Below are 115,343 nucleotides of genomic sequence, written 5' to 3' on the forward strand. Positions count from 1 at the left end.
CAGCGGATCAAGGCGAAATACGACCCGACCAACTTCTTCCGCATGAACCAGAACATCCGGCCCCTGGCCTGATTGCCGGCTGAGGATTTCGTCGCTCCCATGGGCCGTGTTGATCTCTTCGGGAGGATTCGAGAATGGCTGTCGTGTGCCGGCCCGCTTGTAGCGACGATTTGGCGAGAGCCGACGAGATCGTGGTCGCCAGCATCAACGAACTCACGGAACGGCGGGGGTTCGGCAAGATGGCATCCTCTCGCCCGCACCATTTTCAGGCCTTCTCGCTTGCGGATGATCCCGAAGGTCTATGGGTTGCCGATGTCGACGGAGACATTGTCGGCTTCGCGTGGAGCTGGGTGTGTGGCGAGCTTTGGTTCTTGGCGCAGTTGTTCGTGGCGCCTGATCGCCAGAGCGACGGCATTGGCAATCAATTGCTCGGGAAGTCATTCGCTCACGCGGCAACGCGCGGAGCATCCGTCAAGGCGTTGATCACCTTCACCTTCAACAACGTGTCTCAAGGCCTCTACATCCGTCACGGACTATTCCCGCGCTGTCCGATCTACATGGTCAGCGCGCCTCGTGACCGCCTGGCGTCACGGTTGGCTGAGCCGCTGCTGCGTCTTGAACCTCTTGCCGCCGCGACGGCCCGGTTCGAGGACCTGGTGCCCATTGATATCAGCGCTCTCGGCGTTTCCAGAGCGAAGCATCACCGATATCTCCTGGGCGACAGCACGACGAACGGGTTCACCATTCACGCCGGCCGCGAGTGCGTCGGGTACGTCTACGTTTCGGATGGACACATTGGTCCGCTCGCGGTCCGCCGGCAGGATCTGGTTGGCCCCGCCCTTGCGGCTGCGCTGTCGCTCGCGGCACGGGGCGGTGTTCCAACCATCTCGGCCTTCGTGCCGGGTACGAGCGAGCCGGCGCTCAAAGTGGCGACCGACCACGGCATGCATCTGACGCTCCCGATGCTGCTGATGTCCAATCGGCAGTTCGGAGATTGGGTCAGTTACCTCCCGCGTAATCCGGGTTTCATGTAGATCTTGCGATCCCGCGTTGGCGGAACGCTGACTAGGCCGCGCGAACGGTTCTGGCGTACACGCTGCGTTTGCAAGCCGACCTCGCAGGGGCTATGTCCGGGCCTCCCGGACAAGAGCCCTGACATGACAATCTCCGATGACAACGACCTGACGCGCCTGAAAGAGCTCGGTCGCATCGTCGCCAATACGCTGGAGGCGATGGGCAAGGCGATTGAGCCGGGCATGAGCACCTCCGAGCTCGACCAGATCGGGCGAAAGCTCCTGGAGGCCGCCGGCGCGCGTTCGGCCCCGGAGCTGGCCTATGATTTTCCCGGGGCGACCTGCATCAGCGTGAACGAGGAGATCGCTCACGGCATTCCGGGCGAACGGCGGATCGCGCGCGGCGACCTCGTGAACATTGACGTGTCAGCCGAGAAGAATGGCTTCTTCGCCGATACGGGTGCTTCCTTCGCCGTTCCCCCGTAAACCGCGCGATCGAACGTCTTTGCCGGGACGGCCGGCGGGCGATGTGGACCGGCCTGCAGCAGGTCGGCGCCGGCAAACCGATTGCCGGGATCGGCCAGGCGATCGGGACCTTTGCGCGGAAGAAAGGCTACAGCCTGGTCAGGAATCTGGCCAGTCACGGCGTCGGCCTGTCGCTCCATGAGGAGCCGACGGAGATTGCAACCTGGCCCGACCGCTCCGAACGCCGCATCATGAACGATGGCCTCGTGTTCACCGTCGAGCCGTTCCTCTCCATGGGTGCCGAATGGGCGGAGAATGGCGACGACCCATGGACGCTCTACAGCAGCCCCGAGGCGCCGACCGTTCAATACGAGCACACCGTGATCGCCACCCGCAACGGACCCTTGATCGTGACGCTGGCGGGTTAAGCCGCCGACGCCGGAGTCGGATCACGTCAGGCGGTCGATGATCTGAAGGAGCCGGTCGCAGGACGCCTCGATCCTTTTGAGTGGAGACGTCGCGACGCCTAGCAACAGTCCCGGGCGCGCCGAAGCCTTCGAGGCATACCAGAGCGAGAGCGGCGTGGGCGCAAGTCCGAACGCTGCGGCTTGCCTGGCGATGGCAAGATCAGGCGCTCCGTCCGGCAAGCGCAGGACCGCGGCCAGTCCTGCAATCGCAACGTTCGTGGTGCGCGTTCGAAGCTGCTTCAGCAATGCATCGCCTTGCGCGGTGTAGGCGCGCTTGGTGCGCCGCAGATGCCGCAGATAATGGCCCTCGCGGATGAAGTCTGCCGTGGCGAGCTGCACCGCGGGTCCGGGTGCCGGCGCGAGGCACGCTGCGGTCTCGGCGAATCGCGACGCCAGAGCGGCCGGTGCAACGACAAAGCCGAGCCGTAGGGCAGGGGTTACGGTCTTGCTGAAGGAGCCAATGTGAATGACGCGGCCGGCGCGATCGAGCGAGGCGAGCGCCGGCGTGGCCCGGCCCTTGAGCTGAAGTTCGCTGAGATAGTCATCCTCGATCACCCAGGCGTTGTTTTGGTTCGCCCAGTCGAGCAGGCGCGATCGACGTGCCAGTGACAGCGTGGATCCGAGCGGCGCCTGCTGCCCCGGTGTCACGACAACCAGCGCGGCGTCGGGCGCTTGTTGCAGGCCGTCATCGACATCGATCCCATCTGCGTCAACCGTGATTGGCACGATCGACAGGCCCGCAAGTTCGAGGCCGTGCCGGGTGAAGGGAAAGCCGGGATCCTCCATCCAGACTTTCTTCCTTTGCCCGAGGTCGAGGACACGGAGCGCCAGGCCGAGGCCGCCGCTGAAGCCGCTGGTGATGATGATCTGGGACGGTGCGCATTCGATCCCGCGCGCCAGCGCAAGGTAGGCCGCGATCTCGCGTCGCAAGTCCGGTTCGCCGCGCGGGTCGGGGTAGATCGCAGGTGCGCTCATCTCGACGCGAACCGCCCGTGCGCGCATTCGCGCGAGCAGCGTCGCAGGAAAGGTCTCCTGCGAAGGAACGCCCATCTGGAAGATCGCCGGCCCCGCCGTGAGCTCCTGGTACATCTCCATGAACGAGCCGGGGTCCGGCGCCTTGTCCCGCCGCACGGGAATGGACGGTCGGTCGGCGACATGGGTGCCTGTCGCGCGGGCCGCGATGATCAGTTGGGCCGATGAGAGCTTTTCATAGGCTGAGCGCACGGTGCCGCGCGCGACGCCAAGCTGGGCCGCCAAATCCTGCCATGAGGGCAGGCGCGCGCCCGGGGCGAGCACGCCGCGCTCGATGGCGGCCCTGATCCCCCTGTGGATTTGCTCCGCCAGCGGCGTCTTCGCCGACCGGTCGAGCTTCAGCCGCAGCGATCTGGTCATGATCCTTGGTACACGATTTCCCCGCGTTCTTGGTCCTTTTTTATAGACCACGGCAGGGGCATCTGAGGGAGGAAAGAGGGGCTCCCTCGATCATCAAGGAGAAAGCGGATGAGTGAACGCCTCAACTACAACCACATTGCACCGGCAGGCGCGAAGGCACTGGGCGGCGTCTATGGCTACGTCATGCAGAGTGGGCTTCCCGCGACGCTGGTGACCCTCGCTTACCTGCGCGTCTCACAGATCAACAACTGCGCCTACTGCCTCGACATGCACACGCGGGATCTGCTGAAGAGCGGTGTGAAGGTCGAAAAGCTCGCGCTGCTGCAGGCTTGGGCCGAGGCCGGCGATCTCTTCGACGACCGCGAGCGCGCGGCCCTCGCCTGGGCCGAGACTGTCACCCGCGTCGCCGAGACCAACGTGCCCGATGAAGCCTATCAAGCCGCCCGCAAGGTCTTCAGCGAGCGCGAGCTTGTCGATCTCACGATCGCAATCAGCCTGATGAATGCGTACAATCGCATGTCGATCAGCTTCCGAAATACTCCGCAGGCCGCGCTCGAGAAGGCGGCCTGACGGATCGCGCGGCATCAGTCGAAATGCAAAGTAGGAGAAGATGATGAGCGTGATTTCCAGCGTCAAAATCCCCGACAGCAAGCTGGCGCGCGAGGCGGCTGAACTGGTGCGCAGCCACGAAGACGACATGCTTTTCAACCATTCCGTCCGAGTCTACGTCTTCGGTGCCATGAAGGGGCTGCGTCAGCAGCTGAAATTCGATCCCGAACTTCTTTACGTCGCGGCGTTGTTTCACGATCTAGGCCTCGTCGACCATTACCACACGCAGACAAAGCGATTTGAGGTTGACGGAGCCGACGCTGCGCGTGAGTTCCTGCGGGCGCGCGGCATCGCCGAGCCGCAAGCCGATCTGGTGTGGGAGGCAATCGCGCTGCACACCACGCCCGGCATTCCGCAATTCATGCGGCCGGAAATCGCGCTCACCAACGCGGGTGTCCTGGTGGACGTCGTGGGCATTGGGTATGACGACTACACGCCGGAGCAGCGCGACCAGGTGATCTCGGCGTTTCCGCGCGGCGACTTCAAGAACGAGTTCCTGAAGGTGCAGACCTGCTCGGCGCTGAAGAAGCCGCAGACGACGTTCGGGACGGTCAATTTCGACTACATCGAGGATCACGATCCCAGCTTCCGCAAGCCGAATGCGTGCACGCGCATCCGCAGCACGCCCTGGCAGAGCTGAGCCGATGACGGCATTCGCCGCACGCCTACGCCGCCCTATCTCCGGCGGAAACTGAACGGTTAGGATCCGGGGCGAGGCGGCGCGCTCGAGCGGCGAGGGCGCGTTGGTTTCTTCAGCGGAAAATACGGGTTCACCACGCAACTCGCCGAGCGTCCGACGGCGAGATATCGGCACTGCTCGAGCGAGCCGTAGCGGCAGTCGAAATAGCCGACGGGGCCGTAGATCTGCATGCACACGGGATAGCTCGGATCGTAGGTCTGCGCGGGTGCAGATCCGCCCGCGAGAAGCAGGCCGATCACGACCAGTGCGAGGCGAGCCCGGCGCATCTCAGCGCAGGAAGTAGCCTGGTGAATAGCCCGGCGTCTGCGCGCGCGGACGATTCTGGTAGGCGTAGGGGTCGTCGCTCTGCCCGACGAAATACGGATTGGCGATGCAGGTCAGCGCGCGTCCCGATGCGCTTGCCTGACACTGCGTGTAGGTGTCGAACCTGCAATTGCTCAGGCCCGGCCATTCATCGCCGGTGAGGCAGAATGGATGATGCGTTCCGAACGCGCGTGCGGGTGTTGATGTGCTCGACACGAGTGCAAATGTGGCGGTAGCGAGCGAAAGTGTGGCGACAATGGGGAGGACAATTCGTCTGCGCATCTTCAATTCTCCATCACGCGAATGTGCGCGCGACGTTGTTACGCGCGCATGCAATTTATCTCGTGTCGCCGACAATGGAACTACAGAAAACACTTATTTCAAAGGGTTTCCAGAACGCGCTGATAAATCTTCATTAATGAAGCGGGGGCCTTTGGAGCGAACTGTTGCGTCGAGGTTACAGCAATTCCGTCGATCACTGTTATGACCACGCTGCGGCCAGGGGGCCTAACGACGAAACTGGAACGGGACTCAAATGAAGAAGAATTTGTTGCTTGCCGCTGTGAGCCTTGTCGCGCTGAGCGCGACTGCGCCGGCGCTGGCTGCCGACCTCGCAGCTCGGCCGTACACCAAGGCGCCGCCGGCGGCGATCGCCGCGGTCTATGACTGGAGCGGCTTCTACATCGGCATCAACGGCGGCGGCGGTTCGTCGCACTCGACCTGGGATCTCGTCGGCGGCGGCCGCGAAGGTTCGCATGATGCGACCGGCGGCACGGTCGGTGGTCAGATCGGCTATCGCTTTCAGTCCGGCCAGTGGGTGTTCGGCGTGGAAGGTCAGGGCAACTGGGCCGACTTCTCGGGCGACAATGTCAGCGCGCTGTTCGCAACTCGCAACCGCTCGAAGATCGACTCGTTCGGTCTGATCACCGGTCAGGTCGGCTACGCCTGGAACAACGTCCTGCTCTACGTCAAGGGCGGTGCGGCTGTGGTCGGCGTCAAGTACGACGTTTCCAGCACGGTCTCGGGCGCGCTGCTGTCCTCGAACGACCAGACCCGGTGGGGTGGTACGGTCGGTGCCGGCCTCGAGTACGGTTTTGCGCCGAACTGGTCGGTTGGCGTCGAGTACAACCACATCTTCCTGTCGGACAAGGACGTCACCTTCGCCGGCCTCGCGGGTACCGACCGCATCAAGCAGGACGTCGACATGGGTCTCGTCCGCCTGAACTACAAGTTCGGCGGCCCGATGATTGGCCGTTACTGAGACTGATCGTTCTTCGTTGAGCGGTCCTCGAAAGCCCCGGCCTTGGCCGGGGCTTTTTTATTGCGTGAATTCAGCGAGTTAACCATTGCTCCTGGAGGTCGTCCGCCATGCTTGACTCTTGAGAACGAAATGAGAACAATGTTCTTCATACGTTCCAACAAGGGAGCAAGCCATGTTCAGGGTTTTCGTGGAAGAGGCCGCCGCACTGGCGTCGATCACGCTGTTCGTCGGGATGATCGCGATCTGGGCGCAGGTCATACCGCAGCTCTAGGGGCAGCGGTTTTGTAAACCGCAGCTCCCCTTTACCGGTGCCCCCTTGGGGAAAAGCAGGACGACGCGGCCAATTGGCCGCTCCGGCGTAGACTCTGAAGCTGCGACACCTCACCATTGCGAGGCGAGTCGGCAAACGAAGGCAAGCGAGTGCATGATGCCTTGAGGAGCCGGCGACCGCTGCATTCCATCTGCAAGAGGCCGTCACGCGACCATGCCGAGCGCCGGATTTGTCCACCTTCACGTTCACTCGGCCTATTCGCTGCTCAAGGGCTCGATCAAGATCGCCAAGCTCGCCGAGCTTGCCAAGAAGGACCATCAGCCGGCGCTGGCGCTGACCGACACCGACAATCTGTTCGGTGCGCTGGAGTTTTCCGACAAGATGGCGGGCTCCGGCATCCAGCCGATCGTCGGCTGCGAGCTGGCGATCGATTTCGGCGACCAGGATCCGAATGCGCGCAACGCGATGGGGCCGTCGCGCGTGGTGCTGCTGGCCGCGCAGGAGCGCGGCTATCGCAGCCTGATGCGGCTCAACTCGCGCGCCTTCCTCGAATCGCCGGATAGCCATGCTCCGTTCGTCAAATTCGACTGGTTCGAGGGCGAGACCGAGGGGCTGATCGCGCTGACGGGCGGACCTGACGGGCCGATCTCGCTGGCGCTGGCCGGCGGTCATGCCGAGCTCGCCGCCTTGCGCTGCGAGCGTCTGGCCGGCCTGTTCGGCGACCGCCTCTACATCGAATTGCAGCGCCACAACACCGAGAAGGAGCGGCGCGTCGAAAGCGGCCTGATCGACCTCGCCTACGCCAAGGGACTGCCGCTGGTTGCGACCAACGAGCCGTATTTCGCCGCGACCGACGATTACGAAGCGCATGACGCGCTGCTGTGCATCGCTGGCGGGCGGCTGATCGCCGAGACCGAGCGCGAGCAGCTCACGCCGGATCATCGCTTCAAGACGCGCGCCGAGATGGCGGTGCTGTTCGCCGACATTCCGGAGGCGCTGGCCTCGACGGTGGAGATCGCCGAGCGCTGCTCGTTCCGCCCGATGACGCGCAAGCCGATCCTGCCGTTCTTCACCGTCGGTGCCGCGCAGAGCTCGGACGCCGCCGCGGTCGAGGCGGCGGAACTGAAGCGCCAGGCGGAGGAGGGGCTCGTCAATCGCCTGCGGGTCCACGGCCTGTCGCAGGGCATGACGGACGAGGATTACAGCAAGCGCCTGGCGTTCGAGCTCGACGTCATCATGCGCATGAAATACGCGGGCTACTTCCTGATCGTGTCCGACTTCATCAAATGGGCGAAGGGCCAGGGCATTCCGGTTGGGCCGGGCCGCGGCTCCGGCGCAGGCTCGCTGGTGGCGTGGGCGCTCACCATCACCGATCTCGATCCGATCAAGTTCGGCCTGCTGTTCGAGCGCTTCCTCAATCCCGAACGCGTCTCGATGCCGGACTTCGACATCGACTTCTGCCAGGACCGCCGCGGCGAGGTGATCAGTTACGTGCAGCAGCGCTACGGCCGCGATCAGGTGGCGCAGATCATCACCTTCGGAACGCTGCAGGCGCGCGGCGTGCTGCGCGACGTCGGCCGCGTGCTGCAGATGCCCTATGGCCAGGTCGACAAGCTGACCAAGCTGGTGCCGCAGAATCCCGCCGCGCCCGTCACGCTCGCGGCCGCGATCGAGAGCGAGCCGAAGCTCCAGGCGTTCCGTGATGAAGATCCGGTGGTGGCACGCGCCTTCGACATCGCCCAGCGCCTGGAAGGCCTGACCCGCCACGCCTCGACCCACGCCGCCGGCATCGTGATCGGTGATCGCCCCCTGAGCGAGCTCGTGCCGCTCTACCGCGATCCCAAATCCGACATGCCGGTGACCCAGTTCAACATGAAATGGGTCGAGCCCGCGGGCCTCGTCAAGTTCGACTTCCTCGGCCTGAAGACGCTGACCGTGCTTGATGTCGCCTGCAAGCTGCTCAAGCCGCGCGACATCCACGTCGATCTCGCAACGCTGCCGATCGACGATGCCGAGAGCTACCAGATGCTGGCGCGCGGCGAGGTGGTCGGCGTGTTCCAGGTTGAAAGCCAGGGCATGCGGCGCGCGCTGGTCGACATGCGCCCCGACCGTTTCGAGGACATCATCGCGCTGGTGGCGCTGTATCGGCCGGGTCCGATGGCGAACATCCCGACCTATTGCGCGCGCAAGCACGGCGACGAGGAGCCGGAATATCTGCATCCCGTGCTGGAGCCGATCCTGAAAGAGACGTTCGGCGTCATCATCTACCAGGAACAGGTGATGCAGATCGCGCAGGTGATGTCGGGCTATTCGCTCGGCGACGCCGACCTCTTGCGCCGCGCCATGGGCAAGAAGATCCGCGCCGAGATGGACAAGCAGCGCGACATCTTCGTCGCCGGCGCGGTGAAGAACGGCGTGCCGAAGGCGCAGGCCGAGACCATCTTCGAGCTGCTGGCCAAGTTCGCCGACTACGGCTTCAACAAGAGCCACGCGGCGGCCTATGCGCTGGTGTCCTATCACACCGCCTACATGAAGGCGCATTATCCGGTGGAGTTCATCGCGGCGTCGATGACGCTCGACCTCAACAACACCGACAAGCTCTCCGAATTCCGCTCCGAGGCGCAGCGCCTCGGCATTAAGGTCGAGCCGCCGAACATCAACCGCTCCGGCGCGACCTTCGAGGTTGGCGACAAGGTCATTTACTATGCGCTTGCAGCGCTCAAGGGCGTCGGCATCCAGGCGATCGAGCAGATCATCGAGGAGCGCACCAAGCGCGGATTGTTCACCTCGCTCGCCGACTTCGCCGCGCGGGTCAATCCGCGCGCGATCAACAAGCGTATCATCGAAAGTCTTGCCGCCGCCGGGGCCTTCGACACGCTGGAGCCGAACCGCGCCCGCGTCTTCGCCGGCGCGGACTCGATCCTCGCCGCCTGCCAGCGCGCGCATCAGGCCGAGACCATCGGTCAGAACGACATGTTCGGCATGTCGGCGGATGCGCCGACCATCATGCTGCCGCAGATCGAGCCGTGGCTGCCGGCCGAAAAGCTCCGCCGCGAATACGATGCCGTCGGCTTCTTCCTGTCGGGCCATCCGCTCGACGATTACGCCACCGTGCTGAAGCGGCTGCGGGTGCAGAGCTGGGCCGAGTTTTCGCGCGCGGTGAAGACCGGTGCCACCGCCGGCAAGGTCGCAGCCACCGTGGTCTCGCGCATGGAGCGGCGCACCAAGACCGGCAACAAGATGGGCATCATGGGGCTCTCCGATCCCACGGGCCACTTCGAGGCGGTGCTGTTCTCCGAAGGCCTCGCGCAATATCGCGACGTGCTGGAGCCGGGCGCTGCCGTGCTGCTGCAACTCGGCGCCGAGCTTCAGGGCGAGGACGTCCGCGCCCGCGTGTTGCATGCCGAGCCGCTGGATGATGCCGCCGCCAAGACGCAGAAGGGCCTGCGCATCTTCCTGCGCGACACCAAGCCGCTGGAATCGATCGCCAAGCGTTTGGCCGGGCCCGACATGGCCGCCTCGAACGGCGCCGCGCCGAAAGTCGGCAGTCCGGGCATCGCACCGCGCTCGAATGGCGACGGTGAGGTCTCGCTGGTAATGATGCTCGACCTCGAGACCGAGGTGGAGATGAAGCTGCCCGGCCGCTTCAAGGTCTCGCCGCAGATCGCCGGCGCGATCAAGGCGGTCGCGGGGGTGGTCGACGTGCAACAGCTCTGACATTGCGGGCCCCGCCGCAAACCAAAGCTTAACTATTTGGCCCGCGCCCGGTTTCGAAGTCGCTCGCGCGCAGCTATCAGTTGTTGTCACGAGAATCGCGTTGGGCGGGAAGCCAGGAAGAACAACAACCATGTGCGACAAATGCTCTGAAAATCTGCTTCAATCGACCGCTCCTTCGCGGCGCTCCATGATGCTCTTTGCCGCTTCGGCGCTCGGAGTGGCAGCGTTTGGCGGGACCGCGTCGGCCAAGGAGGCGAAGGCGCCGCCCAAACCTCAGAACGTGCTGTCGCCCGATGCGGCGCTCAAGAAGCTGATGGAGGGCAATGCGCGCTACGTGTCGGGTGTGTCGCGCCGCCACGACTTCACGCATGAGCGCGAAGCGCTGGTCGGCGGTCAGAATCCCTACGCGGCTGTTTTGAGCTGCGCCGATTCGCGCATCGCGCCCGAATATGCCTTCGACAGCGGGCGCGGCGATCTGTTCGTGTGCCGTGTCGCCGGAAACTTTGCCGGCGACGAGACCGTCGCGAGCATGGAATATACCGTCGCCGTGCTGGGCACGCCCCTCATCCTGGTGCTCGGCCATGACAATTGCGGCGCGGTCGATGCGACCATCAAGTCGCTGAAGGACGACAAGCCGCTGCCGGGACACATCCCCACGCTGGTCTCCGCGATCGCACCTTCGGTGAAGACGGCGGCCGGGCAGAGCGGTAACGCGCTCGACAACGCCATTCGCCAGAACGTCATCGACAATGTTGCCAAGCTGAAATCCGCCGCCCCGCTTCTCAACGCAGCGGTCGAACAGGGCAAGCTCAAGGTGGTCGGCGGTATCTATCGGTTGCGCACAGGGGCCGTCGAGTTGATCGCGCAGGGCTAAAGCCCAGCTTCGGGAACACCGGAGCCAGGCGGTCGGCCCCCGTCGGGCAAGAGGCCGGCCGCCATACAGCCGTCTGTGGGATCCGCGCAAGGGTCGATCTGATCGCGCAGGGCAGGGACTTGAAGGAGCCTTGCGAAGTTTCTAGGCTCGCGGCCTTGAGGCTGGCGTGAGCTGATTTGCAGCTGACCTGAAGCTGACGCCAGCAGCCGCGTGGCCACGCCACCGCCTCAATCCGAGCTTTTCGTTCAACCGCCGTTCAGCCGGCTGCGCGCCTCATGCGTGGTGGCACCTCAACTACAGTAGCGGGCAAGCAAGCCATGCGTGGGACGTTTCGAGTCGTCATTTGCCTTCTCCTGCCGATCGTGGCCCTTGCCGCCGGCGCGCCGGGAGCAGCAAACGCGCAGCAGCAGGAGAAGCGCATCGCACTCGTGGTCGGCAACGGCGCCTATGCCAAGTCGCCGCTGGCAACGACCGCGAACGACGCCGGCCTGATCGCGCAGACGCTGCAGGCAGCCGGCTTCGACGTCGTCGGTGCGCGCGATCTCGACGGCGATACGCTGCGCAAGAGCTTTCGCGACTTCATCCAGAAGGCCCAGGCCTCGGGGCCGGGCACCGTCGCGATGATCTATCTTTCCGGCTACGGCGTGCAGCTGGCCGGCGAGAACTATTTCATCCCGGTCGATTCCAACATCACCCGCGACACCGACGTTCCGACCGAGGCGTTGCGGATCAGTGATTATGTGCGCCAGCTCGCCTCGATCCCGCTCAAGGCCAACATCGTCGTGCTCGACGCGGCCCGCGCGCAGCCCTTCATCGAGGGCGGCCAGCCGATCGCGAGCGGTCTGGCGCTGGTCGAGCCCGAGCCGAACATGCTGATCGCGTTCAACGCCGCGCCCGGCACGGTCGCGCCGGAGGAGGCGGGGCCTTACGGCATCTACGCCCAGTCGCTGGCCGAGATGATCCGGACCGGCGGCCTGCCGCTGCCTGAGGTGTTCGACCGCATTCGCCTGCGCGTCAATGAGGCCTCCAAGGGCGCGCAGGTGCCCTGGAACGAGCAGAAGATCTCGGCGCCATTCTCGTTCTTCGAGCGCGGGCCCGACGCGCCGCCCCCGGAGGCCGCGCCCGACCAGGTCGCCGCGATCCGGAGCAAGCCGATCCGCGACCTCGGCGTGCGGGATGCCTATGCCGCCGCGCTCGAGCGCGACACGCTGCCGGCCTATGAGGAGTTTCTCGCCGCCTATCCCGGCGATCCCCTGGCGAAGCGCGTGATGGCGATCGTCGCGGCGCGCCGCGAAGCGATCACCTGGAGGCGCACCTACCGGAACGATACCCCGGAAGCCTATTGGTCGTATCTGCGCCGCTATCCGCGCGGGCCGCATGCGGCGGACGCGCGCCGGCGCCTCGCGATCCTCACCGCGCCGGCCGAGCCGCCGCCGAGCTTTGCGATGATCGACTACGACGTGCCGCCCCCGCCGCCGGAGGAGGTGGTCTATGTCGACCGTCCCGTGCTGTATTTCAGCGATCCCGATTTCGGCTTCGCGCCGCCACCGCCGCCGCCGGTCTACTATCTGCCGCCGCCGCCGCCGGATTTCGTCGTGCTGCCGCCGCCGCTGCCCGTGGTCGGCCTGTTCGTGCTGCCGCAGCCGGTGTTCGTGCCGATCCCGGTGTTCGTCAGGCCGCCGGTCTATGTCGCGCCGCCGCCGAACAACATCATCTACCAGAACATCCATAATACGACGGTGATCAACACCGTGATCAACCGCCTGCCGGCACCAGCACCGGCTACGGGGGCAGGGGCCGGACCGGGCAATCTGGCGCCAGCGATTGCCGGCCGTGCCAACCCGGCCGGGCCTGCCGTGCCGCAGGCGGTCGTGCAGCGCGCCGCGCTGATCCAGCAGGGCAAGGCGCCGATGCCGCCGAGCGCGGCGATCCAGCCGACGGCGAGGCCCGGCCCGCCTCCGGTGACGCCGACGACGGCAGTCGCGCCGACCGCAGCGCCATCCGCTGCGCCGCAGACGGCGCCGACACTTGCTCCGCAGACCAGGCTGCCCCAGGCCAACACGCTGCCGGTTCCTGGTGCCCATGGTGGCCCGCCGCCACCGCCGGCCGGGGCAGGGGCTTTGCCGGGCGGAAGGCCCGTGCCGCCGACGGCGACCGCACCCGGTGCGACACCGCCGGCTCGTCCGGGGGCGCCGACCACAGCTGCACCCGGCACAACGGCTGCTCCTGGCACAACACTGCCTGCCCATTCCAATGCGCCAACGGCTGCCGCGCCGGCAACCGCTGCGCCCACTGTGGCCAACCCGACTGCTGTGCCCGGCCAGGCGCCCAAGCCGCCGGTGGCACAGACGCCGCCCGGCGCCGGGCCTGCGGATCGCGCCAAGTCTGCGACCCGTGAGCCTGCAGGCTCGCCGCCCGCCGCCGCGGGCGCGCCGGCGACACCTCCGGCCGCGGCCGGGAGGCCGATCGCGCCGCCGCCTTCAGCGGCACGTGAGCCGATCAGGCCGCAGCATCTGCCATCGGCGGCCCCGCCGCAGGCGGCCAGACCGGCTGCACCGCCGCCGCGGCCGCAGGCCGTAGCGCGGCCCACGCCACCACCCCCGCCGCGGGTGTCGGCGCCGCCACCGAGGATGGCCGCACCTCCGCCGCCACGCCCGGCTCCTCCGGTTGCCGTCGCGCGCCCGGCGCCTCCGCCCATGGCGCGGCCCGCACCCCCGCCGCCGGTGGCTCGACCGGCACCCCCGCCGCCGCCGCCGCGTATGGCCGTTGCACCACCACCCCCGCCGCGCCCGGCCGCGCCTCCACCGCGCCCCGCACCCCCACCGCCGGCGGCCAAGAAGTGCCCGCCGAACCAGCCCAGGTGCTAGTCAAGTGTTAGTCACGTGCTAATCAAGTGCTAGTCGGGCGTTAGGGAGCGGCCCGGTCTCCAGGGAAAGGGCCTCTCGCGGGCGAAATCCGCCCCCGAAAGGCCCTTATTTCCTTGCTTCTGGCCGAAATGGCGCTATACAGCGCCGCATCTCACACGGAAGCATGGCTCACAAGGCCGTCCGGTGGCAGCCGGGGCGACAACGCTCCGTTTTGCTCACACGCTTCCGGAGGAACCAACCGGAGAACTAGAACGATGGCGCTACCCGATTTCACCATGCGTCAGCTGCTTGAAGCTGGCGTGCACTTTGGTCACCAGTCTCACCGCTGGAATCCGAAAATGGCTCCGTTCATTTTCGGCGCTCGCAACAACATTCACATCGTCGACCTCGCGCAGACCGTGCCGATGCTGCACACGGCCTTGCAGGCGGTCAGCGACACCGTCGCCAAGGGCGGCCGCATCCTGTTCGTCGGCACCAAGCGCCAGGCGCAGGACGGCGTCGCGGACGCTGCCAAGCGCTGCGCGCAGTATTTCGTCAATTCGCGCTGGCTCGGCGGCACGCTGACCAACTGGAAGACGATCTCGGCCTCGATCAAGCGCCTGCGTCACCTCGACGACGTGCTGTCGGGCGGCGATGCCAGCTCCTACACCAAGAAGGAGCGTCTGACGCTTCAGCGCGAGCGCGACAAGCTCGACCGCTCGCTCGGCGGCATCAAGGACATGGGCGGTCTGCCCGACCTGATCTTCGTGATCGACACCAACAAGGAAGACATCGCGATCCAGGAAGCCCAGCGGCTCAACATCCCGGTCGCCGCGATCGTCGACACCAATTCGGACCCGAAGGGCATCACCTATGTGGTGCCGGGCAATGACGACGCCGGCCGTGCGATCGCGCTTTATTGCGACCTGATCGCGCGCGCTGCCATCGACGGCATCTCCCGCGCTCAGGGCGATTCGGGCATCGACGTCGGCGCCTCGGCCCGTCCGCTCGCTGAAGAGCTGCCGGCGGCTTCGTCGAGCGGCTTCCAGGGCCTCGCAGGTCCGCGCGGCACCGCCGACGACCTCAAGAAGCTCCCGGGCGTGTCGGGTGCGATCGAGAAGAAGTTCAACGACCTCGGCATCTTCCACTTCTGGCAGCTCGCCGAGCTCGATCACGACACCGCGCACACGATCGGCGAAGAAGTCGGTCTGCCGAGCCGTGCGGACGCCTGGGTGGCCAAGGCCAAGGCGCTGACCGCGGAAGCGGAATAGTCAAGAGAGCGATGGGTTGGCCGGACAAGATCCGGCCACCATTTCAGTTGACGCGAATCCCTGAGATGGACCGCGGCGGGGCGCTTCGATGCCACGCCGCGGCGAACCAGCAGGCACAAAGGATTTTCAACGATGGCAACGATCACAGCTGCGATGGTCAAGGACCTGCGCGAGTCGACCGGCGCGGGCATGATGGACTGCAAGGCCGCGCTGACCGAAAACGACGGTAACATGGAAGCGGCGCAGGATTGGCTGCGCAAGAAGGGCCTGTCCAAGGCTGCCAAGAAGTCGGGCCGCGTCGCGGCCGAGGGCCTGATCGGCGCCCTGACCAAGGGCACCAAGGGTGTCGTGGTCGAGGTCAACTCCGAAACCGACTTCGTCGCGCGTAACGGCCAGTTCCAGGGCCTGGTCAAGATGGTCGCCCAGGTCGCATTCGACGCCGGCTCCGATGTCGAGAAGATCAAGGCCGCCAAGGTCGGCGACGTCACGGTCGAAGCCGCCATCAATGACGCGATCGCCACCATCGGCGAGAACATGACGCTGCGCCGCGCAGCTTCGCTCGAAGTGAGCCAGGGCGTGGTGTCGAACTACGTCCACGGCGCGGTCGTCGAGGGCGCCGGCAAGATGGGCGTGATCGTAGCGCTGGAATCGCCCGGCAAGGCCGACGAGCTCGCAACGCTCGGCCGCCAGATCGCGATGCACGTTGCCGCCGCGAACCCGCTGGCGCTCGATCCGTCCGGCCTCGATCCGGCGGTCGTCAAGCGCGAGAAGGACGTGCTCGCCGACAAATATCGCCAGCAGGGCAAGCCCGAGAACGTGATCGAGAAGATCGTCGAGTCCGGCCTCAAGACCTACTACAAGGAAGTCTGCCTGCTCGAACAGGCCTTCATCCACGACACCGGCAAGTCGGTGGCGCAGGCGTTGAAGGAAGCCGAGGGCAAGGTCGGCGGGGCGCTGAAGATCGCCGGCTTTGTGCGCTATGCTCTTGGTGAGGGAATCGAGAAGCAGGAAAGCGACTTCGCGGCCGAGGTCGCTGCGGCCAGCGGCAAGAAGTAAGCGCCGGAACACCTCCTTCCGGCGTGCCGCCGGAAGCGGCGCCCGGACAAGGAAAGTGCTCATGTCTGATCCGGTCTATCGTCGCGTCGTGATCAAGCTGTCCGGCGAATATCTCGCGGGACAGCAAGGCTTTGGCATCGATCAGCCGACCGTCGACCGGGTTGCGGACGACCTGATTGCGGCCCGCAAGCTCGGCACCGAGGTCGCGGTCGTGATCGGCGGTGGCAATATCGTGCGCGGCGTCGAGGTCTCCGCCCGCGGTGTGTCGCGCCCGACCGGCGACACCATGGGCATGCTCGCCACCATGATGAACTGCCTCGCGCTGGAAGCGGCGATCGAGCGCAAGGGCACGCCGGCGCGCACGCTGTCGGCCTTCGTGATGCCCGAGATTTCCGAGCTGTTCACCCGCACTGCGGCGCACAAATATCTCGCCGAGGGCCGGATCGTGCTGCTTGGCGGCGGGACCGGCAATCCGTTCTTCACCACCGATACGACCGCGGTGCTGCGCGCCGCCGAGATCGGCGCCCAGGCGGTTCTGAAGGCCACCAATGTCGACGGCGTCTACTCGGCCGATCCGAAGAAGGATCCGGCAGCCACGCGGTTTGACCGGCTGACCCATTCGCAGGCGATCGAGGGCGGCTACAAGGTGATGGATGCGACCGCCTTCGCGCTTGCCCGCGAGACGTCTCTGCCTATCATCGTATTCTCGATCGCGGAGCCGGGTTCGATCGGCGCGATTCTACGTGGCGTCGGCCACGGAACCATTGTCGCCGGCTGACCGCTCATCTGTCGCGCGCCTTCAGGGAAGGTCGCGGGAGCGGTCGCTGGGATCTTGAAGGAGAAACGTGATGTCCACGGGTACTTTCGACCTCAACGAAGTGAAGCGCCGCATGCAGGGCGCCGTCCAGTCCCTCAAGCACGAGCTCGGCGGCCTGCGGACGGGGCGCGCTTCCGCCTCGATGCTCGATCCGGTGCAGGTCGACGCCTATGGCAGCCACATGCCGCTCAACCAGCTCGCCACCGTCAGCGTGCCGGAGCCACGCCTGATCTCGGTGCAGGTCTGGGACAAGTCGATGGTCAAGGCGGTGGAGAAGGCGATCGTCGATTCCAACCTCGGCCTGTCGCCCGCGACCGAAGGCCAGGTGCTGCGCCTGCGCATCCCCGAGCTGAACGAGGAACGGCGCAAGGAACTGGTGAAGGTCGCGCATAAATATGCGGAGGCCGCCAAGGTTGCCGCGCGCCACGTCCGCCGCGATGGCCTCGACGTTCTCAAGAAGCTCGAGAAGAACCACGAGATGTCCGAGGACGACCAGAAGCGCCACGCCGACGAGGTGCAGAAGGCGACCGACGGTACGATCACGGAAATCGACCAGTTGCTGGCCGCCAAGGAAAAAGAAATCCTCACCGTTTAAGGCCACCTTCAATGTCCAACGCCGCCGCGCCCGCAACGGAAGGACCCGACCGGTCCGAGGCGCCCGCGCACGTCGCTATCATCATGGATGGCAATGGGCGCTGGGCGGCCGCGCGCGGTTTGCCGCGTGCGGAGGGGCATCGCCGCGGCGTCGAGGCTCTGCGCCGCGTCGTGCGTGCCTCGCACGAGCTCGGCATCCGCTACCTCACCATCTTCTCGTTCTCGTCGGAGAACTGGTCGCGGCCGGCGAGCGAGATCGGCGATCTCTTCGGCCTGCTCCGCCGCTTCATCCGCAATGATCTTGCCAGCCTGCATCGCGACGGCGTCAAGGTCCGCATCATCGGCGAACGCGATGGGCTCGAGAGCGACATCTGCGCGCTGCTCAACGAGGCCGAGGAGCTGACGCGTGACAACACGCGCCTCACGCTCGTCGTCGCCTTCAATTACGGCTCGCGGCAGGAGATCGCGAAGGCGGCGCAGAAGCTCGCGCGCGAGGTCGCCGAGGGCAAGCGCAATCCCGATACGATCGACGCCGAGACGCTGGGAGCGCATCTCGATGCGCCCGACATTCCCGATCCCGATCTCATCATCCGCACCAGCGGCGAGCAGCGCCTATCCAATTTCCTGATGTGGCAGGCGGCCTATAGCGAGCTCGTGTTCGTGCCGATCCACTGGCCCGATTTCGACAAGGCGGCGCTGGAAAGCGCGATCGCCGAATTCGCCAGGCGCGAGCGCCGTTTCGGCGGCCTGGTCGCGAAAACCGCCTCGTGAGCGAACAAGACGCCGCACCGGCGGGCGCCAAGCCTGCCCCGAGCAATCTGGTGATGCGGGTCCTCGCAGCGCTGGTGCTGGCGCCGCTGACCATCGCGGTCGCTTATGCCGGCGGCTGGTTGTGGGCGCTGCTCGTCACCCTGGTGTCGATCGGGCTGTTCGCGGAATGGCTGACGGTGGTGGGCGCGGGCTCGGCGGCGCTGACCGGGGCAGGGACGATCGTCATCGCGATGATGGGGGCTGCGGTCGCTTTTGGCGGGCTCAAGACCTCCGTCATCGTCGGCCTCGTCGGCGGCGCGATCGTGACGCTGATCGCGCGCGGCAAGTTCATCTGGGCTGCGACGGGCTTTGCTTATGCAGCGGCAGCGCTGCTGGCCTCGATTCTGGTGCGAAAGGATCTCGTCAACGGCTTCTCCGCGCTGATGTTCGTGCTGCTGGTGGTGTGGGCGACCGATATCGGCGGCTATTTTGCCGGTCGCAGCATCGGCGGGCCGAAGCTCTGGCCGCGCGTCAGCCCGAAGAAGACCTGGTCCGGGGCGCTGGGCGGCTTCGTCGCAAGCCTTCTGGTTGCGGTGGGGTTTGCGGCTTGCGGGTTCGGAAAGATGGGGCCATTGCTGCTGGTCAGCGCCATCCTTTCGGTGGTGTCGGCATTGGGCGATCTGTTCGAATCCGCGGTCAAGCGGCGCTTCGGTGTCAAGGATTCCAGTCACTTAATTCCCGGCCATGGCGGGCTTATGGACCGCCTGGACGGTTTTGTCGCCGCCATCCTGGCGGCATGGATTATCGGCTTTCTCCGCCATGGTGTGCATAGCGCCGGAAGCGGTCTTATGGTTTGGTGAGGATATGAGCGCGGTCCCATTGCGTAATAACAAGGCTGCGGCGTCCAGCGTCCGCAGCGTCACAGTTCTCGGCGCTACCGGCTCGATCGGCGACAGCACGATGGATCTGCTGCGCGCTTCGCCCGAGCGCTATCGCGTCGAGGCGCTGACGGCGAACGGCAATGTCGAAGCGCTGGCAAAGCTCGCGAAGGAATTTTCCGCGCGCTTCGTCGCGATCGCCGACACCTCCAAGCTCGCCGAGCTCAAGGCCGCGCTCGCCGGGACCAGCACCGAATGCGGCGCCGGCGAGAGCGCGGTGATCGAGGCCGGCGCGCGTCCGGCCGATTGGGTGATGGCGGCCGTGAGCGGCGCTGCCGGATTGAAACCGGCGCTGGCGGCGGTCGATCGCGGCGCGCATGTGGCGTTGGCCAACAAGGAATGTCTGGTCTGCGCCGGCGATTTCTTCATGCAGCGTGCGGCCAAGGCCGGCGCCTGCATCCTGCCGGCCGATTCCGAGCACAATGCGCTGTTTCAGGCGCTTGCTTCGGGCAATCGGGATGAACTCGTCCGTGTCATCATCACCGCCTCGGGCGGCCCGTTCCGCACCTGGAAGCCGGCTGACATCGAGCAGGCGACGCTCGAGCAGGCTCTGAAGCACCCGAACTGGAGCATGGGCCAGAAGATCACGATCGATTCCGCGTCGATGATGAACAAGGGGCTCGAGGTGATCGAGGCGTCCTATTTGTTCGCGCTGTCGCCTGACGAGATCGACGTCCTCGTGCATCCGCAGTCGATCATCCACGGCATGGTCGAGTTCTCCGACCGTTCGGTGATGGCCCAGCTCGGCGCGCCCGACATGCGCACGCCGATTGCGCATTGCCTCGGCTGGCCCGACCGGATCAAGGGGCCGGCGGCCAAGCTGGACCTCGCCAAGATTGGCCAGCTGACCTTCGAGGCACCGGACTTCGAGCGCTTCCCCGGATTACGGCTGGCTTTCGATTCGCTCCGGACCGGGAAGGGGGCGACCACCGTCTACAACGCGGCCAATGAGGTCGCGGTCGCCGCCTTCATTGCCGGCAAGATCCGGTTCGGCGCGATTGCCCGGCTGGTGGAGGCAACATTGGATGACTGGATCCGCAGCGGGAACCAGGCGCCCCTGACGTCGGCCGATGATGCAATCTCTGTTGACCATGTTGCTCGAAATAGAGCTGCCGCCCTATTGCCTCAAATTGCCTTAAAGGCATCCTAGATGGTTCGGGGCCAGGGCCTTGCGGCGCTGGATGAGGGAATTCGATGATCGACTTTTTTGTCCATAGTTTCAATACGTTGAGCCATGGGCTCCTCGGCTACGCGGTTCCCTTCCTGTTCGTCCTGACGATCGTCGTGTTCTTCCACGAACTCGGCCATTTCCTGGTCGCGCGCTGGGCGGGCGTTCGCGTGTTGACCTTCTCGCTCGGTTTCGGACCTGAGCTGGTAGGTTTCAATGACCGCCACGGCACCCGCTGGAAGATCTCGGCCATCCCGCTCGGCGGCTACGTCAAGTTCTTCGGCGACGAGAGCGAGGCCTCGACCCCCTCGGCCCAGACGCTCGCGGCCATGACGACCGAGGAGCGCGCCGGCAGCTTCCACCACAAGAAGGTCGGCCCGCGCGCCGCCATCGTCGCGGCCGGACCGATCGCCAATTTCATCCTGGGCGCGCTGATCTTCGCGGGCATGGCGCTGTATTACGGCAAGCCGAGCACGATCGCGCGGGTCGATGGCGTCGTCGCCGATGGCGCCGCGGCTGCGGCCGGCTTCAAGATCGGGGACGTCGTCGTCCAGATCGACGGCAAGCCGATCGAAAGCTTTGCCGACATGCAGCGAATCGTTGCGATGAATGCGGGTTCGGCGCTTGCCTTCCAGGTGAAGCGGGACGGCGCCATCGTCTCGCTGACCGCAACGCCGGCGCTGCTCGAGCGCAAGGATCCGTTCGGCAACAGCCACCGTCTCGGTGTGCTCGGTGTGGAGCATAAATCTCAGGCCGGCGAGGCCTCGACCGCCCCGGTGGGCATCGGCGAGGCGCTCAAGATCGGGGTTGAGCAGGTCTGGTTCATCATCACCAGCACCTTCAAGTTCCTGGGCTCTCTGTTCGTCGGAAACGGCAATCCGAACGAGGTCAGCGGGGTTCTGGGCATCGCGAAGATGTCGGGGCAGGCGGCCAGCGCCGGGTTCCAGTTCGTGATCAATTTGTGCGCGGTGCTGTCGGTGTCGATCGGCCTGCTGAACCTGTTCCCGATCCCGCTGCTCGATGGCGGCCACCTGATGTTCTATGCGGCGGAGGTCGTCCGCGGCCGACCCCTGTCCGAGCGGACTCAGGAGATGGGGTTCCGAATCGGGCTCGGTTTAGTGCTGATGTTGATGGTGTTTGCGACCTATAACGACATCCTGCGGATGGCGGCATCTTGATGGAGGCTTTTTTGTGGCGTTGCTGATGAGCAACGTCTTGGAATGAAATTGAAATTACGGCGCTTTCGGCCGTTTGCGGCGTCGGTGAAATTGGCTACAAGCGGCCTGAACTTGGGGAATCTTCCAGACCGGCGTTGGGGTTGGGTCTGGCTCGGAATGATAAGGGCGCGTTGCGCGATGAAGTTTGGACTGCGACTCCGGGGGGGCTTGCTCGCAACCCTGATCATGTTCGGCGCGCCGGTGATTGCCCCGGTCGGGGCTGTTTTTGTGTCTTCGTCTGCGCTCGCTCAGACCGTGCAGTCGATTTCCGTCGAAGGAAATCGCCGGGTCGAGGTGGAGACGATCCGCTCCTATTTCAAGCCGGGTCCGGGCGGGCGCCTGGATCAAGGCGCCATCGACGACGGCCTCAAGGCCTTGATCGAGACCGGCCTGTTCCAGGACGTGAGAATCAACCGCGGCGGCGGCGGCCAGATCGTCGTCTCCGTGGTGGAAAACCCGGTGATCGGCCGGATCGCCTTCGAGGGCAACAAGAAGATCAAGGACGAGCAGCTCACCACTGAAGTCCAGTCCAAGGCGCGCGGCACCTTCTCCCGCGCCATGGTGCAGTCCGACACGCTGCGAATCGCTGAAATCTATCGCCGGTCCGGCCGCTACGACGTGCGCGTCACGCCCGAGGTCATCGAGCAGCCGAACAACCGCGTCGACCTCATCTTTACGATCGAGGAGGGCGCCAAGACCGGCGTCAAGTCGATCGAGTTCGTCGGCAATGTCGCATTCTCGTCCTATCGCCTCAGGGACGTCATCAAGACCCGCGAATCGAACCTGCTGAGCTTCCTGGCCAGCGGTGACATCTATGATCCCGACCGCGTCGAAGCCGACCGCGACCTGATCCGCCGCTTTTATCTCAAGAACGGTTTCGCCGACGTCCAGGTGGTGGCCGCGCTCACCGAATACGATCCGGAGAAGAAGGGCTTCAACGTCACCTTCAAGATCGAGGAAGGATCGCAGTACCGCGTCGGCGCGCTCGACTTCCGCTCCAGCATTCCGAACTTCGATCCCTCGTCGATGCGCGCCTATTCGCGCGTCAATGTCGGCTCGCTCTACAACGTTGAATCGGTCGAGAAGTCGGTCGAGGAGATGCAGATCGAGGCCTCGCGCCGCGGCTACGCCTTCGCCGTGGTCCGGCCCGGCGGCGACCGCAATTTCGAGGCGCACACCGTCTCCGTCGTGTTCAACATCGACGAAGGTCCGCGCACCTATATCGAGCGCATCAACCTGCGCGGCAACACGCGTACCCGCGATTACGTGATCCGCCGCGAGTTCGACATCTCCGAGGGCGACGCCTACAACCGCGCCCTGGTCGACCGTGCCGAGCGGCGCCTGAAGAACCTCGACTACTTCAAGAGCGTGAAGATCACGACGGAGCCGGGCTCGTCGAGCGATCGCGTGGTCCTGATCGTCGACATGGAAGAGAAATCGACCGGCGACTTCTCGATCTCGGGCGGTTACTCCACCACCGACGGCGCGCTGGCCGAAGTCTCGATCTCCGAGCGCAACCTGCTTGGCCGCGGTCTGTTCGCCAAGGCGTCGGTGACCTACGGCCAATATGCACGCGGTTACTCGCTGTCGTTCGTCGAGCCGTATCTGCTCGACTACCGCGTCGCGCTTGGCCTCGACCTCTATCAGCGCCAGCAGCTGTCCAACAGCTACATCTCCTACGGCACCAAGACGCTCGGCTTCTCGCCGCGCCTCGGCTTCTCCTTGCGTGAAGATCTGGCGCTGCAGCTGCGCTACTCGATCTACCAGCAGGAAATCACGCTGCCGTACTACCTGGCGAACTGTAACAACAATCTGGGTACGTCGGCCTTCAATCCGAGCCCGGCCTTCGTCAATGCCAATGGCGGCGTTCCGGATCTCAGCTCGACCAACGGTCTCGGCTGCTACAGCGACGGCGAAGCTTCGCTGCCGGTGCGCAGGGAGCTCGCCAACGGCAAGACCCTGACCTCGGCGCTTGGCTATACGCTGACCTACAACACGCTGGACAACAACAAGAACCCCACCGACGGTCTGCTCGTCGACTTCCGTCAGGATTTCGCCGGCGTCGGCGGCGACGTCTCCTACCTGAAGTCCGTCATCGATGCGAAGTACTATACTCCGCTGGTGTCTGACATCGTCGGCCTCGTCCGCGTGCAGAGCGGCATGCTGAACAAGATGGGCAGCGATCTGCGCATGCTCGATCACTTCCAGATGGGTTCGAACCTCGTCCGCGGCTTTGCCCCGAACGGCATCGGCCCGCGCGATTTGAACCCCTTTGGTACGCAGGACGCCCTCGGCGGCACCAAGTACTGGGGCGCTTCGCTCGAACTGCAGATGCCGTTCTGGTTCCTGCCGAAGGAAGTGGGTCTGAAGGGCGCGGTCTATGCCGATGCCGGCGGCCTCTACGACTATAAGGGACCGACCGGCTGGACCACGACCAACGAAGTCAATGTACCGGGCTGCATCCCCTCGAGCATCAATCCGTCGTCTGCGGGCACCTGTACCGGCCTCGTCTACGACGACAGCAAGGTCGTCCGCTCGTCGGTTGGTGTCGGCCTGATCTGGCAGTCGCCGTTCGGTCCGCTGCGCTTCGACTACGCCGTGCCGCTCAGCAAGGGCAAGTACGATCGCACGCAGGAGTTCCGGTTCGGCGGCGGCACCACGTTCTAATTCGATCAGCACGGCACGATCCGGATCACTGGAACCGGTTTCCGAAAGGGATCGTGCCGATCCAAGAGATGGAGCATGATGCGGCTCGACCGCTTCATGCCGAAGCCGGACCGCGACGGGGTGGAATGGCGCAGCCGACCTTCTTCATAAAGCCGCCTGCCTCAACGCTGGCTGACATTGCCACGCTGGCCAAGGCGCAGCTGGTCGATCCCGCCAGGGGCGACCACATCATCACGGGCCTTGCTTCGCTTGACGAAGCGGGCCCGATGCATCTGGCGTTCTTCGACAACCTCAAATACGCCGACGAGATCAAGGGGACCAAGGCCGGCGCTTGCCTGGTGAGCCCGCGCTTCGAGCCCCAGGTGCCCGCGCACGTGGCCGTGCTGCGGGTGGCGCAGCCGTTCCGGGCCTTTGTCAGGATCGCGCGGGAATGGCACGGCGAAGCGCTGAGGCCCCAATCCTGGGTCGGCAATGACGGCATCGCGCCGTCGGCGATCATCGATCCCTCGGCCCGGCTCGAGGACGGCGTGATCGTCGATCCCCTGGCCGTGATCGGCCCGGATGTGGAGATCGGCAGCGGCACGGTGGTCGGCGTCGGGGCGGTGATCGGGCCCGGCGTCAAGATCGGCCGGGACTGCAATGTCGGCGCGCGCACCGCGATCCAGTGCGCCCTGATCGGCAACAACGTGCTGATCCATCCCGGCTGCTCGATCGGCCAGGACGGCTACGGCTTCATTTTTTTCGGCCCCGAGGGTCATCTGAAGGTGCCTCAGACCGGGCGGGTGCTGATCCAGAACGATGTCGAGGTCGGCGCCGGGACCACGATCGACCGCGGCAGCTTGCGCGACACCGTGATCGGCGAAGGCACGAAAATCGACAATCAGGTCCAGATCGGTCACAATGTCACGATCGGCCGGCATTGCCTGCTGGCCGCCCAGATCGGGCTCGCCGGCAGCCTGTCCATTGGCGACAACGTGGCACTCGGAGCGAAGGTTGGCATCAACAACCACCTCAAGATCGGGGACGGGGCCCAGGTGACCGCGATGAGCGGCGTCAAGGACGACATCCCGCCGGGCGGACGCTGGGGTGGTTTTTTCGCCAAGCCGACCAAACAATGGTTCAAGGAGATCATCGCGGTGGAGCGCTTGGTACGCGACAGCAGGGCTGATCCGAAGGATGAGGGACGGGAATGACGGAGGAATCACCTGTTAAGTTCGAGCTGGTGGACATCAATGCCATCCTCCAGACGCTGCCGCACCGTTTCCCGATGCTGCTGATCGACCGCGTGATCAACATCCGGGCCGACTACAGCGGCATCGGCATCAAGAACGTCACCTTCAACGAGCCGGCCTTCCAGGGGCATTTCCCGGAGCGACCGGTCTATCCCGGCGTCATGATGATCGAGGCGATGGCGCAGACCGCGGGCGTGATCGGCATCAAGTCGGTCGAAGGCACCGACAAGCCGCGGGCGGTCTATTTCCTCACCATCGACAAGTGCAAATTCCGCAAGCCCGTGCTGCCGGGCGATACCATCGAGTATCACATGCGCTCGCTCGGCCGCCGCAAGGCCATGTGGTGGTTTCACGGCGATGCCAAGGTCAACGGGCAGGTGGTCGCGGAGGCCGACGTCGGCGCCATGCTGACGGACTGAGCGGCACGCGGTCCTCGCTGGACGGGCTCACGCGCCGCAATCGTAGCGGCCGCCAGGAGCCTCGCGCTTAATGTTTTGGTTGAAGAACTGACCCATGGATGGCGCGCCCAGGAGACGGTCGGCGGTCTCGGCCGCGACGCCGCAATAGCGCGCATAGCTGCCGCCAGTCGCGACGACGAGGTCGTGATGCGCGCGGTCGTAGCAGACCCGCTGAAGCACAGTGCTGCGGCTGATGTCGCGGCATTCGAATGTCGCGAGGTCGATGCGGCGGCGTTCACCGTCTCGGACACGATCGGTGCGGCCGCGAGCTGTGCGAGCAGAAGTGCCAGGGCCCTGACCATGAAAGCTGAAGCTCCGCATGAAGTTGTTGAGGAGCCGGGACGACCGCCTCATCCGGCACTTGAAACCGGCAGAGATGATACGTCACTGGACAGATCGGGCATAGTCGCGCTAACCACCGGAAATCTGAGCGACTTCAACGCATAACCAGACATTCTTGAAGAGTAAGATTGCTTGATGAGCAAGATTGATCCCACCGCACGGGTCGCGGACGGCGCCGTGATCGGCGAGGGCACCGAGATCGGGCCCTATTGCATCATCGGCCCGAATGTCGTGATCGGCGCGAACTGCAAGCTGATTGGGCATGTTACCGTCATCGGCCATACGTCGATCGGGGACGGCGGCGTGATCTCGCCGTTCGTGGTGCTCGGCGGCGCGCCCCAGGATCTCAGCTACAAGGGCGAGCCGACGAAGCTCGAGATCGGCTCTGGCTGCGTCATCCGCGAAGGCGCGACGATGAATGTCGGCACCATCAAGGGCGGCGGTCTGACGCGCGTCGGCAACGGCGGCTACTTCATGAACAACAGCCATGTGGGCCATGACTGCATGGTCGGCAACAACGTGATCTTTGCGACCTCGGCGACGCTCGGCGGCCACTGCGAGATCGGCGACGCCGTCTATATCGGCGGCCTCTCCGCAGTGCACCAGTTCACGCGCATCGGCCCCTACGTGATGGTCGGCGGGGTCTGCGGCGTACGCGACGATGTCATCCCGTATGGGCTCGTTAACGGCCAGTATGCGGTGCTCGAGAGTCTCAACCTGATCGGCATGAAGCGGCGCAAGTTCACCAGGCAGCGACTGGCGACGGTGCGCGGGTTCTACCAAAAGCTCTTCCATGGCCCCGGCACATTCGCCGAGCGGTTAGAGGCGTCCAGGCCGCTTGCAGGCGAAGATCCGGCGATCGCCGAAATCCTCGACTTCATCGGCAAGGGCAAGCGCCCGCTCTGTCTTCCTGCCCTCGCGAAGTGATTTTGGGATGGCCGCGGACATGACATCGGCGGCGTCGGACATCTCATCGCCGGTCGGCATCGTCGCCGGCGGCGGCGCGATGCCGTTCGCAGTCGCCGACTCGCTTGCCGCGCGCGGCATCACGCCGGTGCTGTTTCCGCTGCGCGGGGCCTGCGATCCCGCGCGGGTGGAGAAATTCCGCCATCGCTGGATCTCGGTCGGCCAGCTCGGTCGCGCGATGCGACTGTTCCGCGAGGAGGGCTGCCGCGACCTGATCTTCATCGGCACCTTGGTGCGGCCCTCGCTCTCCGAGATCCGGTTCGACGTCAAGACGATGCGGCTGCTCGGCAATGTCATCCGCGCCTTTCGCGGCGGCGACGATCATCTCTTGTCCGGCGTCGGCCGCATCCTCGAGCAGGATGGCTTTCGCATGGTCGGCATCAAGGACCTCGCCCCCGATCTCCTGATGCCCGAGGGCTGCATCAGTCGCGCCTGGCCCAGCGATACCAGCAAGACCGACATCGCGCGCGGCCGTGCGGTGCTGACTGCGCTTGGTCCGTTCGACATCGGCCAGGCTGCGGTGGTGATTGACGGCCATGTGGTCGCGGTCGAGGACATCGAGGGCACCGATGCGCTGCTCGCGCGCGTCGCGCGGCTGCGCGAGGAGGGACGCATTCGCGCGGCCGCCGGCCGCGGCGTGCTCGTGAAGGCGCCGAAGAGCGGCCAGGATCTGCGTTTCGACCTGCCGACGATCGGCCCGCGCACCATCGAGGGCGTCGCGGCGGCCGGCCTTGCGGGCCTCGCCGTCATCGCCGGCAACACCATCGCCGCAGAGCCGCAGGCGATGATCGCCCTCGCGGACGCCAAATATCTCTTCGTCATCGGTCTGCCGGCGTGATGCAGTCGCGCGATCCCAAGCGCAAGATCTTCCTGATCGCCACGGAGGAATCCGGCGACCGGCTCGGCAGTGCCTTGATGAAGGTCCTGCGCCAGCGTCTCGGCGACGGCGTGCAGTTCGTCGGCGTCGGCGGACGTACCATGGCGCGCGAAGGGCTGGAATCGCTGTTTCCGATCGAGGAGCTGTCAATCGTCGGATTTGCCGCGGTGGTGCAGCAATTGCCGAAAATTCTGCGGCTGATCCGCGAGACGGCCGACGCCGTGGCCGAGGCCGCGCCGGACGCGCTCGTCATCATCGACAGCCCCGACTTCACCCATCGCGTCGCCCGCCGCGTGCGCGCGAAGAATCCTGCGATCCCGATCGTCGATTATGTCTCGCCGCAGCTCTGGGCGTGGCGGCCGGGGCGGGCGCGGACCATGCTCGGTTATGTCGACCATGTGCTCGGTCTCCTGCCGTTCGAGCCCGAGGAATACCGCAAGCTCGGCGGACCGCCCTGCAGCTATGTCGGCCATCCCTTAGTCGAGCAATTGCCCTCGCTGCGGCCGAACGCGGAGGAGCAGGCACGTCGCGACGGCGAGCCGCCGGTGCTTTTGGTGCTGCCCGGCAGCCGCCGTAGCGAGGTCAGGCACCATCTCGATGTCTTCGGCGGAGTGCTCGGCCGCTTGCAGGCGGAAGGCCACGCCTTCGAACTGATACTGCCGACCATGCCGCATCTCGAGGCCACCATCCGCGAGGGTATCGCGAGCTGGCCGGTCAAGCCAAGGGTCGTGACCGGCGAGAACGAGAAGCGCGCCGTGTTCCGCATCGCGCGTGCGGCGCTGGCCAAATCCGGTACGGTGACGCTGGAGCTCGCACTGTCGGGTATTCCAATGGTGACGGCCTATCGCGTCGGTGCGATCGAGGCCTTCATCCTGCGCCGCGCGATCCGCGTCTCCTCGGTGATCCTTGCCAATCTCGTGATCGGCAAGGATGTCATTCCGGAGTACCTGCAGGAGGAGTGCACGCCGGAGAAACTGGCGCCGGCACTCGCCGAGGTGCTGACGGATTCGCCGCTGCGCAAGCAGCAGGTCGAGGCCTTTGCCCGGCTCGACCAGATCATGTCGACCGGCAACAAATCGCCAAGCGTGCTCGCCGCCGACATCGTGCTCGAGACGATGCGCAAGGGACGGCGGTAACGGAGGTCTCGTAGGGTGGGCAAAGGCGCGTCGCGCCGTGCCCACGATTCGTCGCGATGAGAAGAATTCGTGGGCACGCTTCGCTTTGCCCACCCTACGAGACCGTGAACGTTGCGCCATTGTGGCCGGATCAAGTTCTACGCAAGTCCTGCATCCACCCGAAAACACTGGCTGGTGATGCGCTGGCTTTCGTCGGAGGCGAGGAATAGCGCCATGTTGGCGATGTCCTCGGGCGTCACTGCATCCGGAACGGCCTGACGGGAGCGCATTTCGGTGATGACCTGCTCGTCCGGATACCACAGCCGGCGTTGACGTTCGGTGATGACCATGCCTGGCGCAATCGCGTTGACGCGGATGCGGTCGGGGCCGACCAGCCGGGCCAGCGAGTTGGTGAAACCGACGATCGCCGCCTTTGCCCCGGCGTAGACCGGCAGCGCCGGTGCACCGCGCATCCAGGCGATCGACGACATGTTGATGATCGAGCCGCCGCCGCGCGCCTGCATCTGCGGCACCACCGCTTGCGCCGCAAAGAAGACGTGCTTGAGATTGAGGCCGATCATCCAATCGAACTCTGCCGGCGTCACCTCGGCCAGCACCTGGCGTTGATCATTGGCGGCATTGTTGACGAGGACCGCGGCATCGCCGAGCGATCGCTGCACCTGCGCCATTGCGGCCCGCAAGGCCTCGATGTCCAGGAGGTCGCATGGCACGAACAAGGGCGCGGCTTCGGACGCAGCGCTCACCTCCGCGACCAGCGCCCCGCCGGCTTCTTCATCCACATCGAGGAACGCGACGCGCGCTCCCTGGGCCGCGAAGGCGCGCACGAAGGCGGCCCCGATGCCGCTGGCGCCGCCGGTGATCAGTACGACGCGGTCCGCAAGTCCGGCATAGCTCGTCTTTGTCATGCGATCAGTCGCTCCGTCTCGGGGTCGAACAGGCAAATGCGGCGCGTGTCGAGCGCGAAGGGGGCTGCCGTCCCCGGCGGGGGGCGGATGTCCGGCGTGATGCGCGCCAGCGCGGACTCGCCGCCGAGCCGCAGCAGCACGATGGTTTCGGCGCCGGTGGGCTCGACCATCTCCACCGGCGCGTGGACGACGATGGGTGCACCGCCGGAGAACACGCGGTTGCCCTCCGCGATGCATTCCGGCCTGATCCCGAACACCACCTCGCGGCCAAGATAGGGTGCCGCCGAATCGTATCCCTGCAGGCGGAGGCGAACTTCGTCCGGCCGCCCCGCGCCGATCACGACCACGGGACCGCCGGCGTCGGCCTCGAGCCGCGCCGGCATGGTGTTCATCGGCGGGGAGCCCATGAAGCGTGCGACGAACAGATTGGCGGGATAGCGGTACACGGTATCGGGATCGGCAAACTGCTGCACCACGCCGCGATGCATCACGGCGATCCGCGTCGCCATCGTCATCGCCTCGATCTGGTCGTGGGTGACATAGATGATGGTCGCGCCGATGCGCTGGTGCAGCCGCTTGATCTCCATCCGCATCTCGACGCGCAGTTTTGCGTCGAGATTGGACAGCGGCTCGTCGAACAGGAAGAGCAGGGGATCGCGTACCAACGCACGGCCCATCGCCACGCGCTGGCGCTGGCCGCCGGAGAGCTGCGACGGCTTGCGGCCCAGCAGCGCCTCGATCTGGAGCAGTTTGGCGACATTCGCGACCGCAGAGTCTTGCTCCGCTTTGGGTACGTGACGGCATTCCATGCCGAAGGTGATGTTCTGGCGTACGGTCATGGATGGGTAGAGCGCGTAGGACTGGAACACCATGGCGATGTCGCGATCCTTGGGCGGGACGTCATTGACCACGCGTCCGCCGATCTCGACGGTCCCGGCGCTCGGATGATCGAGCCCGGCGACGATGTTGAGCAGCGTGGACTTGCCGCAGCCGGATGGCCCGACCAGCACCGTGAACTCGCCGCTTTCGATGTCGAGATCGACGCCCTTCAGCACCTCCAGATTGGCGTAGCGCTTCGACAGGGTTCGAATGCTCAGTGCTGCCATGACAACTCCATCATTTCACGGCCCCGGCAGTCAGGCCGCGGACGAAGTATTTGCCGCCGAGGAGATAGATCAACAGCGTCGGTAGCGCCGCGATGATCACCGCGGCGCTCTGCACGCCGTGCTGCGGGATGTCTGCGACTGCAGCGGACAGCGCGATGAGAGCGGCGGTGACGGGTTGCTGCTGGCCGCTCGTGAATGTCACGCCATAGAGGAATTCGTTCCAGATATGCGTGAACTGCCAGATCACGGTGACGATCAGGATCGGCGGCGAGAGCGGCAGGATGATGCGCCAGAAGATGCGGAAGAACCCGGCGCCGTCGATGCGCGCGGCCCTGATCAATTCATGGGGGATGGCGACATAATAGTTGCGGCAGAACAGCGTGGTGAAGGAGAGCCCCTGGATGGTGTGAATCAGCACGAGGCCCGCCAGCGTGTTGATGAGACCGATGTCGCGCAGCACGATGGTCCAGGGAAGCAGGCGCATCTGCTGGGGCAGGAACAGGCCGAGGGTCACGATGCCGTAGATCCAGGTGTCGCCGCGAAAACGCCAGAGCGACACGGCGTAGCCGGCAATGGCACCGAGCAGGGTCGAGAAGATCGTCGCAGGAATCGTGACGAGGGCGGAGTTCAGCATGTACGGCCGGATGCCGGCGCAGGTCTCGGCAACGCAGAAGCCGCTCCAGGCAGCCAGGTAGTTGCTCCAGGCCCAGTGCTGCGGCCAGCCGATCATCGAGCCCTGCGCGATCTCCTCGTTGCTGCGGAGCGAATTCAGCACCACAACAGCCAATGGCGCGAGCCATGCTGCAGCGATCAGCAGGACGATGAGGTAGATCAAGATCCGGCTTGGTGCGAAAGTCCGCTCACGCATGGGCGGCCCGCCGTCGCTGAACATATCGCCACGCCGCATACGGCAGCAGCACCGCGAGAAGAATGAGCAGCATGAGCACCGCCGCCGCCGCTCCCCGGCCGAGCAGGCTGCGCTGGAACATCAGGTCGTAGACGACCAGTGCTGGCAGCTGGGTCGCGATTCCCGGCCCGCCGTTGGTGAGCGCGCGCACGAGGTCGAACGTCGAAATCGCGAACTGCAACTGGATCACGACGACGGTGATGGTGATCGGCCAAAGCGACGGCAGAATGATGCGCCGGTAGATTCGAAATGGCCCGGCGCCGTCGATCTGCGCGGCCTTGATGATGTCGGTGTCGACGGAGCGAAGGCCGGCAAGGAACAGCGCCATGGCGAAGCCCGAGGATTGCCAGATCGCGGCGATCACGATGGTCCAGATCGCCATGTCGCGATCGATCAGCCAGTCGAACTTGAAGGAGGTCCAGCCGAGGTCGTGGACGAGCTTCTGGATTCCGAGGCCGGGATTGAGCAGCCAACTCCAGACCGTGCCGGTGACCACGAACGACACCGCAAGCGGATAGAGGAAGACGGATCGCAGCAGGTTCTCGCCGCGAATGCGCTGGTCGAGCAGGATCGCAAGGGCGAGGCCGGTCACCAAACTCAGCAGCACGAAAGCGCTGCCGAACAACAGCAGATTGTCGAAGGCGATCTGCCAATTCCGCGATGCCGCCACCGCCGAGTAGTTGCGCAAGCCCACCCAGCCCGTAACAGGGACCAGCGTGGATGGCGTGAACGAGATCCAGATCGTCCACAGCGAGAACGACACGAGGTGCGCGGCTGACAGCAGCAGCGGCACCCAGATCATCAGATATTCCGGCAGCCGGCGCACCCATTCCGGAAGCGCCGGCCGGCCCGGTCTTATCGCGGCGGCATTGCTCAACGTGCGCCCTCGACGGCCTCGGCCAGACGAGTGGCTGCCTGCTCCGGCTTGATCGTCTTGTTCTTTACGTACTCCGTGATCACGTCGATCATCGCGGCGGTCATGCCGTTTTCCTGCGCCATGTTGTGCGCGAGGCTCAGGACCGCCTGGTTGCTGGCGATTGCGTCCTTCAGAGCTGCCGCGGTGCGCCGCTGACCGTCCGACCAGCCTTCGCCGGACAGATCGACGTCGGTACGCACGGGGATCGATCCCGTGATCTGCGAATACATGGTCTGGATCGCCGGATCCATGACGAGCTGGGCCATCAGCGTCTGGCCGGCCTGCAGGTCAGGCTCCTTGCGCTGCCAGAAGATGAAGGCATCGGCGTTCAACAGGAACACCGGCTTGCTATTGTCGCTCGGACCTGGCGCGATCATGAAGTCCTCGAACTTGAAACCGGCATTGCGCAACACGCCCTGCGCCCAGCCGCCCATGATCATCATGCCCATGTCGCCGTCGATGAAGCGCTTCAAATTGGTCGAGAAGTGCTGGGCGCCGACGTTGGGGTCCATCCAGTCGGCGATCTTGCGCACCTGTGCGAACGCAGCCTTGATCTCGGAGCCCTCCAGGGCCTTCTTCTCGAGATTCATGATGGCGGCGCGGTATGCGAGGGGACTGATGCCGGCCAGAGCGGCTTCGAATTTTTGCCCGTCGTCGGGGCGGGTGCCGCCGTTGGCGACGGGATAGGGGACGCCGCCCGATTTCATCTTGTCGGCGAGCTCGTTGAAGTCTGCCCAGGTGACGGGGATCTTGTCGGCCTTGGCCTTGTCCATCGCGCGTTTGGAGAGAAACAGCATGTTGGTGCTGTAGATCTGCAACGGCAGTGCGATCCATTTGCCGCCCGGCTTGTGCAATTTCGCAAGGTCCGGCGCGACCACCTTCTCATAGCCGGCGGCAGCGACGACGGCGTCGAGATCGACGGTCGGGGCAATCTTCGACCAGGCTGCGATCTCGGGACCCTTGAGCTGCGAGCAGGCCGGCGGATCGCCGGCCATGATCTGGGCGCGCAGCTTGTTCATCATCTCGGTGGTGAACCCGGGGACGGGCGAGTGCTGCCAGACGCCGCCCTTCTCCTCGAACTTCTTGCCGAGCGCGGTGATGGCTGCCCCATCGCTGCCCGCGGACCATTGCGAGATTGCGGTCAGGCGCGGCTTGACCGCGCCTTGCGCGCGGGCAAAGGCCGGCAGTGCGAGCGCGGCAGCGGATCCAGCGAGCAGACGGCGCCTTGTTGTCGTGATCGGCATGGCAGTTCCTCCCGGTGTGAACTCTCTTGCGCGCGAGCCGCGCAGCTTCAGGCCGTCTCAGGCGGCCTCCGTCGACGCGGCCGGCATGCCGCCGCGGCAGGCGAGGCAGAACGCGGCGAAGGCCAGCGCGGCCCTGGGATCATTGCCGTTCGACGGCGGCACGAAAGCCAGCGACACCTGCGCATGCTTGCGGCCGCCGAGCAGGCAGGCATCGACGCCGTCGACCAGCGCTTTCCGATCGCCTTCCGCAAGGAGCGAAGGCCAGCCGGAGATGGCGACGCCGTGACAGGGCTTGACGTTCAGCGTGTTGCCGATCGCGAGCCCAAGGCGATACAGGCGATGCCGCAGCTCCTGACGCACGCGCGAGGAGATCGGGATCGCGCTGACCCAATCGCTGCCGAGCTGGAGCAACTCCGGCTCGGGCACGCCGAGAAGCTCGGCCAGCGCCGGAAGCGAAGTATAGGCCTCGACACAGCCGAGGTGGCCGCAGCGACAGCGCGGCCCGCCTTCGCCAAACACCATGTGACCGAGCTCGATTGGCTGGAGCGCGTCGGTCTCGACGGGATCATCCATCCAGGCGCCCGCAACGCCATGGCTGACAAAGACGAACAGGTGCGTGTCATTGAATGGATAGTTTTCGGTGCGACAGCGATGGAATGTGGCGTGCGCCACGACCGAATTGGTAAATTCGACGGGCACGTCGGCGAACATCTCGCCGAACATGTCGCTGATGCGCCCGACGTCACAGGGAATGATGGGGTTGCCCGCGGCGCTGAGCCGGCCGAGGCCCGGAATGGAGACGCCGACCTGAGAGAGGACGACGCCGCGGCGCCGCGTCCAGTCGCGCAGCAATGTCATCGCTTCGCGAAACGCCCGGTCGACGGTCTCGACGGTCGGCGACTTCGGCAGGGGCACGCGCTCGGTGTAGTGCAGCTCGCCCGACAGGCCGCCGACGCCGAGGCTGAGGTGCTGAGCGGTCAGTTCGAAGGCTGCGAGGGCAACCGAGCCGTCGAGCGACACGAGTCCGGTCGGGCCGCCGACGTAGGGGGCAGGGCGCCGCACTTCCTCGATCAGGCCTTCGGTCTTCAGGTCAAGCAGGATGCGCGACAGGCTCGCTTCGGACAGGCGCACGGCCTTGGCCAGCGGCGGGCGAAACGAGCCACCCGACTGAAGCAGGTGAGTCAAAATGGCAGCGCGCGTCTGCCGCCGACTTCTCGGCTGCTCCGGCATTTCCATCCCTGTCGTCATTCTTACTTAGTGTAAGAATTTGCGCGCGGAGCGCTCTGACTGTCAAGGCGTTTGCGGCCGCAGGTGTGGACTTTGTTGTTGTGCGCGGCAGCAAGCGTGTCACGGCCCGATTGGTCTCGTAGGGTGGGCAAAGCGAAGCGTGCCCACGACTTCGTATCTGTTGCGGAGAGGTGGTGGGCACGCTGCGCTTGCGCACCCTACGGCACCTCCATAAACAAAAACGGCGCCATCTTGCGATGGCGCCGCTTCGAAAGCCGTATCGGCTTGGAGTTTACTTGCGATCCCTGATCGCGACGTAGTCGCGGCGGGTGACGCCGGTGTAGAGCTGGCGCGGACGGCCGATCTTCTGCTGCGGGTCCTCGATCATCTCGCTCCACTGGCTGATCCAGCCGACGGTGCGGGCGACCGCGAACAGCACGGTGAACATCGAGACCGGGAAGCCCATCGCCTTCAGCGTGATGCCCGAATAGAAGTCGACGTTCGGGTAGAGCTTGCGGTCGATGAAGTACTGGTCGCTGAGCGCGATCTTCTCGAGTTCGAGCGCCACCTTCAGCATCGGATCGTCGCCATGGCCGGTCTCCTTGAGCACGGCGTGACACATCTTCTGCATGATCTTGGCGCGCGGATCGTAGTTCTTGTAGACGCGATGACCAAAGCCCATCAGGCGGACTTCGGAGTTCTTGTCCTTCACCTTGGCGATGAATTCGGGAATCTTGTCCACGGAGCCGATCTCGGCGAGCATCGCGAGGGCTGCTTCGTTGGCGCCGCCATGCGCCGGACCCCACAGGCAGGCGATGCCGGCGGCGATGCAGGCGAACGGGTTGGCGCCGGACGAGCCGGCGATGCGCACCGTCGAGGTCGAGGCGTTCTGCTCGTGGTCGGCATGCAGGATGAAGATCTTGTCCAGCGCGTCAGCGAGCACCGGGTTGATCTTGTAGTCCTCGCACGGCACGGCGAAGCACATGTGCAGGAAGTTCTCGGCGAACTTGAGCGAGTTCTTCGGGTACACGAAGGGCTGGCCGACCGTGTACTTGTAGGCCATCGCCGCCAGCGTCGGGATCTTGGCGATCATGCGCATGGAAGCGATCATGCGCTGCTTCGGATCGTTGATGTCGGTGGAGTCGTGATAAAACGCGGCGAGCGCGCCGACCGCAGCCACCATGATCGCCATCGGATGCGCGTCGCGGCGGAAGCCCTGGAAGAAGCGGGCCATCTGCTCGTGCACCATCGTGTGATGGGTCACGCGGTCGTCGAAATCCTTCTTCTGCGCGGCGGTCGGCAGATCCCCGAACAGCAGGAGATAGCAGGTCTCGAGGAAGTCGCCGTTCTCGGCGAGCTGCTCGATCGGGTAGCCGCGGTATTCCAGCACGCCCGCGTCGCCGTCGATATAGGTGATCTTCGACTGGCAGCTCGCGGTGGAGGTGAAGCCGGGATCGTAGGTGAACAGGCCGGACTGGCCGTAGAGCTTGCCGATATCGACGACATCAGGCCCGACGCTGCCGCTGTGGATCGGGAGATCGTAGTTCTTGTTTCCGACCGTCAGCGTAGCGGTCTTATTGCTCGGTTTTGCGTCCATCGTAGGTCCCCGATGAAATGTGAAGCGGGCCGGAGCCGGAGGCCCCCTTTGCGAGATGATGGGGCAGGCCGGATGTTCCAGAAGGTACGGGGGAGATGGGTATATTATTGCTGTGTGCGCTGCAAGATCACCGCACGCATGCTCGACTTACGTCTTAGTCTGGTCCTTGGACTGATCCTCAAGCCGGCCGAGGCTTTCCTGGCGTCCCAGGACGTCCAAAACCTCAAATATACCAGGCGACGTCGTCCGCCCGGTCAGCGCGGCCCGCAAGGGTTGGGCGACCGCGCCGAGCTTGAGACTATTTTCCTCGGCAAAAGCGCGTAGCGCGGCTTCGGTGGTGGCGCCGCTCCATATCTCGACTTTCTCCAGCGCGGAATGAAGCTGGCCGATCAGCTTGCGGTTCTCTGGCGTCAGCAGCGCTTGTGCCTTGGGATCGAGCTCCAGCGGCCGGTCGGCGAAGATGAAATAGGCGCTGTCGATCAGCTCGATCAGCGTCTTGGCGCGCTCCTTCAGGGCCGGCATGGCCTTGAGAAGCTGGGCGCGCGTAGTGTCGTTTAATTTGGCCTTAATCTCGTCGCGTGCGGGCACGAGATGGTCGAGCACGTCCTCGAACATCTTCACGAGTGATTGATCGTCGGCGTGGCGGATGTAGTGGCCGTTGAGGTTTTCCAGCTTGGCGAAATCGAAGCGGGCAGCGGCGCGGCCGACGCTGGCGAGGTCAAACGCCGCGATCATCTCCTCGGTCGAGAAGATCTCCTGGTCGCCATGGCTCCAGCCGAGCCGGACGAGGTAATTGCGTAGCGCGGCCGGCAAATATCCCATGGCGCGGTAGGCATCGACGCCGAGCGCGCCGTGACGCTTGGAGAGCTTCGAGCCGTCCGGGCCGTGGATCAGCGGAATGTGGGACATGCTCGGCAGAGCCCATCCCATCGCATCGTAGATCTGCTTCTGGCGCGCGGCGTTGATCAGATGGTCGTCGCCGCGGATCACATGGGTCACGCCCATGTCGTGATCGTCGACCACCACGGCGAGCATGTAGGTCGGGTTGCCATCGCCGCGCAAAAGCACGAGGTCGTCGAGGTTCTCGTTCTGCCAGACCACGCGGCCCTGGACCTGGTCCTCGATCACGGTCTCGCCGGTCTGCGGCGCGCGCAGGCGGATCGTCGGCTTGACGTTGGACGGGGCTGTCGCGGGATCGCGGTCGCGCCACATCCCGTCATAGAGGCGGGTGCGCCCTTCCGCGCGCGCCTTCTCGCGCATGGCGGCGAGTTCCTCGGCGGTGGCGTAGCAGCGATAGGCCTTGCCGTCGGCGAGCAACTGCTCGGCGACCTCGCGGTGGCGCGCGGCACGGCTGAACTGGTAGATGACCTCGCCGTCCCAGCCGAGCTCCAGCCATTTCAGACCATCGAGAATGGCGCCGATCGCCGCCTCGGTGGAGCGCTCCCGGTCGGTGTCCTCGATCCGCAGCAGCATCTTGCCGCCGTGCTTCTTCGCGTACAGCCAATTGAATAGCGCTGTGCGGGCGCCCCCGATATGGAGGAAGCCGGTCGGCGAGGGAGCGAAGCGCGTGACGACGGAATTGGTCATTCTTGGCAGGGCCTATGCTTTGGAGGCGGTGGTGTATAGCAGGAACGGGACATAAACAAAGCCCGTCGGCGGACCTGCCAGGCCCCGCTTGAGGCCTGCTTAAGCTCTTGGCTCAGCCTCCCGAATTTGGCAGAAGAACCGCTGATTTCCCGACAGGATTTTCGTAATGACAGAACCGGTGGCAGCTGAGGTTGGGCGCGATTTCATTCGTGACATCGTCCAGGCCGACCTCGACCAGGGCAAATACAGGGAGATCGTGACCCGGTTCCCGCCGGAGCCGAACGGCTATCTGCATATCGGCCATGCCAAGTCGATCGCGCTGAATTTCGGCATCGCCCAGGAGTTTCCGGGCCGCTGCCATCTGCGTTTCGACGACACCAACCCGGTCAAGGAAGAGCAGGAATATATCGATTCCATCCAGGCCGACGTGCGCTGGCTCGGCTTCGACTGGGGCAAGAACCTGTTCTTTGCCTCCGACTATTTTGACCGCCTGTACGAATGGGCGGAGCAGCTGATCCGCGACGGCCTCGCTTATGTCGACGACCAGACCCAGGAGGAGATCCGCCTCTCGCGCGGCACGCTGACCGAGCCCGGCAAGAACTCGCCGTTCCGCGACCGCAGTGTGGACGAAAACCTCGGCCTGTTCCGCCGCATGAAGGCCGGTGAATTCCCGAACGGCACGCGGGTGCTGCGGGCCAAGATCGATATGGCAGCCGGCAACATCAATCTGCGCGATCCCGTGCTGTACCGCATCCTGCATGCGCATCATCCGCGCACCGGCACCAAGTGGCACATCTATCCGAGCTACGATTACGCCCACGGCCAGTCGGACGCCATTGAAGGCATCACGCATTCGATCTGCACGCTGGAGTTCGAGGACCACCGGCCGCTCTACGACTGGTTCATCGAGAAGCTGCCGGTGCCGTCGCAGCCGCACCAGTATGAATTCGCGCGGCTCAACCTGACCTATACGCTGCTGTCCAAGCGCGTGCTGACCCAACTCGTCCGCGACGGCCACGTCGCGGGCTGGGACGATCCGCGCATGCCGACGATGGCGGGGATGCGCCGCCGCGGCGTGCCGCCGGCCGCGCTGCGTGAATTCGTCAAGCGCATCGGCGTTGCCAAGGCCAACAGCGTGGTCGACGTCGGCATGCTCGAGTTCTGCATCCGCGAGGAGCTGAACCGCACGTCGCAGCGACGCATGGGCGTGCTGCGCCCGCTCAAGGTGGTGATCGAGAACTATCCGGAAGGGCAGACCGAGGAGCTCGAGGCGATCAACCATCCGGATGACCCGTCCGCCGGCACGCGCAAGATCACGTTCGGCCGCGAGCTCTATATCGAGCAGGACGACTTCATGGAGAACCCGCCGAAGAAGTTCTTCCGCCTGTCGCCGGGCAACGAGGTGCGACTGCGCTACGCCTATTTCGTCAAGTGCACCTGCGTGATCAAGAACGACAAGGGCGAGGTGGTGGAGCTGCGCTGCACCTATGATCCCGCGACCAAGGGCGGCAACGCGCCCGACGGCCGCAAGGTCAAGGCGACGATGCATTGGCTGCCGGCGGCGGCGTCGGTGCCCGCGGAGATCCGCATCTACAACCAGCTGTTCGCCAATCCGAGCCCGGACGCCCAAAACTTCGCGGCCGATCTCAATCCGAACTCGCTGGAGATCCTCAGCGACGCTCGGATCGAGGCATCGGTCGCAGCGAGCAATTCGACCGAGCCGATGCAGTTCGAGCGGCAGGGCTATTTCGTCCGCGACAAGGACTCGACGCCGGGCAAGCCGGTGTTCTCCCGCACCATCGGCCTGCGCGACACCTTCGCGAAGGAAGTCGCAAAAGGGTGATGCGCATATGAGCAACGAAGCCGACGCCATCGTTTCCGCCATCATCGCGAAATGGTGCGCCGGCTTCGCGACGCTCGACGCCGCCGCGCTCTCGTCGCTCTATGCGAAAAACGCGTTCTTCTTCGGTTCGAACCCGAAACTCTATCGGGGCAGGGACGGTGTTGCCGATTACTTCAACGGCCTGCCGCGCTGGCGCAAGCCGAGCGCCATATTCTCCGACGTGAACGCAGCGCAGGCCGGCCCCGATCTGATCAACATGGCCGCGACCATCTCGTTCGACCTCGCCGGCGAGCGCCCTGATCTCGTCGTCAAGATGAGCTGGGTCATCATCCGCGAGGACGGCGACTGGAAGATCGTCAATCACCACGCTTCGGCGAAGGCGCCGCTGATCTGATTGGCGCTCTTCATCAGTTTGTCATTCCGGGATGGCCCGAAGGGCCAGGCCCGGAATCCATAACCCCAGCTTGTGGTTATGGATTCTCCGATGCGCAATTGCGCATCATAGCTCGCGCCAAGTGGCGCGCCCCGGAATGGCAGCAGAATACGAACCGAAGCTCTCTCCGCGCGTTGAGGTGGCTCCAACCAAGGATCCCACCATGCAGAACATTGCAGAGCATATGGAAGTGATCGGCGCCGACGGCGTCCATGTCGGCACCGTCGACAAGGTCGAGGGCAACCGCATCAAGCTGACCAAGAAGGACAGCGGCGAGGGCAGCCACAAGGGCCACCATCACTTCATCGACAAGGGCCTCGTCGCCGGTGTCGAGGGTAACAAGGTGCGGCTGTCGGCCAAGGCGGATGTCGCCGTGACGATGGAAGAGGAAAAGTAGGGGGAGGCTCCCTTCGTTCTCGGTTTGTGCCGCTATTCGCGCGGCCGCACGTTCCGGTAGCCTTGGCGGCAATCGCGTCGCGTAGGATGCAGGGATATGGCGGAGCCGGGCCGGCCAGCACGGTCCCAGGGTATAGCCGGGACGTGGCCGGTCGGTCGTGCTGCGCAGGCGGGCGGCTTGGTGCCGGCGGGCTTTGGCGCCTGGTCGGCAATCGTCGAGACGCTGCGTGAATGGGCCCGCGCGGAGGCCGGCGCCGGGCGACTGTTGCCGTGGGTGCCTGTCGCCTTTGGCGGTGGCATCGCACTCTATTTTGCCGCCGATCATGAGCCGGTGCTGTGGGTCGTTGCTGCGACGGCTATCGCGCTCACGTTTGGCGCGGTGCTGTTGCGGCGGAGCCGGCTGTTTGCGCCTGCGATCATGATTGCGGCGGTCGCTTCCGGCTTTGCCGTGGCAACCTGGAAGACGGCGCGCATCGCCCACCCCGTGCTGGCCAAGCCGCTCTATTCAGTGTCGCTGTCGGGTTTCGTCGAGGCCCGCGATATCCGCGAGCGAACCGATCGTTTCGTGCTGCGCGTCACGGCCATGGAGGCGCAGCGCAGCGAGGTCAAGCTGGAACGCGTCCGCCTGTCGGTGCGCAAGGGCACTGCGCCCGAGGTCGGCAGCTTCGTGCAGCTCAAGGCGCGGCTGATGCCGCCGCTCTCGCCGGTGCGCCCCGGCAGCTACGATTTTTCGCGCGACATGTTCTTTCAGGGCATCGGCGCCTCCGGCTTCGTGATGGGCGCGATCACGGCTTCAGTCCCGCCCGATGCCGGCGGCCTGCGGCTGCGTTATGCCGCCTTCATGCAAGGCCTGCGCGATGCGATCGACGCCCGCATCCGCGCCACGCTCGAGGGCGACAACCGCGCGATCGCGACAGCGCTGCTCACCGGGCGGCGCGATGCGATTTCCACGCCGGTCAACGACGCGATGTTCATCTCGGGGCTCGGCCATGTGTTGTCGATCTCCGGCTATCACATGGCGGTCGTCGCCGGCGTCGTCTTCTTCGCGGTGCGCGCACTGCTGGCCTTGATCCCGGGACTGGCGGCCGGCTTTGCCATCAAGAAATGGTCGGCGGCCGCAGCGCTGGTGGCGGCTGCGTTCTATCTGCTCTTGTCTGGCGCGGAGGTCGCGACGCAACGTTCGTTCTTCATGACGGCGGTGGTGCTGATCGCCGTGATGGTCGATCGCCGCGCCATCACCTTCCGTACGCTCGCGGTGGCGGCGCTGATCGTGCTCGCGGTCGCGCCGGAAGCGCTTGTGCATCCGAGTTTCCAGATGTCCTTTGCCGCGACGCTGGGTCTCGTCGCGCTGGTACAGATCGGCATGCCGAACCTGTTTGCCTCACCCGATCATTCGGCGACCGCGCGCGTCGCGATGTGGGGCGGCCGCGAGATCGCGATGCTGTTCCTGGCCTCGCTGATCGCCGGGCTTGCGACCACGCCCTACGCCGCCTTCCACTTCCACCGCGTCACGCCCTACGGCGTGCTCGCCAATCTCGGTGCGATGCCGGTGGTCTCGGCGCTGGTGATGCCGGCGGGGCTGCTGGGATTGCTCGCAGCGCCGTTCGGGCTCGACGGCGTGTTCTGGTGGCTGATGGGGATCGGCATCGACTGGATGGTCGCGGTCTCGCGCTGGGTGGCGGCATTGCCGGGCGCGGTCGGCCGCATCCCGGCGTTCGGCATCGCGCCGCTGATCGCAGCGAGCCTGGGGGTCATCGTGATGGGCCTGTTGCGTACGCCGTTGCGCTGGGGCGGTGCCGTCGTGCTGCTGGTTTCCATCGGCTGGGGGCTGTCGGTGCGGCAGCCCGATATCCTGATTGCCGGGGACGGCGCGAGCGTCGCGGTGCGGGGCGGCGACGGGCGTTTGCATCTGATCAGGGCAGGCAAGGACAATTTCGTGCTGAGGGAGTGGTTGGCTGCCGACGCCGATCCGCGCGATGCCGGCAGTAGCGCGCTGGCGAGCGGCATATCGTGCGACGAGTCGGGCTGCGTAACGCCGCTCGCAGACGGACGGCTGGTCGCGCTGGCCTCGCGCATCGACGCGTTGGCGGACGATTGCAACCGGGCTGCACTGGTGGTGACGTCAAGGCCCGCGCCGCCCGATTGTGCGGCGATGGTGGTGGATCGGCAGCGGCTCGCTCGCCAGGGCGCGCTGGCATTGACCCGGCGTGGCGACGGCTTTTCGGTTCAGGCGGTGAGGGCAAGAGGCACGAACCGCCCGTGGTTACCGGCCGGTGCGGGCGAAGGTGACTTCGACGGCAGCCTTGCGCAGAAGGCGGCTCCCCGCAGCCGCGACGCAACGCCATCGGAGACCGACTTGCAGGCCGACGATTGACGCCATCGATTACAGATACCAGGCCAGCACGGCTTCGAGCTTTGCCTTGCCGATGACCGGCAGGGCCACCATTCGGCTCAGCCCGGCTGCGCAGGCCTCAGAGCCCGCGATCGAGCCGTCATGAGTGAGATCGTCGTTGAGCGCGGGCATGCCGGCGGCCCAGGCGCCGCCGATGCTGCCTTCGCCCCTGGCAATGGAATTGGCGGCATAGCGGGCGGCAAGGTCGGTCTGCGCGCTGCAATCGCCGGCGCGAAAGACCAGCGCCGAACGGGCCTCGTTCGGGACCCAGATCTCGAAGCGTCGCGCAATCGGCGTTGCCTGCGCGGAGAGGAAAGTCAGGACCCAGGTTTGGTCGGTGCCGGTTCGGTAGGGCACGCCGACACCCAGATTGATCCCGACCTTGGCTGCGTCCTCCCAGCGCAGGAAGCTCTTGGCGTCGTGCAGGTCCTTGATGATCAGCGGCAGGCCCGCCTTCCAGGTGCGTCCGGGAAGTCCGAAGCCGCGAGGAAATTTAGTGTGGCGCGAGTTGAATTCGAACATGTCCGCCGCGCCGTAATAGCCGTCGACGAGGCCCATCTCGTGGGAGAGATCAGGATCGTTGTGCCAGAGTTCGATCGCGCCGACATGCGCCTCGTCGTCGCCGCAGAACAGCACCATCACGGCTTGCAGAAATTCGCCTGCAAACACCGGCACCGCCACGCCGCAGGTGAGGCCGGCGGCGACGGCCTGATCGGTCCGCTTGAAATAGGAGTTGGCGAATTTCGTGAGGATGACGGGATGGCCGCAGGCCCAGGCCTTGCCTGGAAGCCCCTCGTCATATCCGAAGTGCAGATCTTCGCTGACGGCCTTGAACGCGGACAGCCCTTCGTCGTAGAGGCCGCCGCCGAATTCCAGCCGCATGCGCGTCCGGTCAGGCACCCAGAGTTCAACGACGCGAATAAAGGTTTTCATCGAGCGTGTCCGCCGCCTCAAACCACGACAGCATCGGTCATTTGGCTGCGGAGCGGAGGTTCAAAATTCAGGCAGGACGGCCCAAACTTCGTGCGGCGACGAGGTGCGGCGGCGCTCGCCGATCGAATTTCGTGAAACACAAACCCACCGGGCTCGCCGGCATCGGCCGGCGACGGCATTTCAATCCTGGCCCCGGACCCGCCGGGCCGGAGGGCGTCAGCCGATCGGCAGTCGCGTGACCGTCGGGCGACTGTCGGCGATGATCTGCGGCTTGTGCTCGCGCTCGCCGATCGGCTGGGTCACCGGCAGTTGCAGCACGGTTGCGCGCTGGCCCTCGACGAGCTGCGTCACCAGCACGGATTTGCCGTCCGGGAATTCGATCGCATCATGATGGCGATCGGGAATGTGCGGATCGATCTTGCCGAACTTGCCGACGCGGGAGTTGACGGTGCGCGTCCAGATCCAGCGGTTGTCGTAACGGACGTTATCGGCGAAGGCGAGCTCCGTTCCCGGCAGCAGGCAGACCGCGACGGAGAGATCGGCTTCGGAGGCGAAGCCGCGCGTCGAGGTGCCGCGGAATGTTGTCGTGACGATCGTCTCGCCGACTTCTGCGGGGCGCGTCGCGACGGCATGCAGGCTGTAGTCACACATCGGGTGCTCCTCTATGCAGAGATAGCGACCCGCACCCCTTTTGGAGGCGCAGGCCCCTACCAGAGTGGAAGCACGTGACGGTCTGCTTGGTTGTAGGCAAATCTGCGGCTGGGATCCGCGAGCCCCGATCACATTATCTTTTCCATCTTTTCCGAATTCGATAGGAACAAAGTCGGCTTCCGTGCATTTGGCAGGCGCGCGTCAACGACCGGCGAAACCAGCCAGCCCGAGTATCGTCAGCTCGGCTGCGTGCGCGCTGCATTGCGGTTGTTGCGGATTTTCTGGATCACGGCCGTGTCCTAGCCGACATGAATGATGCGACCAGCGTTGCTGCGGCTGCGCTCAAACGATCCGGCGCATTTGGGCTGTCCCCCTCGAACTCGCAAGGCCGCGAAGCGATGTTGCTTCCCGCGGCCTGCCGAGGATGTCGCGAAAGGGGGAGGGGCCGGACAATCTGTGCAGAACCAGAAAGACTATCCAGCCGGAGCGGACCATCATCCGCTCCAATCTCTGATCGGCGATGCCGACCGAAGGCGCGCGCGAGGCGCTGAAGACTCCGGTATCAGTACTTGCGGTAAAGCCCGATCAGCTTGCCCTGAATCTTCACGCGGTTCGGCGGCAGGATGCGCACCTCGTAAGCGGCATTGGCGGGCTCCAGCGCGATCGAGGCGCCGCGGCGGCGGAAGCGCTTGAGCGTGGCTTCCTCGTCGTCGATCAGCGCCACCACGATGTCGCCGGTATCGGCGCTCTCGTTGCGCTGGATCAGCGCCATGTCGCCGTCGAGGATGCCGGCCTCGACCATGGAATCGCCGCGCACTTCGAGCGCGTAATGCTCGCCGGAGCCGAGCATGTCTGGAGGCACGCTGATGGTGTGGCTGCGTGTCTGCAACGCCTCGATGGGGGTGCCGGCCGCGATGCGGCCCATCACGGGCACCGCAACGGGCCGCTCGCCCTCGTCCGCGGACGGGCTGGAGCTCGCGCGCAGCTTGCCGAGATTGCCCTCGATGACGCTTGGCGTGAAGCCGCGTCGGTTGCCGGCGGCAGCTTGGAGCTCCGGCAGCTTGATCACTTCGATGGCCCGGGCGCGGTTGGGCAGCCGGCGGATGAAGCCGCGCTCCTCGAGTGCGGTGATCAGGCGGTGGATGCCTGACTTCGAGCGCAGGTCGAGCGCATCCTTCATCTCGTCGAAGGACGGCGGCACGCCGCTTTCCTTCAAGCGTTCGCTGATGAACCGCAGAAGCTCGTATTGTTTGCGCGTTAACATCTCGACCAAAGTCCCCCGGTTGATGTCGTTCGATTCCGAGACGATGAGTTCAGCGATAAGCCGCTACATCCTCGAAACAAATCATGAACGGACACTATATGTTCGATACATGTTCCGCAACTGCTTAATTTACCGTGAACAGAGCGAAACTCGCCGAATGCGTGTGGCCGCGCAGTTCAGACGGGGAGCCGCAGCACTTCGCAGGGGCTGCCGGCCTCGGCCTTTGGCGCAAGCGGTGCGCGCACGAGAAGTACCTGTGCTGCAGCAAGATTCGCAAGCAGAGAGGAGTCTTGATGGCTGACGGGAAGGGCGACGAGCGTGCCGTCGTCGCGCAGCTCCAGGCGCGCGCGCAGATAATCCTCGCGCTGGTCATTGGCGCCGAGATCGCGGCCCAGCACGGCGCGCTCGCGACGGTGATGAATCACCGAACGGCCCGACAGCGCGCGAATCAGCGGTACCATGAACAGGAAGGCGCACACGTAGGACGACACGGGATTGCCGGGCAGGCCAATGACGCTCATCGTCCCTAAGCGTCCGTGCATCATCGGCTTGCCGGGCCGCATCGCGATCTTCCAGAACGCCAACGCGATGCCTTCGTCCTTCAGCGCCTGCTGGACCAGATCGTGGTCGCCGACCGATGCGCCCCCGGTCGTGACCAGGACGTCGGCGCCGCTTTCGCGCGCGCGGCGGATGCCGGCGGTGGTGGCCTCCAGCGTATCGGCGGCAACACCGAGGTCGATGGTCTCGGCGCCCTCGCTGCGGGCGAGCGCGTGCAGGGCATAGCCGTTGGAATAGACGATCTGGCCGTGCCCGGGCGTTGAGCCCGGCATCACCAGTTCATCGCCGGTGGCGAGGATCGCGACCTTCGGACGACGGCAGACGGCGAGTTGCGGGTGATTCATTCCAGCGGCGAGGGCGAGATCGCGCTCTGTCAGACGGGTTCCCTTGCGCAGGAGGACGTCACCCTCGCGGAAATCAACGCCGGCGGGGCGGATGTGCCGACCCACGATCGCGGCTTCCTTGATCGTTATTTGCTTGCCCTCGGCGATCGTGTCCTCCTGGATCACGACTGCGTCGGCGCCGTCGGGAACGACGCCGCCGGTGAAGATCCGCACGGCTTCGCCGGCGGCGACCCTCTCCGTGAACGGACGGCCCGCTGCGACCTCACCGATCAACGTCAGCCTGGAATCGATCGTTGCCGCATCGGCCGCGCGCACGGCGTAGCCGTCCATCGCCGACATCGCCTGGGGCGGTTGGGTGCGCCGCGCAGCGACGTCCTGCGCGAGCACGCGATGGTAGGCTTCGTCGAGTGAAACCATCTCTGCAGGCAGCGGCTCTGCACCCGCCAGCACCGCAGCAAGGGCGTCGGAAACCGGCATCAAGGCCACGGCGAAACTCCTGCTCGGCACGTTCGGACGAAATGTTCCGACAGTCTTCTAGCCGAGCGCGGGGGCAGAGGCAAAAATGCGGAGCGGGCACGATTTATCTTGCCGCTTTCCGGCCCTGGATCGAAGGCAGGCTCAGGCTTGGCGTGGCATGATCCAGAGAACGAGGCCGATCGGCAGGAGGGTGGCCATGGCGAGGACGAGAATGACGAGTGCCACGGCCGGCATCGCTCAACTCCCGCTCGGCCGGTCCGGCCCGTCGTCCAGCGCGACGTCGGGAGCCTTCGGCCCTTGATCCTTGTCGGGCAGCGGATCGGCCTGGGATTTCAGGTCGGCGGCCTTGCTGATCAGCTTGGCGGAAAGGTCAGAATCCGAGGTGGTTCTTGCGAATTCAAGCAGGAGAGAGGCTTGCTTGGTGAGATAGGTTTTGCCCAGCACGTCCATAAGTCCGGTGTAGAAGTCCCAACGGACTCAAGAGTCCGGAAGGGGCCATTCCGTTCCCGGAACTCCGTACAAAAATGCACAAAGCGCTCTGGTTCCTCATTTTGGGCAAAATTGGCTCCGGGAGGGCTGCCCCGACGTTGGCGCCTCCCGATGAGCGGAGATCGTCAGATGCCCAATGCCTTCAAGGCGTTCTCGACGTCGCGCGGCGACGTCACATGCACCGCCGTCAGCCCGCGCGACCGCGCGCCTTCGATGTTCTCGGCGAGGTCGTCGAAGAACACGATACGTGCTGCGGGCACGCCGATCGCGGCGACGACATGGTCGAAGGCTTCCGCGTCGGGTTTGCGCAGGCCGATGCTGGACGACAGATACAGCGCGCGGAAATGGCCGAGCAGTTCGCCATATTCCTTCGAGAAATAGTCAACATGCGGCCGGTTGGTGTTGGAGAAGGCATAGAGCGGCATCTGTTTCGCCGCGCGCGGCAGCAGCTCGGCGATATCAGGCATCTCGCCGGCGAAGATCGCGTTCCAGCCTTCCAGGAACTGGGCGTCCGAAATGCCGATGCCGAGCGAAGCACGCAGCGAAGCGAAATAGTCCTCGTCGCTGATCTTGCCGACCTCGTGCAGCCGGTAAGCCTCGTCACGCACATAGCGCGCGACGATGGCCTCGGGCTGGCAGCCGGCATGTCCCGCCCAGCAGGCGATCGCCTTGGAGAAGTCGATGTCGAGCACCACGCGCCCGAGATCGAACAGCAGCGCATCCGCGCTGCCGGGAGAGAGCGATGTCATTGCGTCCTTTTCACTCAGTATCGATACGGATCGTGGTCGAACAGCGGGAATGCGCTGAACACGCTCGGCGCGTTGGTGGCGGTCGCCGGATGCAGGCAGGATTTGTCGACCTCGGCAAATGACGTGGCGCCCAAAAGGCCGAGGCAGCGCAGCACCTCGTCCTCCAGCAGCTCCAGCATCCGCGCGACGCCGGCCTCGCCAGCCGCCGCCAGCGCCCAGCATTGCAGCCGGCCGATCCCGACCAGGTCCGCGCCCGCCGCGATCGCCTTGACGATGTCGGTGCCGCGACAGATGCCGCCATCGACCATGATCTTGGCGCGGCCCTTCACGGCCTCGACGATCTCGGGCAGCACATGCATGGCGCCGCGGCCATGGTCGAGCTGGCGGCCGCCATGGTTGGAGACGTAGATCCATTCGACGCCGTGATCGACCGCGATCTGGGCGTCCTCGGCGGTGGCGATGCCCTTCAGGATCAGCGGAATTCTGAACTTGTCCTTGATCATCTTCACGGTCCGCCACTCCAGGCCCTTCTGGAAATCGCCGCCGGTGGCACGCAGGCGGCTCTCGCGAACGTAGCGCTTGGCGATGTCACGCTCACGACGGCTGTAATGGGCGGTGTCGACGGTCAGGCAGAAGCCGGCATAGGCGTTCTTCTCGGCCCGGCTGACGACATCCGCGACAAAGGCATCGTCGCCGCGGACATAGAGCTGATAGAGCCGCAGCGCATCGGGTGCGGCTTCGGCGGTCTGCTCCAGGCCTGGCTCGGACACCGAGCTCAGCATGTGCGCCGCGCCGAAGGTGCCGGCAGCGCGCGCGACGCTCGCCGCGCCATCCGGGTCGAAGATCTCGAGCGCGCCGACGGGGGCGAGCACCACCGGCAGGCGCATTTTGCGGCCGAACTGCTGAACCGAGCCGTCGACCTTTCGGACGTCGCGCAGCACCCGCGGCCGGAAGGCGATCTCGTCCAGCGCCATGCGGTTGCGGCGCATCGTGGTTTCGGTCTCGGCGGCTCCGACGATGTAGTCCCAGGCGTTCTGGTTGAGGTTGGCCCGCGCTTTCCGAATGAATTCGTGCAGGTTTTGGAACGGCTCGTTGCTGGCGCCGAGCTCGACGTTCCGTTCCGGCCGGATCCGGGGTGCTTCGTTCATTGTTATCCTCCCGAGAATTTGAAGCCTTGTGTCATCGCCTAACCCGTCCAGCGTTCCAAAACCATCCTAAAATGGCATGGCTGCGCGGCGTGGACGGGCGCACCGATTCCCCCTTTAGGTCCCTTTGGGGGCGGGCCAGTCCTGCAACGTTGCCAAAAGTTTAGGCCCGAACGAAGCGATTTTTGCGGTGTACCGGTCGGCGGTGCATCCCGGCCTTGAAGAAACCAGAATGGTATTGTGAAAAGTGGATTGGATCGCCAATTGCATGGCGCCTCCCAAGTGTGCTTCCCAGGTCTCGAGAGACGAGCCCAAGCAAGCTCAAGCGAACCGCCAAGCAAAAAGGCAAGCCCATCCATGCGGAAAACCCTGCTGTTCCCTCTGGGCGCGCTCACCGGAGCGTGTCTCACCCTTCTGGTCGCCAGCCCGCACGGTGGTGTATGGGCGGCACGGGCGGCAGCGAGCGCGGACGATGCCTATTCCCAGCTCAACCTGTTCGGCACGGTGTTCGAGCGCGTCAAGGCGAGCTATGTCGAGAAGCCCGACAACGCCAAGATGATCGAAGGCGCGATCACGGGCATGGTGACCTCGCTCGATCCGCATTCGCGCTACATGAACGCGAAGGCCTGGACCGAGATGCAGGAGACCACTTCCGGCGAGTTCGGCGGCCTCGGCATCGAGGTCACCATGGAAGACGGCCTCGTCAAGGTCGTTTCCCCGATCGACGATACGCCCGCCTCGAAGGCCGGCCTGATGTCCGGCGACCTCATCAGCAAGATCGACGGCGAGGCCGTGCAGGGCATGACGCTCGAGCAGGCCGTCAACAAGATGAAGGGCCCGGTCGATACCAAGACCAAGCTCACCATCGTGCGCAAGGGCGCTGACGCGCCGCTCGATGTCGCGATCACGCGCGAGATCATCCATGTGCGCCCGGTGCGCTTCCACGTCGAGAACGGCGACATCGGTTATATCCGCGTCACCTCGTTCAACGAGCAGACCACCGACGGCCTGAAGAAGGCGATCGCCGCGATCGCCAAGCAGGTGCCGCAGGAGAAGCTCACCGGCTATGTGATGGACCTGCGCAACAATCCGGGCGGTCTGCTCGACCAGGCCGTGTCGGTGTCGAGCGCCTTCCTCCAGCGCGGCGAGGTCGTTTCGACCCGCGGCCGCAGTCCGGAAGAGACCCAGCGCTTCACCGCGCATGGCGGCGACCTCACCAAGGGCAAGCCGCTGGTGGTCCTGGTCAATGGCGGCTCGGCCTCGGCTTCCGAGATCGTGGCCGGCGCACTGCACGATCACAAGCGTGCGACCATCATCGGCACGCGCTCGTTCGGCAAGGGTTCGGTGCAGACGGTCATTCCGCTCGGTGCCGGCAATGGCGCGCTGGCGCTGACCACGGCGCGCTACTACACGCCGTCCGGCCGCTCGATCCAGGCCCAGGGCATCGCCCCCGACATCGAGATCCTGCAGGACGTGCCGCCGGAGCTGAAGGGCCGCATGGACACCATGGCGGAGTCCCAGATGCGCGGGCATCTCTCAGCCGGCGAGGGCGGCGAGCAGACCGGATCGCAGTCCTATGTTCCGCCGAAGGAGGAGGACGACAAGGCCCTGCATGCCGCGTACGACTTCCTGCACGGCGTCACCGCCAACGCGGTGGCCGCCAAGCCCGCGTCGAAGGCCGCGGTGCCGAACTAAGGTCTTCGACTTTCAGAGATCGATATCGCCCGGGAGTGGATGTCCGCTCCCGGGCGAATTCGTTTTGGGCGTTCGCGAGCGGCGGAATCACTGCGCGATCGTCATTGCTGCTTCTTCGGACCCGTGTGATGCGGGACTTCGGTCTTCGGTCCGCCGCCGTAATGGTGGCTGCCGCCAGATCCGCTGGTCGTCCCGCCGTCGCTCTCTTTCTTGCCCATATGGTGAGGGACCTCGGTCTTCGGTCCGCCCGAGTAGTGATGGCCGTTCTTCTCATCGGCCGTGCTCGTCTGTGCCATGGCGGGCAACGCAACGAACGACATGATCGCGGCGGCGACGATCAGCTTGCGGTGACTCATTCTGGTTTCTCCTGTTGATCTCGTCGAGTTGGTGTCAATCAAGTCCCGGTGGCTCGATCGAGCAGCAACCAAACCCGGAGCTTGATTGTGTAGGTTGAGCAAGATCAAATGTCGACGCGCGCACTCGCGAGCGTCGTTGCGCGGATCGCCGTGTTGCCGCAGGCGACGAGAAACGTCGATCTTCTTACAGAGAAAAATTCTCGCCGCTGCGAGAAATCGCAGGTCGCGCGCAAAGCCCGCGAGCATGCCGAGAGATATCGTGGCCGATGACTCTTCCGGTGGAGGACGACGGGCGCCTCGATTCATTACGCGCTTGAATCACAAAAAGATTTGGCTGGTGCGCCGATCGGGTTTGATGTCCGTCAAACCTGCGTCGATGACGCAACCTAGCGTGCCGCGCGAATGAGCGGCGACACGGTTGCGATCCGACAAAAATTGACCGCAGAGATGGAGAACGCACCGTTGACTGACGAGACCATTCACGCCCCCGGTCGGCCCTTGCAAGTTGCGTTTCTCCGGTTGTGGGAAACGATCACGATCAGGTCGGTGCTGGTCAAGCAACGGCGCGATGTGCGACTGGATCTGTTTCGCGGTCTGGCGAACTGGTTGATCTTTCTCGGGCACATTCCAGATTCTGCGCTCGCCTGGTGCACGACGCGAAACTACGGCTTCAGCGATGGCGCCGATCTGTTCGTGCTGATCTCCGGCTACACCGCGACGTTCGTATTCGGCTCGATGATGATGGAGCGTGGCTTCGTCATCGGCGCAACCCGGCTGCTGCGGCGGGTGTGGCAGCTCTATGTCGCTCACCTGCTGTTGTTCCTGGTCTATCTCACGGCCGTGCACTACATCGCGCACAGCTTTGACGATCTTCATCTGATGGATCAGTTCAACGTCGCGCCGCTCATGAACTTTCCCGTCGAGACGCTCTCGCAGGGCCTGATACTCAAGTTCAAGCCGCTCAATCTCGACGTTCTGCCACTCTACATCGTGCTGATGGCCGCGTTTCCCGTCGTGCTCTGGTTCATGCTGCGATGGCGCAATGCAGTGATGATCGGCTCGCTCGGTCTTTATCTGGCCGCCCGACATTACGAATTGAATCTGCCGTCCTATCCGGCAGGAGTCTGGTATTTCAATCCGTTCGCCTGGCAACTGCTTTTCGTATTCGGAGCCTGGCTGGCGTTGGGAGGGGCGGCGGCAAGCCGCTGGCTGCTGTCGTCCCGCACGCTGCTCGTCCTCAGTAGCGGCTTCCTGATCCTTGCGCTCGCGATGACGCTGGCGGAACGAGTTCCGGGACTGCGGGACTACATTCCCGAGGGGCTCGCCGCCGTCTTCATTCCAAACGACAAGACCAATCTGGGGCCTTATCGCGTCATCCATCTGGCGAGCCTGGTGTTCATCGTCGTCTCGCTCATTCCGATCGACTGGCCCGGTCTGAGGTCACCGGTGCTCCAACCCTTGATCAGATGCGGTCAGCAGTCGCTGTCCGTGTTCTGTGTCGGCCTCTTTCTGTCGTTCGTCGCGCATTTCCTGCTCGATTTCGGATCGGAGGGAATTCTGGCTCAGATCCTCGTTGGCGCCGCGGGTCTCGGGATCATGACGGGCGTCGCCTACTACCGGACCTGGTCGAAAGGCGTGGACAGAAGCCGATCGTCCGAGCAGCGCGGGGAGGCTGGCGAATGACGACTTCCGAGTTGGTCGCAGCGGCCTTTGACACCTCCGTGCGTAAGAGTTGCCGGCGCTTCGCGTCTATATGGCCTGACCCGCCCCACGCTGTCCTCATCGCAGATCTCGATGAGCAGAGAACCATCCGAATCAAACCCCTGGAGAAAGACCATGGACCTTTCGAGAAAATTCGCCTTGAGCGCAGCCGCCTTTGCCGTCCTTGCCCTGGGGCCGGTTGGGCTGCCGTCCGCGATCGCCGCTGGCCATACGCAGTCCGCGATGATGGATGACGACAAGATGTCGAAGATGCCGGCCCCGTCGGATTCCAGCGACAAGATGAACATGGGTCAGCCAGCGGGGCAGCCGCAGAACATGAGCGGCGGTCGGATGAACGACGACAACAAGATGAAGATGCCGCCGCAAGGCCAGGACAATTCCGGCATGATGCAGATGATGCAAATGATGGAGAAGATGATGCGCGGCCAGATGGGTTCGTCCGGCAGCTGCGGTGCGATGAGCGGCCCCGTGGATGTGACAGAGCGGATCGAGGGGCGGATCGCCTTCCTGAAGGCCGAGCTGCAGATCAGCGACAAGCAGGCCGCCGACTGGAACGGTGTCGCCGACGCCTTGCGTTCGAGCCGGCAGCACCTGCTGGAAGCGCGCAAGATGCTCGCGATGGATGACAGGTCGGGAAGCGCCGATCGTCTGGAGCATTACGAGCGGCATTTGTCCGAGCGTCTGGAGGCCATCAAGTCGGCCCGCCAGGCCTTCACGCGGCTCTACGCGTCATTGAACGAGAGCCAGAAACAGACGGCAGACACGATCCTGCTGCCCTTGATTGCGTCGTTCTGATCGTCGAGGTGAGCGCGAGATATGTTCGGTCTGCCCCTTCGTTGTCGAGTCGGCCTGTCTGCGCTCGTCGTCCTGACGAGCCAGCTTGTGGCGAACGCCGCGCCCGAATCGGACTTCGGCCTCGGCCGCGCGCATCCGACGGGGGAGGTCGCTCAGCGTTGGGAGCTGGCGCAGGCAGAGGACGACCACGCCGCACATCATCCCGCGGCGTCCGGCTCCGCAGGCGGTGCGGCCGATGTGCCGCCCGGCGGCACCGCGCCGGGGATGATGGGTGGAATGGACGGCATGATGGGCCGGCCGCGCAAGGAGTTCTACCCGGCATTGATGGACATGCCGGCGCTGTCCGCCGAGCAGCGGAGCAGGCTGGAGGTTCAGGCGCGCGAGCGGATCAGCGCGGAGGCCGATCGCCTGGCGACTGCCGAGATGGATCTGCGGCACGCTATCGCCGGAGGCGATAGCGTCGCGGCGGATCAGGCGTCGCGGCGGCTTCGCGAGTCCCTGAACGCGGTTCAGAGCGGCGTGGTCGCGCTGCGTTCGTTGCACGAGGGCAAGCCGCCGCAGCAGATCGCGCAGGCGTGGTTCAAGTCGCAGATGAACCTGCTGCCCCAACGCGGTGCCATGGCTGCGGATGACGGCACGCACGGAATCTCCTGGTTTCACGTCACGACCATGGCGCTGCTGGTGCTGTTCTCGCTCACGCTGATTGCCGTCTATGTCGCGCGCATGCGCCGGGCGAACGCGCTGGTCGATCGGCTGACGCGCGCTGCGGCCGTTCCGGCTGTTGCCGTGGCCGTCCCATCCGCGACGGCCGTCAGCTCGCCGGACGAGAAGGCCGTGGTGACACCTGCGCAACAGACAAATCGCGACACTGCACGAGTCGAACCGGGCCGCTCCTGGAAGGGCAGACTGAAGATCTGCGCGATCTATCAGGAGACGCCGAACGTGAAGACCTTCCGTCTGCAGGCACCGGACGGCGGCGCGATTCCTTTTGCGTTCCTGCCGGGACAGTTCCTGACCTACGCCATCGAGATCGACGGAAAGACCGTCAGGCGCTCCTACACGATCGCGTCGTCCGCGGCCCAGGCCGCCTATGTCGAGACCACGATCAAGCGCGAAGACGGCGGGCTTCTGTCGGACTACATGCATGGCCAGCTGAAGGCGGGAGACCTCATCGAGGTTGCAGGCCCCTCCGGCGCCTTCACGTTCACCGGCGTGGAAGCCGACAGCGTCGTCCTGATCGGCGGCGGGGTCGGCATCACGCCACTGATGGCGGCGATCCGGTATCTCTCGGACATCGCGTGGCCCGGCCAGATCTACCTCGTCTATGGCGCGCAGACGACCGAGCAATTCATCTTCCGGGACGAGCTGGAATATCTCCAGCGCAGGATGAACAATCTGCACGTCGCGGCCACGATGGTGCGGGCCGCGGGCACGTCGTGGATGGGAAGCGAGGGGCAAGTCACGGCCGAGTTCCTGACGCAGGCTGTGCCTGATCTCACCAGACGACGCGTTCATTTGTGCGGTCCGCCCGGCATGATGGACGCGCTCAGGAAAATCTTGATCGGGCTCGGCGTGCCGCGCGAGCAGATCAAGACGGAGGCCTTTGGGCCGGCCCGCGGCGCCGTTCCACCTCCCGGCAAAGTCGCGGCCGAAGCGCAAATGCCGGCGACTGAGGCGAGCAATCAAGGGGCTGCAACAATAGGTCCGGCAACGGCGACCATTCGCTTTGCGACATCCGATAGGGTTGTGGCGCTGCCTCCGGACAAGAGCGTCCTGGAGGTGGCCGAAGGTGCAGGCGTTTCGATCGATTATTCCTGTCGGGTCGGGGTCTGCGGCGTCTGCAAGACACATCTGTTGCAAGGAAACGTCACGATGGAAGTCCAGGACGCCCTGACCGCGGACGACAAGGGGAACGGTCTGATCCTGGCCTGCCAGGCGAGATCGGTCGGAGATCTGGTCGTTGAGGCCTGACATGATGGATCGGAGAGGGCGCCTGATCGCCGACGTCGCTCTGGCGGCCCTGTTGTTGCTGGTGCCGGCGTTCCTGCTGCACTCCGATATCAGGTTCGCAGGAAGCCTCGCCGGCTTTGTGCTCGGGGCCGGTGCGGCCGTGCTGATGATTCTTCTTCTCGTCTATCCCATGACGAAATACAGCGTGGGTTTGAAGGCCCTGGTCACGCGATGCGTGTCGATGCCGACGCTCCTGGCATTTCACGCCTATGCAGGAATCGTCGCAGCATTTTTCGCGCTTCTGCACACGGGCCACAAATTTCAAAGTCCGCTCGGGATCGCATTGGTGGCCAGCATGCTGGTCGTAGTCGTCACCGGATTTGTCGGGCGCTACTACCTGCCGCAGACCGCGACGGAGCTGCGCCAGCAGCAATCGCATCTGGCGACCTTGAGGTCGGCCTATGAGCACATGGCGTCGGCGATGTCGTCGTCCGATCGGGTGGTGCGCGACGGGGCCGCCGTGCCTGGATCGGCGTTGCAGAATGTGCCCGTGCTGCAGCTCGTCGATGGCATTTCCGACCTCGAATCGGCGATCGGATCGAGCGAAGCAATCAAGAGAATCTTCCTGCAGTGGATCGGGCTGCATGTCATGGCGGCGATCGTCATGTATGCGTTGCTCGTGGTGCATGTGGCGGCCGAGGTCTACTACGGGCTGCGGTGGCTCGCGTGACGATCAGGGGCGTGCTCTACGCCGTGGTCGCGACACTGGTCGTCGCGAGCGCGGCGGTTGTGTTGATCGCTCTCTATCGGGGCAGCTCCGAGGTCGTTCCGGGGTGGACGAGGCTTGTGACGCCAGGGCCGCTTTCCGAGAAGCATGCATTTCTGTCCGACAAATGCGAGAGCTGCCACACGCCGGTCAGAGGCGTCGATCCGGTGGCCTGTATCTCCTGTCATGCGCCTTCCGCCGGGGATCTCGCCAAGCAATCGACGGCGTTTCACGCCGCGGCGGGCGGTCAATGTTCCGGCTGCCATCTTGAGCACATCGGCGAGCGGCGGCCGATCAGGATGGATCACGCCTCACTTTTGCAAATCGCAAGGCCTCCCCCCGGCGGGGCATGGTTCGACCGGCCCGCTTCCGACCAACTGACGGCGGACCTGAAGACATTTCTGGGCCTGCCAAAGTCCGACCGGCGGGAAAGGGCGGAGCTCGATTGCGCCGGCTGCCACAGCAACCGGGAGCCGCACCGCGAATTGTTTGGACGGGACTGCGCGGAATGCCATGGGCTCGCGTCCTGGAAAATCGCAGGCTTCCTGCACCCCTCGCCAACGTCGAGGGACTGCGCCCAATGCCATCAGGCGCCGCCGAGCCACTATATGGGCCACTTCGTCATGATGGACCGGATGATCACGGGGCAGGAGCACGCATCGGTCAATCAATGCTTTCTGTGCCACAGGACCGACTCGTTCAATGACATCAAGGGCGTCGGCTGGATGAAGCATCATTGACCGGTTCGAGCGTGCGACGGAGATGGGTGCTGCACATTACAGAATTCGGCAAAAAAATATGAGGCTCATTTCGCGATGAATCGCGCGGCCGGATAGAGGCGCCGAACCTTGAAATCCTGCGCAGAGCACGACGCTCATCGTCGCTCTTGCATTGACGATGCCGCGCGTGTCGTTTTCTGTTGGCCGTCCCTTCAACCAGAGCTATATGTTCCGGGTCGAGGCAGTAGGTGCACAGATGATTGGCTTGAGAAAGCCAAGGCGAAGGTGGTGGGGATGGCTTGTCGCCATCGCATATCTGCTTGCCTCGATGACACCGTCGCTTGCGATCTCGACCGCTCTGGATGCATCGATTCAATGCGAGCATCCGGCCGATCAGCCTGCGCATGAGCACGCGCACGATGAAGGTGCCACTGTGCATTCGCATGACGTTGCGATGGCCGGGGATTGCGACGACGATCAGGGCCGGCCTGGCGACCGGCATGCCACCTGCTGCGGCTCGGTGCTGTGCTTCAGCGCCGTGTCGCCTCAAGCTCCCGCGATTGCGGAGTTCGTCGTGCCCCATGCGCGCTGTGAAGCGCAGCCTGATGTGATCGGCGACGCGGGTGCGTTCCGCCGTCACTACCGGCCCCCCATCGCCTGAGATAGCTCCCGAAGATCGAACTGCGTCGCTCCAGGTTTGAGCGCGGATCGGCACGTCTGCGAGGGGCGCCATGCCCCGGCGGATGACGGCGATGCGCACCCAGACTTCGCACACCGCGATGCGACAGGACCGGTCTCGGTCGTTGATCGCGTGCGCTGCGTGTTGAGCGGAAGAACGCCGACGTCGCGATCATCGGTTTGCGGAAGGCGAGGTGACCGCGTGAGCGACGTTCGAGCGGTGATCTTCGCGACTCTTGTTCGGGGGCTGCCGCATCCGCGGATCGCCGCCGTGACCGATTTGACGCGTTCCCGCTCCAACGAAGCAATCTACCGAATGTCACGCAAGGACGATGCGTCATGAAATCGCCGAACGAGAGTCTGCCAGTGCGGACAGTCGGCTCCCCGGATGCGCAGGACGCCGTCGTTCGTGCCGCCCTCGTCGGCAGTTACGATCGCCTCCGCAGCTATCTGCAGCGACGCTTTGGCGGGAAGGCGGAAGCGGAGGAGGTGCTCCAGGCGTTCATGCTGCGCGCGCTGGAGCGGTCCGGCGACATTCGCGACGCGGATTCGGTCCGAGGCTGGTTGAGCAGGGTCCTGGCGACCACCATCGCCGATTTTCACCGTCAGATATCAAAGAGCAGAACGCGGGAGATGCCGTTCCCGCATGAGCTCAACGAGCGTCTCGCAGCCGATCCGGAGGCCGCGGCGAATGCCGCGGTCTGCGAGTGCCTTCATACCCATCTATCCCTGCTGAAGCCGGAGCATGCCGAAGTGATCAGAAGGGTGGACCTCGGTGGTGAGTCGCGGGAGCTCGTCGCGGCCGATCTGGGCGTGACCGTCAACAACCTGACCGTTCGCCTTCATCGCGCGCGACACGCCCTGAAAGAGCGTCTCGAGCAGACATGCGTTGTATGTCTCGAGGAAAGCTTCTGGGAATGCCGCTGTGCCGACAACCGAGGTCCGACCTAGCTCGCCTCGCGGCGACGGGCTTTCGCGCCGCCGCGCTGGGCGAGCCGGCTGCGATGCAGCGCGAACAGCTCCAGCACCTTGTCGGCGGGCTTCGCGGCGCTGAACAGATAGCCCTGCATCTCGGAGCAGCCGAGCGCGCGGAGCAGACGCTGTTGCTCCTCGGTCTCGACGCCCTCGGCCGTGGTGGTCATGCGGCGCGCGGCCGCCAGGTTGACGACGGCCTGGACGATGCTGGCCGAGCCGTCGGGGCCGCCGATGTCGTCGACGAAGCAGCGGTCGATCTTGATCTTGTCGAACGGGAAGCGGTGCAAATAGCTCAGCGACGAGTAGCCGGTGCCGAAATCGTCGAGCGCGATGCGCACGCCGATGGCGCGGAGCTGGTGCAGGATCGCCAGCGCCGTGTCGTCGTCGCGGATCAGCACCGCCTCTGTAATCTCGAGCTCGAGCCGGCTCGCCGGCAGGTTGGAAGCAGCGAGCGCCGCCATGATCTTCAGCGCCAGCGTGCCGCTCTTGAACTGCACCGGCGAGACGTTGACGGCGAGGCGGATGTCGTCGGGCCAGTTCGCAGCGTCCCGGCAGGCGGTCGCCAGCACCCATTCGCCGATCTCGTTGATCAGGCCGGTATCTTCGGCGATCGGGATGAACTCCGCCGGCGAGACCATGCCGCGCGCGGGATGACGCCAGCGCACCAATGCCTCGCAGCCCGTGATGCGATCATCCTTCAGGCTGAGGCAGGGCTGGTAATAGACCTCGAGGCTGCCATCGCGCCGCCCTTGGGCGATGGCGTGGCGCAGGTCGCTCTCGAGCTGCCGGCGCTCGCGGATTTTGGCGTCCATCTCCGGCTCGAAGAAGCGATAGGTGCGGCGTCCGGCGGACTTGGCGGCGTACATCGCCATGTCCGCGTTCTTGAGGACCTGGTCGAGCGCCGTGCCGTGTTCCGGCGCAAGCGCAATGCCGATGCTGGCGTCGGTGGTGAGATGATGGCCCATGCAGTCGAACGGCGCGCGGATGGCCGCGAAGACCCGCGCGACGAGCTCGTTGACCTGGTCGAGCGACGTCACCGCGCTCTGGACGATGGCGAACTCGTCGCCGCCGAGTCGCGCCACGAAATCCGCCGGGCCGGCACAACGGCGCAGGCTTGCGGCAATCGATTTCAACAGCTCGTCGCCGACGAGATGGCCGAGCGCATCGTTGACGCCCTTGAACTCGTCGATGTCGATGTAATGCACCGCGATCTGTTCGTCGCTGCCGACTGCGGCCAGCTCTTCGCGCAGATGCTCGTGGAACATGGTGCGGTTCGGCAGGTCGGTCAGCGCGTCGTAATGGGCTAGGTGGGTGATGCGCTCCTCGATCCGGCGGCGCTCGGTGATGTCCTCATGGGTCGCCACCCAGCCGCCGTCCGTGAGCGGCTCGTTGAGGATGTGGATCGAGCGGCCGTCGGAGGTGTCGACTACCATGGAATTGCGCGTATGGACGCCCTTCAGCACGCGCACGACATAGTCGTCGATGTCGCCCGTGAACGAGCCGGTCGCCTTGCGATGGGCGATGATGTCGTGGAAGCTCGAGCCGGGCTTCACGATCTCGGCCGACAATCCGTACATTTCGAGATAGCGCTGATTGCAGACTACCAGCCGCTGCTCGGCGTCGAACAGCAAGAGGCCCTGCGTCATGTTGTTGACGGCGCGATCGAGCCGCTGCTTTTCCAGCGTCAGCCGTTCCCGCGAGAGGCGGTGCTGCTCCAGAAGCTTGCGCACGACCGCGATGAGCACGCCTGCGATGGCGAGTGCGGAAGAGGCGGCCACCGAGATCAGGATGCCGATCTGCTCGCGCCAGTCCGTCAATGCGGAGGCGCGCGTCGTGGTGGCCATCATCAGGATCGGGAAGTGGGGCAGGGCGCGCGAGGAGATCAGCCTGTCTTCGCCGTCGACGGGGCTCATGAATCGTCCGGCGAAGTGATCGAGGCCGAAGACTCTCTGCTGCGCGGGCGTCCCGTTCTTGAAATTCCGCCCCATCAATTCGCTGGAATGGGGATAGCGGGCGAGCAGCGTGCCGTCCCGATGCAGCATCGAGATCGTCGCGCCTTCGCCGAGCACGACGGAGGCGAAGAACTTCTCGAAATTGGCGGGCTCGATGCCGCGCCCGACGACACCCAGGAACTCGCCGTTCGGCCCGACGATCCTGCGCACGATCAGGACGGTCCAGGCGCCGGAGATGCGACTGTGCAACGGCTCGATCAGGACATCCGGCGAATAGGGATCGTATTTGAAGGTGCGAAAATAGGCGCGGTCGGCAACGTTCACTTTCGGAGCCGGCCATGCCGTCGATGAATTGATCAGATTGCCTTCGGCATCGATGATGTTGACGCCGCCGATGTAGGGCAGGGCCTCGATCTTCGAGCGCAACATCCGGTGGACGTCCTCGCCGGCGAGGCGCTTGCGATAGTCCTCCACGGTCCTGATTCCGGTCGTGCGGACGTGATCGACGAAGTCCTTCTGGATGACCGCGAAATCCTGCAATTGCTGATCGAAATGATGGGCGAGCAGCAGCACGGTGTTTTCCAGCTCGCGGCTGGAGTTGCGCAGCGCCCGCTCGCGGAAATTCTGCGCCATCAGGACCGAGCCAATGGCGATGGCCGCGATCAGCAGGGCGCCGCCCACCACCAGCCAGCGGATCGGTCCGCTGCGCACGAAGGCGTGGTCAAAGAGGCGACTGCCGAATCTCGTCATCATGCTGGATCATTGCCGTGCACACGTCAGGATCAATTCTTGGCCCCGAAGACACCCGTTGGTTTACGGGAACGGTGTGGAGGCGAAGTTAGGAAGCGCGGTTAACGCTGTGTGAACGGCCGCGCGCAAATGCAACCGAGGTCCGCGATACAGCGGGCAGGAATTGCCGAAGGCGTTCGAGGGTGCCGGTCAGTTCCTGCCGGCTATCCCACAATCAACCAAGGCCTAACCATCTAACGTGTTGAGGATCCTCGCCTCGGCATTGGCACGTGATTTGCGAGATGCCCGCTGACGACACAGAGAGGACGCAACGATGAAGAACACCCTGAAGAACTTCCTTGCCGACGAGCGTGGGGCAACCGCGATCGAGTACGGCCTGATCGCGGCCGGCATCGCGCTGGCCATCATCACCGTCGTGAACGGCATGGGCGCCAAGCTCAACAGCAAATTCACCGCGATCAGCGCGTCGCTGCGCTGATCGCGCGGGTGCCGCTGCGCGCCAGTATCGCCACCACGATCAGCGCCGCGACGATGTTCGCGGCGGCACTGATCAGGATCGGCATCGTGTAGCTGTGGTTGTCGTCGTAGGCGAAGCCGGCCGCGCTCGGGCCAATCAGCGTGCCGAACGCCACGCTGGTATAGAGAATGCCGATGATTCCGCCGACATTGCGTCCGCCAAAATAGTCCATGACCACAGAGGGCAGCACCGCGACCCAGCCGCCGTAGAAGATCGTCATCGCGAGCGCCATTCCGGTCAGGACCATGATCAGCGCGCGGTCGCGGCCCATCCGGTCGGCGAGTGCGCCGAGAAAGAAGCGGCCTGCGGTGCTGCCGGCCCCGATCACGCCGAGCAGCAGCACAGCGGAGGATGCCGCGACCCCGTGGTCGCGGGCATAGGGCGCGAGGTGGACGAACGGGACGAAGGCTCCGAACGAGCAGACCAGGCACGATAGGTAGAGAGCGACAAACCGCGTCGACCGGATGGCCTCGCGCACGGATGCGCCGCCGGCGTTGTTGGCGCCCGCGGCATCGCGAGGCGGATCACCGTCGGGTCCGAGCCCGCGGTGCTTCGGATCGTTCTCGATGAGCAAGGACATCCCGCCGCCCAGCACCAGCGCAATCGCGCCCAGCACCAGATAAGCGCCGCGCCAGCCCACCGAGGCGATCAGCAATGAGGCGAGCGGCGGCATCGCCAGCGTACCGAGCCCGATGCCGCTCACCGCGAGCCCGGAGGCAAAGCCGCGGCGTCTGACGAACCAGCGTTGCACCGCGCCGATGGCTGGGACATAGGCGCAGCCGACGCCGAGACCGACGCCGAGCCCGTAGGCGAGATAGACCTCGACGACGGACCGGGCAGCGCTCGCGGCGGCAAGTCCGACCGCGACCAGGATCATGCCGGCGACGGCCAGCGGACGCGAGCCAAACCGGTCGGCGAGTGGACCGCTGACGAGGCCGAGCGCGAAGTACAGAAAGCCCGCGATCGAGAACACCAGCGAGATCGAACCGCGCGAGGCGCCGAAATCGCGCTGGAGCGGCTCGAGGAATGCGCTGAACGTGTAGGCGGAGCCGAAGCCGACGAACATGACGGCAAATGCCGCCGCGACGACGAACCAGCCATGGAAAATGTTTCGCTGAGCGAGCGTGGATCGAGTGGTCAATGCTGCCTCCGCGAGGTGAGGGAAGGATGGCGGCGATGCCAGGACGTGACCCGCTGGAAGGCCGCGCCGGCGCGCACGAGCGTGGCCTCGCCCAGATGGGCGGCGACGAGTTGGAACGCGATCGGCAGTCCGTCCGCGGACGCACCACCTGGCAGCGTGATGGTGGGATGACCGGTCATGTCGAACGGGCATGTGTAGCGCTGCAGCTTCGCGATCAGATCCGGCTGTTCGCCGAGCGTCTGGATCATGGCAAGCGTCACTGGCGGGAACGGGTGCACCGGGATCAGCAGCAGGTCGATGGTCTCGAACAGCGCAGTCACCCGGCCGCGTAGCGCCAGCCGTCGCAGCAGGATCTTCTGATAGTCGAGAGCAGAGAGAGCGCGGCCGGTCTCGAGCACGGAGGCGAGGATCGGACCATACTCATCCTTGCGGGCGGGATAGGTCGCCTCGTGAGCGACCGCAGCTTCCACCGCACAGTTCGGCGTCCAGTCGGCGATCGCCTGCGTGACGTCGGGAAATCGGACATTGACGGTGTCGGCGCCAAGCGCGCTGAAAGCATCGATGGTATCCGCCAGCATGCGCTGGGTCGCAACGTCCACGTCGTCGCTGTTCCAGGCGGGATCGACGCCGATCCGCAAGCCCCGCACGTCCTGTGCGGCGGCGGCCAGATAGTCGGGGACCGGATCGACCAGCGACGTCGGGTCGGTCGGATCGTGTCCGGCGATGACGCCGAGCAGTGCGCCGGCGTCGGCGGCGCTACGGCCGATCGGTCCGACATGGTCGAGCGTCGCGGCAAGCTCGAAGGTGCCGTGGCGGCTGACGCGGCCCCAGCTCGGTTTCACTCCGGTCAGGCCGTTGGCGGCGCAGGGCCAGCGGATCGAACCGCCGGTGTCGGAGCCGAGCGAGCCGAAGCAAAGTCCGGCAGCCGTCGCGACCGCCGAGCCGCTGGACGAGATGCCCGGCCAGTAGCTTGCATTCCACGGATTCTTCGGCGGTTTCACCAGCGGATGGTGATCGGCATAGGCACCCTCGGTGAGTTGCGCCTTGCCGAGGATCACGGCGCCCGCGTTCTTGAGCCGGCGCACGACGGTTGCGTCTTCACTGGGACGAAAGTCGCGATGAAGCGTGGTGCCTGCCGCCGTCGGAACGCCCTCGGTCCAGAACAGGTCCTTGAGCGCAATCGGCACGCCATGCAGGGGCCCCCGATACCGGCCCTGCGCGATGTCGGCGTCCGCGGTTTCCGCCTCGGCCATGGCCGTTTCCGCCATCACGTGAACGTAGCTGTCGAGATCGCGGTCGATGGAATCGATCCGGTCAAGTTGCGCGCGCGTCACCTCCAGCGCCGAGATTTCGCGCGCCTTGAGGCGTGCCGCGACCGCGGTGAGTTCGAGATAGTGCAGGGCGTCGGCCACGGCTCGATTCTCCATTCCGATGATTGGAGGCGCTCGACCCCTAAGGATCGTTCGACACCAGTATAGATAAGATACAGGTGTTGCTTGCTGTCAACCGGTAAATCTGTTTTACTGGTGTTCAAAATCTTTGGAGTTCCGATGTCGAAAGAGTCGCGCAAATTCCAGGTTCCGGACGCGTTGGCGAACCTCTACGATTTCGCCAACACGCTCGATGTTCGCCACTTCACGCATTTCGGCGTGGAGCACCCGGAGAGCGATGCGCTTGGCGGCCCGAAGGACCTGGCGGACTGGATGCGGGAACGCGGCCTTGGCGCCAAGGGCGGCCATGTCACGCCCGCAATGTTCGAGACTGCGCTGAGGATGCGCGAGGCCTTGCGTGCCTATCTGCAGTGTGAGCCGAGCGAGCGGCTCCGGAACAAGAGCGTTCTCGGCACGCTCAATGACGCTCTGGCGCCGTTTCCGTTGCGGGTGGAGGCGCACGCAGGCCGTGGCGCGACGCTGTCAGCAGCGCGCGAGGATGCGCTCGCCGGCCTGTCGGCCATCGCGATCGAGCTCCATGACGCAACCCTCGTGGGAACGCTGGACCGGCTGAAGATGTGCGCGTCGGAGGAATGCCGGCGGGTGTTTTTCGACCGGTCGAAACCATCGACGCGGCGGTGGTGCATGTCGACGCTATGCGGCAACCGGATGAAGACGCGCGCTTATCGCGAGCGGCAGCGCGAGGCGAAATAGAGCGGATTGCGCAGTCAGGCGCGGTAGTGGCCGGACTTGCCGCCGAGCTTCTCGACCAGATGGATGCCCTCGATGCGCACGCCGCGCTCCACCGCCTTGATCATGTCGTAGATGGTGAGGCAGGCGACCGAGACGGCCGTGAGGGCCTCCATCTCGACGCCGGTCGGACCCGTTACCTTGACGCTGGCGCGGACGAGGCAGCCCGGCAGTTTTGCGTCGGGCTCGATGTCGAGCGTCACCTTCGACAGCGCCAGCGGATGGCAGAGCGGAATCAGCTCCGAGGTGCGCTTGGCGGCCATGATGCCGGCGATGCGGGCGGTGCCTAGCACGTCGCCTTTCTTGGCATTGCCGGATACGATCAGATCGAGCGTCGCCTTGGTCATGACGACCCGGCCTTCCGCGACCGCAAGCCGCTCGGTCGCCGGCTTGTCCGACACGTCGACCATGCGCGCCTCGCCGGAGGCGCCGATATGGGTGAGGGCCGGGACGGCATTCTTGGCCGGATTACGCGCCATATCAGCGCGTGCCCGTCGCGCGCGCCGTCGTCTCGCGCGCGAGCAGCGTCCGCGTCGCGGCGGTGACGTCGGCCTGCCGCATCAGGCTCTCGCCGACCAGGAAGGTCGACATGCCGACGCGCTCGAGCCGGGCGAGATCGGCGGGCGTGAAGATGCCGCTTTCGCCGACCATCAGCCGATCCCCGGGGATCAGCGGCGCCAGGGTCTCGCTGGTCGCGAGCGTGGTCTCGAAGGTGCGCAGGTTGCGGTTATTGACGCCGATCATGGGCGAGCGGAGCTTGAGCGCGCGGTCGAGCTCGGCGCGGTCGTGGATCTCGATCAGCACATCCATGCCGTAGGCGAGCGCGGCGTCCTCGAGGTCTTTTGCCGTGGCATCATCGAGCGCGGCCATGATGATCAGGATGCAATCGGCGCCGTGCGCGCGCGCTTCGGTCACCTGGTAGGTGTCGAACATGAAATCCTTGCGCAGCACCGGAAGTGCCGTCGCTGCACGCGCCGCCACCATGAAGTCGAGATGGCCCTGGAACGAGGGCGTGTCGGTCAGCACCGACAGGCAGGCCGCGCCGCCGGCCTCATACGCCTTGGCGAGCTGGGGCGGATCGAAATCGGCGCGGATCAGCCCCTTCGACGGCGAGGCCTTTTTCACCTCCGCGATCAGCGCGTAGTCGCCATTGGCGTGCTTGGCCTTGATCGCGCGCACGAAGCCGCGCGGTGCGGCTTGCGCCTTGGCCTTCGCCTCGACCGCCGACAGCGGCTGCGCGCGCTTGGCGGCGGCGATCTCTTCGCGCTTGTAGGCTTCGATCTTGGTCAGGATGTCCGACATGTCAGGCTCAGCCGTTTGAGATCGCGATCAGGTGCTTCAGCTTCGCGTTGGCGGCACCGCTGTCGATCGATTTCATGCCGATCGCGACGCCCTCCTTGAGGTCCTTGGCGCGGCCGGCCACGACCAGCGCGGCGGCGGCGTTCATCAGCGCGACGTCGCGGTAGGCGCTCGGCTTGCCGTCGAGCACGCTCTGCAGGGCGATTGCATTGGCGTCGGCGTCACCGCCTTTGAGCGCACCGGCCTCGCAGCGCGGCAGGCCCGCGTCCTCCGGCGTCACCTCGAAATTGCGGATTTCGCCATTGTGGAGCGCGGAGACGAAGGTCGGGCCGGTGAGGGTGATCTCGTCGAGACCATCGGAGCCGTGCACCACCCAGGCGGATTCGGAGCCGAGGTTCTTCAGCACCTGCGCCAGCGGCTGCACCCATTGCCGCGAAAACACGCCGACCATCTGCCGCTTCACGCCGGCCGGGTTGGACAGGGGGCCGAGCAGATTGAAGATCGTGCGTGTCGCAAGCTCGACCCGGGTCGGGCCGACGTTCTTCATGGCCGGGTGATGGGCGGGAGCGAACATGAAGCCGATGCCGCATTCGCGCAGGCAGTGGCCGACCTGATCGGGCCTGAGGTCGATTTTCACCCCGAGCGAGGCCAGCACGTCGGCGGCGCCCGAGCGCGACGACAGCGCGCGGTTGCCGTGCTTGGCCACCGGCACGCCGGCGCCCGAGACGATGAAGGAGGCGCAGGTCGAGACATTGACCGAGCCGGAGCCGTCGCCGCCGGTGCCGACGATGTCGACGGCTTCAGGCGGTGCCGTCACGCTCAGCATCTTGGAACGCATCGCCGTAACGGCGCCGGTGATCTCGTCCACGGTTTCGCCGCGCACCCGCAGCGCCATCAACAGGCCACCCATCTGCGAGGGCGTGGCCTCGCCCGACATCATGGCGTCGAAGGCGGAAGCCGCTTCCTCGCGCGACAGGCTGGCGCCGGTCGCCACTTTTCCAATGATCGATTTCAGGTCGTCCATCGCGTGCTTTCAACTTACTGCTGGTTCGCGCCGGTCACCTGCGCGAAGGCGGCCTGATTAATGGTGGTCCCGATGTCGGTTTCAAGCTTGTTGACGTAGGAAGCGACCTGCTCCTCGGTCTGGGCACGGTCGAGGCTTTCCTTCAGCTTCTTGACCGCGTCGGAGGCGGCGTCGACCGCGGGTTCGACGATGTCGGTGACGCGGAACACGATCACCTCGGTGCCCCCCGTCACCGGCGTCTGTCCGACGCCGTCCTTGGCGGTGCGGAAGGCAGCCGCCACGACGGCTGCGGGCACGCTGGCGGGCGTATCGTCGCGCTTGAAGCCGGTTGCTGTCTCGACCTTGGCGCCGATCGCTGCGGCTTCATCGGCAAGCTTGCCGCCTGCTTCGAGCTTCTGCACCATCTCGGTCGCCTTGGCCTTGAGCTTGGTGGCGATCTGGTCCTGGCGCCAGCGCGCCTCGACCTGGTCGCGGACCTCGTCCAGATTGCGGTCGCGCGACGGCGTGATGGCGAGCACGTCGTACCAGACATAGCCGCCCTTGAACGAAATCGAGTCGTTGTCGACGCCGACATCGGTGTTGAAGGCTTGCGACACCACGTCGAGGCCCTGCGGAATGTTGGCGACCGGCTGGCCATTGGGGGCGCGGCCGGAGCGGTCGACCGCGTCGATGGTCACGGCGGTGAGGCCGAGCTTCTGCGCCGCGTCGATCACGCTGGCGCCTCCGCCGCGCTCGTCTTCCATCTTGTCGCGGAGATCGGCGACCTTGACGCGCGCACGCTCGGTGGCGATCTCGCGCTTGATGTCGCCGGCAAGGCTGGCGTAGTCCGCCTCTTTGCCCGGCTCGATCTTGTCGACCCTGACGATTGCGACGCCAAGCCCGCCCTGGATCGGCTGGCTGATCTCGCCGGCGGGAAGCGCGAAGGCGGCATCGCCGACGGCGGCAGCGAGCGAAGACTTGGTCACGAGGCCGAGGTCGACGTCGGAGGCGCTCAGCCCGCGCTCCTTGCCGAGATCCTCGAACGACATTCCGCCGACGAGGCGCTCGCGTGCGGCCTGCGCGTCGGTCACGTTGGGAAACACGATCTGCTGGATTTGGCGCTTCTCCGGCGTGCCGAGCCGGTCCTTGCGCTGCTCGAACACCTTCTTGGCGTCCTCGTCGGAGACCTCGCTCCACTTGCCGATGTCTTCCGGCGAGACCACGACGAAGGAGATCTTGCGGTATTCGGGCGCGCGGAACTGGACCTTATGATCCTCGAAATAGGCGGCGAGCGTCTCGGGCGAGGGCGCGTCGATCTGGCCGGCCTGGGCGGCGTCGAGCCTGACGAATTCGATGGCGCGCTGCTCGTTCTGGAAGCGCGTCAGCACGTCGATCATGGCCTTCGGCGGCTCGAGGCCGGCGCCGATCGTGCCGGTAATCTGCCGGCGCAGCGACACCTTGCGCTGCTCGGCGACGTAGCGCTGCTCGGTATAGCCGAAATTGCGGATCACGGCCTGGAACCGGTTCGCATCGAAGCTGCCGCCGACGCCCTTGAAGTTGGGGTCGTTCATGATGACCTGGCGGATCTGGTCGTCGGACTGGCCGAGCCCGAGCCGGCGCGCCTCTTCGTCGAGGGCGGCTTCAGCGATCGTCTGCTGCAGCACCTGGCGGTCGAGGCCGAAGGCACGCGCCTGGTCGGGCGTCAGCGGACGGCCGAACTGGCGGCTGATCTGTTGCAGGCGGTCCGTGTAGATCTGGCGGAACTCGTTCAACGAAATCTCGGTGCTGCCGATCTTGGCCACCGTGGACTGCCCGAAGCCCTTGAAGATGTCGGCGATGCCCCAAATGCCGAAACTGACGATCAACACGCCCATCACCACGGCCATAATGGTCTTGCCGAGCCAGTTTGATGAGGCCTTGCGCATTCCTCGAAGCATTTGGTCCAACTTGTTTGAGCAGGAGGGGAACGGGAGCGCGTCTTAATGCAGATTCAGCAAAAGCGCGTCACCAAATTGATCAATCATCATAAAGTGGTGGCTTTCCCCCCGCAACCTCGGGTCCGGCGACCGTTTGCGGCTGCGGTTAAAAGCCTCTGGTCTCTGGAACTGCAGCAGGTCCTCTGCTAGCGCATGCACAAACCTCATTTTGCTGGAAATTGACATGACCGACGCCATCCGCCCCCTGATCGCCGGCAATTGGAAAATGAACGGCCTGAAGGCCCAGGCTGCCGAGTTCGACGCCATGCTCGACGGTGCGGCCGGGGTGAGCGGCAAGGCCGATCTGCTGGTCTGCCCGCCTGCGACCCTGATTGCCACCTTCGCCGACAAGGCACGCGGCAAGAAAGTCGGGGTCGGCGCCCAGGATTGCCACCCCAAGGCCTCCGGTGCCCATACCGGCGATATCGCCGCCGAAATGCTGGCTGATGCCGGGGCAACGGCCATCATCGTTGGCCATTCCGAGCGCCGCGCCGACCACGGCGAGGGCGATGCCCTGATCCGGCAGAAGGCCGAGGCCGTCTGGCGCGCCGGTGCGACGGCGATTGTCTGCATCGGCGAGAGTCAGGCCCAGCGCGACGCCGGCCAGACCCTGGACATCCTGCGCGGGCAACTCGCCGGCTCGCTGCCTGAGGGCTCGACGGCCGCGAATCTCATCGTGGCCTATGAGCCGGTCTGGGCGATCGGCACCGGGCTCACCCCCACAGCCAAGGATGTCGAGCAGATTCATGGGTTTATCCGGGAGGTCCTGACCTCCCGGTTCAAAACCGACGGGGCGAAGATGCGCATCCTCTATGGCGGCTCGGTCAAGCCCTCGAATGCGGCCGAGCTGATGGCGGTCAAGAACGTCAACGGCGCCCTGGTCGGCGGCGCCAGCCTGAAGGCGGCTGATTTCCTTGCGATCGCCAAGGGCTGCCCCTAGCTAACCTCAAAGCGGCTGATCCGGACCTGATCGGGGGTGGCAATGCCCCCTCTGATCGTGTAACACCGCGCAACTTCAGGAAACCCGCGAAGCGCGATCGGCCGCCGTCAGGCGCCGCCCGCTTGTGACGGAAGGACACTATGCAGACCGTTGTCATCGTCATCCACCTCATGATCGTCGCCGTCATGATCGGCGCCGTCCTGCTCCAGAAGTCGGAAGGCGGCGGCCTCGGCATGGGCGGCGGCGCAGGCTTCATGTCGAGCCGCGGCACCGCGAACCTCTTGACGCGGACCACAGCGATCCTCGCCGCTGGCTTCTTCCTCACCAGCATGTTCCTGTCCTGGCATGCGGGCTACAGCCGCGCGCCGTCGTCGATCATTGGCACGCCGGCGTCGCAGGGCCAGCCGGCCGGCGGATCGCCGATCGCGCCGCCGACCTCGGGCGGCATCCTGGATTCGCTGAAGAAGGCCGACGAGCAGCAGCAGGCGCCGGCTCCGAGCGGCCCGCAGGTGCCTCGTTCGCAATAAAGCAGGGGGGCCATGCAGGGCGGTGGCTACCCTCCTGCATCAACAATCCCCATCAAGGCACTGTCACCACTCTTAGTTTTGGCTCACCCACAGGCCCGCAGAATCTTTGGGGCGGAATACGAATCGCTTTGGCGAATCGAATTCGAGGGATTAGAGGTTAAGTCCCATGGCGCGGTACATATTCATCACCGGCGGCGTGGTTTCTTCGCTCGGCAAGGGTCTGGCTTCAGCGGCACTCGGTGCGCTGTTGCAAGCCCGGGGCTACAAGGTCCGCCTCCGCAAGCTCGACCCCTATCTCAACCTCGATCCCGGAACGATGTCGCCGTATCAGCACGGCGAAGTGTTCGTGACCGATGACGGCGCGGAGACCGATCTCGATCTCGGTCACTACGAGCGCTTCACCGGCCGTCCTGCGACCAAGCAGGACAACATCACCACGGGACGCATCTACCAGGACATCATCTCCAAGGAGCGCCGCGGCGATTATCTCGGCGCGACCATCCAGGTGGTTCCGCACGTCACCAACGCCATCAAGGAATTCGTCCTCTCCGGCAACGACGATTACGACTTCGTGCTGGTCGAGATCGGCGGCACCGTCGGCGACATCGAGGGCCTGCCGTTCTTCGAGGCGATCCGCCAGCTCAAGAACGAATTGCCGCGCGATCACGCCATCTACATTCACCTCACGCTCCTGCCTTACATTCCGAGCGCCGGTGAGTTGAAGACCAAGCCGACGCAGCACTCCGTGAAGGAGCTGCGCTCGATCGGCATCCAGCCGGACATCCTGCTCTGCCGCACCGACCGCGAGATCCCGAAGGAAGAGCGGCGCAAGCTGGGGCTGTTCTGTAACGTGCGCGAAAGCGCCGTGATCGAGGCGCGCGACGCCGACAGCATCTACGCCGTGCCCGAAGCCTATCACGCGGCAGGCCTCGACGACGAAGTGCTTGCCGCCTTCGGTATCGAAGCGCGCATCCCGCCGGTGCTCAAGAGCTGGCACCAGATCAACGAACGCATCCGCAATCCCGAGGGCGACGTGACCATCGCCATCGTCGGCAAATATACCGGCATGAAGGATGCGTATAAGTCGCTGATCGAGGCGCTCTCGCATGGCGGCATCGCCAACAAGGTCAAGGTCAACCTCGACTGGATCGAGAGCGAGATCTTCGAGAAGGAAGATCCCGCGCCGTTCCTCGAGCACGTCAACGGCATCCTGGTGCCCGGCGGCTTCGGTCAGCGCGGTGCGGAAGGCAAGATCCGCGCGGCGCAGTTCGCGCGCGAACGCGACGTGCCTTATTTCGGCATCTGCTTCGGCATGCAGATGGCGGTGATCGAGGCCGCACGAAATCTCGTCGGCATCGAGGACGCCAATTCCACCGAGTTCGGCCCGACCAAGGAGCCGCTGGTCGGCCTGATGACGGAGTGGCTGCGCGGCAACGAGCTCGAGAAGCGCTCGCAGGCCGGCGATCTCGGCGGCACCATGCGGCTCGGCGCTTATCCCGCTGCGCTCAACCGCGGCAGCCGCGTCTCGCAGGTCTATGGCGGCGCGACCGAGATTTCCGAGCGCCACCGCCATCGCTACGAGGTCAACACCGCCTACAAGGCCCGCCTCGAGCAGCACGGTTTGAAATTCTCAGGCCTGTCGCCCGACGGCGTGCTGCCTGAGATCGTCGAGTACGAGGACCATCCCTGGTTCATCGGCGTCCAGTTCCACCCCGAGCTGAAGTCGCGGCCGTTCGAGCCGCATCCGCTGTTCGCCTCGTTCATTCAGGCGGCGATGGTGCAGAGCCGGCTGGTCTGACGGCTCAGCGCGCGGCGGAGTAGTCGCGCGCGCGCTGCATCGGCTCCGGCGCGGCCCGTGCGGATTCAGGCGCAACCGATCCCGCGACGATCTTCATCTGCGGCCGCCGCGTCAGCCTGTAGACGGCGGCAGGTGGCACGTTCAGCAAGGCGCGATCGACGAGCTTGGCGCGCAGGCCGAGCCGATCGAGCACGGGCCGCGGCACCGGGCAGCTCATGCCGTAGGTGAACTGGTAGAAGGCGCCGCCAGGGCGGACATAGCTGAAAGCGCCACCGATGATCGAGACGACCTTGCGCGTTGACATATTGAGCAGCGGCAGGCCGCTCACGACGGCGCCGACGGTAGCGCCATCATAGAGGCGCTCGGTCGCAAGCCGGCCTGCGTCCATCCACAGCACGCGCGCCCCGGGAAAGCGCATCTGCAGGAGCTTCATGAAGTCGGAGCCGTATTCGATCAGCGTGAGGTCCTGCGGACGGACGCCGCGCTTGAGCAGCTTGTAGGTGAACGCGCCGGTGCCGGGACCGAGCTCGAGGATCGGACCCGTCGTTGCGCTGATCTCGCGCGTGATGAGATCGGCGAGCGCCGCACCCGACGGTGCGACCGCGCCAACCCGACGCGGGGACGACATCCAGGACAGGAAGAAGGAAAGAAAATCGTTGGGCATGCGCACTCCGGAATCTTGCTTTGCACCTCAATGAGGTGCGACGCATGCAGTGTCGCGGGAGCGCATTGCGACAGCATTGCGCTGACCTGTGCGAATGCGAATTGAATCAGCTCTGCCGCATTTCCGGCAGCGTCATCCGGAAACAGGCGCCGCCCTCCGGTCCGTCCGCGACCGAAACGTGGCCGCCATGCAGCTGCACGATCTCGCGCACCATGTTGAGGCCGAGGCCGGCACCGCGATCGAGCGGCGTCAGCCGGTAGAACGGCTCGAAGATCTGCTCGCGCTGACCGGCGGGAATGCCAGCGCCTTCGTCCGCGACCTCGATGCTCGCAGGCCTGCTGACGCGAATCCCGATCGTGCCGCGGCGCGGGCCGTGCTGGATTGCATTCTGCACGAGATTGGTCAGCGCGCGCTCCAGCGCCGCCGCATCGCCGATGGTCTCGATCGGTGTCGCCGGCGCGTCGAGGGCCAGCTCGTAGCCGGCGGCAATCGCCAGCGGCGCGAGATCGGCGCCGACGCTTTGCGCAACGGTGACGAGATTGACGCGCGTGAAGGGATGGCCGCAGCGGTCGATCCGCTGGATATCGAGCAATTGTTCGGCGAGCGTCGCCAGCCGCGCGGAATCCTCCAGCAGACGGGTCTTGTCCGGCCCAGGGGCCAGTGACTCCAGCCGGGTGTTCAGGATCGCGATCGGCGTACGAAGCTCGTGCGCGGCGTCGGCGACGAAGCGTTTGTGGCGGGCATAACCCTGGTCGAGCCGCGCCAGCGCGTCGTTGATCGCGCTCACGAGCGGCATGACCTCCAGCGGGATGCGCTCCACCGGCAGCCGCGCGCCGCGCTGATGGATGTCGATGCGCCGCGCCTCGTCCGCTGCGCTATCGAGCCCCCTGAACGCGCGCCGCACGATCATCGGCGTGGCGATGAACGTCGCCGTTCCCATCAGCAGCAGGCCGGGCAGGGCGATGCCGAGGAACGCAAGTGATGTCATGTACAGCGCCCTGGCGCCGGTCAGACGTCCTTGTGTCGCCGTGATGACCTGCACGTTGCCCGCATCGGTGTCGACCCGCTTCAGCCGTGCCGCCGGCTTGTGCGGATTGTCCTCGAACATCTGCCAGCCGAGCCGCGCCTGGCTGATCTGGTCGAGGCCGTTGCCGATCGCAGCGAATTCGGCCGGCACGGTGCCTTCGCTGAGCGAGTGGCCTTGCCGGTCGCGCACCAGAAACCAGAGGTCAGGTGTTTCACTGCGCAACTGCTTCAGCTCTGCGGTCGGCTGCAAGGCCAATCCGCCTTGCGCCTCGCGTGTGAGCGCGTGCTGGACGACGTCGATGACGCGGTCCTCGTCGCGCTCGGCCAGCACGAAGCCGGAGGCACAGAGCCCGGCGAGGACGACCGCAACCAGCGCGACCAGGATCGCGGCCTGAAGCGAGAGCAGGCGCCAGCTCAGCCGCGAGCGCAGGCAATAGGGATCGTCGTGCTTGCTCATATCAGCTTCTTGAGAAGATAGCCGACGCCACGGATTCCGTGGATCTCGATGCCCGCATCGGCTTCCGCGAGCTTTCGTCGGAGCCGCGACACGTGCGTGTCGAGCGCGTTCGACTGGATCTCGTCGTCGAAATTGTAGACCGCCTCTTCGAGCGCCGAGCGCAGCACGGTCCGGCCCATGCGGCGGACCAGGGCCTCGAGCACCAGCAGCTCCCGGCGCGGCAGCTCGAGCGGCACACCGTCGATGCTGGCCTCGCGGTGACTGAGGTCGAAGGCGAGGCGGCCGGCGCGGATCACATCAGGGGAGAGGCCGGCCGGCCGCCGCAGCACCGCGCGCAGCCGCGCCAGCAGCTCCTCGACGGCAAACGGTTTGGCCAGATAGTCGTCGGCGCCGCGATCGAGCCCGGCGACGCGGTCGGCGACCTCGCCGCGCGCCGTCAACACGATGATCGGCACGCCGTCGGCGCGGGCCCTCAGCTTCGGGATCAAGGCGAGACCGTCGCCATCGGGAAGCTGGCGATCGAGCAGGACGGCGGCGTGGACGTCGGCAGAAATGGCCTCCTCCGCCTCGGCGAGCGTTGGGGCATGGTCCACCACCATGTCGTAGCGCTTCAGCGCCGACGCCAGCGCGTCGGCCATTTCGGCCTCGTCCTCGACGAGCAAAATCCGCATGATCCGGCACCTCAACCTCACCCGTGCCATTCTAGCGGCCGTACCATTGCGGCAGCATTGCGGGAACCTGCCGCGACAGAGTGGCCTTGAGCGGCCCCAGCCATGCGCGGAACGCGACAGGGGCGGTCGGGCGGGGCTCAAGACACCGTCAGGGCCAGTCGTTATAACCGCCGAACTTGGTCAGGGAGGAACAAGAATGATCTACGAAATGCGCATCTATCGTTGCGTGCCGGGCCGACTGCCGGCGCTGCTCAAGCGATTCGAGACCGCGACGCTGAAGATCTGGGAGAAGCACGGCATCAAGCAGGCCGGATTCTTCACGACGCTGATCGGTGACTCCAATCAGGAGCTGACCTATTTCCTGGCCTGGGACTCGCTCGCCGAGCGCGAGAAGAAGTGGGGCGCGTTCATGACCGATCCGGATTGGATGAAAGCACGCGCCGAGAGCGAAGCGGACGGCCAGATCGTCGGCAATATCGTCAGCCAGCTCCTGACGCCGACTGCGTTCTCGGCTGTGAAGTAGGAACCTGCCGATGCAAGGGAGGCGCCGGGGAGCCCCGGCGCAACCCTGATATTCGACCGGCCCTGGCCGAATAGGGTTGATCCGACCCTCATGGCGGCTATGGTCGCGCCGAAACGAGGGATTTGCCTTGAGCTCTTCGCATTCAGCGGCGCCGGTCGTCACCATTGGCACGGTCAAGTTCGGCAATGATCTGCCGATCTCGATCATTGCAGGACCCTGCCAGCTCGAAAGCCGCCAGCATGCGCTGGAGGTCGCCTCCGCGCTCAAGGAGATCGCGGCACGGCTGAACATCGGCCTCGTCTACAAGACCTCGTTCGACAAGGCCAACCGCACCAGCGCGTCGGCGGCGCGCGGGCTGGGCCTCGCGCAGTCGCTGCCGATCTTCGCCGAAATCCGCTCCTCGCTCGGCCTGCCTGTCCTGACCGACGTGCACGATGCCGCGCAATGCGCCGAGGTGGCGCAGGCCGTGGACATCCTGCAGATCCCCGCCTTCCTCTGCCGGCAGACCGATCTGCTGCTGGCTGCCGCCGCAACCGGCAAGGTCGTCAACGTCAAGAAGGGGCAGTTCCTGGCGCCTTGGGACATGGCGAATGTCGTCACGAAGATTACCAGCGCTGATAATCCCAACGTGCTCGTCACCGAGCGCGGGGCGTCCTTCGGCTACAACACGCTGGTCTCCGACATGCGTGCGCTGCCGATCATGGCGCGGACCACCGGCGCGCCTGTCATCTTCGACGCCACTCATTCGGTGCAGCAGCCGGGCGGGAAGGGGACCTCGTCGGGCGGCGAGCGCGAATTCGTGCCGGTGCTCGCACGCGCCGCCGTGGCGGTCGGGGTCGCCGGTGTCTTCATCGAGACCCATCCCGATCCCGATCGCGCGCCGTCCGATGGGCCCAACATGGTGCCGCTGCGCGAGTTCGAGGCGCTGATCGCCAGGCTGATGGCCTTCGACGCGCTGGCCAAAGAATCTGTAAAAACCGGCCCGCGCTGATGCAGCAAGGCGAGGCGCGGCCGCACGATCAGGGCCTGCCGGCCGCCCTCTACGTCATCTCAGGTGCGAGCTTCGCCGCGGCGCTTTCGGCGCGCGCACTCGATCCGGTGTTGCCGCATGTCGCCGAGGATTTTGGCGTCAGCATTGCCACCGCCGCAGGCTTTGCGGCGGTGTTCGCCTTCACCTTCTCGATCATCCAGCCCATTGTCGGCGCCGCCGCCGATCTGTTCGGCAAGACGCGGCTGATGATAGGCTGCCTCGCGCTGCTCGGCCTTGCCAACATCCTGGGCGCGCTCTCGTCCTCGTTCTCGGTTCTGTTTGCGACCCGCATCCTCGCCGGCATCGGCTCCGGCGGCGTGTTTCCGGTGGCGCTGAGCCTGACCAGCGATCTCGTCGGGCCCGAGAAACGCCAGGTCGCGATCAGCCGCACGCTTGCCGGCGCCATGACCGGCAATCTGCTCGGCGCCTCGGCTTCCGGCCTGATCGGCGATTTTCTCGGCTGGCGCGGCGTGCTCGCGGTGCTGGGCGGGCTCGTGATCGTGGCGTCGATCGCGGTCGCTGCCGGCTTTCGCGGCGCCAAGGTCAAGCATCCGCCGAAGACGAGCCTGTCGGCGTTGAAGGCCGGCTATCGCACCATCTTCACCAACCCCAATGCCTATGTCTGCTATTCGGCGGTGTTCGTCGAAGGCTGCTGCGTGCTCGGCCTGTTTCCCTATATCGCCTCGTTCCTGTTCGAGCTCGGGCAGACCTCGCTGTCGATCGCCGGCATCGTCATCGCGGGCTTTGCGGTCGGCGGTTTGTTCTACACGCTGACGGTGTCGCGCCTGCTGCCCTGGCTGGGCATGAAGGGCATGATGATCGCGGGCATGACGCTGGTCGCCTCACAACTCGTCGCCGTGGCCTTCGGGCCGCGCTGGGAGGTCCAGGCGCTCAATCTCATCGTCATGGGCTGGGGCTTCTACATCGCCCATGGCTGTCTCCAGGTGTTTGCCAGCGAGCTCTCGGTCGAGGCGCGCGCCACCGCGCTGTCGCTGCATTCGTTCTTCTTCTTCATGGGGCAGACGGTCGGGCCGCTCGCCTATGGCTTCGGGCTCCAGCATGCCGGCAAGATGCCGACCCTGTTCGCGAGCGCTGCGATCATGGTCGTGCTGGGCTGCGTCTGCGCCCGGCTGCTCAAGCAGCGGGCGCCGGCGGATGCGCGCGTTTAAGCGCTATGGTGTGGGACTAACCAGTCAGCTATCTGTCGCCTCTGCCGCGATGGGCTGTCGGGCGAGAGGCGCCTGGTCTATTGTCCAGATTATCACCTGTGTGTCCTGCGCCATGTCAACGCAATTTGAGATCGAAGACCTTCACCGCGAGCCGAAAAGGGACGCGCTGCTCCTCCTGAACAATGCGAGCGCGCGCGAGACTTCGTTGCTCACGCCGGAGCGGTTCGACCGATTGATCGGATCGGCGCGGCTGGCGCTGTTCGTTCAACCCGACGCAGCGCTTCTGCTGGCGTTCGAACAATCCGACGACTACGACGGCGGACACTTTCTTTGGTTTCGCGGTCGGTCGACAGATTTCTCTATGTCGACCGGGTTATCGTTGCCGAGGCGTACCGGCGCCACGGTATCGGACGCTTGCTCTACGCCCATCTGCTGGAGCGCGCGGGGGAGCTCGGCCATACCCGCGTCGTTTGCGAGGTGAACCTCGATCCGCCCAACCCTGTCTCCGACAGATTCCATGCAGCCCTGGGCTTTGTCGAGGTTGGAAGGGCAACCATCGAAAACGGCGCGAAGACCGTGCGCTATCTCGCCGCCAATTTGTAGGACGAGCATGGTTGCCAGCGCCAACTTTGTCGCGTTCCAAAGCCGCGGAAAATGCGACCGGTTGGCCGCTAACCCCGCCCGCGATAGGGCGCAACGCCTTGCTCGGGCACCCACAGGCCCTTGGGCACGCGGCCGGTCTGCCAGAACACGTCGATCGGGATGCCACCGCGCGGATACCAGTAGCCGCCGATCCGCAGCCATTTCGGCTTGATCTCGCTCGCAATGCGCTTGCCGATCATGACGGTGCAGTCCTCGTGGAACGCGCCGTGATTGCGGAAGCTCGCGATGTAGAGTTTCAGCGATTTCGATTCCAGCAGCCACGCACCCGGCGCGTAGTCGATCATCAGATGCGCGAAATCCGGCTGGCCCGTGACCGGGCAGAGCGAGGTGAATTCCGGCACGGTGAAGCGCACCAGATAGTCGGTGCCCTTTTGCGGATTGGGCACGCGGTCGAGCTGGGCATCTTCCGGTGTGTGCGGCCATTCGACCGCGCGGCCGAGCTGGAGGGATTTCTTCGCCATCGTCGTCACATCCTTTGGAGCATGATCCGGACCCGAAGGGCCGCGTTAGCGCAAAGTGGGCACCGGTTTTCCGAAAGATCATGTTCAACAGAAATCGGAGCGCGACAAGATCGCGCTCCAGAGGATGCCGGGATGGACGCAAATGCCGCTGCCGTCAACCGGCGGCAATTGTCTGGATCAGCACGATGCGATCGTTGCCGGACTCGCAGCTCCAGAGTTCGCCCGGTCGGCCGTCGAGCTGGCGCACATTGGCGTTGGCCTTGTCGCTCGCGAACACGTTGAACCGCTCGGTGGCGGGATCGAAGCGGACAATCGCGTTGGCGGAGAAATCGGTCAGCCAGACCTTGTCCTTGTCGTCGACGAAGACGGCGTAGGCGCGGGGACGCTCGCCCGGCAGCTTCCAGTTCTTCCACGACCCATCGGCGGGATCGTGCACCGAGACATGGCCGCTGTTCCATTCGCTGACCCAGATCCGGCTCTTCGAATCCGACCAGACGCGCCGCGATCCCTGGCTTGGCGTTGGCGGCTCGACAACGCTGGCATGGCCGGTCGCCAGATCGATCCTGGCGATATAGCTGCCGGCAAGCGAGGCGTACCAGACCTCGCCCTTGGGCGTCACGGTGATGCCATAGGGGCCGACGCCCTTGGGCGCCCTGAACACATTCATGTCGCCGGACTTCGGCGCGAGGCGGCCGTAATAGCCGGACTGGCCGGTGAACCAGTAAGTGCCTTCCTTGTCGAACACGCCGGTGTTGAGATTGGCCGAGGCGAACTTTTCCGGCAGGCGGAACAGCGTGACCTTGAGATCGCCGGGATCGACCCGTGCGATCGCGTTCTGGCCGCCCTCGGTGATCCAGGGCGCGCCATCGGGGCCGATGGTCACGCCATGCGGAGCGGCGCCCTGACCGAGGCCGACGGTCTTGAAACTGCCATCCCGGGGATCGAGCCTGCCGAGCAAGCCCTTGCCCTGCGCCGTGAACCAGACCGAACCGTCAGGGGCGGGCGTGAGATCGTGCAGGCCGATACCGGCACGGATCGGGAAGTATTTCGTCCGGAACGGGCCCTCTTGGGCAAAACTTGGGCGAGCCACGAACAGGGCGGTGCTGGAAGCAAGAAACTGGCGGCGATTCATGGCGTTACCCCGACTGCTTGGGATTGAGGATGCACGCACAGACCCGATGCCCTCGACCTTAATCCTGGCGACTTCACGCGTCAGTCGAAGTGCCACCCTCAAGCGTTCACATTTGCTTGCGGCCCGTGTAAGACCCGCGGCGAACCGATCAGCTCCAACGAACGGAAGTGCACATCATGACCGCCATCATTGACATCATCGGCCGCGAAATCCTCGATAGCCGGGGCAATCCCACCGTCGAGGTCGATGTCGTTCTGGAGGATGGCGCGCTCGGCCGGGCCGCGGTGCCGTCGGGCGCCTCCACCGGTGCCCATGAGGCGGTGGAGCTGCGCGACGGCGACAAGGCTCGCTATCTCGGCAAGGGCGTCTCCAAGGCGGTTGGTGCCGTCAACGGCGAGATCTTCGAGGCCCTCAGTGGTCTCGATGCCGAGCAGCAGGCCCAGATCGACCAGATCATGATCGACCTCGACGGCACGCCGAACAAGAGCCGGCTCGGGGCCAACGCCATCCTTGGCGTCTCGCTCGCCTGCGCCAAGGCGGCCGCGAATTCGCTCGACATGCCGCTCTATCGGTATGTCGGCGGCACGTCGGCGCGCTTGTTGCCCGTGCCGATGATGAACATCATCAATGGCGGCGTGCACGCCGACAACCCGATCGACTTCCAGGAGTTCATGATCCTGCCGGTCGGCGCGTCCTCCTTCGCTGAAGGCCTGCGCTATGGCGCTGAAGTCTTCCACACCCTGAAGTCGGAGCTGAAGAAGGCCGGCCACAACACCAATGTCGGCGACGAGGGCGGCTTCGCCCCGAACCTGCCGTCGGCCGACGCAGCGCTGGAATTCGTGATGAACGCGATCGGTAAGGCCGGATTCAAGGCGGGCAGCGACATCGTGCTCGGGCTCGACTGCGCCTCGACCGAGTTCTTCAAGGACGGCAAATACGTCTATGAAGGCGAGGGCAAGACCCGTTCGATCTCCGAGCAGGCCAAGTACCTTGCGGACCTGGTCTCGCGCTATCCGATCGTGACTATCGAGGACGGCATGTCGGAAGACGACATGGACGGCTGGAAGGAGCTCACCGATCTCATCGGCAAGAAGTGCCAGCTCGTCGGCGACGACCTCTTCGTCACCAACGTCAAGCGCCTCGCCGACGGCATCAAGACCGGCCGCGCCAACTCGATCCTGATCAAGGTCAACCAGATCGGCACCCTGACCGAGACACTCGCCGCCGTCGAGATGGCCCACAAGGCCGGCTACACCTCGGTGATGTCGCACCGCTCCGGCGAAACCGAGGATTCCACCATCGCCGACCTCGCGGTCGCCACCAATTGCGGTCAGATCAAGACCGGCTCCCTTGCACGTTCCGACCGCACCGCCAAATACAATCAGCTCCTGCGCATCGAGCAGCAGCTCGGCAAGCAGGCACTGTACGGCGGCAAGGCGGCACTGAAAGCGCTGGCATAAGCCAGCGCTTCGACTCGAGAAAAGACGGACAGGGGAGGATCGACATGAGCGACGGCAAGACCGGACTGCAACTGCGTTCGCTGCTGAAGAAGAGTGGCGAGCTGGAATTGTCGCTCGTGAATGTCCCGACGCCGGAGCCGGCCGACGATGAGGTCGTGGTTCGCGTCGAGGCCACGCCGATCAACCCGTCCGATCTCGGCCTCCTGATCGGGCCCGCCGACATGTCCGCCGCCAAGGCGTCCGGCACGAAGGAGATGCCGGTCATCACCGCGACAATGCCGGAGGCTGCGATGCGGATGATGGGAGCCCGGCTCGATCAGTCGCTGCCGGTCGGCAACGAGGGCGCCGGCACGGTGATCGCGGCCGGATCGTCGGACGCCGCGAAGGCGCTGATCGGCAAGACGGTGTCGATGATCGGCGGCGCGATGTACACGCAGTACCGCGTGCTGAAGGTCCGCGACGTCATGGAGCTGCCGGCGGGCACCACGGCCGCCGACGGCGCGTCCTGGTTCGTCAATCCGCTGACCGCGCTCGGCATGACCGAGACGATGCGGCGGGAGGGCCACAAGGCGCTCGTGCACACGGCAGCTGCGTCCAATCTCGGCCAGATGCTCAACAAGATCTGCATCAAGGACGGCATCGGCCTCGTCAACATCGTCCGGAGCAAGGAGCAGGCCGATATCCTGCACAAGATCGGCGCCAAGCACGTCGTGGATTCCAGCGCGCCGAGCTTCACAGACGATCTCACCAATGCGCTGGTCGAGACCGGCGCCACGATCGCCTTCGACGCCATCGGCGGCGGCAAGCTGGCCAGCCAGATTCTGACCGCCATGGAAGTTGCCGCCAACAAGACGGCGAAGGAATACAGCCGCTACGGCTCCAACGTGTACAAGCAGATCTACATTTACGGCAGCCTGGACAACCGTCCGACCGAATTGAGCCGGTCGTTCGGACTGACCTGGGGCGTCGGTGGCTGGCTGCTGACGCCGTTCCTCCAGAACATCGGCCCGGCCGAGATCGGACGGTTGCGCCAGCGCGTCGCGTCCGAGCTCAAGACCACCTTCGCCAGTCACTACACCAAGGTGGTGTCGCTGACCGAGGTGCTTGATCCCGCCAACATCGCCGTGTACGCCAAACGTGCCACTGGCGAAAAATTCCTCATCAACCCAAATAAATAATCGTGATCTGCGACGGCAGGTCATCGAAGGAAGGTCTTGCCTTCTGAGCGAAGCGGGGGATTATTCCGCCGCCATTGAATGCGGAAAACCGCAAGGCTCAGAAGGGGACTCCATGACCGATCTCAATCGTCGTCATTTGCTCGCTGGCGCCGCTGCCGTCGGCGCGGCCGCAGTAACCGGCCTCCGACCGGCCGCCGTCAATGCCGCGGTGCCGCAGGCCGGGACGCAGGCGCCGGGCTTCTATCGCTACAAGGTCGGCGCTTTCGAGTGCACGTCGATCAATGACGGTGCGCGCACCTTCCCGATGCCGGATAAGTTCGTCGCCAACCTGCAGAAGGACGAGGCGCTGGCCGCCGGCGAGGCGGCCTACATGCCGAAGGGCATGGTCACGGTGCCGTTCAACCCGCAGCTCATCAACACCGGCTCCAAGCTCGTCTTGATCGACACCGGCAACGGCATTGCGAATTTCGAGGCCAGCAAGGGCGCCGTCGGGCGGACCCTGCAGAATCTCCAGGCTGCCGGCGTCGAGGCGAAGAACATTGACGTGGTGCTGCTCTCACATCTGCACCCCGATCACACCAATGGCATTCGTCTCGCCGACGGCGCGCTCGCATTCCCCAATGCGGAGATCATGGTGCCGGGCAAGGACTGGGAGTTCTGGACCAGCGAGGGCAACGCCGCCAAGGCCGAGTCCAATCCGATGATGAAGAATTACTTCGCCAACGTGAAGAAGACCTTCGCCGGCCTCGAATCCAAGGTGACCAAATACGAGTGGGGCAAGGAGGTCGCGCCGGGCATCACCTCGATCGCAACCCCGGGCCACACGCCGGGCCACACCTCGTTCGCTGTCGCGTCCGGCGATGCCAAGGTGCTGATCCAGTCCGACGTCACCAACATCCCGGAATTCTTCCTGCGCAATCCCGACTGGCACGTGATGTTCGACAACGATGCCGCGCTGGCGCAGGAGACGCGCCACAAATTCTACGACATGGCGGCGGCGGAGAAGGCGACCGTCATCGGCTTCCACTTCACGTTCCCGGCGGTCGGCCATGTCGAGAAGGACGGCGCCAAATATCGCCTGATCCCGTCGGCGTGGAATCCGACGATCTGATCGGGACCTGCAGCTTTGCGCGTACGTTCGGGCCGCCACTTGGCGGCCCGATTGTTTTGGATCGCATCCACGAGCACTGAATTGTAGCCCTGATGGAGCGCAGCATCATCCGGGACCGGCGTAGCTTGGGGCAGGGCCCTGGGTTACGCCGGCGCTCTATCCCGGCGACGGCCCAAACGTCTGCTTTCGCGAAACACAGCGTTTCCAAATCGGGCGGGTTCATGCACTTGCATCCACCGCACGAGATCGCTTAAGTGCCGTCGCGGCACTCCAGCTCTAGCCCTCAAGGACAATCCATGGCCTACAACATCGTCACGATCGCCGGCAGCCTGCGCAAGGACAGCTTTTCGCTGAAGATCGCCAATGCGCTGGCCAAGCTTGCGCCGGATACGCTCAAGCTCGAGGTCGTCACGCCGGCGGGCATCTCGTTCTTCAACCAGGACCTCGAGGGCGCGCCGCCCGCGGACTGGCTGGCCTTCCGCGACAAGCTTCAGAAGTCGGACGGCGTCATTTTCGTCACGCCGGAATACAACCGCGCGATCCCCGGCGTCCTGAAGAACGCCATCGACGTCGCCTCGAGGCCCTACGGCAAGAGCTCGTTCAACGGCAAGCCGGTCGGCATCGTCTCGAACTCTCCGGGTCCGCTCGGCGGCGTCAGCGCCGCAAAGACGCTTCAGAACATCCTGCCGGGCATTGCGGGCCCGATCATGCAGCAGCCGGAGATCTATCTGAATGCGGTCGGCGACGCCTTCGACGCCGAAGGCAACCTCACCAAGGACTCGCTGAAGCCCGTGCTCCAGGCCTATATCGACGCCTTCGCCGCGCACGTCGCCAAGCACCACGGCTGAGGCTTTTCCGCCGAAGCTTGCCCAACTCTCCGTCATGGCCGGGCAAAAGCGCGAAGCGCGTCTTCGCGCTGGATGTCCCGGCCATCCACGTCTTGGCCCCGAGCGACGAAGAACGTGGATGCCCGGGCCTTCGCCGCGCCGAAGCGGCTTCGGCCGCGCAGGCGGGACAAGCCCGGGCATGACGACGGGCAGGGGCTGATTAGCACTCCCTTAACCAACCTGTCCCATCTTCCCAAGATGGTCTCCCGCGCGCGCCTGAAATCGATCCTGACCGGTCTTGCCCTCTACGCGATGGCGGCCGCCATCGTCGGCTATTTCGGCGTCAACGCCTATACCGGCAAATACGGCCTCAACGCCCGCCAGGAGCTCGACCAGGAGATCATCGCGCTGACCAGCGAACTGGCCCAGCTCAAGCGTGAGCGCGCCAGGAGCGAGCAGCGGGTGTCGCTGCTGCGGTCCGAGCGGATCGACCCCGACATGCTGGACGAGCGGGCGCGCTTCCAGCTCGATTACGTCAATCCGCGTGATCTCGTTCGGATGATCCCGGCGAAGTAGCGTTTTCCGCAAGCTTTCGAAACCGACAGCGAAAGCCGCCGCCAAGATCCGACCACAGTGCCTTCCTCCTGCGAAGGTCGTAAGTCCGGAACCGGGCGACCGCCTTGACGGCAGTGCCGCGGCGGGGGCATGGCTTCTGTGGCTCGCCGAAGTTGACGCAGATCAAACGAGTGGCGCCGACACGATCTAGTCTGTGATCCGGAGGAAACAGTGATGAATGGGTCAATGCCCCGGCATCACGCGGCTCGCGTCGAGGCCGCCATCGCGTCAGGCCAGGCGGCACGATCCGCGCTCGTGGCCTCGTGGCGCCGTTCGTCCAGATTGCATCATCTCGATCCCGGCGGCCGCACCTCGCCGATGCGGCTGACCGAAGCCGAGCTGCACGAGGCGCGCGAGCGCATCGCGCCGCTGCTGGCCGCGGCGCAAGGCGCGATGGACCGGCTCTATCAGGCGGTCGGCGCGAGCGGGTGCTGCGTGCTGCTCGCCGACGGCGAGGGCGTGCCGGTCGATCGTCGCGGCACGGCGGCGGATGACGCGACGTTTCAATCCTGGGGCCTGTGGACCGGTGCGCTCTGGAGCGAGGAGCACGAGGGCACCAACGGCATCGGCACCTGCCTCGTCGAGCAGCGTCCGCTGACGATCGACCGCGACCAGCATTTCTTCACCCGCAACACGCTTCTGAGCTGCACCGCCGTTCCGATCTACGACCATGAGGCGGCGCTGGCGGGCGTGCTCGACGTCTCCTCCTGCCGCGCCGACCGCACCGACGCGTTTTCCAGTCTGATCGCGCTTGCGACGGGCGAGGCGGCCAAGCGTATCGAAGCCGATCTGTTCCGCAGGGCGTTCAGCCATGCCCGCATCGTGCTGACGCAAGCTGCGGACGGCCAATGCGGCGGCCTCATTGCGGTCGATGCGGACGATCTCGTGATCGGCGCGACCCGCTCCGCCCGGGCGGCGCTGGGAATCGCTCCCGGCCGGGCGTTGCAGCCGGTGCCCGCAGCCGATCTGCTCGGCGGCGAACCCGCACGCGATCATCTTGCCGGCGGCCAGCGCGCGGTGGTGCAGCGGGCGCTGCTCCGCGCCGGCGGCAATGTCTCGGCGGCCGCCAAGGCCCTCGGCGTCAGCCGCGCCACGCTGCACAGGAAGCTCAAGCGGTTCGAGCTGAACCACTAGGCCGCGCTATTTCCCAGAAACCGTGCGCTCGAAATTCCGGTCTCGTGCCCCGGACGCAGCGCAGCGCGTCGCACTTGCGACGTGGTGCGCTGCAGAGCCGGGGCCCATGTCTCAGCATTCTCCCGTGCCGCCTGGGTCCCGGCTCTGCGCAGCAACGCGAAGAGCGTTGCAGCGCGTCCGGGACACGAGAATGAGCAGGGACACGAGCAGTGTAGCAGAACTGCGACAAGTGCCCCCCGCCATCGCTCCCATCGGGGCTGACAGAAAACATCTCCCGCGACATCGTCCGCGCAAGTCGCGACCACGCGACGAATTGCGCAAACAGCAAACATCGGGAGTGATCAATGAACAAGGTGGAATTCCTCAATGTGACCAAAGTTCCCTTTGCCGAACGCTATGACAACTTCATCGGCGGCAAGTTCGTCGCGCCGATCTCCGGCAAATATTTCGACAATGCCTCGCCGGTGAACGGCCAGATCGTCTGCAAGATCGCGCGCTCGGACGCGCAGGACGTCGAGGCGGCCCTCGACGCGGCGCATGCCGCCAAGGGTGCCTGGGGCCGAACCAGCGTCGCCGAGCGCGCTGCGGTCCTGAACCGGATCGCCGACCGCATGGAAGAAAATCTCGAGCGCCTCGCCATTGCCGAGACCTGGGACAACGGCAAGCCGATCCGCGAGACCCGCGCCGCCGACATCCCGCTCGCCATCGATCACTTCCGCTACTTCGCCGGCGTCGTGCGCGCCCAGGAAGGCTCGATCGGCGAGATCGACCACGACACCATCGCCTATCATTTCCACGAGCCGCTCGGCGTGGTCGGCCAGATCATCCCCTGGAACTTCCCGCTGCTGATGGCCTGCTGGAAGCTTGCCCCCGCGCTCGCCGCCGGAAATTGCGTCGTGCTGAAGCCTGCCGAGCAGACCCCGGCCTCGATCATGGTCTGGGCCGAGATCATCGGCGACCTGCTGCCGCCCGGCGTCCTCAACATCGTCAACGGCTTTGGTCTGGAAGCCGGCAAGCCGCTGGCCTCGAGCCCGCGCATCGCCAAGATCGCGTTCACCGGCGAGACCTCGACGGGCCGGCTGATCATGCAATATGCCAGCCAGAACCTCATTCCGGTCACGCTGGAGCTCGGTGGCAAGTCGCCGAACATCTTCTTCAACGACGTCACCGCCGAGGACGACGATTACTTCGACAAGGCGATCGAAGGCTTCGTCATGTTCGCGCTGAACCAGGGCGAGGTCTGCACCTGTCCGAGCCGCGCGCTGGTCCATGCGGACATCTATGACCGCTTCATGGAGCGGGCGCTGAAGCGCGTCGCGGCGATCAAGCAGGGCGACCCGCGCGATGCCGCCACCATGATCGGCGCCCAGGCATCCGGCGAGCAGCTCGCAAAAATCCTGTCCTACATCGACATCGGCAAGCAGGAGGGGGCCAAGGTGCTCGCCGGCGGCGGACGTGCCGAGCTCGGCGGCGATCTCGCCGGCGGCTTCTATGTCAAGCCGACCGTGTTCGAGGGCCACAACAAGATGCGAATCTTCCAGGAGGAGATCTTCGGCCCGGTGGTCTCGGTCACGACCTTCAAGAACGACGACGAGGCGCTCGAGATCGCCAACGACACGCTCTACGGCCTCGGGGCCGGCGTCTGGAGCCGCGATGCCAACCGCTGCTACCGCTTCGGCCGGGCGATCCAGGCCGGCCGGGTCTGGACCAACTGCTACCACGCCTATCCCGCCCATGCGGCCTTCGGCGGCTACAAGCAGTCGGGCGTCGGTCGCGAGACCCACAAGATGATGCTCGATCATTATCAGCAGACCAAGAATCTCCTGGTCAGCTACAGCCCGAAGAAGCTCGGCTTCTTCTGATCGAGGTGCGGAGAGGGCGGCGCCATCCTGGCGCCGTCCGCTCCGAAGGCCCGGATCGGCATGGTCCATAATTCTTGATCCGGTCACGAATCCGCAGGCGCACATGGCGCGCATAGATTTGTTGCCCGATCAGCGCCAAAGATTTTCCAATATTTCGACCACGTTGCACTGCGGCATAATGAAAGTCGTGTCATGCGGCTGCGGTGCTTTCCAAGGGCGTTTGAGTTGGGTTAGAGAGGACGAAAGTTTTCTCTGACCCGGAATTCCCATGGCCGCACCCAAGAAAGCCGCCGCAAGCACTCCACAGGACAAGACCGACGGCGGTTCGCCCCCGGAATTCACGAGGGAGCAGGAGCTCAAGGCGCTCCGCGACATGCTCCTGATCCGGCGGTTCGAGGAAAAGGCCGGCCAGCTCTATGGCATGGGCGCGATCGGCGGCTTCTGTCACCTCTATATCGGCCAGGAGGCCGTGGTGGTCGGCATGCAGATGGCCCTGAAGCAGGGCGATCAGGTCATTACCGGCTACCGCGATCACGGCCACATGCTTGCCACCGGGATGGATGCCAACGGCGTCATGGCCGAGCTCACGGGCCGCCGCGGCGGCTATTCCAAGGGCAAGGGCGGCTCCATGCACATGTTCAGCAAGGAGAAGCACTTTTACGGCGGCCACGGCATCGTCGGCGCCCAGGTATCGCTCGGCACGGGTCTGGCGTTCGCCAATAACTACCGCGGCAACGACAATGTCAGCGTCACCTATTTCGGCGACGGTGCGGCCAACCAGGGCCAGGTCTATGAGAGCTTCAACATGGCGGAGCTCTGGAAGCTGCCGGTGATCTACGTCATCGAGAACAACCGCTATGCCATGGGCACCTCGGTCTCGCGCGCCTCGGCCCAGCAGGATTTCTCCAAGCGCGGTGCGTCCTTCAACATCCCCGGCAAGCAGGTCGACGGCATGGACGTCCGCGCCGTCAAGGCCGCCGGCGACGAAGCCGCCGCCTGGTGCCGCGCCGGCAAGGGTCCCTTCATCCTGGAGATGCAGACCTACCGCTATCGCGGCCACTCGATGTCCGACCCTGCAAAATATCGCACGCGCGAGGAGGTCGAGAAGGTCCGCCACGACCAGGACCCGATCGAGCAGGTGCGTAACCGCCTCCTGGCTGCCAAGGTCAGCGAGGCCGATCTCAAGGCGATCGACGCCGAGGTGCGCGACATCGTCAACGCGTCCGCCGATTTCGCCCAACATGATCCCGAGCCGGATGCCGCCGAGCTCTGGACCGACGTTTACCGCTGAACGCGCGCAAGCTTTCTTTTGGAGTCGATATGCCAATTCAAGTGCTGATGCCCGCGTTGTCGCCCACGATGGAGAAGGGCAACCTCGCCAAATGGCTGAAGAAAGAGGGCGAGACGATCAAGTCCGGCGATGTCATCGCCGAGATCGAGACCGATAAGGCGACCATGGAGGTCGAAGCGACCGACGAGGGGACGCTCGGCAAGATCCTGATCCCCGAGGGCACCGCCGACGTCGCGGTGAACACGCCGATCGCGACCATTCTCGCCGACGGCGAGAGCGCCGCCGATCTTGCCAAAGCGCCTGCACCGGCCGCGCAGAAGGCTGCCGAGTCCGCTCCGCCTGCCGCCGCGGCGAAGGCCGAGGCGCCCGCACCCAAGGCCGCTCCTGCGCCGCAGGCCGTCGCCGAGCCCGATCCGGAAGTGCCCGCGGGCACCGAGATGATCACGCAGACCATCCGTGAAGCCTTGCGCGATGCCATGGCCGAAGAGATGCGCCGCGACGCCGACGTCTTCGTGATGGGCGAAGAGGTCGCCGAATATCAGGGCGCCTACAAGGTCACCCAGGGCCTGCTCCAGGAGTTCGGCGCCAAGCGCGTCATCGACACCCCGATCACCGAGCACGGCTTTGCCGGCGTCGGCGTCGGCGCCGCGATGACGGGCCTCAAGCCCATCGTCGAGTTCATGACCTTCAACTTCGCCATGCAGGCGATCGACCAGATCATCAACTCCGCGGCCAAGACGCTCTATATGTCCGGCGGCCAGATGGGCTGCTCGATCGTGTTCCGCGGGCCCAACGGCGCCGCTGCGCGCGTCGCCGCCCAGCACAGCCAGGATTATTCGGCCTGGTACTCGAACGTTCCGGGCCTGAAGGTCGTCGCGCCATTCTCGGCCGCCGATTACAAGGGTCTTCTGAAGGCTGCGATCCGCGATCCCAATCCGGTGATCTTCCTCGAGAACGAGGTGCTCTACGGCCACACCGGTGAGGTGCCGAAGCTCGACGATTTCGTGATCCCGATCGGCAAGGCCCGCATCGTGCGCTCAGGCAGCCATGTCTCGATCATCTCCTGGTCGAACGGCATGACCTATGCGCTGAAGGCGGCCGATGAACTTGCCAAAGAGGGCATCGAGGCCGAGGTGATCGACCTGCGCACGCTGCGTCCGATGGACACCGAGACCATCATCAACTCGGTGAAGAAGACTGGCCGTGCCGTCACGGTGGAAGAGGGTTGGGCCCAGAGCGGCGTCGGCGCCGAGATCGCCGCGCGCATCATGGAGAACGCCTTCGACTATCTGGACGCGCCTGTGACGCGCGTCTCCGGCAAGGACGTGCCGATGCCCTATGCCGCGAACCTGGAGAAGCTCGCGCTGCCGTCGGCGGCAGAAGTCGTCGAGGCCGCCAAAGCCGTCTGCTACAGGTAGACCATGGCGGGCCCGAAGGAGCAGCCACTTCCGCCCGACGTCATGACCCGCGACGACGCGGTCGAGATCCTGCGCGTGTTCGTGCTGGACGGCGGGCTGTCGATGGCGTTCCAGCGCGCCTTCGAGGAGCCTGACATGTGGGGCCTGCTGCTCGTCGATCTCGCCCGCCACGCCGCGCGCGCCTATGCGCGCGAGAGCGAATATACCGAAGAGGACGCGCTGAACCGGATCCTGGAGATGTTCCAGGCCGAGATCGAGCGTCCCACCGACACCGGCACCACGACGCCGCGCGGCAAGGGACACTGACCGTGGCGATCGAAGCTCATCATTTCGATTTCATGCTGGAGGCGATCCGCGAGGCGGAGGCCTCGATCGCACAGGGCGGCCTGCCGATCGGCGCCGTGCTGACGCGCGACAACAAAATCATCGCCCGCGGCCACAACAACCGCGTGCAGGAAAACAATCCGATCCTGCACGGCGAGATGAGCTGCCTGCGCGAGGCCGGCGCGATCTCATTCCACGACACCGTCATGTACACCACGCTGTCGCCATGCTCGATGTGCGCCGGCGCGCTGGGGCTGTTCAAGGTCAAGCTCGTGGTGATCGGGGAATCCGTCACCTTCGAGGGATCCAAGGACATCCTCGACAAGTTCGGCATCCCCTGGATCGATCTTGCCGACGACCGCTCGATCACCATGATGAAGAATTGGCGTTCCATCCCTGCCAATGAGCGCCTGTGGCAGGGCGACATCGGCAACTAAACCTGGTCTGTTCGTCTCCGCTGTCGGAGGCGACGTTTTGCAAAGTTCTTCTTGAGGTCAGCATGCCCATCAACATCCTGATGCCCGCTCTCTCGCCGACGATGGAGAAGGGCAACCTCGCCAAGTGGCTGAAGAAGGAAGGCGACAAGGTCAAATCCGGCGACGTCATCGCCGAGATCGAGACCGACAAGGCGACCATGGAGGTCGAGGCCATCGACGAGGGCACGATCGCCAGGATCCTGGTGCCCGAGGGCACGCAGGACGTCCCGGTCAACGACGTGATCGCGGTGCTCGCCGGCGAAGGCGAGGACGTGAAGGCGGCGGGTGCCGCCAAGCCCAGCGCTTCGGCCGCACCTCCGAAGGCGGCCGAGGCTCCTGCTGCGGCGCCGGCTCCCGCAGCTGCGCCTGCCGCGCCCAAAGCCGCGCCGTCGCCGGCTGCTGCACCTGCGCCGCAGGCCGCTACTCCGGCCGCGCAGAGCAACGGCCAAGGTGGTCGCGTGTTCTCCTCGCCGCTGGCGCGGCGTCTCGCCAAGGACGCCGGCATCGACGTGTCGATGGTAACAGGCACCGGCCCGCACGGCCGCGTGGTCGCCCGCGACGTCGAGCAGGCCAAGTCGGGCAAGGGCCTCAAGGCGCCCGCCGCGGCACCATCAGGTGCGCCCTCGATCGCGCCCACCATGTCGGACAAGCAAATCCTGTCGCTGTTCGAGCCCGGCTCCTACGACATCATTCCGCATGACGGCATGCGCCGTACCATTGCGCAGCGCCTGACTGCATCGATCCAGAACGTCCCGCACTTCTACCTGACCATCGACTGCGACATCGGCAAGCTCCTCGCTGCCCGCGAGGAAATCAACGCTGCCGCGCCGAAGGACAAGGAGAAGAAGCCGCTCTACAAGATCTCGGTCAACGACTTCGTCATCAAGGCGATGGCAGTGGCGCTGCAGAAGATCCCGAACTGCAACGTCAGCTGGACCGAAAGCGGCATGGTCAAGCACCATCATTCCGACGTCGGCGTTGCGGTCGCAATGCCGGGTGGCCTGATCACCCCGATCATCCGCAAGGCCGAGACCAAGACGCTTTCGACCATCTCCAACGAGATGAAGGATTTCGCCGCGCGCGCCCGCTCGCGCAAGCTCAAGCCCGAGGAATACCAGGGCGGCACCACCGCAGTTTCCAACCTCGGCATGTACGGCATCAGCCACTTCACCGCCGTGATCAACCCGCCGCATGCGACCATCCTCGCGGTCGGCACCAGCGAGGAACGCCCTGTGGTACGCGGCGGCAAGATCGAGATCGCGCACATGATGAGCGTGACCTTGTCCTGCGATCACCGCGCCATCGACGGTGCGCTCGGCGCCGAGCTGATCGGCGCCTTCAAGCAGCTGATCGAAAACCCCGTCATGATGATGGTCTGACGCGGCGGCAGAGGGCGCAATTTTGCATGTCCGTACCCGCTGGCCATGGATATCGCTGCTGCTCGGAGCCGCGGTTGCGCTTAACCCGATCGGGCTCGATTTTCTGCACTCTGCGTTCTTTGCCGGTGAGCAACTGGCACGGAACATCGCCCAGCCCGTCGTGCTCATCGCTCTGGCCGTCATGGTCCTGGCGGTGATGCTCGAATGGCTGGTGAGGTCTTTTCTGGTCAAGCGCCGCGCCCGCGGCGCCTCTTGAGTTGAACGGGAGCCGCCATGGCCGACACATCCTTCGACGTCATCATCATCGGCTCCGGTCCCGGCGGCTATGTCACCGCGATCCGCGCCGCTCAGCTCGGCTTCAAGGTCGCGATCGTCGAGAAGTCGTATCTCGGCGGCATCTGCCTGAACTGGGGGTGCATCCCGACCAAGGCGCTGCTGCGCTCGGCCGAGATCTATCATTACATGCAGCATGCCGGGGATTACGGCCTGTCGGCGGAGAAGGTCTCGTTCGATCCGAAGGCGGTGGTGCAGCGCTCACGCGGCGTCTCCAAGCGGCTCAACGACGGCGTCGGCTTCCTGATGAAGAAGAACAAGGTCAGCGTGATCTGGGGCGCGGCCACGATCGACGCGCCCGGCAAGGTCACGGTGAAGAAGTCCGACGTCGAGGGCCCGAAGGGTGCGCTGGGCGAGGGGACCTATCAGGCCAAGCACATCATCGTCGCGACCGGCGCGCGGCCGCGCGTGCTGCCGGGGCTCGAGCCCGACAAGAAGCTGGTCTGGACCTATTTCGAGGCGATGGTGCCGGAGCGGATGCCGAAGTCGTTGCTGGTCGTCGGCTCCGGCGCGATCGGCATCGAGTTCGCCTCGTTCTTCCACACCATGGGTTCCGAAGTCACCGTCGTCGAGGTGCTGCCGCAGATCCTGCCCGTCGAGGACGCCGAGATCGCGGGGCTCGCCCGCAAGCGCCTGGAGAAGCAGGGCATCAAGATCATGTCCTCGACCAAGGTCACGAAGCTGGAGAAGAAGTCCGACAGCGTCGTCGCCACCATCGACGACGGCAAGGGCAAGCCCGTCACATCAGAGTTCGAGCGCGTGATCTCCGCAGTCGGCGTCGTCGGCAATATCGAGAATCTCGGCCTGGAAAAGCTCGGCGTGAAGACCGACCGCGGCTGCATCGTGATCGACGGCTACGGCAAGACCAACGTCCCCGGCATCTATGCCATCGGCGACGTCGCGGGGCCCCCGATGCTCGCACACAAGGCCGAGCATGAGGGCGTGATCTGCGTCGAGGCGATCAAGGGACTGCATCCGCATCCCATGGACAAGAACATGATCCCGGGCTGCACCTATTGCCAGCCGCAGGTCGCCTCCGTTGGCCTCACCGAAGCCAAGGCGAAGGAGAACGGCCGCGAGATCCGCGTCGGCCGTTTCCCCTTCGTCGGCAACGGCAAGGCGATCGCGCTCGGCGAGGACCAGGGCCTCGTCAAGGTGATCTTCGACAAGAAGACCGGCCAGCTGCTCGGCGCCCACATGGTCGGCGCTGAAGTCACCGAGCTGATCCAGGGCTACGTCGTCGCCATGAATCTGGAGACGACGGAAGAAGAGCTGATGCACACGGTCTTCCCGCATCCCACGCTGTCGGAGATGATGAAGGAAGCCGTGCTGGATGCGTATGGAAAGGTGTTGAATATTTGATGGAACGAGGGCTGCGGCGCAGCGTGCTGCCATCAGTCCCGTCATCCTAAGGTGCGAGTTCGGCGGCGCACCGCGCCGCCGAGTGACCCTCGAAGGATGAACGGCCGAGCTGCAGCAGCCGGGCTCGTTGCCCTTCGAGGCCTCCGCTTCGCTCCGGCGCCTCGGGGTGGCGGGTTTGATAGAGAAATACGAAAACAACAAAAGGGAATGAACCCATGCACGACAACGACAACCTCATCGTCGAACGCCCGACCTTCGTCACCCATCTCGAATGCGCAATGGAGGGCGATCATTACGCCGCCGACCAGGTCCACAATCTCTCCAAGGCCGGCAAACCGCTGCTGGTACGCTACGACCTCGCAGGCGTGAAGAAGGCGCTGACCAAGGACGCGCTCGCGCAACGCCCCGGCGACATGTGGCGCTACCGCGAGCTGCTGCCGGTGCGCAAATGCAAGGACATCGTCTCGCTCGGCGAGGTCACCACGCCCCTGATCCGGCTGCCGAAGCTCGGCAAGAAACTCGGCGGCGGCGAGATCATCGTCAAGGACGAGGGACGGCTGCCGACCGGCTCGTTCAAGGCGCGTGGCCTCGTGATGGCGGTGTCGATGGGCAAGGCGCTCGGCATCAAGCACATGGCGATGCCGACCAACGGCAACGCGGGGGCTGCGCTGGCGGCCTACGCCACCTCCTGCGGCATCAAGACCACAATCTTCTGCCCGGCCGATACGCCGGAGGTGAACGTCAGCGAGATCGAGCTGCAGGGCGCGACCGTCTACCGCGTCAACGGCTATATCGACGATTGCGGCAAGATCGTCGGCGAGGGCAAGGCCAAGGTCGGCTGGTTCGACACCTCGACGCTCAAGGAGCCGTACCGCATTGAAGGCAAGAAGACGATGGGCCTCGAGCTTGCCGAGCAGCTCGGTTGGGACGTGCCCGATGTGATCTTCTATCCGACCGGCGGCGGCACCGGCCTGATCGGCATGTGGAAGGCCTTCGACGAGCTCGAGAAGATCGGCTTCATCGGTTCGAAGCGCCCGCGCATGGTCGCGGTGCAGGCCTCGGGCTGCGCGCCGATGGTGCGGGCCTATGACGCCGGCACCGAGCACGCCACGCGCTGGGAGGACGCCCACACGATCGCCTCGGGCATCCGCGTGCCGCAGGCAATCGGCGACTTTCTCATCTTGCGCGCGGTCCGCGAGAGCAAGGGCTTTGCCATCGCGGTCGACGACGACAAGATCTCGTCGGCGCTGAACGAGGTTGCGCGCGAGGAGGGGCTGCTGCTCTGCCCCGAGGGCGCCGCGACCTATGCCGCCTACAAGGACAGCCTCGCCGATGGCCGCGTCTCGAAGGGTGACCGCGTCATGCTGTTCAATTGCGCGACCGGCCTGAAATATCCGCTGCCGCCGGTGACCCGCACGCTCGATCGCCACGAGCCGATCGATTACACACAGTTCTAGCTTGCTTCTCCCTCGCCCCGCTTGCGGGGAGAGGGTTGGGGTGAGGGGGAGTCTCCGCGGGGGCGGTGACAGCTGAACCTGCGGAGACCCCCCTCACCCGAATTGCTTCGCAATTCGACCTCTCCCCGCAAGCGGGGCGAGGTGAAGAAAAACAAGAACGACATCGCTGGGGAGAAGACAATGACGAAGGCCGTCTGGGCTGCGCTGTTTGCTATTCTCGCTGTGACCGGCGCCGCGCGCGCCGATGACTATCCCTCCCGTCCCATCACCATCATCGTGCCGTTCGCAGCCGGCGGCCCGTCGGATGCGATGGCGCGCGTGCTCGCCGAGCGGATGCGCACTCCGCTCGGCCAGCCCCTCGTGGTCGAGAACGTCACCGGTGCGGGCGGGTCGATCGGCGTCGGCCGCGCCGTGCAATCGCCGCCGGACGGCTACACCATCTCCTTCGGCCATCTCGGCACCCACGTCGCCAATGGCGCCGTCTACAAGCTCAAATACGACCTCGTTGCCGACCTCGAGCCGGTGGTGCTGCTGCCGAGCAATCCGATGATCGTCGTCAGCAAGAACGCGGTGCCGGCGACGTCGCTGAAAGAGCTGATCGAATGGCTGAAGTCACGGCCGTCGCCGCCGACAGCGGGCACCGCCGGCGCCGGCTCCGGCAGCCACATCGCCGGCGTCTATTTCGAGAGCGTCTCCGGCATCAAGCTGCAATACGTGCCGTATCGCGGCACGGCACCCGCGTTGAACGATCTCATCGCCGGCCAGATCGACGTCATCATCGACCAGACCTCCAACTCCATCGCGCAGGTCCGCGCCGGCACCATCCGCGCCTACGCCATCACCGACAGCAAGCGCCTTTCCTCGGCCCCCGAGATTCCGACCGCGGAGGAGGCAGGGCTCAAAGGCTTCAACATGACGCTGTGGTCGGGCATGTGGGTGCCGAAGGGCACGCCAAAGGAGATCGTTGCCAAACTCAATGCTGCGGCCGTGGAGGCGCTGAACGATCCTGCCGTGAGGAAGCAGCTCGAAAGCCAGGGGCTGGAGATGACGCCGAAGGACCAGCTCACGCCCGAAGCGCTCGGCACCCGTCAGAAGGCCGAGATCGCCAAATGGTGGCCGATGATCAAGGCGGCCAACATCAAGGTGGATTGAGCATGCCGCATGGCCGCAGACATGTCGTGGCCGTGGGGACGCGGGGCCGCCGCATCACATCGTGGCGTCACCGGGGTCCGACAATGCGGTCTCCAGGCACTGGATCAGGGCTGGGGTTGAAAACGGCTTGGCGAGAAAGCAGATCGCGCCGGCCCTGAGTGCGCGGTCGCGTACGGCCTCATCCGGAAAAGCCGTCATGAAAATGAAGGGCGTGACGCGCCCGAGGCCGCGCATGTGCGTCAGCAGCTCGACGCCGCTCATGACCGACATCTGCACGTCCGTGATCACGCAGCCGGTCGTCTCCAGTTCGGCGGATTGGAGAAATTCGTGAGCCGAGCCAAAGGTGTGGACCGTATACCCGCGCGACGTCAGGAGGTTGTTCGTCGCAAGACGAACGGAGGGATCATCATCAATGACGGAAATGATCGAAGACACTGGCAATATAATGCTCCTGCACGGGGAGCCGCCGGCTGCGATTCAGCCGCTTGAGGGAAGGTGGGCCACCGGAGCGAGATTGGAAAGCATACTTAGGTTTGCAAATGACCCCTGTTGCGCGGAATTCCGAGCGCGTCGGTCATTCTGACGAGGTCGGCCAACGACTTCGCCGCCATTTTCCGCATGATCTGGCCGCGATAGATCTTCACGGTGATTTCGGCCAATCCAAGCTCGGCGGCGACCTGCTTGTTCATCAGGCCGGATGCAACCAGGGCGAGGACGTCGCGTTCGCGCGCCGTCAGTCCCTCGAAACGGGATCGCACACCCGAGATCGACTGCTCGGCATCGCGCCGCTTGCGATCGCGTTCGATCGCCGCCTGCACGGCATCCAGCATGTCCTGGTCGCGCACCGGCTTGGTCAGAAAATCGACGGCACCGCTTTTCATGGCTCTTACGGTCATGGGAATATCGCCGTGACCGGTGATGAAGATAATGGGCGTGTGAATATTGGCTTTGGCGAGGTCCGCCTGGAGGTCGAGGCCACTCAAGCCCGGCAGGCGGATGTCGAGCACCAGGCAACTGGGGACCGCCGGCGGTTTGGCTTCCATGATCTCCGCCGCCGAGCTGAAGGCTTCGACCTTGAGGCCGACCGATTGAAAGAGATTGGTGAGCGCACGGCGCATCGACGGATCATCATCGACGATCAGGACGATCGGATCACCGGCGCTCGCCTGGGCCTGCTTGGCATGATCAGTCACGACGTGTCCTTGTGTGGCAAGGGCAGGGCGATCTGGAATGTTGCTCCGCTCCCTTCATTTTGAATGGCCGAAAGCCGGCCCGCATGAGCCTCGATGATCGATCGGCAGATCGAGAGTCCCATTCCCAGACCGCCCGATTTCGTCGTGAAGAAGGGGGTGAAGATGCGTTCCTTGACGTCTTTGCCAAGGCCGACACCGCGGTCTGTCACGGTGAGGAGCAGGCGGTCGTCGTCCGTCCGGCTCGAGCGGATCGCCAGCTCGCGCGGGCGGTCGACATTGGCATGCATGGCTTCGATGCCGTTCACCACCAGGTTGATCAGCACCTGCTGAAGCTGGATCCGGTCGCCGCAAATCCTCGGCAGGTCGGACGCCAACTCCATTCGCACCGACACCGCATGGATCGCCAGCTCGCGCCGAACCAGCGCCACTGCCTCCCTGACGACCTGGTTGATGTCGAGTGGAGCCATTTCGATCTCGGTCTTCTTCGCAAGCGCTCTAATCCGGCGGATCACCTCGCTTGCCCGATTGGCATCCTCGACAATCCACTCTGCGGAACGGCGCGCGGCCTTCAGGTCGGCGGGGTCGCGGTCAAGCCAAGCGATGCACGCGTCCGCGTTGGAGATCACCGCGGCGATGGGCTGGGTGATTTCGTGGGCAATCGAGGTGGTCAGTTCCCCGAGCGTCGTGACGCGGGTGACGTGGGCGAGCTCGCCTTGCGCCTTGCGCAGCGCCTCTTCCGCCTGCTCGACGCGGATCGCCGCCGTGACGTCGCTGCTGACGCCGCGATAGCCGAGAAAATTGCCTGTCGCATCATGGAACGGCTTGCCGCTGGTCCGCACGTAGATTGGAGATCCGTTACCATCCCTGCTGCGGTAGATCAGATCGCGGAACGCAACGTGGGCATCGAGCGCCGCGCGATGCTGCTCCCATTTCTCCGGCTCGAACTCGGCGTCGGGCGGAATGTCCCAGCGGGCCAGGCCGATCAGGCCCTTCGGCGCAGCGCTGGAGGTTTCGGCGTGCTCCGATATCCTGGTAATGCGGTGGTCCGGCCCGGTCTCCCAGAACCAGTCCGATGCGGTTTCGGCATAGTCGCGGAAGCGCTGTTCGGATGTCTTGAGCTCATCGAACGCCTGATGCAGGGCATCTTTCGCCGCGAACTGCTCGGTGACGTCCACGTGCGTGCCGATGATTTCCATCACCTCGCCGTCGCGGCCGATCACAGGATGTCCCTCGCTGTGGACGTGTCTGATCGAACCGTCGGGGCGCACAATCCGGAAGTCGATCTGGAAGGGCTGCTTTTGCCTGACAGCTTCACGTTCCACCTCGACAATCCGCCGAAAGTCCTCCGGCAGGATACGTTGCTGAAAAGCCCGGGCCGGGACATCGGTCTGGTCCAGCTCAAATCCGAACAGGCGGTACAGTTCAGCCGACCGGTAGGCGAACTCCTGACGATGAACGTCCCAGGCCCAGCTGCTCGTATGGCTGAGGCGTTGGGCTTCGGCCAAATAGGCTTCGCTGCGACGCAGCCTCTGTTCCGCTTCCTTCGCAATCGTGACATCGGTCACCGCTCCGACGAACTCGATGCGCCCGGACGGGTGCCGCACGGCGCGCGCCACGGAATGGAGATATTTGATCGATCCGTCGGGCATCAGCAGGCGGTATTCGTGGTCGAAATCCTCCGCCAGCCGGTAGGCCCGATCAAGGGTGCCGCGGACTATGTCGCGATCTTCCGGATGGATGCGCTGAAAGGCGAAGTTCAGGGTCGGCTTCGTCGCAGGGTCGCATTGGAAGATGCGGAAGGTCTCCCTCGACCAGACCGCCTCGCCGGTGGCGAGGTTCAAGCCGAAGCTGCCGGTGTGGCTCAATTCCTGGGCCTGGGCGAGGTAGGCCTCGCTCTGTCGCAGCGCATCCTCGGCTTCCTTGCGCTGGGTGATGTTCTCGCAGGCGACCAGCAGGATCGGCGTGCCGTCGCCGCGCAGCATCGCCTTGGCGTTTTCGCGGACCCAGAGCACCGACCCGTCCTTCCGGAACTTGCGAATCTCCCAGGTATGCGACTGGTCCACGGTCGTCAGGCACAAAGCGACGCATTGACGAACGAAGTCGTGGTCTTCCTCGAAGAAGACGTTCAGCACGGATTGGCCGATCAGCTCGGCCGTCGAGTAGCCCAATTGTGCGGCGCCAAACGTATTCACGTTGAGCACCGTTCCGGACGGATCGACCATGAAGTACATGACCGGATTGTGCTCGAACACCTCGCGCCATTGCTTCATGGCGTCGCGCAGATCGGTGTTCTGCCGCGAGGCGTCTGCGACCGCGGACCGGTCCTTCTCGCCGTTGCCGAATGATCGAAGCGCCGCAAGGCCGCCGAGCAGGAATTGTGCGGCCGAAGTCCCGATTTTCGTGATCTGGCCAGGCATCATCGCAAGCGTCCCGGCGCGCTAGCGTCAAGGCGAGTAGAGCACTTTGCCATAACAGGGGCAATTGCCCCCGACCAAAGTCGGATTCCCGGCAAAGCTCCCGGTTGCCGTGCAGCTTGCGCGCGTTGCGCCGTCTCGTTGCGCGGGTGGGCCAGGACCGCAAAACTACGGCACAAACCTACGTATAGCTCGCACAACCCTAGTTCTAGCGCGCATTTACCTCCGTACAATTGAGCGATGCGGTGCAGGCGGCCTAGTTTTGCGGTCAATCGAGAGGAGACGATTGCGGAGCACATTCGCTGAAAGGCTCGGGGGTGTTGCCCCCAAAGAGCCAGGCTCCGCATCCGCCCCTGACTTGCCGGACGAATTGGCGGTCACGATTGAGAGGCCGCATTTTCCGTGACGACCGTGGCGACCCGAGCTTGCGCACAAGGAAGCCGGGACCCCTGAGAGGTCAAGAGGAGAGGATGATGTGCGATAGCCCAGAGCATTCCGAGCGCCGTCCCGAGACCAAAGGCTGTGCCGTCTGCACGGCGAAGTTTGGCCTGATCCGATACTATTCCTGGCGGACGCCGCTCTGCTCGAGGAAATGTCTCGACCGGTTCAGGGCGCGCCGCGAGCGCGACCGCCGCTGGTTGTTCCGATATCAGGCGGCCTGAGGACCAGCCGCCGCGCCTGCCACCTCAGGCAATTCTTCGTCGGGAGGCTGCGTTGAACCGTACCTGCAAGCTCCTGTTGGCGATCGCGCTGCCGCTTCCGCTGGTGACGGGCGTGGAGGCCGACGAAGCCGGAGGGAATGGGCCACATCGTCACCATCCGCCCCAGGATCAACTGCTGCACGAGAAGTTCTATTCGAGCTGGCACATGCCGGACAATCCGGTTCTGAGCTGCTGCAACAATGCCGATTGCTACCCGACCGAGATTCGCTACGTCGACGGCAGGATCTACGCGCGGCGCCGGGAAGACGGCAAATACATCCTGATCCCGTCCCAGAAGGTCGAGCGCAACAGGGACAATCCCGATGGCCGCAACCATATCTGCGCGCCACCGCCGTCCGCCTCTCTGGTCGACTTGGTCTACTGTTTCGCGTTGGGAGGTGCCACGTGAGATTCATATTGGTGAATGGCAGAACCCCGTTCCGCAAGACGTCGTGCCTTTGGTGCTGCGAGGAGATCGATGGTGGCTATCTGCGGGACGCCAGGACGCTGCTGCGCTACTGCGGCTACGAGTGCTTCGCACTTCATCACGAGGCCGCGCCGTTGATCGAGGGACGTACGCGCGCGGCATCTTGAGCCGTCAGGCTGGCAGGACGCATTCGGCAGGAGAGGACACGGCATTGAGATTCATGCTCGTCAATCAGGAACATCCCTGCCACGGCGTCTGCGGCGCATGCGCGCGGCCGCTGGGTGCGAGTTACGTCCGGCATGTGTCCAAGCAAGAGCGGTATTGCGACTACGGTTGCTACCGTCAGCAGACGGCCATGGACATGCTGTGGCCCCGCAGCCCGTTCGAGGCGATCGCGGTGCTGACGGCGATTTCGAGCTGGGGCTGGATGATTCAGATGGGCGCGCTGTCGCGCTCATTGGCCGAGGCATATCTGCGCGAGTACGACCTTCTGACCATGGAAGGAGGTGACGGCTAGCTCGATGACGGCCGCGCAGAACAGTCGGCCGCAGTCACCGCGTCCAGCCCGCGCCGCGTCCAGCCCCGGCGGTGGCGAGGCTAGGGCGAGGGGGCTGCGGCTGATCCCGTTGGTGCCGCGCTCACTTCCTGCGTCGTGACGCGCTGGTCGGACTTGCCGGCGATCATGCTGCTGCCCTCGAACCTGGCGCGGTACACCAGCACGTTCTCCATCACGCGCTGGACGTAGTTGCGCGTCTCCGACAGCGGGATGCGCTCGACCCAGTCGACCGGATCGACCTTGGGATCCCTGGGGTCGCCGCGCGCCTGCACCCATTCGCGCACGCGGCCGCGGCCGGCATTGTAGCCGGCAAAGGTCATGATCTGGTTGCCGCGATATTCCGACAGCAGCGCGCTGAGCTCGGCCGCGCCCATTTGCGTGTTGTAGACGGGATCGGAGACCATCTTGTCCCAGTCGTAAGTCAGGCCAAAGCGCTTGGCGGTGTCGCGGCCGGCTTCAGGCGTCACCTGCATCAGCCCGACCGCATTGGCCGGCGACTTGTCGCGCTGGTCGAACGAGCTTTCGGTGCGCGCCACCGAATAGATCACGCTGGTCTCGATCGCGGGCGCGACCTGCTGGTGCTCGGGGATGCCGATGGTCGGAAAAGCGTAATGGTCGAGGGCGAGCCCGCGCGCCAGCGCCGACTTGCCGACCTCCAGCATCACGCGCGCATCGCGGCGCTGTCCGGCGAGTTCGCCGAGGCCCTCGAGGGCCGCCACGTCGGTGCTCTCCTTGGCGAAATCCTCGGCGTAATAGAACACCGTGTCGCGCTCGCCGATGCCGTAGAGCATGTCGGCGGCGCGCACGCGCTCGTCTGCGGGCGGGGTGTCGAGCGCGGCCAGCACGGGCGAGGGCGGTCGCAGCTCGATGCGATCGAGGCCGAGCTTTGCGCGCGCAAGCTGGCCGTAATAGGCGGTCGGATAGCGCGCGGCCGCCCGGTAGCTCATGCGCGCATCGGCCGTCGCCCCCATCGCCTCGGCGGCACGGCCGCGCCAGTAATGGGCGCGCGACAGCGCGATCGGATTGGCCGAGCCTTCGTCGATGGCGGCGAAGTGCACCATCGCCGCCTGGGGATCGCCGAGGAAGCGCAGCGCGATCCAGCCGCACATGAAATGATAGTCGACGCGGTAGACTTCCTTCTCGGGCACCGCGGCGGTGCGCACCACGTCATACGCCGTCTTGAACTTGCCCTGGTCGAGCAGCTTGCGCGCGAGCAGGCGACGCTCGCGCCACCAGGCGTCGGTGTCCTGCGCGGCCATGGTGTCGGGCGCGGCGGCCAGGATCACCTCGGCGGCGTCGTCGATGCGGTCCTTCTGGAGGTGCCATTGGGCGCGGCACAGCACATAGCCGAGATCGCGGCGCGCTTCAGTCGGTACGTCCTCGAGATCATCCTTGGCCTTGCTGGCCTTGCCGGTGACGGCGGCGCAAGCCTTGACGATCGCCAGCGCATCCTCGCCGAGCCGTTTTGCCGCGCGCCGCGCACCGGCATAGTCCTTGGCGCCGAGCCGCTTGTCCATGCGGGCGCGATGATCCTCGGAGTTGAGCAGATCGCGGAACGCTTCGTAGGAATCCTCCTCGCTCCGCTCGGACAATTCGTCAGTGCGCCAGGCCTCGCGCACGAGCCGGGTAGCCCTGTCGACGTCGCCTTCAGCGAGCAGCACGCGGGCGAGGGCGAACTTGCCCTTGGCGCTGGTCGGGCGGTCCATGGTGAATTTGTGCACGGTGGCCGCGTCGGCCTTCTCCTGCCACAGCCGCGCCTCGGCGCGGCGGCGGAGCAGGGCGCTGCTCGGCCAACCCGGATTGGCGGCAAGGAAGGCGGCATAACGCTTGAAATTCGCCGTGCTCTCGGAATGGCGCAGCATGAACCAGTCGGCGAGCTTCTGACCGGCGGGATCAGTGATGCGGTCGCGCGCCGCGCTCGCGTCATCCGTCTTGCCCTTGCGCGCGAGGTCGATCGCATCCTTCAGCGCGGCGAGGTCGCCGGTGAGGGGCGGGGCGGCCGGTTTCTCTGATGGCTCGTCGCCGGTCTTCTTCGACTTGCGCTTGGCCTCGGCATGCTTGCCGTGACGGGACTTGGCCACGGTATGTCGCTGCTTGCCGGCTTTCGCCTCATGCGACTTTTTCGGCGCAGACGATTTGTGGCTGCTCTTCGCCGCCAGCTCGGTGGGGAGGAGGGCCATTGCGGCCACGGCAACGAGACACGCGAGCGAGCGTAGGCACTGGTTCATCCCATGGTCCCCCTGCGAAACCACTACAAACCAAGGTCCGCGACGACATGCGGCTTGAGAATCAACGACATCGAGAACAATGCCACGGCATCGTTTCGCATTCCTCACGCTGTCGCAACAATGCGGCAAAATACGGATGTGACGAGGGAACTTCCGCTGGGGGGCAGTTCCTTTAACCTTTGTTAACGATCCGGGCTCGCGCGACGACCGGCCATGGTCCTGGGCGCCAGGAGGAACCAGATTGCGCGTGTTCCCGCAGCAAGATCCGGTGTATGGAGTTCCCTTGCTCCGTCCCTTTGGCCTTTGTCCCTGCAGCTATGCCGATTTTCAACCAGTCGATCAGGCGCAAGATCGTCGGTATCGCCCTCGGATTGATCGTCCTGATGCTGGTCACCTCGATCCTGTCGATGGTGATGTCGAGCCAGGTCGGCGTCCTGCTCGACGAGCTGACCAACCGCTACATCCCGGCCTATGGCGATCTCGCGCGCGTCAACATCCGCTCGCTGGAGCGATCGGTGGCGCTGCGGCGGATGATCATGACGAAGATGCAGGCGTCCTCGGACGAGGAGGCCTATGCGGCGCGCCTTCGCGAGTTCGAGGACGCCGACCGCAAGATCGAGGAGGAGGCCGAGCGCGCGCGCAAGCTGATCAACGCGATCATAGACGACCCTCGCACGCCGTCCGACAACGCCGCGCTGGCACGGATCGAGACCCGCATCGAGACCGCCGTCGGCGAGCTGCGCCGCGATCAGAAGGAGAGCCACGCGAAACTCCTCAACCAGATCGACGCACAGCAGATGGCGGAAGCGCGGATCACGCTCGAGCATATCGACGCGCTGCGCGACCAGTTCAACCAGAAGATCGATGCGATCCGGGCCGACATGCTCAAGCAGGTCTTCGCCAGCACGTCGCAGGTGATCGGCCATCAGCACCAAGCGATCATCGTCTCTGGCATCGTGACGTTGCTCGCGGCGATCGTCGGCTTTGCCTTTGCGCTCCTGGTGTCCAGCGGCATCACGCGCCCGGTGCGGCTGCTGCTCGCCGGCACCCGCGAGGTCGAGGCCGGCCGCTTCGACAAGACCATCACCGTCTCCACGCAGGACGAGATCGGCGAGCTCGCCGCGGCTTTCAACCGCATGACCGAGCAGCTCAGGCACAACGAGCGCATCCGCGAGACCTTTGGCCGCTACATCGATCCCAAGGTGGTGCAGGGGCTGATCGACCGGCCCGAGGTCGCGATCGACGGCGAGCGCCGGGTCATGACCATCATGTTCTGCGACATGAGCGGCTTCACCTCGATGAGCGAGGGCATGACCCCGCGCGGCCTCGTCAGGGTGATGAACCACTATTTCACGGTGATGTCCGGACCGATCAGGGGTAATCGCGGCATCATCGACAAATATATCGGCGACGCCATCATGTCCTATTGGGGCCCGCCCTTCATCGAGGAAGACGAGCAGGCGCTCCTGGCCGGCATCGCCGCAACCGAGATGGTCGACCAGGTGCCCGCGCTGCAGAAGCAGCTGCCCGACCTGCTCGGCATCCGCGCCATGCCGGCGCCGTGTGACCTGCGGATCGGCATCGCCACCGGCGAGGTCCTGACCGGCAGCATCGGCTCCGAGCTGATGATGAGCTTCACCGTGATGGGCGACGCCGTGAACCTGGCCTCGCGGCTGGAGGCCGTCAACAAGGTCTACGGAACCCGCATCCTGATCTCGCAGGCAACTGCTGACGCGATCGGAGCGCGGCTCGAATTGCGCGAGATCGATCGTCTGGCGGTCGCGGGCCAGAGCGCGCCGCAGCCGATCTTCGAGGTGATGGCGCGGGCGGGCGCACTCACCGGCGCGCAGGACAGCCTGCGCACGCATTATGCCGAAGCGCTCGCCGCCTATCGGGCCCGCCGCTTCGACGAGGCGCGCGCCGCCTTCAACGCCGCGCTCGAAGCCGTCCCCGGCGACGGCCCCTCGCGCACGATGCTCGGCCGCATCGCGCAGCTCGAGGCCAAGCCGCCGGAAGAGGGGTGGGACGGCGCCTGGCGGCTGGAGCAGAAATAGCCGTTTTTGTTGCGCCAGCTCGCCCTGTCGGAAAAAACGTTTCTGCTCGATAACGATGTTCGCCGTGACCTATTTCCCGGGCTTAGGTTGGATGTCCTTGAGGCGTTTGACGGGGACACGCCGATGACGGAACTTCAGGACAGGCTGGAACGGTTCGAGACGCTCACCGCCGAATGTGAGCTGATCGCCAAGCTCGCCACCGACAGCACCAAGCGCGAGTTCTATCTGAAACTCTCGGAGCAATACCGTCAGCTGGCGGTGGACATGCGGCAGGCGATCGCGACCAAGGCTGCTGCCTGACGCCGGCTGCAATCCGATCTTAAGGTTTGGCGCGCATCCTTGACCTCGCGAGCGATCGCTCGTGGTGGAAAGGCCGGGGTTCGCTGCAATGCAGCGCACCTCGCGAGTGTCATTTGCCATGCTTGACAGGGCAATCACATGCGCCTCGTTGCCGTGATCATATTCGCGCTCATGACGGCGGCCTGCGACCAGGAGCAGGATATCACCGGCTCGACGCCGACCTGCCCGATGCGGAACTACAGCTACAATCCCCGCGACATGAACCAGTGCGTCAATGCCTGCAAATCGTGCGATCGCGGCACCACGGTCACCTGCACGACCTCCTGCACCCTCAAGGGCGCGCGCTGAGCGCACCGCCTCTGCCTTGTAGGAATGCAACCCGTGGAATGGGCGGTGCCTGGGCACCGGAACGATTCACATGGGTCAATCATTGAAGCAAGTGGGCAGGACGCGGAGTCCGATGGAAATGGGTATGCTCGATCCCGGCCGGTTTCTGGTGTCGTGCTCGCATTGCGATGCCTGGCCGATGGCAGCCAACGTGAAGCGGTCGAGCTGGACGGCGTCCCCGCACGAGGTCCGCTTCGTCTGCACGCGTTGCCGGCGCGAGGAGACCGCGATCGTCTCGGCCTCCGGCGAATTGACCCCGATCAAGCGCGTCGATGTTCCGCCCCGCGATGTCGCTGTCGCCTGGGCCCAGGCGCAACGTGTGCGCGGGCGGACCTGAGCGGCCGGCACCCAACGGTCGATTGACTCGCGGGGCGAACGGCTCGTAAATGATCGGCGACGGTTCTCCTCATGGAGATCAAAAGGGAATGTGGTGCGGGATTGTCCCAACGCCGGGATTATCTCAACGCCACGGCTGCCCCCGCAACTGTAAGCGGTGAATCTTTCGTCTCATGCCACTGGGAAACTCGGTCCTGGGAAGGCGACGCAAGGTCACGACCCGCGAGCCAGGAGACCTGCCGTCAGCCGTGGTCACACGCGAAGATGTCGGTCGGGGAGTACAGACATTAGCTTCACCGGAGCAATCCATCGCTCTGCCGTGAAACCTCGTTCGCTGTGACGTGCCACTGACGTCATACCGAGGTTACCATTGTGTCCCGTCTCGTCTCTGCCGCCAGGCGCTTTGCCGCCGGCCTGCTCGCATCCGTTTCCCTGCATTCGCTCGATCCGTCCTCCGCCTTCGCCCAGCAGGCGCTTGCCGAGCAATTGCCGCCGATCGAGGTGACCAGGTCCGACGATCAGAACCGAACGCGCGCCAGGGCGATCGGCGATGGCGAGGCGGGGGTGAGGACGAATGTCGCGCCGGCAGGCAATGGCGCCGGCTCATCCGGCTCCGGCGGTGAGGCTGCCGCCGGCAGCGGCGGCATCGTCGGGGCCGCGACGACCGTCATCACGGCAGCCGATATCGCGCATTCGCCATCGCAGACGCTCGCCGAGATCATTGCGACGCAAACGCCGGGGGCCCAGATCACGACGTTCTATGGCGGCCAGATCGGCGCCAAGACCAGCGTGGACCTGCGTGGCTTCGGCGCCTTTGCCACTGCCAACACGCTGGTGCTGGTCAACGGCCGGCGGCTGAACGACGTCGACATGGCGCAGGTGGATCTCTCCACCATCCCGCTCAATTCCATCGAGCGCATCGAGGTGACGCGCGGCAATTCCGGCGCGGTGCTCTATGGCGACAACGCGGTCGGCGGTGTGATCAACATCGTCACCAAAAACGGCGTCGGCGGACCGCCCGTGACCGCGCGCATCGAGGCCGGCTTCGGCTCGTTCAACACCAGGCTCGGCAACGTGTCGACCTCGCTCAATTCCGGTCGGTGGTCGACCTCGTTCTACGGCAATACGGTCAGGACCGATGGCTATCGCGACAACAACCGCTATTCCCAGCAGAATGGCGTCGGCAATCTCAATTACACCACGCCAGGCCTGACTGCTTTTCTCACGGTTACCGGTGATAATCAGGAGCTGCGACTGCCGGGCGGCCGCACCGTCGATCCCTCGATCGGCCTCGACGAGCTCAGGGCCAACCGGCGAGGGACCAGCACGCTGTTCAACTACGCCAACCAGCAGGGTTTTGGCGCGACTGCGGGTTTCACCAAGACCCTGATCAGCGGCGTCGATCTCATCGTCGACGGCGGCGTGCGCGACAAGAAGCAGCAGAGTGCATTCTTTTCCAGCCCGACGCCGGTTCCGGCCTTCTTCTCGTCGACCTATGTCGGTTCCCATCTGACGACATGGTCGATCACGCCGCGGCTCAGCGTGAAGAGCCTGCTGCTCGGCATGCCGTCGCAGCTTCTGACTGGCATCGACTATTACGATGCGAGCTTTGAGCAGAACCGCGGCGCCGGGCAGGGGCTCGCCCCCTGGCACAATTACGACCTCAGGCAGCGGACCGTTGCGGGTTATTTCCAGCACACATTGGGAATCGCCCCCACGACAGACATCTCCTACGGCGCGCGGGTGCAGAACGTCAGTCTTGCGGCACGCGACAATTTCGACCCGGCAGCTCCGTTCAACGCCGACATCGGCGCGTTGCCGCTGACGAGCAACGAGACCCAATATGCGCTGCATCTCGGCGCCGAGCATCGTCTGAACGACCAGGTCTCGCTGTTCGGCCGCGTAGCGCGCGCGTTCCGCACGCCTGATGTCGACGAGCGCCTGTCCTCAGGGCCTTCGTTCGATCCCTTGACCTTCGCTGCGATCCCGCAAACGTTCCAGCTCAAGACCCAGACCTCGCAGGACATCGAGGGCGGTGTTCGCATCAAGGGCGGCGGGTTGCAGCTGCAGAGCAGTCTCTATCTGATGGATCTCACCAACGAGGTCCATTTCAATCCGGTCCTGTTCTACAACACAAATCTTGATCCGACCCGCCGCTACGGCTCTGAGACCAGTCTGTCCTATCGCGTCAACGACGCCCTGCTGCTGCGCTCCGGCGTGGCCTATACAAGTGCGGTCTTCCGCGAAGGCATCTGGGCCGGCAACGACGTGCCGCTGGTCTCGCGCTACACGGCGAGTGCGGGTGTCACCTGGAACATCTGGCAGAATTACGTGGTGCTCGATGCCACCGCGCGCTTCTGGAGCGAGCGTCGCATGGACAACGACCAGGCGGGCACCCAGAAGCCGATCCCCGCCAACGGCACGATCGATCTCAAGCTCAGCGGCCAGGTTGAGCGCTACTTCTGGTCCCTCAGCGTCAACAATGTGCTGAACGCGCTCTACTACGACTACGCCATCGCGAGCACCTTCACGGACGGCCGCTTCAGTGCCTATCCGCTGCCCGGCCGCACCTATCTGCTCAAGGCCGGCGCAACGTTCTGATTTTCGCCAGGGCCGTCACACGCCCTCAAACGGACTAGAATTCGAAGAGAAGGAGATTCAACCATGGCTCTCGGCATCCTGCCGTCTGGTGACGATCGCTTCCGGCTTCACCCGGTCGCGCCGCGCCTTGCGCCGATGTTCTGCTTTGCGCTGCTGACGGCGTCATGCGCGCTCGCAAGCTTTGCGTTCGCGTGCGCCACGCCGTTCGCGGCCTTCGCCGTCATTGCCGCGGCGATGCTGCCGCAGCGTCCGGCGCTGCTCGTCGTCACCGGCGCCTGGCTCGTCAACCAGATCATCGGTTTCGGCGTGCTGCATTATCCCGTTGATGCCAGCACGATTGCCTGGGGCTTTGTCATCGGCGCGGCTGCGCTTCTGGCGACCGCGGCCTCGTCGGTGGTGCTCGGCCTGCTGCCGCAGGGCCGCACGCCGTTGGCGCTGGCGATCACGCTCATCGCCGCCTACGGGATTTACGAGATCGCGCTGCTCGCCGCGACGCCGTTCCTCGGCGGCGAGGGCGCCTTCACCGCCGCCATCGTGACGCGCATCGCCCTGACCTGCGCCGTCTGGCTCGCCGGCCTCGTCGCCGTCTGCGAGATCGTCCGTCTGGTCGACCCGGCCGGACGCAAGCGTGCGATGTCGGCCTGAGCGGCCGCTCGTGGCCGTAGCCTGTGTCGCCCTCTGTCAATCCGCGTCGCTGAAAATATTCCACTTTACCGAAATTCGGTTTCGGCGTATGTGTGGTCCATCCCGGCTCACCAAGAGGGGCGATCATGTGTCGTCACGCATCGCGAGCCGGGCTTGCGGTGGACGCGGCAGCGTCGGCACGAGAGGCGCGGGCAGGGCGGGTAGTCCCTGTGAGCCCGAGGCTTCGTGCGACGAGCGGCGCTGTCAGGCTTCGTCTCGTCTGTAAGTTTCCGGCTTCGTCGACAGGGCCAGGAAAAACTGCGACGAAATGGCGGGCCGCGCGTACGGCAAAACCGTGTGGTCCTGGCCGTCGTTGCTACGGTCAAACTGTTCGAAGATGTGCGCGAGCCCAACCGGGTGGACGGCATCGTCAATTCGAACGGCGAGGGAGGCCAGAAGGAATGGTCGGCTCCCGGGAGATCACGGCATAAGCCGTCCAGCCACTGCGCAGGGAAGGCCGAGTGATCGGCACCACCTGTATGCTGCTGTGCGGTTCTTTCTGCGTGTGCATTTCGCGCAGCGGACCGCGGGTGCGAGCCAGCACCCGGCCTTCCCTGCGCCCTCTTGGATTGGAGGGTGGAGAGTTGAAGCAAAGCTCGGGCGAAATCCGCCGCGAGGACGCGAAGACGTGTCTACGATTTAAATGCAGGTTGGAGGAGTGCCGCCACCTCATACTCCGTCATTGCCGAGGAGGAGAGAGCCTACGTCAAACTCTCGTCTCGTGCCCCGGACGCAGCGCAGCGCCCCGGCGATGCGAAAGCATCGTCCGGTGCGCTGCAGAGCCGGGGCCCATGTCTCCGCGAGCGCTATCTGTGGTTTCTGGGTCCCGGCTCTGCGCCGCAACGCTCGCGCGTTGCGACTTGTCCGGGATACGGGAGGGAGTAGCCAACGAGCGGAAGGGCACACCGACTCACTTTCGCACGCCTGGTCGCCGAGGAGGAGTTGGGCGCAGTGTGCGTGCCACAAAATCTGAAGTTGTGGATCGTCATCTTCCTGAGGGTATTGCAGTAATCCAACCCGTGTCTTCCCGGTAACGATTGTGCTGTCTCCGCAACACTCATCCCGGATTTAACCCTCATCACGGCGGTTCGCATCGCCGCCGCTTTTTGGCCACACCCGAACATGAATAAAATCACTCTAATGTTTTACGGGCAGCGGCGGTCTTCGAAGGGCCACGAGAAAATCCCAAGGTCGATTCAAATCTTGGCTCTGATTTTTCGGGTCTGAAAGGGTTGACCGAGGAAACTGGGTTGCGATGAACGCGAAGACCGACATCAAGCAGAGGCTGCCGAGCCGTCACGTGACGGAAGGCCCTGCGCGCGCGCCGCATCGGTCCTATTTCTACGCCATGGGTCTGACCACCCAGCAGATCCACCAGCCTTTCGTCGGCGTTGCCTCCTGCTGGAATGAAGCCGCTCCCTGCAACATCGCGTTGATGCGCCAGGCGCAGGCGGTGAAGAAGGGCGTGGCGTCGGCCGGCGGCACCCCGCGTGAGTTCTGCACCATCACCGTCACCGACGGCATCGCCATGGGGCATGACGGCATGCGCTCCTCGCTGCCGTCGCGCGAATGCATCGCCGACTCCGTCGAGCTGACCGTCCGCGGCCATGCCTATGACGCCCTGGTCGGGCTCGCCGGCTGCGACAAGTCGCTGCCGGGCATGATGATGGCCATGGTCCGCCTCAACGTGCCCTCGATCTTCATCTATGGCGGCTCGATCCTGCCCGGCACTTTCCGCGGGCAGCAGGTCACCGTGCAGGACATGTTCGAGGCCGTCGGCAAGCATTCGGTCGGCGCCATGTCGGACGAAGACCTCGACGAGATCGAACGCGTGGCGTGCCCCTCGGCAGGCGCCTGCGGCGCGCAGTTCACCGCCAACACCATGGCGACCGTGTCCGAGGCGATCGGCCTCGCACTGCCTTACTCGGCCGGTGCCCCGGCCCCCTATGAAATCCGCGACGCCTTCTGCATGACCGCG

General features: G+C 65.0%; 105 protein-coding genes, 1 pseudogene and 1 riboswitch (2 of these 107 only partly in view). Of the genes and pseudogenes, 70 read left to right on the forward strand and 36 right to left on the reverse strand.

Going from position 1 to position 115,343, the window contains the following annotated elements; all coding sequences use genetic code 11:
* The 3 genes and pseudogenes from CIT37_RS19340 to map form a co-directional block, all read left to right on the forward strand.
* Window positions 1-72, forward strand: the final stretch of a protein-coding gene (locus CIT37_RS19340) for an FAD-binding oxidoreductase (RefSeq protein WP_028141500.1). It extends 1,305 nt beyond the left edge of the window; 72 of the gene's 1,377 nt are visible here — the last part of the coding sequence; its start codon lies beyond the left edge, outside the window; it ends in the stop codon at window positions 70-72.
* Between the two features lie 62 nt (window positions 73-134).
* On the forward strand, window positions 135-1,034 hold the full coding sequence (locus CIT37_RS19345) for a GNAT family N-acetyltransferase (protein ID WP_167456569.1): 900 nt from the start codon (window positions 135-137) through the stop codon (window positions 1,032-1,034).
* A gap of 123 nt (window positions 1,035-1,157) precedes the next feature.
* Window positions 1,158-1,906, forward strand: a pseudogene (map, locus tag CIT37_RS19350) (type I methionyl aminopeptidase).
* Window positions 1,907-1,927: 21 nt separating this feature from the next.
* Here map and pdxR read toward each other — a convergent pair.
* Entirely contained in the window at window positions 1,928-3,337 is a 1,410-nt protein-coding gene (gene pdxR / locus CIT37_RS19355) for a MocR-like pyridoxine biosynthesis transcription factor PdxR (RefSeq protein ID WP_095425452.1), read from the reverse strand.
* A 108-nt stretch (window positions 3,338-3,445) separates the two neighbouring features.
* On the opposite strand from pdxR, the gene CIT37_RS19360 reads away from it, so the two are divergent.
* Together CIT37_RS19360 and CIT37_RS19365 are read left to right on the forward strand one after the other, a co-directional pair.
* Window positions 3,446-3,907 carry a carboxymuconolactone decarboxylase family protein gene (locus CIT37_RS19360; RefSeq protein ID WP_028141504.1) on the forward strand — a complete coding sequence of 154 codons (462 nt, stop codon included), beginning with the start codon at window positions 3,446-3,448 and terminating at the stop codon, window positions 3,905-3,907.
* 40 nt (window positions 3,908-3,947) lie between these two features.
* On the forward strand, window positions 3,948-4,586 hold the full coding sequence (locus CIT37_RS19365) for an HD domain-containing protein (RefSeq protein WP_028141505.1): 639 nt from the start codon (window positions 3,948-3,950) through the stop codon (window positions 4,584-4,586).
* A 59-nt stretch (window positions 4,587-4,645) separates the two neighbouring features.
* Here CIT37_RS19365 and CIT37_RS19370 read toward each other — a convergent pair whose 3' ends face one another.
* Both CIT37_RS19370 and CIT37_RS19375 read right to left on the reverse strand, forming a co-directional pair.
* Window positions 4,646-4,912 carry a DUF3551 domain-containing protein gene (locus CIT37_RS19370; protein ID WP_028141506.1) on the reverse strand — a complete coding sequence of 89 codons (267 nt, stop codon included), beginning with the start codon at window positions 4,910-4,912 and terminating at the stop codon, window positions 4,646-4,648.
* A gap of 1 nt (window position 4,913) precedes the next feature.
* The gene (locus CIT37_RS19375; RefSeq protein WP_095425453.1) at window positions 4,914-5,231 is read right to left on the reverse strand and encodes a DUF3551 domain-containing protein; all 318 of its coding nucleotides are present in this window, start codon (window positions 5,229-5,231) and stop codon (window positions 4,914-4,916) included.
* A gap of 253 nt (window positions 5,232-5,484) precedes the next feature.
* Between CIT37_RS19375 and CIT37_RS19380 the strand changes: the two genes are divergently transcribed.
* From CIT37_RS19380 to fabZ, 15 genes are all read left to right on the forward strand, one after another.
* Window positions 5,485-6,210: an outer membrane protein gene (locus tag CIT37_RS19380; protein WP_028141508.1), complete on the forward strand. Its 726-nt coding sequence runs from the start codon at window positions 5,485-5,487 to the stop codon at window positions 6,208-6,210.
* A 484-nt stretch (window positions 6,211-6,694) separates the two neighbouring features.
* Window positions 6,695-10,198: a DNA polymerase III subunit alpha gene (gene dnaE, locus CIT37_RS19385; RefSeq protein ID WP_095425454.1), complete on the forward strand. Its 3,504-nt coding sequence runs from the start codon at window positions 6,695-6,697 to the stop codon at window positions 10,196-10,198.
* 130 nt (window positions 10,199-10,328) lie between these two features.
* Window positions 10,329-11,072, forward strand: coding sequence for a carbonic anhydrase (locus CIT37_RS19390; protein ID WP_038948696.1), 744 nt, complete (start codon window positions 10,329-10,331; stop codon window positions 11,070-11,072).
* 317 nt (window positions 11,073-11,389) lie between these two features.
* Window positions 11,390-13,939, forward strand: a complete 2,550-nt coding sequence (locus tag CIT37_RS19395) for a caspase family protein (protein ID WP_109866602.1) — start codon at window positions 11,390-11,392, stop codon at window positions 13,937-13,939.
* 254 nt (window positions 13,940-14,193) lie between these two features.
* Entirely contained in the window at window positions 14,194-15,189 is a 996-nt protein-coding gene (locus tag CIT37_RS19400; RefSeq protein ID WP_028141512.1) for a 30S ribosomal protein S2, read from the forward strand.
* Window positions 15,190-15,321: 132 nt separating this feature from the next.
* Entirely contained in the window at window positions 15,322-16,245 is a 924-nt protein-coding gene (gene tsf / locus CIT37_RS19405; RefSeq protein ID WP_095424069.1) for a translation elongation factor Ts, read from the forward strand.
* Between the two features lie 61 nt (window positions 16,246-16,306).
* On the forward strand, window positions 16,307-17,023 hold the full coding sequence (gene pyrH / locus CIT37_RS19410; RefSeq protein WP_028141514.1) for a UMP kinase: 717 nt from the start codon (window positions 16,307-16,309) through the stop codon (window positions 17,021-17,023).
* 70 nt (window positions 17,024-17,093) lie between these two features.
* On the forward strand, window positions 17,094-17,657 hold the full coding sequence (gene frr / locus CIT37_RS19415) for a ribosome recycling factor (RefSeq protein ID WP_028141515.1): 564 nt from the start codon (window positions 17,094-17,096) through the stop codon (window positions 17,655-17,657).
* 11 nt (window positions 17,658-17,668) lie between these two features.
* Window positions 17,669-18,427 (forward strand): isoprenyl transferase, encoded by a 759-nt coding sequence (locus tag CIT37_RS19420; RefSeq protein WP_095424070.1) that lies wholly within the window; start codon window positions 17,669-17,671, stop codon window positions 18,425-18,427.
* Complete coding sequence (locus CIT37_RS19425; protein WP_038949772.1) at window positions 18,424-19,266, forward strand: phosphatidate cytidylyltransferase; 843 nt, start codon at window positions 18,424-18,426, stop codon at window positions 19,264-19,266. The genes CIT37_RS19420 and CIT37_RS19425 overlap by 4 nt, the downstream gene beginning before the upstream one ends.
* A 4-nt stretch (window positions 19,267-19,270) precedes the next feature.
* Window positions 19,271-20,494 (forward strand): 1-deoxy-D-xylulose-5-phosphate reductoisomerase, encoded by a 1,224-nt coding sequence (gene dxr / locus CIT37_RS19430; protein WP_038971459.1) that lies wholly within the window; start codon window positions 19,271-19,273, stop codon window positions 20,492-20,494.
* A 44-nt stretch (window positions 20,495-20,538) separates the two neighbouring features.
* Window positions 20,539-21,690, forward strand: coding sequence for an RIP metalloprotease RseP (gene rseP, locus CIT37_RS19435; RefSeq protein ID WP_038949774.1), 1,152 nt, complete (start codon window positions 20,539-20,541; stop codon window positions 21,688-21,690).
* 177 nt (window positions 21,691-21,867) lie between these two features.
* Window positions 21,868-24,396 (forward strand): outer membrane protein assembly factor BamA, encoded by a 2,529-nt coding sequence (gene bamA / locus CIT37_RS19440; RefSeq protein ID WP_028141520.1) that lies wholly within the window; start codon window positions 21,868-21,870, stop codon window positions 24,394-24,396.
* Window positions 24,397-24,521: 125 nt separating this feature from the next.
* A complete protein-coding gene (lpxD, locus tag CIT37_RS19445) occupies window positions 24,522-25,589 on the forward strand; it encodes a UDP-3-O-(3-hydroxymyristoyl)glucosamine N-acyltransferase (protein WP_095424071.1) in 1,068 nt (355 codons plus the stop codon).
* Entirely contained in the window at window positions 25,586-26,047 is a 462-nt protein-coding gene (gene fabZ / locus CIT37_RS19450) for a 3-hydroxyacyl-ACP dehydratase FabZ (protein ID WP_028141522.1), read from the forward strand. The genes lpxD and fabZ overlap by 4 nt, the downstream gene beginning before the upstream one ends.
* 27 nt (window positions 26,048-26,074) lie before the next feature.
* Here fabZ and CIT37_RS19455 read toward each other — a convergent pair whose 3' ends face one another.
* Complete coding sequence (locus CIT37_RS19455) at window positions 26,075-26,440, reverse strand: KTSC domain-containing protein (RefSeq protein ID WP_414645286.1); 366 nt, start codon at window positions 26,438-26,440, stop codon at window positions 26,075-26,077.
* Window positions 26,441-26,563: 123 nt separating this feature from the next.
* On the opposite strand from CIT37_RS19455, the gene lpxA reads away from it, so the two are divergent.
* Genes lpxA through lpxB form a run of 3 tightly spaced genes read left to right on the forward strand, consistent with a single transcriptional unit; the run spans window position 26,564 to window position 29,407 of the window.
* Entirely contained in the window at window positions 26,564-27,355 is a 792-nt protein-coding gene (gene lpxA / locus CIT37_RS19460; RefSeq protein WP_028141524.1) for an acyl-ACP--UDP-N-acetylglucosamine O-acyltransferase, read from the forward strand.
* 19 nt (window positions 27,356-27,374) lie between these two features.
* A complete protein-coding gene (locus CIT37_RS19465; RefSeq protein WP_049806649.1) occupies window positions 27,375-28,232 on the forward strand; it encodes an LpxI family protein in 858 nt (285 codons plus the stop codon).
* Complete coding sequence (gene lpxB, locus CIT37_RS19470) at window positions 28,229-29,407, forward strand: lipid-A-disaccharide synthase (RefSeq protein WP_095424072.1); 1,179 nt, start codon at window positions 28,229-28,231, stop codon at window positions 29,405-29,407. Before CIT37_RS19465 ends, lpxB begins: the two co-directional genes overlap by 4 nt.
* A gap of 137 nt (window positions 29,408-29,544) precedes the next feature.
* Here lpxB and CIT37_RS19475 read toward each other — a convergent pair whose 3' ends face one another.
* From CIT37_RS19475 to gltX, 8 genes are all read right to left on the reverse strand, one after another.
* On the reverse strand, window positions 29,545-30,312 hold the full coding sequence (locus CIT37_RS19475; protein WP_028141527.1) for an SDR family NAD(P)-dependent oxidoreductase: 768 nt from the start codon (window positions 30,310-30,312) through the stop codon (window positions 29,545-29,547).
* A complete protein-coding gene (locus CIT37_RS19480; protein WP_038971461.1) occupies window positions 30,309-31,418 on the reverse strand; it encodes an ABC transporter ATP-binding protein in 1,110 nt (369 codons plus the stop codon). Before CIT37_RS19480 ends, CIT37_RS19475 begins: the two co-directional genes overlap by 4 nt.
* A gap of 10 nt (window positions 31,419-31,428) precedes the next feature.
* The gene (locus CIT37_RS19485; protein ID WP_028141529.1) at window positions 31,429-32,286 is read right to left on the reverse strand and encodes a carbohydrate ABC transporter permease; all 858 of its coding nucleotides are present in this window, start codon (window positions 32,284-32,286) and stop codon (window positions 31,429-31,431) included.
* On the reverse strand, window positions 32,279-33,202 hold the full coding sequence (locus tag CIT37_RS19490; protein WP_028141530.1) for a carbohydrate ABC transporter permease: 924 nt from the start codon (window positions 33,200-33,202) through the stop codon (window positions 32,279-32,281). The genes CIT37_RS19485 and CIT37_RS19490 overlap by 8 nt, the downstream gene beginning before the upstream one ends.
* Window positions 33,199-34,485, reverse strand: a complete 1,287-nt coding sequence (locus tag CIT37_RS19495; protein ID WP_038971463.1) for an ABC transporter substrate-binding protein — start codon at window positions 34,483-34,485, stop codon at window positions 33,199-33,201. Before CIT37_RS19495 ends, CIT37_RS19490 begins: the two co-directional genes overlap by 4 nt.
* Window positions 34,486-34,542: 57 nt before the next feature.
* On the reverse strand, window positions 34,543-35,721 hold the full coding sequence (locus CIT37_RS19500; protein ID WP_173015952.1) for an ROK family transcriptional regulator: 1,179 nt from the start codon (window positions 35,719-35,721) through the stop codon (window positions 34,543-34,545).
* A 283-nt stretch (window positions 35,722-36,004) separates the two neighbouring features.
* A complete protein-coding gene (gltA, locus tag CIT37_RS19505) occupies window positions 36,005-37,309 on the reverse strand; it encodes a citrate synthase (RefSeq protein ID WP_095424074.1) in 1,305 nt (434 codons plus the stop codon).
* 147 nt (window positions 37,310-37,456) lie between these two features.
* Window positions 37,457-38,896 (reverse strand): glutamate--tRNA ligase, encoded by a 1,440-nt coding sequence (gltX, locus tag CIT37_RS19510; protein ID WP_095424075.1) that lies wholly within the window; start codon window positions 38,894-38,896, stop codon window positions 37,457-37,459.
* A gap of 166 nt (window positions 38,897-39,062) precedes the next feature.
* Here gltX and CIT37_RS19515 point away from each other — a divergent pair, with 166 nt between their 5' ends.
* The 4 genes from CIT37_RS19515 to CIT37_RS19530 all read left to right on the forward strand — a co-directional run bounded on the left by CIT37_RS19515 (window position 39,063) and on the right by CIT37_RS19530 (window position 43,942).
* Window positions 39,063-40,739, forward strand: a complete 1,677-nt coding sequence (locus CIT37_RS19515) for a glutamine--tRNA ligase/YqeY domain fusion protein (RefSeq protein ID WP_095424076.1) — start codon at window positions 39,063-39,065, stop codon at window positions 40,737-40,739.
* A gap of 7 nt (window positions 40,740-40,746) precedes the next feature.
* A complete protein-coding gene (locus tag CIT37_RS19520) occupies window positions 40,747-41,133 on the forward strand; it encodes an SgcJ/EcaC family oxidoreductase (protein WP_095424077.1) in 387 nt (128 codons plus the stop codon).
* A 202-nt stretch (window positions 41,134-41,335) separates the two neighbouring features.
* A complete protein-coding gene (locus CIT37_RS19525) occupies window positions 41,336-41,569 on the forward strand; it encodes a DUF2171 domain-containing protein (protein WP_015685840.1) in 234 nt (77 codons plus the stop codon).
* Between the two features lie 96 nt (window positions 41,570-41,665).
* Window positions 41,666-43,942, forward strand: a complete 2,277-nt coding sequence (locus CIT37_RS19530) for a ComEC/Rec2 family competence protein (protein ID WP_095424078.1) — start codon at window positions 41,666-41,668, stop codon at window positions 43,940-43,942.
* Between the two features lie 9 nt (window positions 43,943-43,951).
* Here the strand turns inward: CIT37_RS19530 and CIT37_RS19535 are convergent, their stop codons facing one another.
* From CIT37_RS19535 to CIT37_RS19565, 7 genes are all read right to left on the reverse strand, one after another.
* On the reverse strand, window positions 43,952-44,893 hold the full coding sequence (locus tag CIT37_RS19535; RefSeq protein WP_095424079.1) for a GAF domain-containing protein: 942 nt from the start codon (window positions 44,891-44,893) through the stop codon (window positions 43,952-43,954).
* A 216-nt stretch (window positions 44,894-45,109) separates the two neighbouring features.
* A complete protein-coding gene (locus CIT37_RS19540) occupies window positions 45,110-45,544 on the reverse strand; it encodes a hypothetical protein (RefSeq protein ID WP_028141557.1) in 435 nt (144 codons plus the stop codon).
* Between the two features lie 562 nt (window positions 45,545-46,106).
* Window positions 46,107-46,808 carry a transcriptional repressor LexA gene (lexA, locus tag CIT37_RS19545; RefSeq protein ID WP_026202323.1) on the reverse strand — a complete coding sequence of 234 codons (702 nt, stop codon included), beginning with the start codon at window positions 46,806-46,808 and terminating at the stop codon, window positions 46,107-46,109.
* 176 nt (window positions 46,809-46,984) lie between these two features.
* Window positions 46,985-48,196: a molybdopterin molybdotransferase MoeA gene (locus tag CIT37_RS19550; RefSeq protein WP_095424080.1), complete on the reverse strand. Its 1,212-nt coding sequence runs from the start codon at window positions 48,194-48,196 to the stop codon at window positions 46,985-46,987.
* Window positions 48,197-48,424: 228 nt separating this feature from the next.
* Window positions 48,425-48,631, reverse strand: coding sequence for a hypothetical protein (locus tag CIT37_RS19555; RefSeq protein ID WP_091965798.1), 207 nt, complete (start codon window positions 48,629-48,631; stop codon window positions 48,425-48,427).
* A gap of 170 nt (window positions 48,632-48,801) precedes the next feature.
* Window positions 48,802-49,425 (reverse strand): HAD-IA family hydrolase, encoded by a 624-nt coding sequence (locus CIT37_RS19560; protein ID WP_028141560.1) that lies wholly within the window; start codon window positions 49,423-49,425, stop codon window positions 48,802-48,804.
* Between the two features lie 14 nt (window positions 49,426-49,439).
* The gene (locus CIT37_RS19565; protein WP_095424081.1) at window positions 49,440-50,573 is read right to left on the reverse strand and encodes an alpha-hydroxy acid oxidase; all 1,134 of its coding nucleotides are present in this window, start codon (window positions 50,571-50,573) and stop codon (window positions 49,440-49,442) included.
* A 354-nt stretch (window positions 50,574-50,927) separates the two neighbouring features.
* Here CIT37_RS19565 and CIT37_RS19570 point away from each other — a divergent pair, with 354 nt between their 5' ends.
* Window positions 50,928-52,265 carry a S41 family peptidase gene (locus tag CIT37_RS19570; RefSeq protein WP_028141562.1) on the forward strand — a complete coding sequence of 446 codons (1,338 nt, stop codon included), beginning with the start codon at window positions 50,928-50,930 and terminating at the stop codon, window positions 52,263-52,265.
* 101 nt (window positions 52,266-52,366) lie between these two features.
* Here CIT37_RS19570 and CIT37_RS19575 read toward each other — a convergent pair whose 3' ends face one another.
* Window positions 52,367-52,621 (reverse strand): hypothetical protein, encoded by a 255-nt coding sequence (locus CIT37_RS19575; protein WP_028141563.1) that lies wholly within the window; start codon window positions 52,619-52,621, stop codon window positions 52,367-52,369.
* A gap of 462 nt (window positions 52,622-53,083) precedes the next feature.
* Here CIT37_RS19575 and CIT37_RS19580 point away from each other — a divergent pair, with 462 nt between their 5' ends.
* The 7 genes from CIT37_RS19580 (at window position 53,084) to CIT37_RS19610 (ending at window position 60,202) form a co-directional block, all read left to right on the forward strand.
* On the forward strand, window positions 53,084-54,304 hold the full coding sequence (locus CIT37_RS19580) for an OpgC domain-containing protein (protein ID WP_095424305.1): 1,221 nt from the start codon (window positions 53,084-53,086) through the stop codon (window positions 54,302-54,304).
* Between the two features lie 153 nt (window positions 54,305-54,457).
* Window positions 54,458-55,138, forward strand: a complete 681-nt coding sequence (locus CIT37_RS19585) for a Spy/CpxP family protein refolding chaperone (RefSeq protein ID WP_161966436.1) — start codon at window positions 54,458-54,460, stop codon at window positions 55,136-55,138.
* A gap of 21 nt (window positions 55,139-55,159) precedes the next feature.
* Window positions 55,160-57,109: an FAD-binding oxidoreductase gene (locus CIT37_RS19590; RefSeq protein ID WP_095424082.1), complete on the forward strand. Its 1,950-nt coding sequence runs from the start codon at window positions 55,160-55,162 to the stop codon at window positions 57,107-57,109.
* A 1-nt stretch (window position 57,110) separates the two neighbouring features.
* Window positions 57,111-57,818, forward strand: a complete 708-nt coding sequence (locus CIT37_RS19595; protein ID WP_028141567.1) for an iron reductase — start codon at window positions 57,111-57,113, stop codon at window positions 57,816-57,818.
* Window positions 57,815-58,594 carry a cytochrome c3 family protein gene (locus CIT37_RS19600; RefSeq protein ID WP_161966437.1) on the forward strand — a complete coding sequence of 260 codons (780 nt, stop codon included), beginning with the start codon at window positions 57,815-57,817 and terminating at the stop codon, window positions 58,592-58,594. The genes CIT37_RS19595 and CIT37_RS19600 overlap by 4 nt, the downstream gene beginning before the upstream one ends.
* Before the next feature lie 166 nt (window positions 58,595-58,760).
* Window positions 58,761-59,234, forward strand: a complete 474-nt coding sequence (locus CIT37_RS19605) for a hypothetical protein (protein ID WP_131233093.1) — start codon at window positions 58,761-58,763, stop codon at window positions 59,232-59,234.
* A gap of 356 nt (window positions 59,235-59,590) precedes the next feature.
* Window positions 59,591-60,202, forward strand: a complete 612-nt coding sequence (locus tag CIT37_RS19610; protein WP_028141570.1) for an RNA polymerase sigma factor — start codon at window positions 59,591-59,593, stop codon at window positions 60,200-60,202.
* On the opposite strand, the gene CIT37_RS19615 is transcribed toward CIT37_RS19610, so the two are convergent.
* On the reverse strand, window positions 60,199-62,931 hold the full coding sequence (locus CIT37_RS19615; protein WP_095424084.1) for a bifunctional diguanylate cyclase/phosphodiesterase: 2,733 nt from the start codon (window positions 62,929-62,931) through the stop codon (window positions 60,199-60,201). The two genes, CIT37_RS19610 and CIT37_RS19615, sit on opposite strands and share 4 nt — an antisense overlap.
* A 310-nt stretch (window positions 62,932-63,241) precedes the next feature.
* On the opposite strand from CIT37_RS19615, the gene CIT37_RS19620 reads away from it, so the two are divergent.
* Entirely contained in the window at window positions 63,242-63,406 is a 165-nt protein-coding gene (locus CIT37_RS19620; protein WP_018320265.1) for a Flp family type IVb pilin, read from the forward strand.
* On the opposite strand, the gene CIT37_RS19625 is transcribed toward CIT37_RS19620, so the two are convergent.
* Both CIT37_RS19625 and CIT37_RS19630 read right to left on the reverse strand, forming a co-directional pair.
* Entirely contained in the window at window positions 63,387-64,586 is a 1,200-nt protein-coding gene (locus CIT37_RS19625) for an MFS transporter (RefSeq protein WP_095424085.1), read from the reverse strand. The genes CIT37_RS19620 and CIT37_RS19625 overlap by 20 nt on opposite strands.
* Window positions 64,583-65,998, reverse strand: coding sequence for an amidase (locus tag CIT37_RS19630; protein WP_095424306.1), 1,416 nt, complete (start codon window positions 65,996-65,998; stop codon window positions 64,583-64,585). The genes CIT37_RS19625 and CIT37_RS19630 overlap by 4 nt, the downstream gene beginning before the upstream one ends.
* 138 nt (window positions 65,999-66,136) lie before the next feature.
* Here CIT37_RS19630 and CIT37_RS19635 point away from each other — a divergent pair, with 138 nt between their 5' ends.
* On the forward strand, window positions 66,137-66,730 hold the full coding sequence (locus CIT37_RS19635) for a CGNR zinc finger domain-containing protein (RefSeq protein ID WP_028141575.1): 594 nt from the start codon (window positions 66,137-66,139) through the stop codon (window positions 66,728-66,730).
* 14 nt (window positions 66,731-66,744) lie between these two features.
* Here CIT37_RS19635 and moaC read toward each other — a convergent pair whose 3' ends face one another.
* Genes moaC through CIT37_RS19655 form a run of 4 tightly spaced genes read right to left on the reverse strand, consistent with a single transcriptional unit; the run spans window position 66,745 to window position 71,005 of the window.
* Window positions 66,745-67,245, reverse strand: a complete 501-nt coding sequence (gene moaC / locus CIT37_RS19640) for a cyclic pyranopterin monophosphate synthase MoaC (protein WP_095424086.1) — start codon at window positions 67,243-67,245, stop codon at window positions 66,745-66,747.
* A gap of 1 nt (window position 67,246) precedes the next feature.
* Complete coding sequence (gene trpC, locus CIT37_RS19645) at window positions 67,247-68,068, reverse strand: indole-3-glycerol phosphate synthase TrpC (protein ID WP_095424087.1); 822 nt, start codon at window positions 68,066-68,068, stop codon at window positions 67,247-67,249.
* A 7-nt stretch (window positions 68,069-68,075) separates the two neighbouring features.
* Window positions 68,076-69,089, reverse strand: a complete 1,014-nt coding sequence (trpD, locus tag CIT37_RS19650) for an anthranilate phosphoribosyltransferase (RefSeq protein ID WP_095424088.1) — start codon at window positions 69,087-69,089, stop codon at window positions 68,076-68,078.
* 14 nt (window positions 69,090-69,103) lie between these two features.
* Window positions 69,104-71,005, reverse strand: coding sequence for a SurA N-terminal domain-containing protein (locus CIT37_RS19655; protein WP_038971478.1), 1,902 nt, complete (start codon window positions 71,003-71,005; stop codon window positions 69,104-69,106).
* 223 nt (window positions 71,006-71,228) lie between these two features.
* On the opposite strand from CIT37_RS19655, the gene tpiA reads away from it, so the two are divergent.
* From tpiA to pyrG, 3 genes are all read left to right on the forward strand, one after another.
* Window positions 71,229-71,984 (forward strand): triose-phosphate isomerase, encoded by a 756-nt coding sequence (gene tpiA, locus CIT37_RS19660; protein WP_095424089.1) that lies wholly within the window; start codon window positions 71,229-71,231, stop codon window positions 71,982-71,984.
* A 140-nt stretch (window positions 71,985-72,124) separates the two neighbouring features.
* On the forward strand, window positions 72,125-72,511 hold the full coding sequence (gene secG / locus CIT37_RS19665) for a preprotein translocase subunit SecG (protein WP_018320274.1): 387 nt from the start codon (window positions 72,125-72,127) through the stop codon (window positions 72,509-72,511).
* Between the two features lie 166 nt (window positions 72,512-72,677).
* Window positions 72,678-74,309: a CTP synthase gene (gene pyrG, locus CIT37_RS19670; protein WP_028141581.1), complete on the forward strand. Its 1,632-nt coding sequence runs from the start codon at window positions 72,678-72,680 to the stop codon at window positions 74,307-74,309.
* Window positions 74,310-74,313: 4 nt separating this feature from the next.
* On the opposite strand, the gene CIT37_RS19675 is transcribed toward pyrG, so the two are convergent.
* The 3 genes from CIT37_RS19675 to CIT37_RS19685 all read right to left on the reverse strand — a co-directional run bounded on the left by CIT37_RS19675 (window position 74,314) and on the right by CIT37_RS19685 (window position 77,127).
* Entirely contained in the window at window positions 74,314-74,973 is a 660-nt protein-coding gene (locus CIT37_RS19675) for a class I SAM-dependent methyltransferase (RefSeq protein WP_161966438.1), read from the reverse strand.
* 106 nt (window positions 74,974-75,079) lie between these two features.
* Window positions 75,080-76,456: a sensor histidine kinase gene (locus CIT37_RS19680; RefSeq protein ID WP_038971479.1), complete on the reverse strand. Its 1,377-nt coding sequence runs from the start codon at window positions 76,454-76,456 to the stop codon at window positions 75,080-75,082.
* Complete coding sequence (locus CIT37_RS19685) at window positions 76,453-77,127, reverse strand: response regulator (protein WP_028141583.1); 675 nt, start codon at window positions 77,125-77,127, stop codon at window positions 76,453-76,455. Before CIT37_RS19685 ends, CIT37_RS19680 begins: the two co-directional genes overlap by 4 nt.
* Before the next feature lie 196 nt (window positions 77,128-77,323).
* Here CIT37_RS19685 and CIT37_RS19690 point away from each other — a divergent pair, with 196 nt between their 5' ends.
* From CIT37_RS19690 to CIT37_RS19705, 4 genes are all read left to right on the forward strand, one after another.
* Window positions 77,324-77,650: an NIPSNAP family protein gene (locus CIT37_RS19690; protein WP_028141584.1), complete on the forward strand. Its 327-nt coding sequence runs from the start codon at window positions 77,324-77,326 to the stop codon at window positions 77,648-77,650.
* A 127-nt stretch (window positions 77,651-77,777) separates the two neighbouring features.
* A complete protein-coding gene (kdsA, locus tag CIT37_RS19695) occupies window positions 77,778-78,641 on the forward strand; it encodes a 3-deoxy-8-phosphooctulonate synthase (RefSeq protein ID WP_095424091.1) in 864 nt (287 codons plus the stop codon).
* Window positions 78,641-79,849 (forward strand): MFS transporter, encoded by a 1,209-nt coding sequence (locus tag CIT37_RS19700; RefSeq protein WP_095424092.1) that lies wholly within the window; start codon window positions 78,641-78,643, stop codon window positions 79,847-79,849. The genes kdsA and CIT37_RS19700 overlap by 1 nt, the downstream gene beginning before the upstream one ends.
* Window positions 79,850-80,179: 330 nt before the next feature.
* Window positions 80,180-80,452, forward strand: coding sequence for a GNAT family N-acetyltransferase (locus CIT37_RS19705; protein ID WP_244611252.1), 273 nt, complete (start codon window positions 80,180-80,182; stop codon window positions 80,450-80,452).
* Between the two features lie 68 nt (window positions 80,453-80,520).
* Here CIT37_RS19705 and queF read toward each other — a convergent pair whose 3' ends face one another.
* Together queF and CIT37_RS19715 are read right to left on the reverse strand one after the other, a co-directional pair.
* A complete protein-coding gene (gene queF / locus CIT37_RS19710) occupies window positions 80,521-80,973 on the reverse strand; it encodes a preQ(1) synthase (RefSeq protein ID WP_038949812.1) in 453 nt (150 codons plus the stop codon).
* Window positions 80,974-81,127: 154 nt separating this feature from the next.
* The gene (locus CIT37_RS19715) at window positions 81,128-82,105 is read right to left on the reverse strand and encodes a virginiamycin B lyase family protein (protein WP_095424093.1); all 978 of its coding nucleotides are present in this window, start codon (window positions 82,103-82,105) and stop codon (window positions 81,128-81,130) included.
* A 176-nt stretch (window positions 82,106-82,281) separates the two neighbouring features.
* On the opposite strand from CIT37_RS19715, the gene eno reads away from it, so the two are divergent.
* The 16 genes from eno (at window position 82,282) to CIT37_RS19795 (ending at window position 99,484) form a co-directional block, all read left to right on the forward strand.
* Window positions 82,282-83,565, forward strand: a complete 1,284-nt coding sequence (gene eno / locus CIT37_RS19720) for a phosphopyruvate hydratase (RefSeq protein ID WP_095424094.1) — start codon at window positions 82,282-82,284, stop codon at window positions 83,563-83,565.
* A gap of 44 nt (window positions 83,566-83,609) precedes the next feature.
* Complete coding sequence (locus CIT37_RS19725; protein WP_028141591.1) at window positions 83,610-84,743, forward strand: zinc-binding dehydrogenase; 1,134 nt, start codon at window positions 83,610-83,612, stop codon at window positions 84,741-84,743.
* Window positions 84,744-84,855: 112 nt separating this feature from the next.
* The gene (locus CIT37_RS19730; protein WP_095424095.1) at window positions 84,856-85,854 is read left to right on the forward strand and encodes an MBL fold metallo-hydrolase; all 999 of its coding nucleotides are present in this window, start codon (window positions 84,856-84,858) and stop codon (window positions 85,852-85,854) included.
* Between the two features lie 296 nt (window positions 85,855-86,150).
* A complete protein-coding gene (locus tag CIT37_RS19735; protein WP_028141593.1) occupies window positions 86,151-86,702 on the forward strand; it encodes an NADPH-dependent FMN reductase in 552 nt (183 codons plus the stop codon).
* 237 nt (window positions 86,703-86,939) lie between these two features.
* Window positions 86,940-87,257 (forward strand): FtsB family cell division protein, encoded by a 318-nt coding sequence (locus tag CIT37_RS19740; protein WP_028141594.1) that lies wholly within the window; start codon window positions 86,940-86,942, stop codon window positions 87,255-87,257.
* Between the two features lie 213 nt (window positions 87,258-87,470).
* A complete protein-coding gene (locus CIT37_RS19745) occupies window positions 87,471-88,430 on the forward strand; it encodes a helix-turn-helix domain-containing protein (RefSeq protein WP_161966439.1) in 960 nt (319 codons plus the stop codon).
* Window positions 88,431-88,774: 344 nt separating this feature from the next.
* The gene (adh, locus tag CIT37_RS19750) at window positions 88,775-90,292 is read left to right on the forward strand and encodes an aldehyde dehydrogenase (protein ID WP_028141596.1); all 1,518 of its coding nucleotides are present in this window, start codon (window positions 88,775-88,777) and stop codon (window positions 90,290-90,292) included.
* Between the two features lie 268 nt (window positions 90,293-90,560).
* Window positions 90,561-91,583, forward strand: coding sequence for a pyruvate dehydrogenase (acetyl-transferring) E1 component subunit alpha (gene pdhA / locus CIT37_RS19755; protein WP_028141597.1), 1,023 nt, complete (start codon window positions 90,561-90,563; stop codon window positions 91,581-91,583).
* Window positions 91,584-91,612: 29 nt separating this feature from the next.
* Window positions 91,613-93,001, forward strand: a complete 1,389-nt coding sequence (locus CIT37_RS19760) for a pyruvate dehydrogenase complex E1 component subunit beta (RefSeq protein WP_028141598.1) — start codon at window positions 91,613-91,615, stop codon at window positions 92,999-93,001.
* Window positions 93,002-93,004: 3 nt separating this feature from the next.
* A complete protein-coding gene (locus CIT37_RS19765; RefSeq protein ID WP_018320291.1) occupies window positions 93,005-93,307 on the forward strand; it encodes a DUF5076 domain-containing protein in 303 nt (100 codons plus the stop codon).
* Between the two features lie 2 nt (window positions 93,308-93,309).
* Window positions 93,310-93,762 (forward strand): nucleoside deaminase, encoded by a 453-nt coding sequence (locus CIT37_RS19770; protein ID WP_028141599.1) that lies wholly within the window; start codon window positions 93,310-93,312, stop codon window positions 93,760-93,762.
* A gap of 62 nt (window positions 93,763-93,824) precedes the next feature.
* Window positions 93,825-95,180: a pyruvate dehydrogenase complex dihydrolipoamide acetyltransferase gene (locus tag CIT37_RS19775; RefSeq protein WP_028141600.1), complete on the forward strand. Its 1,356-nt coding sequence runs from the start codon at window positions 93,825-93,827 to the stop codon at window positions 95,178-95,180.
* Between the two features lie 22 nt (window positions 95,181-95,202).
* Window positions 95,203-95,436: a hypothetical protein gene (locus CIT37_RS19780; protein ID WP_038974895.1), complete on the forward strand. Its 234-nt coding sequence runs from the start codon at window positions 95,203-95,205 to the stop codon at window positions 95,434-95,436.
* Between the two features lie 17 nt (window positions 95,437-95,453).
* Complete coding sequence (gene lpdA, locus CIT37_RS19785; RefSeq protein WP_028141602.1) at window positions 95,454-96,875, forward strand: dihydrolipoyl dehydrogenase; 1,422 nt, start codon at window positions 95,454-95,456, stop codon at window positions 96,873-96,875.
* Between the two features lie 215 nt (window positions 96,876-97,090).
* On the forward strand, window positions 97,091-98,332 hold the full coding sequence (locus CIT37_RS19790) for a threonine synthase (RefSeq protein ID WP_028141603.1): 1,242 nt from the start codon (window positions 97,091-97,093) through the stop codon (window positions 98,330-98,332).
* A gap of 180 nt (window positions 98,333-98,512) precedes the next feature.
* Complete coding sequence (locus CIT37_RS19795) at window positions 98,513-99,484, forward strand: tripartite tricarboxylate transporter substrate binding protein BugD (protein ID WP_028141604.1); 972 nt, start codon at window positions 98,513-98,515, stop codon at window positions 99,482-99,484.
* A gap of 54 nt (window positions 99,485-99,538) precedes the next feature.
* Here CIT37_RS19795 and CIT37_RS19800 read toward each other — a convergent pair whose 3' ends face one another.
* From CIT37_RS19800 to CIT37_RS19810, 3 genes are all read right to left on the reverse strand, one after another.
* The gene (locus tag CIT37_RS19800) at window positions 99,539-99,919 is read right to left on the reverse strand and encodes a response regulator transcription factor (RefSeq protein WP_095424097.1); all 381 of its coding nucleotides are present in this window, start codon (window positions 99,917-99,919) and stop codon (window positions 99,539-99,541) included.
* Window positions 99,920-100,011: 92 nt separating this feature from the next.
* The gene (locus CIT37_RS19805; protein WP_028141606.1) at window positions 100,012-100,677 is read right to left on the reverse strand and encodes a response regulator transcription factor; all 666 of its coding nucleotides are present in this window, start codon (window positions 100,675-100,677) and stop codon (window positions 100,012-100,014) included.
* A complete protein-coding gene (locus CIT37_RS19810; RefSeq protein WP_038949824.1) occupies window positions 100,674-103,097 on the reverse strand; it encodes a PAS domain S-box protein in 2,424 nt (807 codons plus the stop codon). Before CIT37_RS19810 ends, CIT37_RS19805 begins: the two co-directional genes overlap by 4 nt.
* Window positions 103,098-103,805: 708 nt before the next feature.
* Here CIT37_RS19810 and CIT37_RS19815 point away from each other — a divergent pair.
* Genes CIT37_RS19815 through CIT37_RS19825 form a run of 3 tightly spaced genes read left to right on the forward strand, consistent with a single transcriptional unit; the run spans window position 103,806 to window position 104,736 of the window.
* Complete coding sequence (locus CIT37_RS19815; protein WP_095424098.1) at window positions 103,806-104,201, forward strand: hypothetical protein; 396 nt, start codon at window positions 103,806-103,808, stop codon at window positions 104,199-104,201.
* On the forward strand, window positions 104,198-104,386 hold the full coding sequence (locus CIT37_RS19820; protein WP_049801976.1) for a hypothetical protein: 189 nt from the start codon (window positions 104,198-104,200) through the stop codon (window positions 104,384-104,386). Before CIT37_RS19815 ends, CIT37_RS19820 begins: the two co-directional genes overlap by 4 nt.
* 53 nt (window positions 104,387-104,439) lie before the next feature.
* On the forward strand, window positions 104,440-104,736 hold the full coding sequence (locus tag CIT37_RS19825) for a hypothetical protein (RefSeq protein WP_240536373.1): 297 nt from the start codon (window positions 104,440-104,442) through the stop codon (window positions 104,734-104,736).
* 80 nt (window positions 104,737-104,816) lie between these two features.
* Here CIT37_RS19825 and CIT37_RS19830 read toward each other — a convergent pair whose 3' ends face one another.
* Window positions 104,817-107,003, reverse strand: a complete 2,187-nt coding sequence (locus CIT37_RS19830) for a transglycosylase SLT domain-containing protein (protein WP_095424099.1) — start codon at window positions 107,001-107,003, stop codon at window positions 104,817-104,819.
* A gap of 317 nt (window positions 107,004-107,320) precedes the next feature.
* Here CIT37_RS19830 and CIT37_RS19835 point away from each other — a divergent pair, with 317 nt between their 5' ends.
* The 7 genes from CIT37_RS19835 to ilvD all read left to right on the forward strand — a co-directional run.
* Window positions 107,321-109,057 (forward strand): adenylate/guanylate cyclase domain-containing protein, encoded by a 1,737-nt coding sequence (locus CIT37_RS19835; RefSeq protein WP_095424100.1) that lies wholly within the window; start codon window positions 107,321-107,323, stop codon window positions 109,055-109,057.
* Between the two features lie 9 nt (window positions 109,058-109,066).
* Window positions 109,067-109,357, forward strand: a complete 291-nt coding sequence (locus CIT37_RS19840) for a hypothetical protein (RefSeq protein WP_212476835.1) — start codon at window positions 109,067-109,069, stop codon at window positions 109,355-109,357.
* 138 nt (window positions 109,358-109,495) lie between these two features.
* Window positions 109,496-109,705: a hypothetical protein gene (locus CIT37_RS19845; RefSeq protein WP_028141611.1), complete on the forward strand. Its 210-nt coding sequence runs from the start codon at window positions 109,496-109,498 to the stop codon at window positions 109,703-109,705.
* A gap of 112 nt (window positions 109,706-109,817) precedes the next feature.
* The gene (locus tag CIT37_RS19850) at window positions 109,818-110,081 is read left to right on the forward strand and encodes a hypothetical protein (RefSeq protein ID WP_244611253.1); all 264 of its coding nucleotides are present in this window, start codon (window positions 109,818-109,820) and stop codon (window positions 110,079-110,081) included.
* Between the two features lie 43 nt (window positions 110,082-110,124).
* Window positions 110,125-110,338, forward strand: a riboswitch (cobalamin riboswitch).
* A gap of 114 nt (window positions 110,339-110,452) precedes the next feature.
* Window positions 110,453-112,681, forward strand: coding sequence for a TonB-dependent receptor (locus tag CIT37_RS19855; protein ID WP_095424102.1), 2,229 nt, complete (start codon window positions 110,453-110,455; stop codon window positions 112,679-112,681).
* 63 nt (window positions 112,682-112,744) lie between these two features.
* Window positions 112,745-113,326: a hypothetical protein gene (locus CIT37_RS19860; RefSeq protein ID WP_038971501.1), complete on the forward strand. Its 582-nt coding sequence runs from the start codon at window positions 112,745-112,747 to the stop codon at window positions 113,324-113,326.
* A 1,294-nt stretch (window positions 113,327-114,620) separates the two neighbouring features.
* A protein-coding gene (ilvD, locus tag CIT37_RS19865; protein ID WP_028145391.1) for a dihydroxy-acid dehydratase crosses the window boundary here: on the forward strand, window positions 114,621-115,343 show its 5' end (the start). The gene runs 1,002 nt beyond the window's last position; 723 of the gene's 1,725 nt are visible here — the first part of the coding sequence; the start codon lies at window positions 114,621-114,623; the stop codon falls past the right edge of the window.

Source organism: Bradyrhizobium ottawaense (genome assembly GCF_002278135.3).
Lineage (GTDB): Bacteria > Pseudomonadota > Alphaproteobacteria > Rhizobiales > Xanthobacteraceae > Bradyrhizobium > Bradyrhizobium ottawaense.

Coding starts and splice junctions, on each gene's coding strand:
- CIT37_RS19345 (WP_167456569.1), top strand. CDS start 135: ATGGCTGTCGTGTGCCGGCCCGCTTGTAGCGACGATTTGGCGAGAGCC.
- pdxR (WP_095425452.1), bottom strand. CDS start 3,337: ATGACCAGATCGCTGCGGCTGAAGCTCGACCGGTCGGCGAAGACGCCG.
- CIT37_RS19360 (WP_028141504.1), top strand. CDS start 3,446: ATGAGTGAACGCCTCAACTACAACCACATTGCACCGGCAGGCGCGAAG.
- CIT37_RS19365 (WP_028141505.1), top strand. CDS start 3,948: ATGATGAGCGTGATTTCCAGCGTCAAAATCCCCGACAGCAAGCTGGCG.
- CIT37_RS19370 (WP_028141506.1), bottom strand. CDS start 4,912: ATGCGCCGGGCTCGCCTCGCACTGGTCGTGATCGGCCTGCTTCTCGCG.
- CIT37_RS19375 (WP_095425453.1), bottom strand. CDS start 5,231: ATGCGCAGACGAATTGTCCTCCCCATTGTCGCCACACTTTCGCTCGCT.
- CIT37_RS19380 (WP_028141508.1), top strand. CDS start 5,485: ATGAAGAAGAATTTGTTGCTTGCCGCTGTGAGCCTTGTCGCGCTGAGC.
- dnaE (WP_095425454.1), top strand. CDS start 6,695: ATGCCGAGCGCCGGATTTGTCCACCTTCACGTTCACTCGGCCTATTCG.
- CIT37_RS19390 (WP_038948696.1), top strand. CDS start 10,329: ATGTGCGACAAATGCTCTGAAAATCTGCTTCAATCGACCGCTCCTTCG.
- CIT37_RS19395 (WP_109866602.1), top strand. CDS start 11,390: ATGCGTGGGACGTTTCGAGTCGTCATTTGCCTTCTCCTGCCGATCGTG.
- CIT37_RS19400 (WP_028141512.1), top strand. CDS start 14,194: ATGGCGCTACCCGATTTCACCATGCGTCAGCTGCTTGAAGCTGGCGTG.
- tsf (WP_095424069.1), top strand. CDS start 15,322: ATGGCAACGATCACAGCTGCGATGGTCAAGGACCTGCGCGAGTCGACC.
- pyrH (WP_028141514.1), top strand. CDS start 16,307: ATGTCTGATCCGGTCTATCGTCGCGTCGTGATCAAGCTGTCCGGCGAA.
- frr (WP_028141515.1), top strand. CDS start 17,094: ATGTCCACGGGTACTTTCGACCTCAACGAAGTGAAGCGCCGCATGCAG.
- CIT37_RS19420 (WP_095424070.1), top strand. CDS start 17,669: ATGTCCAACGCCGCCGCGCCCGCAACGGAAGGACCCGACCGGTCCGAG.
- dxr (WP_038971459.1), top strand. CDS start 19,271: ATGAGCGCGGTCCCATTGCGTAATAACAAGGCTGCGGCGTCCAGCGTC.
- rseP (WP_038949774.1), top strand. CDS start 20,539: ATGATCGACTTTTTTGTCCATAGTTTCAATACGTTGAGCCATGGGCTC.
- bamA (WP_028141520.1), top strand. CDS start 21,868: ATGAAGTTTGGACTGCGACTCCGGGGGGGCTTGCTCGCAACCCTGATC.
- lpxD (WP_095424071.1), top strand. CDS start 24,522: ATGGCGCAGCCGACCTTCTTCATAAAGCCGCCTGCCTCAACGCTGGCT.
- fabZ (WP_028141522.1), top strand. CDS start 25,586: ATGACGGAGGAATCACCTGTTAAGTTCGAGCTGGTGGACATCAATGCC.
- CIT37_RS19455 (WP_414645286.1), bottom strand. CDS start 26,440: ATGAGGCGGTCGTCCCGGCTCCTCAACAACTTCATGCGGAGCTTCAGC.
- lpxA (WP_028141524.1), top strand. CDS start 26,564: ATGAGCAAGATTGATCCCACCGCACGGGTCGCGGACGGCGCCGTGATC.
- CIT37_RS19465 (WP_049806649.1), top strand. CDS start 27,375: ATGACATCGGCGGCGTCGGACATCTCATCGCCGGTCGGCATCGTCGCC.
- CIT37_RS19475 (WP_028141527.1), bottom strand. CDS start 30,312: ATGACAAAGACGAGCTATGCCGGACTTGCGGACCGCGTCGTACTGATC.
- CIT37_RS19480 (WP_038971461.1), bottom strand. CDS start 31,418: ATGGCAGCACTGAGCATTCGAACCCTGTCGAAGCGCTACGCCAATCTG.
- CIT37_RS19485 (WP_028141529.1), bottom strand. CDS start 32,286: ATGCGTGAGCGGACTTTCGCACCAAGCCGGATCTTGATCTACCTCATC.
- CIT37_RS19495 (WP_038971463.1), bottom strand. CDS start 34,485: ATGCCGATCACGACAACAAGGCGCCGTCTGCTCGCTGGATCCGCTGCC.
- CIT37_RS19500 (WP_173015952.1), bottom strand. CDS start 35,721: ATGGAAATGCCGGAGCAGCCGAGAAGTCGGCGGCAGACGCGCGCTGCC.
- gltA (WP_095424074.1), bottom strand. CDS start 37,309: ATGGACGCAAAACCGAGCAATAAGACCGCTACGCTGACGGTCGGAAAC.
- gltX (WP_095424075.1), bottom strand. CDS start 38,896: ATGACCAATTCCGTCGTCACGCGCTTCGCTCCCTCGCCGACCGGCTTC.
- CIT37_RS19515 (WP_095424076.1), top strand. CDS start 39,063: ATGACAGAACCGGTGGCAGCTGAGGTTGGGCGCGATTTCATTCGTGAC.
- CIT37_RS19520 (WP_095424077.1), top strand. CDS start 40,747: ATGAGCAACGAAGCCGACGCCATCGTTTCCGCCATCATCGCGAAATGG.
- CIT37_RS19525 (WP_015685840.1), top strand. CDS start 41,336: ATGCAGAACATTGCAGAGCATATGGAAGTGATCGGCGCCGACGGCGTC.
- CIT37_RS19530 (WP_095424078.1), top strand. CDS start 41,666: ATGGCGGAGCCGGGCCGGCCAGCACGGTCCCAGGGTATAGCCGGGACG.
- CIT37_RS19535 (WP_095424079.1), bottom strand. CDS start 44,893: ATGAAAACCTTTATTCGCGTCGTTGAACTCTGGGTGCCTGACCGGACG.
- CIT37_RS19540 (WP_028141557.1), bottom strand. CDS start 45,544: ATGTGTGACTACAGCCTGCATGCCGTCGCGACGCGCCCCGCAGAAGTC.
- lexA (WP_026202323.1), bottom strand. CDS start 46,808: ATGTTAACGCGCAAACAATACGAGCTTCTGCGGTTCATCAGCGAACGC.
- CIT37_RS19560 (WP_028141560.1), bottom strand. CDS start 49,425: ATGACATCGCTCTCTCCCGGCAGCGCGGATGCGCTGCTGTTCGATCTC.
- CIT37_RS19565 (WP_095424081.1), bottom strand. CDS start 50,573: ATGAACGAAGCACCCCGGATCCGGCCGGAACGGAACGTCGAGCTCGGC.
- CIT37_RS19570 (WP_028141562.1), top strand. CDS start 50,928: ATGCGGAAAACCCTGCTGTTCCCTCTGGGCGCGCTCACCGGAGCGTGT.
- CIT37_RS19575 (WP_028141563.1), bottom strand. CDS start 52,621: ATGAGTCACCGCAAGCTGATCGTCGCCGCCGCGATCATGTCGTTCGTT.
- CIT37_RS19585 (WP_161966436.1), top strand. CDS start 54,458: ATGGACCTTTCGAGAAAATTCGCCTTGAGCGCAGCCGCCTTTGCCGTC.
- CIT37_RS19590 (WP_095424082.1), top strand. CDS start 55,160: ATGTTCGGTCTGCCCCTTCGTTGTCGAGTCGGCCTGTCTGCGCTCGTC.
- CIT37_RS19595 (WP_028141567.1), top strand. CDS start 57,111: ATGATGGATCGGAGAGGGCGCCTGATCGCCGACGTCGCTCTGGCGGCC.
- CIT37_RS19610 (WP_028141570.1), top strand. CDS start 59,591: ATGAAATCGCCGAACGAGAGTCTGCCAGTGCGGACAGTCGGCTCCCCG.
- CIT37_RS19615 (WP_095424084.1), bottom strand. CDS start 62,931: ATGATGACGAGATTCGGCAGTCGCCTCTTTGACCACGCCTTCGTGCGC.
- CIT37_RS19620 (WP_018320265.1), top strand. CDS start 63,242: ATGAAGAACACCCTGAAGAACTTCCTTGCCGACGAGCGTGGGGCAACC.
- CIT37_RS19635 (WP_028141575.1), top strand. CDS start 66,137: ATGTCGAAAGAGTCGCGCAAATTCCAGGTTCCGGACGCGTTGGCGAAC.
- moaC (WP_095424086.1), bottom strand. CDS start 67,245: ATGGCGCGTAATCCGGCCAAGAATGCCGTCCCGGCCCTCACCCATATC.
- trpC (WP_095424087.1), bottom strand. CDS start 68,068: ATGTCGGACATCCTGACCAAGATCGAAGCCTACAAGCGCGAAGAGATC.
- trpD (WP_095424088.1), bottom strand. CDS start 69,089: ATGGACGACCTGAAATCGATCATTGGAAAAGTGGCGACCGGCGCCAGC.
- CIT37_RS19655 (WP_038971478.1), bottom strand. CDS start 71,005: ATGCTTCGAGGAATGCGCAAGGCCTCATCAAACTGGCTCGGCAAGACC.
- tpiA (WP_095424089.1), top strand. CDS start 71,229: ATGACCGACGCCATCCGCCCCCTGATCGCCGGCAATTGGAAAATGAAC.
- secG (WP_018320274.1), top strand. CDS start 72,125: ATGCAGACCGTTGTCATCGTCATCCACCTCATGATCGTCGCCGTCATG.
- pyrG (WP_028141581.1), top strand. CDS start 72,678: ATGGCGCGGTACATATTCATCACCGGCGGCGTGGTTTCTTCGCTCGGC.
- CIT37_RS19675 (WP_161966438.1), bottom strand. CDS start 74,973: ATGCCCAACGATTTTCTTTCCTTCTTCCTGTCCTGGATGTCGTCCCCG.
- CIT37_RS19680 (WP_038971479.1), bottom strand. CDS start 76,456: ATGAGCAAGCACGACGATCCCTATTGCCTGCGCTCGCGGCTGAGCTGG.
- CIT37_RS19685 (WP_028141583.1), bottom strand. CDS start 77,127: ATGCGGATTTTGCTCGTCGAGGACGAGGCCGAAATGGCCGACGCGCTG.
- CIT37_RS19690 (WP_028141584.1), top strand. CDS start 77,324: ATGATCTACGAAATGCGCATCTATCGTTGCGTGCCGGGCCGACTGCCG.
- CIT37_RS19700 (WP_095424092.1), top strand. CDS start 78,641: ATGCAGCAAGGCGAGGCGCGGCCGCACGATCAGGGCCTGCCGGCCGCC.
- queF (WP_038949812.1), bottom strand. CDS start 80,973: ATGGCGAAGAAATCCCTCCAGCTCGGCCGCGCGGTCGAATGGCCGCAC.
- CIT37_RS19715 (WP_095424093.1), bottom strand. CDS start 82,105: ATGAATCGCCGCCAGTTTCTTGCTTCCAGCACCGCCCTGTTCGTGGCT.
- eno (WP_095424094.1), top strand. CDS start 82,282: ATGACCGCCATCATTGACATCATCGGCCGCGAAATCCTCGATAGCCGG.
- CIT37_RS19725 (WP_028141591.1), top strand. CDS start 83,610: ATGAGCGACGGCAAGACCGGACTGCAACTGCGTTCGCTGCTGAAGAAG.
- CIT37_RS19730 (WP_095424095.1), top strand. CDS start 84,856: ATGACCGATCTCAATCGTCGTCATTTGCTCGCTGGCGCCGCTGCCGTC.
- CIT37_RS19735 (WP_028141593.1), top strand. CDS start 86,151: ATGGCCTACAACATCGTCACGATCGCCGGCAGCCTGCGCAAGGACAGC.
- CIT37_RS19740 (WP_028141594.1), top strand. CDS start 86,940: ATGGTCTCCCGCGCGCGCCTGAAATCGATCCTGACCGGTCTTGCCCTC.
- CIT37_RS19745 (WP_161966439.1), top strand. CDS start 87,471: ATGAATGGGTCAATGCCCCGGCATCACGCGGCTCGCGTCGAGGCCGCC.
- adh (WP_028141596.1), top strand. CDS start 88,775: ATGAACAAGGTGGAATTCCTCAATGTGACCAAAGTTCCCTTTGCCGAA.
- pdhA (WP_028141597.1), top strand. CDS start 90,561: ATGGCCGCACCCAAGAAAGCCGCCGCAAGCACTCCACAGGACAAGACC.
- CIT37_RS19760 (WP_028141598.1), top strand. CDS start 91,613: ATGCCAATTCAAGTGCTGATGCCCGCGTTGTCGCCCACGATGGAGAAG.
- CIT37_RS19765 (WP_018320291.1), top strand. CDS start 93,005: ATGGCGGGCCCGAAGGAGCAGCCACTTCCGCCCGACGTCATGACCCGC.
- CIT37_RS19775 (WP_028141600.1), top strand. CDS start 93,825: ATGCCCATCAACATCCTGATGCCCGCTCTCTCGCCGACGATGGAGAAG.
- lpdA (WP_028141602.1), top strand. CDS start 95,454: ATGGCCGACACATCCTTCGACGTCATCATCATCGGCTCCGGTCCCGGC.
- CIT37_RS19790 (WP_028141603.1), top strand. CDS start 97,091: ATGCACGACAACGACAACCTCATCGTCGAACGCCCGACCTTCGTCACC.
- CIT37_RS19795 (WP_028141604.1), top strand. CDS start 98,513: ATGACGAAGGCCGTCTGGGCTGCGCTGTTTGCTATTCTCGCTGTGACC.
- CIT37_RS19810 (WP_038949824.1), bottom strand. CDS start 103,097: ATGATGCCTGGCCAGATCACGAAAATCGGGACTTCGGCCGCACAATTC.
- CIT37_RS19825 (WP_240536373.1), top strand. CDS start 104,440: ATGCTCGTCAATCAGGAACATCCCTGCCACGGCGTCTGCGGCGCATGC.
- CIT37_RS19830 (WP_095424099.1), bottom strand. CDS start 107,003: ATGAACCAGTGCCTACGCTCGCTCGCGTGTCTCGTTGCCGTGGCCGCA.
- CIT37_RS19835 (WP_095424100.1), top strand. CDS start 107,321: ATGCCGATTTTCAACCAGTCGATCAGGCGCAAGATCGTCGGTATCGCC.
- CIT37_RS19845 (WP_028141611.1), top strand. CDS start 109,496: ATGCGCCTCGTTGCCGTGATCATATTCGCGCTCATGACGGCGGCCTGC.
- CIT37_RS19850 (WP_244611253.1), top strand. CDS start 109,818: ATGGAAATGGGTATGCTCGATCCCGGCCGGTTTCTGGTGTCGTGCTCG.
- CIT37_RS19860 (WP_038971501.1), top strand. CDS start 112,745: ATGGCTCTCGGCATCCTGCCGTCTGGTGACGATCGCTTCCGGCTTCAC.